The organism is Cryptosporangium phraense (assembly GCF_006912135.1).
Lineage (GTDB): Bacteria > Actinomycetota > Actinomycetes > Mycobacteriales > Cryptosporangiaceae > Cryptosporangium > Cryptosporangium phraense.
In genome coordinates this window covers 57,672-171,847 of the sequence record NZ_VIRS01000002.1, presented here as the reverse complement: position 1 = coordinate 171,847, position 114,176 = coordinate 57,672, and the positions used below count along the sequence as shown (strand labels likewise).

112 protein-coding genes, 3 tRNA genes and 4 pseudogenes (2 of these 119 cut by a window edge) are annotated in these 114,176 nt (G+C 70.6%); 30 read left to right on the top strand and 89 right to left on the bottom strand.

Annotated elements, in window-relative coordinates; all coding sequences use genetic code 11:
* Window positions 1–407: the 5' end (the start) of a long-chain-fatty-acid--CoA ligase gene (locus FL583_RS03125; protein WP_142702918.1), read on the bottom strand. Its footprint begins 1,132 nt before the window's first position; only the first 407 of its 1,539 coding nucleotides appear in the window; the start codon lies at window positions 405–407; its stop codon lies off the left edge, out of view.
* A 120-nt stretch (window positions 408–527) separates the two neighbouring features.
* Complete coding sequence (locus FL583_RS03120; RefSeq protein WP_142702917.1) at window positions 528–1,019, bottom strand: beta-class carbonic anhydrase; 492 nt, start codon at window positions 1,017–1,019, stop codon at window positions 528–530.
* Window positions 1,020–1,254: 235 nt separating this feature from the next.
* Between FL583_RS03120 and FL583_RS03115 the strand changes: the two genes are divergently transcribed.
* Window positions 1,255–2,445: an MFS transporter gene (locus FL583_RS03115; RefSeq protein ID WP_142702916.1), complete on the top strand. Its 1,191-nt coding sequence runs from the start codon at window positions 1,255–1,257 to the stop codon at window positions 2,443–2,445.
* Here FL583_RS03115 and tsaE read toward each other — a convergent pair.
* The 5 genes from tsaE to FL583_RS03090 form a co-directional block, all read right to left on the bottom strand.
* Entirely contained in the window at window positions 2,437–2,904 is a 468-nt protein-coding gene (gene tsaE, locus FL583_RS03110; protein WP_142702915.1) for a tRNA (adenosine(37)-N6)-threonylcarbamoyltransferase complex ATPase subunit type 1 TsaE, read from the bottom strand. The genes FL583_RS03115 and tsaE overlap by 9 nt on opposite strands.
* Window positions 2,904–4,112: an alpha/beta fold hydrolase gene (locus FL583_RS03105; protein ID WP_142702914.1), complete on the bottom strand. Its 1,209-nt coding sequence runs from the start codon at window positions 4,110–4,112 to the stop codon at window positions 2,904–2,906. The genes tsaE and FL583_RS03105 overlap by 1 nt, the downstream gene beginning before the upstream one ends.
* A 2-nt stretch (window positions 4,113–4,114) precedes the next feature.
* Window positions 4,115–5,239: an alanine racemase gene (alr, locus tag FL583_RS03100; protein WP_142702913.1), complete on the bottom strand. Its 1,125-nt coding sequence runs from the start codon at window positions 5,237–5,239 to the stop codon at window positions 4,115–4,117.
* A gap of 5 nt (window positions 5,240–5,244) precedes the next feature.
* Entirely contained in the window at window positions 5,245–6,642 is a 1,398-nt protein-coding gene (locus FL583_RS03095; protein WP_142703193.1) for an NAD(P)H-hydrate dehydratase, read from the bottom strand.
* Window positions 6,643–6,707: 65 nt separating this feature from the next.
* Complete coding sequence (locus tag FL583_RS03090; RefSeq protein WP_142702912.1) at window positions 6,708–7,079, bottom strand: holo-ACP synthase; 372 nt, start codon at window positions 7,077–7,079, stop codon at window positions 6,708–6,710.
* 37 nt (window positions 7,080–7,116) lie between these two features.
* Between FL583_RS03090 and FL583_RS03085 the strand changes: the two genes are divergently transcribed.
* Complete coding sequence (locus FL583_RS03085; protein WP_142702911.1) at window positions 7,117–7,830, top strand: SDR family oxidoreductase; 714 nt, start codon at window positions 7,117–7,119, stop codon at window positions 7,828–7,830.
* Here the strand turns inward: FL583_RS03085 and glmS are convergent.
* The 5 genes from glmS to rplM form a co-directional block, all read right to left on the bottom strand.
* Window positions 7,817–9,718, bottom strand: coding sequence for a glutamine--fructose-6-phosphate transaminase (isomerizing) (glmS, locus tag FL583_RS03080; RefSeq protein WP_142702910.1), 1,902 nt, complete (start codon window positions 9,716–9,718; stop codon window positions 7,817–7,819). The genes FL583_RS03085 and glmS overlap by 14 nt on opposite strands.
* A gap of 55 nt (window positions 9,719–9,773) precedes the next feature.
* Complete coding sequence (locus FL583_RS03075) at window positions 9,774–11,123, bottom strand: phosphatase PAP2 family protein (RefSeq protein ID WP_142702909.1); 1,350 nt, start codon at window positions 11,121–11,123, stop codon at window positions 9,774–9,776.
* 43 nt (window positions 11,124–11,166) lie between these two features.
* A complete protein-coding gene (gene glmM, locus FL583_RS03070; RefSeq protein WP_142702908.1) occupies window positions 11,167–12,510 on the bottom strand; it encodes a phosphoglucosamine mutase in 1,344 nt (447 codons plus the stop codon).
* An 84-nt stretch (window positions 12,511–12,594) separates the two neighbouring features.
* A complete protein-coding gene (rpsI, locus tag FL583_RS03065; RefSeq protein WP_142702907.1) occupies window positions 12,595–13,002 on the bottom strand; it encodes a 30S ribosomal protein S9 in 408 nt (135 codons plus the stop codon).
* A gap of 38 nt (window positions 13,003–13,040) precedes the next feature.
* Complete coding sequence (gene rplM / locus FL583_RS03060) at window positions 13,041–13,484, bottom strand: 50S ribosomal protein L13 (RefSeq protein ID WP_142702906.1); 444 nt, start codon at window positions 13,482–13,484, stop codon at window positions 13,041–13,043.
* 251 nt (window positions 13,485–13,735) lie between these two features.
* Here rplM and FL583_RS03055 point away from each other — a divergent pair, with 251 nt between their 5' ends.
* Window positions 13,736–15,424, top strand: coding sequence for a flagellar basal body-associated FliL family protein (locus FL583_RS03055; RefSeq protein WP_142702905.1), 1,689 nt, complete (start codon window positions 13,736–13,738; stop codon window positions 15,422–15,424).
* Here the strand turns inward: FL583_RS03055 and FL583_RS03050 are convergent.
* Together FL583_RS03050 and FL583_RS03045 are read right to left on the bottom strand one after the other, a co-directional pair.
* Window positions 15,393–16,049: a response regulator transcription factor gene (locus tag FL583_RS03050; protein WP_142702904.1), complete on the bottom strand. Its 657-nt coding sequence runs from the start codon at window positions 16,047–16,049 to the stop codon at window positions 15,393–15,395. The genes FL583_RS03055 and FL583_RS03050 overlap by 32 nt on opposite strands.
* A 3-nt stretch (window positions 16,050–16,052) precedes the next feature.
* Window positions 16,053–17,033, bottom strand: a complete 981-nt coding sequence (locus FL583_RS03045) for a sensor histidine kinase (RefSeq protein WP_142702903.1) — start codon at window positions 17,031–17,033, stop codon at window positions 16,053–16,055.
* Between the two features lie 101 nt (window positions 17,034–17,134).
* Here FL583_RS03045 and FL583_RS03040 point away from each other — a divergent pair.
* Window positions 17,135–17,812: pseudogene (locus FL583_RS03040) on the top strand (ABC transporter ATP-binding protein); the annotation flags it as partial.
* Between the two features lie 8 nt (window positions 17,813–17,820).
* On the top strand, window positions 17,821–18,564 hold the full coding sequence (locus tag FL583_RS03035) for an ABC-2 transporter permease (RefSeq protein ID WP_142702901.1): 744 nt from the start codon (window positions 17,821–17,823) through the stop codon (window positions 18,562–18,564).
* A 19-nt stretch (window positions 18,565–18,583) separates the two neighbouring features.
* On the opposite strand, the gene FL583_RS03030 is transcribed toward FL583_RS03035, so the two are convergent.
* Window positions 18,584–20,203, bottom strand: coding sequence for an ABC-F family ATP-binding cassette domain-containing protein (locus FL583_RS03030; RefSeq protein ID WP_142702900.1), 1,620 nt, complete (start codon window positions 20,201–20,203; stop codon window positions 18,584–18,586).
* A gap of 62 nt (window positions 20,204–20,265) precedes the next feature.
* On the opposite strand from FL583_RS03030, the gene pgm reads away from it, so the two are divergent.
* The gene (pgm, locus tag FL583_RS03025; protein ID WP_142702899.1) at window positions 20,266–21,909 is read left to right on the top strand and encodes a phosphoglucomutase (alpha-D-glucose-1,6-bisphosphate-dependent); all 1,644 of its coding nucleotides are present in this window, start codon (window positions 20,266–20,268) and stop codon (window positions 21,907–21,909) included.
* On the opposite strand, the gene FL583_RS03020 is transcribed toward pgm, so the two are convergent.
* The 42 genes from FL583_RS03020 to rpoB all read right to left on the bottom strand — a co-directional run bounded on the left by FL583_RS03020 (window position 21,899) and on the right by rpoB (window position 55,739).
* Window positions 21,899–23,245 (bottom strand): hypothetical protein, encoded by a 1,347-nt coding sequence (locus FL583_RS03020; protein ID WP_142702898.1) that lies wholly within the window; start codon window positions 23,243–23,245, stop codon window positions 21,899–21,901. The genes pgm and FL583_RS03020 overlap by 11 nt on opposite strands.
* Complete coding sequence (gene truA, locus FL583_RS03015) at window positions 23,242–24,057, bottom strand: tRNA pseudouridine(38-40) synthase TruA (RefSeq protein ID WP_240746556.1); 816 nt, start codon at window positions 24,055–24,057, stop codon at window positions 23,242–23,244. Before truA ends, FL583_RS03020 begins: the two co-directional genes overlap by 4 nt.
* Before the next feature lie 65 nt (window positions 24,058–24,122).
* Window positions 24,123–24,755, bottom strand: coding sequence for a 50S ribosomal protein L17 (rplQ, locus tag FL583_RS42690; RefSeq protein WP_142702896.1), 633 nt, complete (start codon window positions 24,753–24,755; stop codon window positions 24,123–24,125).
* 63 nt (window positions 24,756–24,818) lie between these two features.
* Window positions 24,819–25,841: a DNA-directed RNA polymerase subunit alpha gene (locus FL583_RS03005; RefSeq protein WP_142702895.1), complete on the bottom strand. Its 1,023-nt coding sequence runs from the start codon at window positions 25,839–25,841 to the stop codon at window positions 24,819–24,821.
* 82 nt (window positions 25,842–25,923) lie between these two features.
* The gene (gene rpsD, locus FL583_RS03000; RefSeq protein WP_142702894.1) at window positions 25,924–26,550 is read right to left on the bottom strand and encodes a 30S ribosomal protein S4; all 627 of its coding nucleotides are present in this window, start codon (window positions 26,548–26,550) and stop codon (window positions 25,924–25,926) included.
* Window positions 26,551–26,582: 32 nt separating this feature from the next.
* Window positions 26,583–26,987 (bottom strand): 30S ribosomal protein S11, encoded by a 405-nt coding sequence (rpsK, locus tag FL583_RS02995; protein ID WP_035857800.1) that lies wholly within the window; start codon window positions 26,985–26,987, stop codon window positions 26,583–26,585.
* 42 nt (window positions 26,988–27,029) lie between these two features.
* Window positions 27,030–27,410, bottom strand: a complete 381-nt coding sequence (rpsM, locus tag FL583_RS02990) for a 30S ribosomal protein S13 (protein WP_142702893.1) — start codon at window positions 27,408–27,410, stop codon at window positions 27,030–27,032.
* 166 nt (window positions 27,411–27,576) lie between these two features.
* Entirely contained in the window at window positions 27,577–27,690 is a 114-nt protein-coding gene (gene rpmJ, locus FL583_RS02985; protein ID WP_035857802.1) for a 50S ribosomal protein L36, read from the bottom strand.
* Window positions 27,691–27,746: 56 nt separating this feature from the next.
* Window positions 27,747–27,968 (bottom strand): translation initiation factor IF-1, encoded by a 222-nt coding sequence (infA, locus tag FL583_RS02980; RefSeq protein WP_035857803.1) that lies wholly within the window; start codon window positions 27,966–27,968, stop codon window positions 27,747–27,749.
* A 166-nt stretch (window positions 27,969–28,134) separates the two neighbouring features.
* On the bottom strand, window positions 28,135–28,611 hold the full coding sequence (locus FL583_RS02975) for a DUF1707 SHOCT-like domain-containing protein (RefSeq protein ID WP_142702892.1): 477 nt from the start codon (window positions 28,609–28,611) through the stop codon (window positions 28,135–28,137).
* Window positions 28,612–28,625: 14 nt separating this feature from the next.
* Complete coding sequence (gene map / locus FL583_RS02970; protein ID WP_142702891.1) at window positions 28,626–29,447, bottom strand: type I methionyl aminopeptidase; 822 nt, start codon at window positions 29,445–29,447, stop codon at window positions 28,626–28,628.
* 109 nt (window positions 29,448–29,556) lie between these two features.
* Window positions 29,557–30,207 (bottom strand): adenylate kinase, encoded by a 651-nt coding sequence (locus FL583_RS02965; RefSeq protein ID WP_142702890.1) that lies wholly within the window; start codon window positions 30,205–30,207, stop codon window positions 29,557–29,559.
* On the bottom strand, window positions 30,207–31,538 hold the full coding sequence (gene secY, locus FL583_RS02960; RefSeq protein WP_142702889.1) for a preprotein translocase subunit SecY: 1,332 nt from the start codon (window positions 31,536–31,538) through the stop codon (window positions 30,207–30,209). The genes FL583_RS02965 and secY overlap by 1 nt, the downstream gene beginning before the upstream one ends.
* Window positions 31,539–31,774: 236 nt before the next feature.
* On the bottom strand, window positions 31,775–32,224 hold the full coding sequence (rplO, locus tag FL583_RS02955) for a 50S ribosomal protein L15 (RefSeq protein WP_142702888.1): 450 nt from the start codon (window positions 32,222–32,224) through the stop codon (window positions 31,775–31,777).
* A 4-nt stretch (window positions 32,225–32,228) separates the two neighbouring features.
* Window positions 32,229–32,411, bottom strand: a complete 183-nt coding sequence (rpmD, locus tag FL583_RS02950) for a 50S ribosomal protein L30 (protein WP_142702887.1) — start codon at window positions 32,409–32,411, stop codon at window positions 32,229–32,231.
* 1 nt (window position 32,412) lies between these two features.
* A complete protein-coding gene (gene rpsE / locus FL583_RS02945; protein WP_142702886.1) occupies window positions 32,413–33,009 on the bottom strand; it encodes a 30S ribosomal protein S5 in 597 nt (198 codons plus the stop codon).
* A gap of 40 nt (window positions 33,010–33,049) precedes the next feature.
* Window positions 33,050–33,445 carry a 50S ribosomal protein L18 gene (gene rplR / locus FL583_RS02940; protein WP_142702885.1) on the bottom strand — a complete coding sequence of 132 codons (396 nt, stop codon included), beginning with the start codon at window positions 33,443–33,445 and terminating at the stop codon, window positions 33,050–33,052.
* Entirely contained in the window at window positions 33,445–33,984 is a 540-nt protein-coding gene (rplF, locus tag FL583_RS02935) for a 50S ribosomal protein L6 (RefSeq protein ID WP_142702884.1), read from the bottom strand. Before rplF ends, rplR begins: the two co-directional genes overlap by 1 nt.
* Before the next feature lie 8 nt (window positions 33,985–33,992).
* Complete coding sequence (gene rpsH, locus FL583_RS02930) at window positions 33,993–34,397, bottom strand: 30S ribosomal protein S8 (RefSeq protein WP_142702883.1); 405 nt, start codon at window positions 34,395–34,397, stop codon at window positions 33,993–33,995.
* Window positions 34,398–34,489: 92 nt separating this feature from the next.
* The gene (locus FL583_RS02925; RefSeq protein ID WP_073259052.1) at window positions 34,490–34,675 is read right to left on the bottom strand and encodes a type Z 30S ribosomal protein S14; all 186 of its coding nucleotides are present in this window, start codon (window positions 34,673–34,675) and stop codon (window positions 34,490–34,492) included.
* A gap of 2 nt (window positions 34,676–34,677) precedes the next feature.
* Entirely contained in the window at window positions 34,678–35,247 is a 570-nt protein-coding gene (rplE, locus tag FL583_RS02920; protein WP_142702882.1) for a 50S ribosomal protein L5, read from the bottom strand.
* A complete protein-coding gene (gene rplX, locus FL583_RS02915; protein ID WP_142702881.1) occupies window positions 35,247–35,594 on the bottom strand; it encodes a 50S ribosomal protein L24 in 348 nt (115 codons plus the stop codon). Before rplX ends, rplE begins: the two co-directional genes overlap by 1 nt.
* 2 nt (window positions 35,595–35,596) lie before the next feature.
* Window positions 35,597–35,965: a 50S ribosomal protein L14 gene (gene rplN, locus FL583_RS02910; protein ID WP_035857817.1), complete on the bottom strand. Its 369-nt coding sequence runs from the start codon at window positions 35,963–35,965 to the stop codon at window positions 35,597–35,599.
* A gap of 105 nt (window positions 35,966–36,070) precedes the next feature.
* On the bottom strand, window positions 36,071–36,361 hold the full coding sequence (gene rpsQ, locus FL583_RS02905) for a 30S ribosomal protein S17 (RefSeq protein ID WP_142702880.1): 291 nt from the start codon (window positions 36,359–36,361) through the stop codon (window positions 36,071–36,073).
* Complete coding sequence (gene rpmC / locus FL583_RS02900) at window positions 36,358–36,597, bottom strand: 50S ribosomal protein L29 (protein ID WP_142702879.1); 240 nt, start codon at window positions 36,595–36,597, stop codon at window positions 36,358–36,360. Before rpmC ends, rpsQ begins: the two co-directional genes overlap by 4 nt.
* On the bottom strand, window positions 36,594–37,016 hold the full coding sequence (gene rplP / locus FL583_RS02895; protein WP_142702878.1) for a 50S ribosomal protein L16: 423 nt from the start codon (window positions 37,014–37,016) through the stop codon (window positions 36,594–36,596). Before rplP ends, rpmC begins: the two co-directional genes overlap by 4 nt.
* 3 nt (window positions 37,017–37,019) lie before the next feature.
* Window positions 37,020–37,934, bottom strand: coding sequence for a 30S ribosomal protein S3 (gene rpsC / locus FL583_RS02890; RefSeq protein ID WP_142702877.1), 915 nt, complete (start codon window positions 37,932–37,934; stop codon window positions 37,020–37,022).
* Complete coding sequence (gene rplV, locus FL583_RS41365; RefSeq protein WP_084701442.1) at window positions 37,934–38,404, bottom strand: 50S ribosomal protein L22; 471 nt, start codon at window positions 38,402–38,404, stop codon at window positions 37,934–37,936. Before rplV ends, rpsC begins: the two co-directional genes overlap by 1 nt.
* A 55-nt stretch (window positions 38,405–38,459) precedes the next feature.
* Complete coding sequence (gene rpsS / locus FL583_RS02880; protein ID WP_073259060.1) at window positions 38,460–38,741, bottom strand: 30S ribosomal protein S19; 282 nt, start codon at window positions 38,739–38,741, stop codon at window positions 38,460–38,462.
* A gap of 11 nt (window positions 38,742–38,752) precedes the next feature.
* A complete protein-coding gene (gene rplB, locus FL583_RS02875) occupies window positions 38,753–39,589 on the bottom strand; it encodes a 50S ribosomal protein L2 (RefSeq protein ID WP_142702876.1) in 837 nt (278 codons plus the stop codon).
* A gap of 42 nt (window positions 39,590–39,631) precedes the next feature.
* Entirely contained in the window at window positions 39,632–39,928 is a 297-nt protein-coding gene (gene rplW / locus FL583_RS02870; RefSeq protein ID WP_142702875.1) for a 50S ribosomal protein L23, read from the bottom strand.
* Window positions 39,925–40,608: a 50S ribosomal protein L4 gene (gene rplD / locus FL583_RS02865; RefSeq protein ID WP_142702874.1), complete on the bottom strand. Its 684-nt coding sequence runs from the start codon at window positions 40,606–40,608 to the stop codon at window positions 39,925–39,927. The genes rplW and rplD overlap by 4 nt, the downstream gene beginning before the upstream one ends.
* Window positions 40,605–41,273, bottom strand: a complete 669-nt coding sequence (gene rplC / locus FL583_RS02860) for a 50S ribosomal protein L3 (protein WP_142702873.1) — start codon at window positions 41,271–41,273, stop codon at window positions 40,605–40,607. Before rplC ends, rplD begins: the two co-directional genes overlap by 4 nt.
* 132 nt (window positions 41,274–41,405) lie before the next feature.
* Window positions 41,406–41,714, bottom strand: a complete 309-nt coding sequence (gene rpsJ / locus FL583_RS02855; protein ID WP_035857828.1) for a 30S ribosomal protein S10 — start codon at window positions 41,712–41,714, stop codon at window positions 41,406–41,408.
* A 131-nt stretch (window positions 41,715–41,845) separates the two neighbouring features.
* On the bottom strand, window positions 41,846–43,039 hold the full coding sequence (gene tuf / locus FL583_RS02850; protein WP_035857829.1) for an elongation factor Tu: 1,194 nt from the start codon (window positions 43,037–43,039) through the stop codon (window positions 41,846–41,848).
* Between the two features lie 74 nt (window positions 43,040–43,113).
* Window positions 43,114–45,213: an elongation factor G gene (gene fusA, locus FL583_RS02845; protein ID WP_142702872.1), complete on the bottom strand. Its 2,100-nt coding sequence runs from the start codon at window positions 45,211–45,213 to the stop codon at window positions 43,114–43,116.
* Window positions 45,214–45,249: 36 nt separating this feature from the next.
* Window positions 45,250–45,720, bottom strand: coding sequence for a 30S ribosomal protein S7 (gene rpsG, locus FL583_RS02840; protein WP_142702871.1), 471 nt, complete (start codon window positions 45,718–45,720; stop codon window positions 45,250–45,252).
* A gap of 1 nt (window position 45,721) precedes the next feature.
* The gene (gene rpsL / locus FL583_RS02835; protein WP_035857832.1) at window positions 45,722–46,096 is read right to left on the bottom strand and encodes a 30S ribosomal protein S12; all 375 of its coding nucleotides are present in this window, start codon (window positions 46,094–46,096) and stop codon (window positions 45,722–45,724) included.
* Window positions 46,097–46,581: 485 nt separating this feature from the next.
* Window positions 46,582–47,655, bottom strand: coding sequence for a DUF4190 domain-containing protein (locus FL583_RS02830; RefSeq protein WP_142702870.1), 1,074 nt, complete (start codon window positions 47,653–47,655; stop codon window positions 46,582–46,584).
* A gap of 54 nt (window positions 47,656–47,709) precedes the next feature.
* Window positions 47,710–48,207, bottom strand: coding sequence for a hypothetical protein (locus FL583_RS02825; protein WP_205751801.1), 498 nt, complete (start codon window positions 48,205–48,207; stop codon window positions 47,710–47,712).
* 112 nt (window positions 48,208–48,319) lie between these two features.
* On the bottom strand, window positions 48,320–52,216 hold the full coding sequence (locus FL583_RS02820; RefSeq protein ID WP_142702869.1) for a DNA-directed RNA polymerase subunit beta': 3,897 nt from the start codon (window positions 52,214–52,216) through the stop codon (window positions 48,320–48,322).
* A 91-nt stretch (window positions 52,217–52,307) separates the two neighbouring features.
* Window positions 52,308–55,739, bottom strand: a complete 3,432-nt coding sequence (gene rpoB, locus FL583_RS02815) for a DNA-directed RNA polymerase subunit beta (RefSeq protein WP_142702868.1) — start codon at window positions 55,737–55,739, stop codon at window positions 52,308–52,310.
* A gap of 698 nt (window positions 55,740–56,437) precedes the next feature.
* On the opposite strand from rpoB, the pseudogene FL583_RS42780 reads away from it, so the two are divergent.
* A pseudogene (locus FL583_RS42780) lies at window positions 56,438–56,650 on the top strand (PRC-barrel domain-containing protein); the annotation flags it as partial.
* Between the two features lie 92 nt (window positions 56,651–56,742).
* Here the strand turns inward: FL583_RS42780 and FL583_RS40725 are convergent.
* Together FL583_RS40725 and FL583_RS42775 are read right to left on the bottom strand one after the other, a co-directional pair.
* Window positions 56,743–56,937: a hypothetical protein gene (locus FL583_RS40725; protein WP_205751848.1), complete on the bottom strand. Its 195-nt coding sequence runs from the start codon at window positions 56,935–56,937 to the stop codon at window positions 56,743–56,745.
* A gap of 1,204 nt (window positions 56,938–58,141) precedes the next feature.
* Window positions 58,142–58,294, bottom strand: a pseudogene (locus FL583_RS42775) (pentapeptide repeat-containing protein); the annotation flags it as partial.
* An 810-nt stretch (window positions 58,295–59,104) separates the two neighbouring features.
* On the opposite strand from FL583_RS42775, the gene FL583_RS02805 reads away from it, so the two are divergent.
* From FL583_RS02805 to gmd, 4 genes are read left to right on the top strand one after another with little or no spacing between them, the layout of a single operon-like run.
* Window positions 59,105–59,812 (top strand): phosphocholine cytidylyltransferase family protein, encoded by a 708-nt coding sequence (locus FL583_RS02805; protein ID WP_142702866.1) that lies wholly within the window; start codon window positions 59,105–59,107, stop codon window positions 59,810–59,812.
* Window positions 59,809–60,579: a CDP-alcohol phosphatidyltransferase family protein gene (locus FL583_RS02800; protein ID WP_142702865.1), complete on the top strand. Its 771-nt coding sequence runs from the start codon at window positions 59,809–59,811 to the stop codon at window positions 60,577–60,579. Before FL583_RS02805 ends, FL583_RS02800 begins: the two co-directional genes overlap by 4 nt.
* A 20-nt stretch (window positions 60,580–60,599) precedes the next feature.
* A complete protein-coding gene (locus FL583_RS02795) occupies window positions 60,600–61,913 on the top strand; it encodes an MATE family efflux transporter (protein WP_142702864.1) in 1,314 nt (437 codons plus the stop codon).
* A 33-nt stretch (window positions 61,914–61,946) separates the two neighbouring features.
* Complete coding sequence (gene gmd, locus FL583_RS02790; RefSeq protein WP_142702863.1) at window positions 61,947–62,978, top strand: GDP-mannose 4,6-dehydratase; 1,032 nt, start codon at window positions 61,947–61,949, stop codon at window positions 62,976–62,978.
* Between the two features lie 1,043 nt (window positions 62,979–64,021).
* Here the strand turns inward: gmd and FL583_RS02785 are convergent.
* Together FL583_RS02785 and FL583_RS02780 are read right to left on the bottom strand one after the other, a co-directional pair.
* Entirely contained in the window at window positions 64,022–65,632 is a 1,611-nt protein-coding gene (locus FL583_RS02785) for an O-antigen ligase family protein (protein ID WP_142702862.1), read from the bottom strand.
* Between the two features lie 79 nt (window positions 65,633–65,711).
* Window positions 65,712–66,878 carry a glycosyltransferase family 4 protein gene (locus FL583_RS02780; protein ID WP_142702861.1) on the bottom strand — a complete coding sequence of 389 codons (1,167 nt, stop codon included), beginning with the start codon at window positions 66,876–66,878 and terminating at the stop codon, window positions 65,712–65,714.
* Window positions 66,879–66,941: 63 nt separating this feature from the next.
* Between FL583_RS02780 and FL583_RS02775 the strand changes: the two genes are divergently transcribed.
* Entirely contained in the window at window positions 66,942–67,892 is a 951-nt protein-coding gene (locus FL583_RS02775; protein WP_142702860.1) for a GDP-L-fucose synthase family protein, read from the top strand.
* Window positions 67,893–68,063: 171 nt separating this feature from the next.
* Window positions 68,064–68,828: a WecB/TagA/CpsF family glycosyltransferase gene (locus FL583_RS02770; RefSeq protein ID WP_142702859.1), complete on the top strand. Its 765-nt coding sequence runs from the start codon at window positions 68,064–68,066 to the stop codon at window positions 68,826–68,828.
* 46 nt (window positions 68,829–68,874) lie between these two features.
* Here the strand turns inward: FL583_RS02770 and rplL are convergent, their stop codons facing one another.
* The 7 genes from rplL to FL583_RS02735 all read right to left on the bottom strand — a co-directional run bounded on the left by rplL (window position 68,875) and on the right by FL583_RS02735 (window position 73,145).
* Complete coding sequence (gene rplL, locus FL583_RS02765) at window positions 68,875–69,264, bottom strand: 50S ribosomal protein L7/L12 (RefSeq protein ID WP_142702858.1); 390 nt, start codon at window positions 69,262–69,264, stop codon at window positions 68,875–68,877.
* Window positions 69,265–69,334: 70 nt separating this feature from the next.
* Window positions 69,335–69,928, bottom strand: a complete 594-nt coding sequence (rplJ, locus tag FL583_RS02760; RefSeq protein WP_142702857.1) for a 50S ribosomal protein L10 — start codon at window positions 69,926–69,928, stop codon at window positions 69,335–69,337.
* A gap of 450 nt (window positions 69,929–70,378) precedes the next feature.
* Window positions 70,379–71,098 carry a 50S ribosomal protein L1 gene (gene rplA, locus FL583_RS02755; protein WP_142702856.1) on the bottom strand — a complete coding sequence of 240 codons (720 nt, stop codon included), beginning with the start codon at window positions 71,096–71,098 and terminating at the stop codon, window positions 70,379–70,381.
* Window positions 71,099–71,296: 198 nt separating this feature from the next.
* Window positions 71,297–71,731, bottom strand: a complete 435-nt coding sequence (rplK, locus tag FL583_RS02750) for a 50S ribosomal protein L11 (RefSeq protein WP_142702855.1) — start codon at window positions 71,729–71,731, stop codon at window positions 71,297–71,299.
* A gap of 53 nt (window positions 71,732–71,784) precedes the next feature.
* The gene (gene nusG / locus FL583_RS02745; RefSeq protein WP_240746555.1) at window positions 71,785–72,501 is read right to left on the bottom strand and encodes a transcription termination/antitermination protein NusG; all 717 of its coding nucleotides are present in this window, start codon (window positions 72,499–72,501) and stop codon (window positions 71,785–71,787) included.
* Window positions 72,502–72,596: 95 nt separating this feature from the next.
* On the bottom strand, window positions 72,597–72,974 hold the full coding sequence (gene secE, locus FL583_RS02740) for a preprotein translocase subunit SecE (RefSeq protein ID WP_142702853.1): 378 nt from the start codon (window positions 72,972–72,974) through the stop codon (window positions 72,597–72,599).
* A 98-nt stretch (window positions 72,975–73,072) separates the two neighbouring features.
* Window positions 73,073–73,145: transfer RNA gene (locus FL583_RS02735), tRNA-Trp, on the bottom strand.
* A 212-nt stretch (window positions 73,146–73,357) separates the two neighbouring features.
* Here FL583_RS02735 and FL583_RS02730 point away from each other — a divergent pair.
* A complete protein-coding gene (locus FL583_RS02730) occupies window positions 73,358–74,581 on the top strand; it encodes a pyridoxal phosphate-dependent aminotransferase (RefSeq protein ID WP_142702852.1) in 1,224 nt (407 codons plus the stop codon).
* 103 nt (window positions 74,582–74,684) lie between these two features.
* On the opposite strand, the gene FL583_RS02725 is transcribed toward FL583_RS02730, so the two are convergent.
* Window positions 74,685–76,103: a DHA2 family efflux MFS transporter permease subunit gene (locus tag FL583_RS02725; RefSeq protein ID WP_142702851.1), complete on the bottom strand. Its 1,419-nt coding sequence runs from the start codon at window positions 76,101–76,103 to the stop codon at window positions 74,685–74,687.
* Window positions 76,104–76,188: 85 nt separating this feature from the next.
* The gene (locus tag FL583_RS02720) at window positions 76,189–76,755 is read right to left on the bottom strand and encodes a TetR/AcrR family transcriptional regulator (RefSeq protein WP_205751800.1); all 567 of its coding nucleotides are present in this window, start codon (window positions 76,753–76,755) and stop codon (window positions 76,189–76,191) included.
* Between the two features lie 115 nt (window positions 76,756–76,870).
* Between FL583_RS02720 and FL583_RS02715 the strand changes: the two genes are divergently transcribed.
* The gene (locus FL583_RS02715; RefSeq protein WP_142702850.1) at window positions 76,871–77,170 is read left to right on the top strand and encodes a hypothetical protein; all 300 of its coding nucleotides are present in this window, start codon (window positions 76,871–76,873) and stop codon (window positions 77,168–77,170) included.
* Between the two features lie 314 nt (window positions 77,171–77,484).
* On the opposite strand, the gene FL583_RS02710 is transcribed toward FL583_RS02715, so the two are convergent.
* The 7 genes from FL583_RS02710 to FL583_RS02680 form a co-directional block, all read right to left on the bottom strand.
* The gene (locus FL583_RS02710) at window positions 77,485–77,913 is read right to left on the bottom strand and encodes a MaoC family dehydratase (protein ID WP_142702849.1); all 429 of its coding nucleotides are present in this window, start codon (window positions 77,911–77,913) and stop codon (window positions 77,485–77,487) included.
* On the bottom strand, window positions 77,913–78,365 hold the full coding sequence (locus FL583_RS02705; protein ID WP_142702848.1) for a MaoC family dehydratase N-terminal domain-containing protein: 453 nt from the start codon (window positions 78,363–78,365) through the stop codon (window positions 77,913–77,915). Before FL583_RS02705 ends, FL583_RS02710 begins: the two co-directional genes overlap by 1 nt.
* A 1,903-nt stretch (window positions 78,366–80,268) precedes the next feature.
* On the bottom strand, window positions 80,269–80,433 hold the full coding sequence (gene rpmG / locus FL583_RS02700) for a 50S ribosomal protein L33 (protein WP_035857853.1): 165 nt from the start codon (window positions 80,431–80,433) through the stop codon (window positions 80,269–80,271).
* A gap of 61 nt (window positions 80,434–80,494) precedes the next feature.
* Window positions 80,495–80,567: transfer RNA gene (locus FL583_RS02695), tRNA-Met, on the bottom strand.
* Between the two features lie 30 nt (window positions 80,568–80,597).
* Window positions 80,598–80,670 (bottom strand) — tRNA-Thr (locus FL583_RS02690).
* Window positions 80,671–81,006: 336 nt separating this feature from the next.
* Window positions 81,007–83,559, bottom strand: a complete 2,553-nt coding sequence (locus FL583_RS02685; protein WP_142702847.1) for a putative bifunctional diguanylate cyclase/phosphodiesterase — start codon at window positions 83,557–83,559, stop codon at window positions 81,007–81,009.
* A gap of 108 nt (window positions 83,560–83,667) precedes the next feature.
* Window positions 83,668–83,946, bottom strand: coding sequence for a hypothetical protein (locus FL583_RS02680; protein ID WP_142702846.1), 279 nt, complete (start codon window positions 83,944–83,946; stop codon window positions 83,668–83,670).
* A 173-nt stretch (window positions 83,947–84,119) separates the two neighbouring features.
* Here FL583_RS02680 and FL583_RS02675 point away from each other — a divergent pair, with 173 nt between their 5' ends.
* Together FL583_RS02675 and FL583_RS02670 are read left to right on the top strand one after the other, a co-directional pair.
* Window positions 84,120–84,830, top strand: coding sequence for a M50 family metallopeptidase (locus tag FL583_RS02675; RefSeq protein WP_142702845.1), 711 nt, complete (start codon window positions 84,120–84,122; stop codon window positions 84,828–84,830).
* A gap of 137 nt (window positions 84,831–84,967) precedes the next feature.
* Complete coding sequence (locus FL583_RS02670; protein ID WP_205751799.1) at window positions 84,968–85,633, top strand: ANTAR domain-containing protein; 666 nt, start codon at window positions 84,968–84,970, stop codon at window positions 85,631–85,633.
* Here the strand turns inward: FL583_RS02670 and FL583_RS02665 are convergent.
* On the bottom strand, window positions 85,623–87,821 hold the full coding sequence (locus FL583_RS02665) for a putative bifunctional diguanylate cyclase/phosphodiesterase (RefSeq protein WP_170323452.1): 2,199 nt from the start codon (window positions 87,819–87,821) through the stop codon (window positions 85,623–85,625). The genes FL583_RS02670 and FL583_RS02665 overlap by 11 nt on opposite strands.
* Before the next feature lie 286 nt (window positions 87,822–88,107).
* On the opposite strand from FL583_RS02665, the gene FL583_RS02660 reads away from it, so the two are divergent.
* The 4 genes from FL583_RS02660 to FL583_RS02645 are packed head-to-tail and all read left to right on the top strand — an operon-like array spanning window position 88,108 to window position 90,497.
* A complete protein-coding gene (locus FL583_RS02660) occupies window positions 88,108–88,485 on the top strand; it encodes a hypothetical protein (RefSeq protein WP_142702843.1) in 378 nt (125 codons plus the stop codon).
* Window positions 88,485–89,594 carry a DUF4388 domain-containing protein gene (locus tag FL583_RS02655; protein WP_142702842.1) on the top strand — a complete coding sequence of 370 codons (1,110 nt, stop codon included), beginning with the start codon at window positions 88,485–88,487 and terminating at the stop codon, window positions 89,592–89,594. The genes FL583_RS02660 and FL583_RS02655 overlap by 1 nt, the downstream gene beginning before the upstream one ends.
* Entirely contained in the window at window positions 89,591–90,103 is a 513-nt protein-coding gene (locus FL583_RS02650) for a roadblock/LC7 domain-containing protein (RefSeq protein WP_142702841.1), read from the top strand. The genes FL583_RS02655 and FL583_RS02650 overlap by 4 nt, the downstream gene beginning before the upstream one ends.
* 22 nt (window positions 90,104–90,125) lie before the next feature.
* On the top strand, window positions 90,126–90,497 hold the full coding sequence (locus FL583_RS02645; RefSeq protein WP_142702840.1) for a hypothetical protein: 372 nt from the start codon (window positions 90,126–90,128) through the stop codon (window positions 90,495–90,497).
* A 19-nt stretch (window positions 90,498–90,516) separates the two neighbouring features.
* On the opposite strand, the gene FL583_RS02640 is transcribed toward FL583_RS02645, so the two are convergent.
* On the bottom strand, window positions 90,517–91,164 hold the full coding sequence (locus FL583_RS02640) for a TetR/AcrR family transcriptional regulator (RefSeq protein ID WP_142702839.1): 648 nt from the start codon (window positions 91,162–91,164) through the stop codon (window positions 90,517–90,519).
* An 85-nt stretch (window positions 91,165–91,249) separates the two neighbouring features.
* Between FL583_RS02640 and FL583_RS02635 the strand changes: the two genes are divergently transcribed.
* Window positions 91,250–92,128, top strand: a complete 879-nt coding sequence (locus tag FL583_RS02635; RefSeq protein ID WP_142702838.1) for an SDR family oxidoreductase — start codon at window positions 91,250–91,252, stop codon at window positions 92,126–92,128.
* A 14-nt stretch (window positions 92,129–92,142) separates the two neighbouring features.
* Window positions 92,143–93,081, top strand: coding sequence for an alpha/beta hydrolase (locus FL583_RS02630; RefSeq protein ID WP_142702837.1), 939 nt, complete (start codon window positions 92,143–92,145; stop codon window positions 93,079–93,081).
* Here FL583_RS02630 and FL583_RS02625 read toward each other — a convergent pair.
* Complete coding sequence (locus FL583_RS02625) at window positions 93,042–93,824, bottom strand: carbon-nitrogen hydrolase family protein (protein WP_142702836.1); 783 nt, start codon at window positions 93,822–93,824, stop codon at window positions 93,042–93,044. The genes FL583_RS02630 and FL583_RS02625 overlap by 40 nt on opposite strands.
* 48 nt (window positions 93,825–93,872) lie before the next feature.
* Window positions 93,873–94,598 carry a radical SAM protein gene (locus tag FL583_RS02620; protein ID WP_142702835.1) on the bottom strand — a complete coding sequence of 242 codons (726 nt, stop codon included), beginning with the start codon at window positions 94,596–94,598 and terminating at the stop codon, window positions 93,873–93,875.
* A gap of 269 nt (window positions 94,599–94,867) precedes the next feature.
* Between FL583_RS02620 and FL583_RS02615 the strand changes: the two genes are divergently transcribed.
* Window positions 94,868–95,488, top strand: a complete 621-nt coding sequence (locus tag FL583_RS02615) for a TetR/AcrR family transcriptional regulator (protein ID WP_142702834.1) — start codon at window positions 94,868–94,870, stop codon at window positions 95,486–95,488.
* A 66-nt stretch (window positions 95,489–95,554) separates the two neighbouring features.
* On the opposite strand, the gene FL583_RS02610 is transcribed toward FL583_RS02615, so the two are convergent.
* The 8 genes from FL583_RS02610 to FL583_RS02575 all read right to left on the bottom strand — a co-directional run bounded on the left by FL583_RS02610 (window position 95,555) and on the right by FL583_RS02575 (window position 102,316).
* Window positions 95,555–96,088, bottom strand: coding sequence for a PaaI family thioesterase (locus FL583_RS02610; RefSeq protein ID WP_142702833.1), 534 nt, complete (start codon window positions 96,086–96,088; stop codon window positions 95,555–95,557).
* 1,233 nt (window positions 96,089–97,321) lie between these two features.
* Window positions 97,322–97,759 (bottom strand): hypothetical protein, encoded by a 438-nt coding sequence (locus FL583_RS02605; RefSeq protein WP_142702832.1) that lies wholly within the window; start codon window positions 97,757–97,759, stop codon window positions 97,322–97,324.
* A 71-nt stretch (window positions 97,760–97,830) separates the two neighbouring features.
* Entirely contained in the window at window positions 97,831–98,139 is a 309-nt protein-coding gene (locus FL583_RS02600; protein WP_142702831.1) for an antibiotic biosynthesis monooxygenase family protein, read from the bottom strand.
* Window positions 98,127–98,519 (bottom strand): oxalurate catabolism protein HpxZ, encoded by a 393-nt coding sequence (gene hpxZ, locus FL583_RS02595; protein WP_142702830.1) that lies wholly within the window; start codon window positions 98,517–98,519, stop codon window positions 98,127–98,129. The genes FL583_RS02600 and hpxZ overlap by 13 nt, the downstream gene beginning before the upstream one ends.
* On the bottom strand, window positions 98,519–100,189 hold the full coding sequence (locus FL583_RS02590; RefSeq protein WP_142702829.1) for a regulator: 1,671 nt from the start codon (window positions 100,187–100,189) through the stop codon (window positions 98,519–98,521). The genes hpxZ and FL583_RS02590 overlap by 1 nt, the downstream gene beginning before the upstream one ends.
* 2 nt (window positions 100,190–100,191) lie before the next feature.
* Window positions 100,192–100,869: a cysteine hydrolase family protein gene (locus FL583_RS02585; protein ID WP_142702828.1), complete on the bottom strand. Its 678-nt coding sequence runs from the start codon at window positions 100,867–100,869 to the stop codon at window positions 100,192–100,194.
* A 12-nt stretch (window positions 100,870–100,881) separates the two neighbouring features.
* The gene (gene biuH / locus FL583_RS02580; RefSeq protein ID WP_142702827.1) at window positions 100,882–101,583 is read right to left on the bottom strand and encodes a biuret amidohydrolase; all 702 of its coding nucleotides are present in this window, start codon (window positions 101,581–101,583) and stop codon (window positions 100,882–100,884) included.
* Between the two features lie 61 nt (window positions 101,584–101,644).
* On the bottom strand, window positions 101,645–102,316 hold the full coding sequence (locus FL583_RS02575; RefSeq protein ID WP_142702826.1) for a GntR family transcriptional regulator: 672 nt from the start codon (window positions 102,314–102,316) through the stop codon (window positions 101,645–101,647).
* A 570-nt stretch (window positions 102,317–102,886) separates the two neighbouring features.
* On the opposite strand from FL583_RS02575, the gene FL583_RS02570 reads away from it, so the two are divergent.
* The 6 genes and pseudogenes from FL583_RS02570 to FL583_RS02550 form a co-directional block, all read left to right on the top strand.
* Entirely contained in the window at window positions 102,887–104,647 is a 1,761-nt protein-coding gene (locus FL583_RS02570; protein WP_142702825.1) for a zinc ribbon domain-containing protein, read from the top strand.
* 32 nt (window positions 104,648–104,679) lie between these two features.
* Window positions 104,680–106,725, top strand: coding sequence for a serine/threonine-protein kinase (locus FL583_RS02565; protein WP_142702824.1), 2,046 nt, complete (start codon window positions 104,680–104,682; stop codon window positions 106,723–106,725).
* 16 nt (window positions 106,726–106,741) lie between these two features.
* Window positions 106,742–107,407, top strand: a complete 666-nt coding sequence (locus FL583_RS02560; protein ID WP_142702823.1) for a Crp/Fnr family transcriptional regulator — start codon at window positions 106,742–106,744, stop codon at window positions 107,405–107,407.
* A gap of 104 nt (window positions 107,408–107,511) precedes the next feature.
* On the top strand, window positions 107,512–110,763 hold the full coding sequence (locus FL583_RS02555) for an adenylate/guanylate cyclase domain-containing protein (RefSeq protein ID WP_170323451.1): 3,252 nt from the start codon (window positions 107,512–107,514) through the stop codon (window positions 110,761–110,763).
* Window positions 110,760–111,032: pseudogene (locus FL583_RS42770) on the top strand (FHA domain-containing protein); the annotation flags it as partial. The gene FL583_RS02555 and the pseudogene FL583_RS42770, both read left to right, overlap by 4 nt.
* Before the next feature lie 1,059 nt (window positions 111,033–112,091).
* A protein-coding gene (locus FL583_RS02550; protein WP_240746554.1) for an ABC transporter transmembrane domain-containing protein crosses the window boundary here: on the top strand, window positions 112,092–114,176 show its 5' portion. The gene runs 777 nt beyond the window's last position; 2,085 of the gene's 2,862 nt are visible here — the first part of the coding sequence; it begins with the start codon at window positions 112,092–112,094; the stop codon falls past the right edge of the window.

Here is a 114,176-nt window from a genome sequence, read left to right as displayed (position 1 = left end):
GTCTGCGGACCGGCGTCGCCCATCACCGTCATCAGGGGGACGTCGGCGAGCTCGGCGCCTTTGGCGCCCTCACCGAGCAACTGGCCCGCGCAGACGAACAGCTTGGACTCTGAGTCCTTGAGGACGTACTCGATCTCCTCGGCCCGCAGCAACGCGTGGACGGGCACGACGACGGCCCCCAGCGCGGCCGCACCGTAGTACGCGAAGACGAAGTGCGGGGTGTTCGGGATCAGGATCGAGACCTTGTCGCCCGGGCCGATGCCCTGGGCGCGGAAGACCGCGGCGTAGCGCTTGGCCTGGTCCCAGACCGCGGAGTAGGGCAGCCGGAGGTCGCCGAGGACCAGCGCGGTGTGGTCGGGACGCCGAGCGGCGGTCTCGGCGAGGATCGAGGCGACGGAGAGGGGCACAGGGACCTCCGGGCGGCGGCAGCGACGGCATCGGAATCGACTACGCGATCAACGCAGTGATTCGTGTAATCGTGCCATCGCCGCTCGCCACCCGCACAGGTTCGCGCAGCGTGCGCCCCCTTACTGCACCTCGGTGAGCGTCCCCTTGAACACGTCGTAGACGAATCCGCGGACGGATTCCTTGTGCGGGATGAACGGGTCCGCGGTGATTCGGGCGATCGACTGGCGAACGTCCTCGTCGAGGTCGGTGAAGGCTTCGGCGGCCCACGGGGGCTTGAGGCCGGTGTCGGCCTGGATCGAGGCCTTGAAGTCGTCGTCGGTGAACGTGAGCATGCCGCAGTCGGTGTGATGGATGAGGATGATCTCGGTCGTGCCGAGCAGGCGCTGGCTGATCGCGAGCGACCGCAGTTCGTCGGCGGTGACGACGCCGCCCGCGTTGCGGATGACGTGCGCGTCGCCCTCCGAGAGCCCGAGCAGGCCGTAGGGGTTGAGGCGGGCATCCATGCACGCCAGCACGGCGACGCCCTTGCCCGGAGGCAACGGCAGGTCACCCTTGTCGAAGTTCGCCGCGTACCGCTCCGCGTTAGCGAGCAGCTCGTCAGTGACGCTCACCGGTGCCTCCCTAGTTGGCAGATAGAGAAACTCTAATAAGTCGGCGACACGGCTTCATCCCCCGAATGGGGGCATCCGATATCCTCGCGCCATGTCATCGCTCGAGGTGCAGTTGCCGCTCTACGGCGACGACCGCGAGCGCGGCGACTTCCCAGGAGCATCGGGCCGCTGATCGCGGCGCCCGGCCGCGCGGCCAGGGCAGACCAACCCGACCGTTCCAGCCTGGGAAACGCTCATGTCGTCCACGTCCGAAGTACGCTCGCCGCTCGCCCTGCTCCGGCAGCGCACGGTTGCCCGCCTGCTCACGTCCAGCCTGTTGGGGCGGCTCCCCACGGGCATGATCCCGGTCGCGATCGTGCTGTTCACGCGGGGATCGTCCGAGGGGTACGGCGTGGCCGGCGCGCTGGCGGCGGCCTACACGGCCGGCACCGCGGTCGGCGGGCCGGTGCTCGCCCGGCGGATGGACCGCACCGGCCAGACCCGGGTCATCGTCGGCGCCGGGATCCTCTGTTCGGCCGCGCTGGCCGCGCTGCCGTTCGTCGGGCCGCTCGTCGGGATCGTCGTCGCGGCGATCGCCGGGGCGGCGACGCCGCCGGTCGAGCCCGGCCTCCGGGCGATCTGGCCGACCGTGCTGCCCGAGCGCGAGGTCCCGCGCGTCTACGCGCTCGACGCGGCCTCGCAGGAGCTGATCTTCGTCCTCGGCCCGCTGATCGTGCTGATCGCGAGCGGGTTCGGCCCGGCCGGCGGGCTGTACGCGGCCGCGGCGATCGGGCTGGCCGGGACGCTGTGGTTCGCCGCCGCCCGGGAGTCCCGGCAGTGGCGACCGGCCGAGGTCGCGGAACGGCACTGGGCCGGTGCGCTGCGTCCGCCCCGGTTGCGACGGGTCTACGGCGCGATGCTGCTGGCCGGTCTGACCATCGGGACCTACCCGGTCGCGGCGGCCGCGTTCAGCGAGGCGTCCGGGAGCCGGGGGTGGACGACCTGGCTGGTCGCGGCCAACGCGTTGGGGGCGCTGTTCAGCGGGGTGTGGTTCTCCGGGCGCTCGGACCGGGTCGAACCGGGCCGGGTGCTGCCGTGGCTGCTGGCCGGGCTGGGCGTTGGTTACCTGCCGATGGCGTTCGTCCCGACGTCGTCCGGGATGCTGCCGCTGGCGCTGGTGTTCAGCGTGGTGAGCGGCTTGGCGTTGCCACCGATCATCACGCTGGTGTTCCTGGCGATCGACCGGCTCGCGCCCGCCGGCACCGTCACCGAGGCGTTCGCCTGGCTGATCACCGCGTTCCTTGTCGGCAGCTCGATCGGCGCCGCGGTGGCCGGCGCGATCGTGTCCACCACCGCGGTGGCCTGGGTGTTCGCCCTCGCCTGCGCCGCGTCGCTGGTCGCCGTGCTCCCGGTGATCCGCGTCCTCTCCGGGGCCCGTTCAGCCTAGGTCGAGTGCGGCCAGGCGGTCGGCCCAGTCGCTCCCGTGCGGCACGAGCGTGGCCGTGCGGACGTCTGAGTCGTCGTCCCGGTCGAGGCGGATCTCCAGGTACCCGGACGTCAGCTGCTCGACCAGACCGGCCCCCCACTCCACCACCGTGACCGCCGACTCAACGTCCGCGTCCAGATCGAGATCGTCGACCTCGGCGATCGTCCCCAGCCGGTAGGCGTCCGCATGGACGAGGGGAAGCCGACCGCCTCGGGACGGGTCCGGCGGGTGGACGCGGGAGATCACGAACGTGGGGCTGGTGACCGCACCACGGACGCCGAGACCGGCGCCGATCCCCTGCGCGAGCTGGGTCTTCCCGGCCCCGAGGGGGCCGACCAACACGATCAGGTCACCGGCCCGCAGCACCGGGGCGAGCGCCGCGCCCAGCGCCTGCGTGTCCGACGGGGTCTTCAGGAACATCAGGCGCCCTTCCGACGCAGAATCCGATCGAGTGCCTTGCGCTGCTGCTCACCGGCCCGCCGGGCCCAGCCGCGGCGCTGCTTCGCCGCCGCCGCCTCACTCCGCTTCGCGGCCGACTCCGGACGACGCCCCTCGGCGACGAGCGCGGCTCGGCGGAAGAGCTCGGCCAGCGCGTCGTTGACCGCGTCGGCGTGCTCCATCAGCGTGCAGTGACCGCCGTCGGGCACCTCCAGCAGCGCGGCCTTCGGCAGCAGCTTCGCGATCTCGCGGGTGTGCTCGACCGGCGTGAGCAGGTCCAGGTCACCGCAGACGACGAGCGTCTCGAGGTCGGCGAACGCCTCCAGCGCCGCGTACCGGTCGTGCTCGGACAGCGTCGACAGGTAGCCGGCGATGACCTCGACCTTGGTGCCCTCGTTCATGTGCTCGACGTACTCGACGAGCGACGGGCTGGGGTCGGGCGTGCCGAAGCCGTACCGCTTGGTCAGCAGGTAGGCCAGGTCGCTGCCGGACCGGCGGCCGCGCTCGGCCATCGACGGCTGCCAGCGCAGGACCCTGGTCAGCGTCGGCGTCACCGCACCGCGCAGCCAGGCGACGATCGGGGGGAACCCGAGCGCGACGTCGTCGAGGTGACCGGCCGACGTGGACACCAGCGCGGTGCCGACCACCCGGTCGAGCACCAGGTCGGGGTAGCGCTCGGCCAGCGCCATCAGCGTCATGCCGCCCATCGAGTGCCCGGCCAGCACCAGCGGGCCCTCGGGGGCGACCTTCCGGATGATCTCGGCCAGGCTGTCGGCGAGCTGGTCGATCGTGTAGTTCCCGTCCGGCCGCGGGGCCGACTTGCCGTGGCCGGGCTGGTCGTAGAACACCATCCGGACCCGGGGCTCGTCGCTGCCGGTGAAGACCCGGCGCTGGAAGTGCCAGGTCCCCATGTCGAGCGCGAACCCGTGGACGAAGATCACCGTGAGGTCGGGCTCACCGTCGGCGTCCACGGTCTCGACGTACAGGTCGACGCCGTCGGCGGTGACGATCTGCGCGGAGTCGTAGGGCAGCGCGCCGAACGGCTCGTCGGCGTAGGGGTCGCCGGGGCGGCGACGGCGGCGGACCGCGAAGCGCTCGGCCGCGACCCCGGCCGCGGCTCCGGCGGCCATGGCCCCGACCAGCGCTCCGGCCAGGCCGAAAGCGGCGGAGACGCCGTTGTTGTTCGCCATCGTCAGGCCCCCACGTAGGTGCGGGGCACCCGGGCGCCGATCCGCGTCACTATCTCGTAGTTGATCGTCCCGGCGACGTCGGCCCACTCGTCGGCGGTGGGTTCGCCCTGGTCGCCGGGGCCGAACAGGATCGCCTGGTCGCCCTCGGAGACCGGGTCGTCGCCGACGTCGAGCACGAACTGGTCCATGCAGACGCGTCCGGCGATCGTCCGACGCTTGCCGGCGAGCAGCACCGGGCCGGCGCTGCTGGCGTGTCGCGGGATGCCGTCGCCGTACCCGAGCGGGACCAGAGCCAGCGTCGTCGGGGCCGCGGTGTGGTACGTGTGCCCGTAGGAGACGCCGTGGCCGGCCGGCACCCGCTTGGCGATCAGCACCCGGGCGCGCAGCGTCATCGCCGGTCGCAGCGCGTCGGCCGGTACCTGGGCCGGGTTGGGCGAGAGGCCGTAGATCGACACGCCCGCCCGCACCAGGTCGAAGTGCGCCTCGGGCAGTGTCAGCGTTGCGGCCGAGTTGGCCAGGTGCCGGATCTGCGGGTGGACGCCGTGCCGGTCGGCCACCTCGAGCGCCTCCCGGAACACCGCGAGCTGGGCCGCGATCGACGGGTGACCGGGTTCGTCGGCGCAGGCGAAGTGGCTCCAGACGCCGATCACCTCGGCCGTGCCCTCGGCCTGCGCCTTGGCCGCGGCGACGAGCAGGTCGGGCCAGTCGGCCGGGGTGGCCCCGGAGCGTCCGAGCCCGGTGTCGACCTTCAGGTGCAGGCGGGCCGTGCGGTCGGCGGCCTTCGCCGCCGTGATGGCCTCCTCCAGCAGTCGGACGCTCGGGACGCCGAGGTCGACGCTCGCCCGCACGGCCGGGCCGACGTCGGTGCCGGGACCGTTCAGCCAGCTCAGGATCGGGGCGTCGATACCGGCGGTGCGGAGTTCCAGCGCCTCGCCGACCGTGGCCACGCCGAGCCAGCCGGCGCCCCCGGCCAGCGCGGCCCGCGCCGACGGCACCGCGCCGTGCCCGTACCCGTCGGCCTTGACCACGGCCATCGTCGCGGCCGACTGCTCCGCCGCGAGGCCGGCCAGGTAGGCGGTGTTGGCCCGGATGGCGTCGAGGTCGACCACCGCTTCCGCTTGCAGCATGCCTCTCAGTGTCCCAGGGCGACGCGGCGCACGGCGTCCGGTAGGTGGGCGAGCACCCGGGACGCCACGACCGGGCCGGCCTCGGCGGCCAGGCGGCCGGCGGTGCCGTGCACGAACGCGCCGGCCGCGGCGGCCTCGGCCGGGGCCAGGCCGCCGGCCAGCAGCGAGCCGACGACGCCGGAGAGCACGTCGCCGGTGCCCGCGGTGGCCAACTCCGGGACGCCGGCCGCGACGACGTAGGCCGGGGCGTCGTCCGGGCCGGCGATCACCGTGCGGTAGCCCTTGAGCAGCACGGTCGCGCCGAGTTCGGACGCGGCCCGGCGGGCGGCGGCCAGCCGGTCCGGCCCCACTTCGCCCGCGAGCCGCTCGAACTCGCGGTCGTGCGGGGTGAGCACCGTTGGTCCTTCGCGCTCGCGCACCCAGTCCAGGCGCTTCGAGACGATCGTCAGCCCGTCGGCGTCCAGAACGACCGGGAGGTCGGTGGCGAGGATGCGACGCACGGCCTCCGCCGCGTCGTCGTCCGTCCCGAGACCGGAACCGACGACCCAGGCCTGCACCCGGCCGGCCTCGGCCACCGTGGGCGAGCAGACGACCTCGGGGTGCGCGGTACGGACCGCGTCGCGGGCCGCGCCGGCGTAGCGGACGTAGCCGGACGGGCCGGAGAGCGCGCCGCCGGTCGACAGGATCGCCGCGCCCGGATACTGCTCCGATCCGGACGCGAGCCCGACGACGCCGCGGGTGTACTTGTCGTCGGTCGGGCCGGGGTGCGGCCACCAGCCGCGCACCGCGTCGGCGGTGACGAGCCGCAGCGCGGGCGGCTCGGCGAAGTCGAGCCCGATGTCGACGACCTCGACCAGACCGGCGCGCAGCGCGCCCTCGCCGACCAGCAGGCCGACCTTGTAGCTGCCGAACGCCACGGTCAGGTCGGCGGTGACGGCCGAGCCGGTGACCTCGCCGGTGTCCGGCTCGACGCCGCTGGGCAGGTCGACGGCGACCACCAGCGAGCCGTCCGCCCGCCAGGCCTCGGCGGCTTGGGCGAGCCGGGCGCCGTCCGGGCGCAGGCCGCCGTGGCCGCCGATGCCGAGCAGCCCGTCGACGACCAGCGCGGGCCGCTCGCGGACGTCGCCGAGCTCGACCAGCCGTCCGCCGGCCGCGGTCAGCGCGGTCAGCCCGCCGCGGTGCACCCGCTCGTCCTGCACGCCGGCGACCGCGCGGACGACCGCGCCCCGGCGGGCCAGCGTCGCTCCGGCGAACAGCGCGTCGCCGCCGTTGTCGCCGCCGCCGACCAGCAGCACGACCGGCGCGCCGTAGACGCCCCCGGAGTCGGCCAGCAGCGAGATCAGCCGCCGGGCCAGCCCGGCGGCGGCGCGCCGCATGAGGCCTCCGGACGGCAGCGGGGCCATCGCTTCCTGCTCGGTCGACCGGATCGTCTTGACGGGCCAGGCCCCCGTCGTCGCGTCGTAAGAGCTCACGCTGCCTCCGCCACCACCATTGCCGATGCGATCCCGCCGTCGTGGGAGAGGGAGAGGTGCCAGCGGGTGATGTTTCGCTCAGCCGCAGCTTCGGCGACCGTGCCGCGCACCGTGAGCCACGGCCGGCCGTCTCGATCGGCCACGACCTCGCAGTCGTGCCAGGACAGGCCGCCGGGCGCCCCGAGGGCCTTGGCCACGGCCTCCTTGGCGGCGAACCGGGCGGCCAGGGAATCCGCCGGGCGCGGGTGCCCGTCGGCGGTGAGCCGTTCCTCCGGGGTGAACAACCGCTCCACGAAGTTCGGGGTACGGGCCACCGCCGCCGCGAACCGTTCGACGAGCACCACGTCGATGCCGACACTGACGATCACCGCTCTACCCTGGCACGCCTCTGGCACGGTGGGGTTCATGGCCCCACTGAGTGGACGAGTCGCCCTGGTCACCGGAGCCGGCCGCCGGGCCGGGATCGGCGCCGCGATCGCCCGCCGCCTGGTCGCCGACGGGGCGACCGTGCTGCTGCACGGCTCGGAACCGACCGACGAGTTGCGCGGGCTGGCGATGGATCTAGCCGTCGACGGCGCCCGCGTCGCCACCGCGCGGGCCGACTTCGTCGATCCGGCCGCGCCGGGTGCGCTGGTGCAGGAGGCCCTCGACCAGTTCGGCCATCTCGACATCCTGATCGCGAACCACGCCCGGTCGGTGCCGTGGGAGCCGTTCGCGGCGGTCACCGCCGAGGAGATCGACTTGTCGTACGCGGTGAACACCCGAGCCACCCTGCTCCTCGTCCGGGAGTACGCGGCCGCCGGGCCGGCGAACGGACGGGTCGTGCTGATGACGTCGGGGCAGCAACACGGGCCGATGCCGCTGGAGATCCCGTACGCATCGAGCAAGGCGGCGCTGGCCGGCATCACGCTGAGCCTGGCCGCCGCGCTCGCGCCGCACGCCACCGTCAACTGCGTCAACCCCGGTCCGACCGACACCGGGTGGACCACCGAGACCGAGGGCTTCGGCCGGCCCGAGGACGCCGCCCGCCTGATCGCCTGGCTGGTCGGCCCGGAAGCGGGCTGGGTGACCGGCCAGGTGATCAGCTCGGACGGCGGATTCAGCCTTACTCGACCGTGACGGACTTCGCCAGGTTGCGGGGCTGGTCGACGTCGTTGCCCCGGGCTGCGGCGATCTCGCAGGCCAGCACCTGCAGCGGCACGACCGTCGTCAGCGGCGCCAGCAGCGTCGTCGTCCGCGGTACCCGGACGATGTGGTCGGCGTACGGCTCGACCGCGGTGTCGCCCTCCTCGGCGATGACGATCGTCCGCGCGCCCCGGGCCCGCACTTCCTGGATGTTCGACACGATCTTGTCGTGCAGCAGGCTGCGCCCACGCGGCGACGGCACCGTGATGACGACCGGCACCCCGTCGTCGATCAGCGAGATCGGGCCGTGCTTGAGCTCACCGGCGGCGAAGCCCTCGGCGTGCATGTACGCGAGCTCCTTGAGCTTCAGCGCACCCTCGAGCGCCACCGGGAACCCGACGTGCCGGCCGAGGAAGAGCACCTGCTGCGACCCGGACAGGTCCCGGGCCAGCTTGCGCACCGGCTCCATCGTCGTGAGCACCTCGGCGACCGCGTCCGGCGTCGCCTTGAGCTGGTCGACGATCGCCGCGACCTCGTCCGCGTACTTGATGCCGCGGATCTGCGCGAGGTGCAGGCCGACCAGGTAGACCGCGATGATCTGGGTGACGAACGCCTTGGTCGACGCGACCGCGATCTCCGGCCCGGCGTGCGTGTAGAGGACGCCGTCGGACTCGCGCGGGATCGTCGAGCCGTTCGTGTTGCAGACGGCCAGTACGCGCGCCTTCTGCTCCTTGGCGTGGCGCAGCGCCATGATCGTGTCCATCGTCTCGCCGGACTGGCTGATCGCGATGACCAGCGTCGACCGGTCGAGCACCGGGTCGCGGTAGCGGAACTCGCTGGCCAGCTCGACCTCGACCGGGATCCGCGTCCAGTGCTCGATCGCGTACTTGCCGACCAGGCCGGCGTTGTACGACGTCCCGCAGCCGATGATGAAGATCTTGTCGATGTCGCGGAGGTCCTGGTCGGTGAGGCGGACCTCGTCCAGCGCGATCTCGTTGTGCTCGGTCAGGCGTCCGCGCAGCGTGTCGGCGATCGCCTGGGGCTGCTCGGCGATCTCCTTGAGCATGAAGTAGTCGTAGCCGCCCTTCTCGGCGGCCGAGACGTCCCAGTCGACGTGGTAGTCGCGCACCTCGGCGGCCCCGCCGGCGAAGTCCGTGACGACGATGTCGTCCGCGGTGACCTCGACGACCTGGTCCTGCCCGAGCTCGACGGCCTCGCGGGTGTACTCGATGAACGCCGAGACGTCCGACGCCAGGAAGTTCTCGCCCTGCCCCCGGCCGGCCACCATCGGCGAGTTCCGGCGCGCGCCGACGACGACGCCCGGCACGTCCCGGTGGACGACGAGCAGCGTGAACGCGCCCTCCAGCCGACGGCAGACGATGCGCATGGCCTCGGCCAGCCGGCCCGGGCCGGCGTCGGTGCTGGTGTGGCCGTAGTTCTGGCCGTCCAGCGACCAGTACGCCTCGGCGACCAGGTGCGCCGCGGTCTCGGTGTCGGTGTCGGAGCGGAACTCCACGCCCCGGTCTTCGAGCTCGGCCCGGAGCACCGCGAAGTTCTCGATGATGCCGTTGTGGATCACCGCGATGCTGCCGTCGGCCGACAGGTGCGGGTGCGCGTTGCGGTCGGTCGGCCCACCGTGCGTCGCCCAGCGGGTGTGGCCGATCGCGGTGGTCGCGGCCGACGCGCCGACCGTGCTCGTCGGCTCGGCCAGCACGCTCGTCAGGTTGGCCAGCTTGCCGGCCTTCTTCTCCAGCGCGACGCGGCCGTTGTCCACGACCGCGACACCGGCGGAGTCATAACCCCGGTACTCGAGCCGCCGGAGACCTTCCACGACGATGTCGACCGCACGACGCGGGCCGGTGTAGCCAACGATTCCACACATGGATCCGAGGTTACCCAAGTGACTACTGCCGCCCCTACGCCGGGATGACACAGAGCTACGTTCGGCGACGAGTCCTGACCTTTCGGACAGTAAGCGGTGATCTCTGCAACATCAGCACCACCACTATCGTCAGCCACACCGCTCCGTAGGCCGCACCGGCCAGCACGTCGGTCGGATGATGCATCCCCCGGTAGACCCGGCAGAGTCCGACGACCGCGGCCAGCACCCCGACGCCGGCCAGGTACCACCCCTTCCGGCGGCCGCCCAGCAGGATCGCCAGGGCCCCGTAGCAGCAGACGGTCGCGGCCGTGTGGCCGGACGGGAAACTGCTGGTCGGGGGCGCGTTGTCGAGGTGCGGCACCGGCGGCCGAGGCCGATCGACGAGTGCGGTGACGAGCACGAAGCCCCAGACCTCACCGAGCACCGCGAACAGCATCACGGTCGGCTCGAGCCAGCGCCGGTACACCAGCCGGGCGGCCAGCCAGGTCGCGATCGTGATCACGGTGACCGTCCCGGTCTCCCCGATCAGCGTCCCGAACGCGGTCAGGTCGTCGAGTACCGGCGTGCGGTGGTCGGCGAACCAGCGGTTCAGCCCGGTGTCGTCCGCGGCCCGGGACGCCACCCACCCGATACCGGCGGTGATCGCCACGAGACCGATCCAGAACGGCACCAGCGTCGGCAGCCAGCGGCCGGTCTCGGCCACGCTCCCCCACCACGGCGGCAGCGGGCGCGGGTCGGCGTCCGGCTCCTCGCGCTCGGGCTCGATCCCGCGCGAGAGGGCCACCGCGGGCAGTCCGGCGTCCCGGCGCCAGAGCTGGAAGACGATCGTCGTCGCCGCGGTCCAGCCCAGGCCGACCAGGCACCCGCCGACGACGTCGCTCAGGTAGTGCACGCCCAGCCCCACCCGGGAGAAGCAGACCGCCAGCGTGGTGAGGCCGGCCAGGGCCCAGCCGATCCAGGCCCGGCTCGGCCGGGCCAGGTCCAGCCAGAGCAACAGCAGGACCGCGCAGCCCACGAACGCGCCCAGCGCGTGACCCGAGGGGAACGAATAGCCGTCCGCGTGTGCCACCGCGTCCGGCAGCGTCGGTCTGGCCCTGGTCACGACCACTTTCAGGACGACGCCCAGCAGCGCGCCGCCCCACGTCGTCATCAAGGTCCAGAACGCGAGCCGCGGACGGTCCACCGACAGCAGCCAGAGCGCCGCCACCGTCGCCCCGATCCGGAACGTCGCCGGATGCCCGGCCGTCGAGATCCAGTCGAGCACGTCGACGAACCAGGCGTGGTCGACGGCGAAGCCGTTGAGGCCGCGCGCGACCGCGAGGTCGAGCCGTCCCACCGGACCGCCGACGTGCTTGACGACGATGGCCAGCACCGCGACCGGGACCGCGGCCACACAGGCCACCACCAGCGCCACTGTGAGGCGCCGGGTCAGTCCCTGGTCAGCGGTTCTAACCGACGTCGGCCACTACCTTCGCGATCCGGCGGGCGATCGCCTCGGCGTCGTCCTGGCTCTTCGCCTCGACCATGACCCGGATCAGCCGCTCGGTTCCCGACGGGCGGAGCAGCACCCGGCCGGTGCCGCCCAGCTCCCGCTCGGCCTCGGCGACCGCGGTCGCGACCGACTCGGCCTCGGCGACCGCCGCCTTGTCGGCCACCCGGACGTTGATCAGCACCTGCGGCAGACGCGTCACCGCGCCCGCCAGCTCGGCGATCGTCTTCCCGGTGGACGCCATGCGCGCCATCAGGTGGAGCGCGGTGAGCAGCCCGTCGCCGGTGGTGGCGTGGGCCGGCATCACGACGTGCCCGCTCTGCTCGCCGCCCAGCGCCAGGTTCTGGGCCCGCAGCGCCTCGAGCACGTACCGGTCGCCGACGCCGGTCGTGACCAGGTTGATGCCGGCGTCCTTCATCGCGATCGTCAGGCCCAGGTTGCTCATCACCGTGACGACGAGCGTGTCGTCGATCAGCGTGCCCGCGTCCTTCATCGCGAGCGCGAGGATGGCCATGATCTGGTCACCGTCGACGTCGTTGCCGTCGGCGTCCACGGCGAGGCAGCGGTCGGCATCGCCGTCGTGGGCGATCCCGAGGTCGGCACCGTGCTCCAGCACCGCGGCCCGGACCACGTCGAGGTGGGTGGAGCCGACGCCCTCGTTGATGTTGAGCCCGTCGGGCTCGGCCGCGATCGCGACGACCTCGGCCCCGGCCTGCCGGTACAGCTCCGGTGCGGCGGTCGACGCGGCACCGTTCGCGCAGTCGACGACGACCTTGATGCCGTCGAGCCGGTGGGGCAGCGTGCTGAGCAGGTGCTCGACGTACTTCTCGCCGCCGGCGGTGTAGTCGCCGATGCGTCCGACGCCGGCGCCGGCCGGACGCGTCCACTCGCGGGCCGCGTTGTGCCGGATCGCTTCCTCGATCGCGTCCTCGATCTCGTCGGGGAGCTTGTGGCCGCCGCGCGCGAAGAGCTTGATGCCGTTGTCGGGCATCGGGTTGTGGCTGGCCGACAGCATGACCCCGAGATCCGCGTTGAGCTCGGCGGTGAGGTGGGCGACGGCCGGCGTGGGCAGCACGCCGACTCTGGTCACGTCCGCGCCCGCGCTCGCCAGACCGGCGCAGACCGCCGCCTCGAGCATCTCGCCGCTGACCCGCGGGTCACGACCCACGACCGCCACCGGACGCGGACCCTCGACCCCGGCCAGCACGTGCGCCGCCGCGACGGCCACCGCCATCGCGAGTTCCGGCGTGAGGTCGCCGTTGGCGAGGCCTCGCACTCCGTCGGTACCGAACAGACGACCCATCAGTTCCGCCACTCCGCGGGGTAGGAAACAGACCGGCCGGTGGCGAGGACCGCCACCGGCCGGTACAACATACCGAGCTGAGATTTAGCGCTTCGAGTACTGAGGCGCCTTGCGGGCCTTCTTCAGGCCGTACTTCTTCCGCTCCTTGACCCGGGGGTCACGGGTGAGGAAGCCGGCCTTCTTCAGGGCCGGGCGGTCGTCGGGCTCGACGGTGATGAGCGCACGCGCGATCGCGAGACGCAGCGCACCGGCCTGGCCGGTGATGCCCCCGCCGCGCAGGCTCGCGACGACGTCGAACTGCTCGTTCTTCTCGAGGGTGACGAACGGCTCACGGATGAGCTGCTGGTGCACCTTGTTCGGGAAGTACTCCTCGAGGGTGCGGCCGTTGAGCTTGAACTGGCCGGTGCCCGGGATGATGCGGACCCGGACGATGGCCTCCTTGCGGCGGCCGACCGTCTGGATCGGCTTCTCCGCGACGACAGGGATGGTCACGCTGAAAGTCTCCTACTGCTGGGCTGCGGTGTCGCGGACTACTGGGCGACCTGGGTGATCTCGAACGGCGTCGGCTTCTGGGCGCTGTGCGGGTGCTCCGGGCCGGCGTAGACCTTGAGCTTGCTCAGCAGCTGGCGGCCGAGCTTGTTCTTCGGCAGCATGCCGCGGACGGCGAGCTCGATGGCCCGCTCCGGCCGCGTCTCCAGCAGCTCGTTGTAACCGACGCGCTTGAGGCCGCCCGGGTAACCGGAGTGCCGGTAGGCGACCTTCGTCTCGCGCTTGTTGCCGGTCAGCGCGACCTTGGAGGCGTTGACGACGATGACGAAGTCACCGGTGTCGACGTGGGGCGCGAAGATCGGCTTGTGCTTGCCGCGCAGCAGCTGGGCTGCGTGGGTCGCGAGCCGTCCGAGGACGACGTCTTCTGCGTCGATGACGTGCCACTGACGCTGGACGTCTCCGGCCTTCGGGCTAAACGTACGCACGGGTCTACCTTGTCTCGTCAGTACTCTCGGATCCGCTGGCCGCTCACCGGCGGTGGAGCGCGCCGGCTCGGGTGTTTTACCCACGCGAACAGATGGAGCGCGCAACAGCAGCCAAGGATACCTGGCGAATTCGAGCATGGTCAAAATCGGCGTGCCGAGAGAGCCAGAGGCACGCACTGGTAGTTAAGAGTAGTCCAGAGGGCGGTGGATGCGACGCACAGTTGCTGCGCAGGGTAGCTAGGCTCGGCTCCATGACTACGCCGCCTCCGAGCCAACCGGGTTGGGACAGCCCTCCTCCGCGTCGGCCCGGTGCCGACGAGCCGGACCCTGACGCTGCTGCTGCGCAGCAGCAATACCCCGGCTACCCGCCCCAGCAGGGGTACCCCGACCAGCATGCCTACGGCGCGGACGCCGAGCAGAGCTGGTTCGAGCCGTCGCGTACCCAGCAGCCGGGGTATCAGGAGTCGCCGTCGGGCGGGTACCAGGGCTACCCGGCCGACCAGCAGGGTTACAGCGAGCAACCGGGCTACGGATACCAGGGGTACCCCGACCAGACCCAGCAGGGCTATCCCGAGCAGCAGCAGGGCTATCCCGAGCAGCAGGGGTACGGGAACCAGCAGGGATATCAGCAGCAGCCCGGGCCCACCGGCTACCGCGAGGGTCCGTCCGGCTACCAGGCCGCTCCGAGCGGCTATCAAGAAAGCCCGTCCGGCTACCAGGAAGCTCCGTCCGGCTACCCGGGCTACGAGGGCTACCAGGGCGGCCAGCAGAACTATCAGGCCCAGCAGAACTATCAGGCTCCGCAGCCGGGCTACCAGGATCCCCAGCAGCAGGGCTACCAGGGTTACCAGGGTTACCAGCAGGGCTATCAAGACCCGGCCGGCTACCAGGGCAACCCCGCCGGCTACCAGGAGGGCCCTTCCGGGTATCAGGAGAGCCCCTCGGGGTACCAGCGGCAGCCGGAGCGGTACGGCCCTCCGCCCGGAGCCCCCGCCAGCGGCATCCCGGCGAGCGGAATGCCCGCCAGCGGCGTGCCGGCCAGCGGCATTCCGTCCAGCGGTGCCCCGGCGGCCTACCCGCCGCTCGAAGGCCCGAGCGGCGACCCTTACGGCGCCGGTTACGGCTACGGCGGCGGCGGTTTACCGGCCCGCGCCGAACCCGCCGACCGCACCGCGGTCACCCCGACCCGCCGCCCGCTCAACCAGCCCCCGCCCGACGAGCCCGGCGGCCGCGGCAAGCTGATCGCGCTCATCGCCGGCGCGGTCGTGCTGGTGTTGATCCTGGCCGGCCTCGGCGCCTGGTTCTTCCTGCGGGGCGACGACTCGACCGGCAAGGCGGCCGCGCCGAAGCCGTCCGCGACGACCGGCGCCCCCACCCCGAGCACGGCGCCGTCGAGCGCGGCCCCGAGCTCGACCGGGGCCTCGGACAAGCTCGCCTCCCGCGAGACCGACCCGACCCCGCTCGCGCTCACCGCGATCAGCCAGCCCACCTACACGCTCCCCACCAGCGGCAGCTACACCCGCACCGGCCAGGAGAAGGTCGCCAACTGCGGCACGTCGGTCGACGGCGCCGCGGTCGCGCTGGTGAAGAAGCTGGAGTGCTCCGAGGTGACGAGCGTCACCGCGGTGAACACCAAGACCAGCTGCGCGGTGACGTTCGGAGCGCTGAACTTCCCCGACGCCGCCGCCGCGGCCCAGGCCGAGACCGCGATCAAGGGCAGCACCGCGGGCAGCTTCGTCCCGCGCAGGCACAACGTCGCAGCCGAGGGTCAGTCGGGCAAGAAAGACTGGTGGTTCTACCGCAAGGCGTACGGGCACTGGCTGGTGTTCTCCAGCGGCGCCTACACGTCGGGCAAGAAGGCCGAGAAGGACCCGGTCATCGACACCTGCGCCCAGGACTTCCTCTACTTCACGATCGACGCCCTCGACAAGCGGAAGTGACCAGCAGCGCCACCTGGACCCGGTTCTCGCAGCCCAGCTTGGTGAGGATCCGGCTGACGTAGGTCTTGATCGTCGGCTCGGTCATCCGTAGCCGGCTGCCGATGGCCGCGTTCGAGAGGCCCTCGGCCACCAGGTCGGCCACGTCCCGCTCGCGGTCGCTCAGCGCGGCCAGCCGGGCTCCGGCGGTCCGGCGGCGCTCCGCGTCGCCGGGCGCGACCATCCCGAGGACGATCCGGGCGACGGCGGGCGACAGGTAGGCGTCGCCCGCGTGCGCGGCCCGGACCGCGCCGATCAGCTCGGCCGGTGCGCAGTTCTTGAGCACGAACCCGGCCGCCCGGTGCTGCACGGCCCGGAGGACGTTCGGCTCCGCGCCGAACGACGTGAGGACGACGACCGGCAGCGCGGGGTTCCGCCGGTGCACCTCCTCGACGACGCCCAGCCCGTCGAGCAGCGGCATCCGGATGTCGACGAGCACCACGTCGACGCCCGGCGCGGTGGCGCGCTCGACCGCGGACCGCCCGTCCGCCACCTCGGCCACCACCGTGAGCTGCGGGTCCGACTCCAGCACGGCCCGGATGCCCGCCCGGATCAACGGCTCGTCGTCCGCCACCAGAACCCGGATCACCGCTCATCCACCCCCGAGCAACATCGCTACGGGCAACACCCCGAACAGGATGACCGCGGTCAACGCCCCGAGCCCGACGCTCCGCCCCGACCACACCCCATCGCCGCTCGCCCGGCCGGGAGCCGTCGCGGCCGGGAGCATCGCCGACAAGCGGAACGCTCCCGGCTCGCGCCGGGACGTGAGCAGGCCACCGGCCTGGGTGACCCGCTCGGCCAGCCCGGCCAGCCCGTGACCCGGGCCCGGCCCGGCGGCGGCGCCCGGCCCGGCATCGGCCGGCGCGGGGTTCTCCAGGCTCACCAGGAGCGTGTCGGCCTCCCAGTCGAGCGTGACGCGCACCGGGCGGCCCGGGGCGTGCTTGCCCGCGTTGGTGAGTCCTTCCTCCAGCACCCGGTACGCCGCCAGCTCGGCTCCCCGATCGAGGGCGCTCGGCGTCCCCCGGCTCGTCAGCGTCACGTCGGCCCCGGCTCGCCGGTGTTCGGCGATCAGCGCCTCGACCGCGTCCAGCCCGGGCCCTTCCCGCAGCGCCCCGACGACGTCGTGCAGCTCGGACGCGGCCTCCCGCACGTAGCCGGCCAGCTCGGCGACCGCCGCCCGGTGCGCCGCCGGAGCGTCGCTGACCTCGATCGCGGCCGCCCGCATCGACGCCAACCCGAGCCGGTGCCCGAGCGAGTCGTGCATGTCCCGCGCGATCCGGAGCCGCTCGCGCAGCCGCTCCTGCCCGGCCAGCTCGTCGTTGCGGGCCGTCAGCACGGCCAGCAGCCGCCGGTGCTGACGCAGGTACGCGCCCGCCGCCAGCGGTAACCCGACGAACACCAGGTACGAGGTCGCGAACTGAGGCGTCAGCGCGGGACGACCCAGCGACAACGCCACCGGCACCCCGAGCGCCCCGAGCGCCGAGGAGGCCACGAGCCACCGTGGCACCACCCAACGCCCGGCGACGAACGACGTCCCCAGCACCAGCAGGTAGAGCACGAGGGCACCCATGCCAGCAGGCTAAGGGCTGCCGGCACGCGTCGACCTTCGTCGCCGGAACCGCCTACTTTCGCCAGCAGTCCGGCGGTGGTTCGCCGCATAGCGTCAAAATCGTGCTCGAACTGCGAAACGTCTCGAAACGCTACCGACGTACGACGGCGGTGGAGGCTCTGACCTGCACCATCCGACCCGGTCAGGTGACCGGGTTCCTCGGCCCGAACGGGGCCGGGAAGTCGACGACGCTGCGGATGATCCTCGGGCTGGATCGGCCGTCGGCCGGAGAGGTTCGGATCGACGGCGAGCGGTACGCGGACCTGCGCCATCCGCTGCGCCATGTCGGTGCGCTGCTCGAGGGGCCGGCCGCGCACGGCGGGCGCTCGGCCCACGCGCACCTGCGCTGGCTCGCGCAGTCCAACCGGATCCCGGCCGCGCGGGTCGACGAGGTGCTGGGGCTGGTCGGACTCGACGACGTGGCCCGGCGCCGGATCGGCACGTACTCGCTGGGGATGACCCAGCGCCTGGGGATCGCGGCCGCGCTGCTCGGCGACCCGCCGATCCTGATCTTCGACGAGCCGACGAACGGGCTGGACCCGGAGGCGATCCGCTGGTTCCGCACGACGGCCCGGGACGCGGCCGCCGACGGTCGGACCGTGCTGGTGTCCAGCCACCTGATGAGCGAGATGGCGCTGACCGCCGATCACCTGCTGGTGCTGTCCCGCGGCCGACTGCTGGCCGACACCCCCTTGGACGAGTTCGTCGGCGACGGCTCGCTCGAGGACGCGTTCCTGAGGCTGGTGTCGTGATCCGGGCCGAGCTGACGAAGCTGTTCTCGCTGCGGTCGACCGCGATCCTGCTCGGGCTGAGCGTGCTGGCCGCGGCCGGGCTGAGCGCGCTGCTGGGTTCGGCGATGCGGGACGTTCCGGACGAGCGCTTCGACCCGCTGTTCGCCTCGTTCTACGGGATGACGGTGGCCCAGCTGGCGCTGGTGGTGTTCGCGGTGCAGGCGATCGGGTCGGAGTACCGGTCCGGCACGATCCGTTGGTCGCTGCTGGCCGTTCCGCGGCGCGGCTCGTTCTACGCGGCGAAGGCCGTGGCGACGTTCGCGCTGCTGGCCGCGACGGCGCTCGTCATGGTGCCGGCCACGTTCGTCCCGGCGCAGATCGCGCTGGCCGGGCGGGGCATCGGCCCGGCCGACGCCGACGCCCCGGAAGCGCTGGCCGGCGCCTGGATCTACCTGGTCCTGCTCGGGCTGTTCGCATTCGGGGTCGCGACCGCGCTGCGCAACCCGGTCGTGTCGCTGGGGATCCTGTTGCCGCTGCTGCTGCTCGGCTCACAGGGGCTGGGCAACGTGCCCGGGATCAACGTCGTCACCCAGTACCTTCCCGACCAGCTCGGCTGGGTGATCCTGCACCTGGCCGGCCCGCAGGACGACCCGCGCTGGGCGCGCTCGTACGGCCCGTGGACCGGCCTGGGGCTGCTCGCCGTCTGGACCCTGGCCGCCCTGGCCGCGGGCTACGTCGTCCTGAGACGCCGGGACGCCTAGCGGACGCGTGCTGGGACGCCTAGCGGGCTCGTTCGACGCGGCCGGAGTCCCAGACCGGCTCCGCGGTCTCCCGGACCTTGCCGTCGGCGGCGAACGACAGGAACCGGTCGAAGCTCCGGGCGAACCACCGGTCGTGCGTCACCGCCAGCACCGTGCCGTCGAACGCCTCGAGCCCCTCCTCCAGCGCCTCGGCCGACTGGACGTCGAGGTTGTCGGTCGGCTCGTCGAGCAGCAGCAGCGTGCAGCCCTGCAGCTCGAGCAGCAGCACCTGGAACCGGGCCTGCTGGCCGCCGGAGAGCGTGGCGAAGTCCTGGTCGGCCTGCGACTGCAGCCCGTACCGGCGCAGCGCCGAGATCGCCCGGCCGCGGTCCAGGCCCCGCCGGGTGCCCTCGCCCCGGCCGAGGATCTCGACCAGCGGCTTGCCGACCCACTCCGGGTGCTCGTGGGTCTGGGCGAACAGGCCGGGGACGACCCGGGCACCGAGCCGCTGTACGCCGGTGTGGGCCACCGCGTCACCGGCCAGGAGGCGCAGGAAGTGGCTCTTGCCGGACCCGTTCGCGCCCAGCACCGCGACCCGCTCGCCGTAGTAGACCTCGAGGTCGAAAGGCTTCATCAGCCCGGTGAGCTCGAGCTGCTCGCAGATCACGGCCCGGACGCCGGTGCGTCCGCCGCCCAGGCGCATCTTCACCTTCTCTTCGGTCGGCCGTTCCGGCGGCGGGCCGGCCTCCTCGAACTTGGCCAGGCGGGTCTGCATCGCGTGGTACTTCGCGGCCATCGCCTCGCTGTTCTTGGCCTGCTGCTGCAGCGTCCGGACCAGCTCCTTGAGACGGGTGTGCTCCTCGTTCCAGCGCCGGTGCAGCTCGTCGAGCCGGTCGAGGCGGGCGGTGCGGGCCTCGTGGTAGCTCTCGAACCCGCCGCCGTGCGTCCAGGCCGTGTGTGCCTCGAGCGTGACGACGTGCGTGGCCGTGCGGGCCAGCAGCTCGCGGTCGTGGCTGACGAACAGGACGGTCTTCGGCGTCTCGACCAGCCGCTCCTCGAGCCAGCGCTTGCCCGGCACGTCGAGGTAGTTGTCGGGCTCGTCGAGCAGCAGGACCTCCTCGCGGCCGCGGAGCAGCGCCTCCAGCGCGAGCCGTTTCTGCTCGCCGCCGGACAGCGTCCGGACCATCCGGTGCTGGGCCCGGTCGAACGGGACGCCGAGCGCGGCGACCGTGACCGTGTCCCACAGCACCTCGGCGTCGTAGCCACCGGCGTCGCCCCAGCCGACCAGCGCGTCGGCGTAGCGCAGCTGGGTCGGTTCGTCGTCGCGCTCCATCATCGCGAGCTCGGCCTGCTCGAGCCGCTCCCCCGCGGTCCGGATGGCGGCCGGGGCCAGGCTCACGAGCAGGTCGCGCACGCTGGTCTGGTCGCGCACCGAGCCGATGAACTGGCGCATGACGCCCAGCCCGCCCGTCCGCGTGATCGATCCCCGCTCCGGCGCGAGGTCGCCGGAGACCATCCGCAGCAGCGTCGTCTTCCCCGCGCCGTTGGCGCCGACGAGCGCGACGGTGGCGCCGTCTCCTACCCGGAACGACACATCGCGGAACAGTTCACGACCATCGGGCAGCGTATGCCCGAGCCCAGATGCTTCGACGTAGCCCACGGGGGCATGATTCTCCAGGAATCCCGCTCGCCGGTCATCCCAGTTTCTGTGAGGAGCGCAGCATGTCGACCAATCCCCGCGCCGGGACCCCGGCGCAGCCGTCCGATCTCGTCGACATCGCCCACCTCGTCACCGCGTACTACGCGGAGCATCCCGACCCGGCGGCGATCGAGCAGCGGGTCGCGTTCGGCACCTCGGGGCACCGCGGGTCGAGCCTCAAGCGCGCGTTCAACGACGACCACATCGCGGCGACCAGCCAGGCGATCGTCGAGTACCGCGCCGGGCAGGGCACCGACGGTCCGCTCTACCTGGGCCGCGACACGCACGCGCTGAGCGAGCCGGCCTGGACGACCGCGCTCGAGGTGTTCGCCGCGAACGGCGTCACCGTGCTGATCGACTCCCGGGACGGCTACACGCCGACGCCCGCGCTGTCGCACGCGATCCTCACCTGGAACCGCGGCCGCACCCAGCACCTGGCCGACGGCGTCGTCGTCACCCCGTCGCACAACCCGCCGGACGAGGGCGGCTTCAAGTACAACCCGACCCACGGCGGCCCGGCCGACACCGACGCGACCAAGTGGATCCAGGAGCGCGCGAACGCCCTGATCGCCGACGGTCTGCGGGGCGTCAAGCGGGTGCCGTACGAACGGGCCCGCCGGGCCGACACCACGTCGACCTACGACTACCTCGACAAGTACGTCGGCGACCTGCCGAACGTCGTCGACCTGGACGCGATCGCGGCCTCCGGCCTGCGGATCGGGGCCGACCCGCTGGGCGGCGCCTCGGTCGCCTACTGGGCCGAGATCGCCGACCGCTACAAGCTCGCCATGACGGTGGTGAACCCGCTGGTCGAGGCCGACTTCCGGTTCATGACGCTGGACTGGGACGGCAAGATCCGGATGGACTGCTCCTCGCCTTCGGCGATGGCGTCGCTGATCACCCGCCGGTCCGAGTTCGACCTCGCCACCGGCAACGACGCGGACGCCGACCGGCACGGCATCGTCACGCCGGACGCCGGTCTGATGAACCCGAACCACTACCTGGCCGTCGCGATCCAGTACCTGTACGCGCACCGCGACGGCTGGCCGGCCGACGCCGCGATCGGCAAGACGCTGGTCTCGTCGTCGATGATCGACCGGGTCGCGTCGTCGCTGGGGCGGCGGCTGGTCGAGGTGCCGGTCGGCTTCAAGTGGTTCGTGCCCGGGCTGCTCGACGGTTCGGTGGCGTTCGGCGGCGAGGAGAGCGCCGGGGCGTCGTTCCTGCGCCGGGACGGACGGGTCTGGACCACCGACAAGGACGGGCTCATCCTCGACCTGCTGGCGGCCGAGATCACCGCGGTGACCGGGAAGACCCCCAGCGTCCACTACGCGGCCCTCACCGAGCAGTTCGGTGCCCCGGCCTACGCGCGGGTGGATGCGCCCGCTACGCGCGAGCAGAAGGCGTTGCTGGGGGCGCTCTCGCCGTCGCAGGTGAGCGCCGAGTCCCTGGCCGGCGAGCCGATCGTCGCCAAGCTCACCGAAGCGCCGGGGAACGGCGCCGCGATCGGCGGGCTGAAGGTCGTCACCGAGACGGGCTGGTTCGCGGCCCGCCCGTCCGGCACCGAGGACGTCTACAAGATCTACGCCGAGTCGTTCAAGGGCGCCGACGACCTCGCCCGCATCCAGGAAGAAGCCCGCGAGGTCGTCGGAGCCGCTCTCAAGGGGTGATGAACCGGCGCATGGCCTCGAGTTCGTCGGGGAAGCCGTACTCGCCCAGGAGCATCGAGAAGTTCGCGAAGCGGTGCTCGTCGTAGAGCCACGTGCGTGGCGACGCGGCGAGCACCTGGGCCAGCCGCTGCTGCCGGTCGTCGAGTTTGGTGAACGGTGTGTTCGCGGTGATCGGGCCGTACGGACAGGCCAGCCGGAGCGCCTCGCCCGCGATCGTCAGGGCGGGTGAGGCCTCGGTCTGCGGTAGGCGGGCCAGGAACGCGTTGAACGCGTCCGCGTCCAGCGCCGGGCCCAACTGCCGTAAGGCGAGGGCGGCGTAGCCGGCCAGGTCCCCGTCCAGGTACGGCATGCGGACGTCCGGCGCGCTGCCGCCGCCGGCCCAGTGCAGCAGCTCGGCTGCGACCTGGGGCCCGGCCGCCGGGCCGTACAGCTTCGCCGACGCCACCGCACCGGCCCACCGCACGACCGGACGGGGATCGTGCAGCGCGCGGTGGGCCATCGGCTCGCTGCCGGCCGTCCCGAGCAGCCCGGCCGCGACCACGGCGACCGCGGTCTCGGGCTCGTCGCCGACCGCGGCCAGGGCGTCGAGCGCCGCTACCGAGGCGTCCGGATCGACGTCCGGGAACCAGCCGATCGTGTAGGCCGAGACGAGCGCGACCCCGTCGTCGTCGGCCAGCGCGCCCAGCGGGCTGGCCCCGGCCGGCGGAAGCGCGCCCAGCGGGCCGGCCGCGGCCGGCGGAAGCCCGCCGCCCGCACCAGCCGCCTGCGCCGCGGCGGCGGCCTCGGCGGCTGCGGCGGCGTCCGCGCCGATCGTGGCCGCGGCAGCCTCGGCCCGCTCGGTGACGACCGCGACCGCGGCCGGCTGGGCGGCCAGACGCCGGAGCAGGGGCAGCCCGGCGGCGACCGCGTCGTAGGCGCGCTCTTCGGCCAGCGCGTCGACCTTGGCCTGGTCGTCGACGCTCAGCCCCTCCCACCCGGAATTCAGGACCCGGGCCATCGCCTCCTCGCCGCCGATCGACTCCAGCCGCAGCTCGTCGACCGGCAGCGTCTCCGGGAGCCAGGCCTCGTCGCCGCCGATCGCGATCAGCGCCAGCAGCTGCCCGATGAACGCCCGGTCCGGCACGGTCGGGTCGGCCATCAGCTCGAGCAGCGGCGGCACCGCGTACGCGCTGGCCGGGTAGCGGGTGCCCTGGTGGACGATGCTGTTGAACAGCTCGCCCAGCGCCTCGTGCCGGACGTCCTCGTCGTCGGACCGCAGGGCCGCGATGTGCTCCGGGACGTCCTCGGCGGTGCCGTAGGCGTGGGTCAGGCGGGACCAGTCGACGGTGTCTCTCACGGCCCCATTGTCGTGTCGAGCGTCCGGACCCGCCGAGTCAGGTCGATGCGGGCGCCGAGCTCGTCGTCCGGCGGGTACTCGACCGCCACCAGCGTGAGCCCGTGCGGCGGCGCCACCGTGACGTCGTTGGCCCGTTCGGTGCGGCTGAGCAGCGTCGCCGGCCAGGACGGCGGCCGGCGTCCCTCCCCCACGGCCAGTAGGGCCCCGATCAGGCTGCGCACCATCGAGTGGCAGAACGCGTCGGCGGCCAGGTGGGCCTCCAGTACCCGTCCGGGCCCCTCGGGCGCGACCTCCCAGCGGAATTCCTCCAGCGCCCGGATCGTCGTGGCGCCCTCGCGACGGCGGCAGAACGCGGCGAAGTCGTGCTCGCCGAGCAGCGCGGTGGCGGCCGCGCGCATCGCGTCCAGGTCGAGCGGCCGGGGCCAGGCCAGCGTGTCCCGTCGGCGGAGCGGCTCGGCGCCCCAGGGCGCGTCGGTGATCCGGTAGCGGTAGCGGCGTCGGAGTGCGCCGAAGCGAGCGTCGAAGTCGGGATGGGCCCGGGCGACGGCCCGCAGCCGGACGTCCCCGGGAAGGAGACCGGACAGCCGGCGGACCAGGGAGGCCCCGAGGGTGTCCCAGACCTCCTCCGGGAGGTCGACGTGGGCGACCTGACCGGCGGCGTGGACGCCGGCGTCGGTCCGGCCGGCGACCGTGAGCGAGACGTCGGTGCGGGTGACCCGGACCAGCGCCTCGGTGAGCTCGCCCTGCACCGTCCGCAGGCCCTGCTGCACGGCCCACCCGGAGAAGTCCGTGCCGTCGTAGGCGATGTCCAACCGGACGCGAACGAGCCCGCCGGCCCCGGCGGTACCGGGAGCGGCGGGCTCGTCTGCGAACAGCGTCAGGCCTTGTCCTCGTCCGACTTGGCCTCGGCGACCTCGGCCTTGGCCTCAGCGGCCTCCGCCTTGGCGTCCGCAGCGTCGGCCTTGGCCTCGGCGGCCTCGGCCTTCGCCTCAGCGGCCTCCGCCTTGGCCTCGGCCACCTCGACGTCGGTGGTCTCGTCGGAGGTGGTCTCGTCGGTGTCGGTGTCGCCCGACAGGGCGGCGGACTTGTCGTCCTTGGCGAACCGGGAGCCGCGGGCGCGCTCGGCCTCGCCGACGGCCTGCTGCGCCACGGTCAGCGCCTCGACGAGCTCGATGATCGCCATCGGAGCGTTGTCACCCTTGCGGGGGTTGACCTTGACGATCCGGGTGTAACCGCCGGGGCGGTTGACGTACCGGGGACCGATCTCGGCGAACAGGTGACCGACCACGTCCTTGTCCCGCACCAGGCTGAGCACCTGGCGACGGGCGTGCAGGTCTCCGCGCTTGGCGAAGGTGATCAGCCGCTCGGCGTACGGGCGGAGCCGCTTCGCCTTGGCTTCGGTGGTGGTGATCCGGCCGTGCTCGAACAGCGACCGCGCCAGGTTCGACAGCAGGTGCTTCTCGTGGGCCGGGCTACCGCCGAGGCGGGGACCCTTGGTGGGCGTGGGCATCTTCCTTGCTCCTCGGTTGGCCGCTCCGTGGCCGGCCCCTCGGGACCGGCCACGGACAGCGGGTTACAGCTGCTCGGTCTCGGCGTAGTCGGCGCCGTCGTAGTCGGCGTCCGAGAAGGTGTCCACGACGTTCGCCGGGTCGAACCCGGGCGGCGAGTCCTTGAGCGCGAGACCCATCGTGGCCAGCTTCATCTTGACCTCGTCGATCGACTTCGCGCCGAAGTTGCGGATGTCGAGGAGGTCGGCCTCACTGCGCGAGATGAGCTCACCCACGGAGTGGATGCCCTCACGCTTGAGGCAGTTGTAGGAACGGACCGTCAGGTCGAGCTCCTCGATCGGCAGCGCCAGGTCGGCCGCCAGAGCGGCGTCCTGCGGCGACGGGCCGATGTCGATGCCCTCGGCGGTCTCGTCCAGCTCGCGGGCGAGGCCGAACAGCTCGACCAGGGTCGAGCCGGCGGAGGCGAGCGCCGTCCGCGGGGTGATCGAGTTCTTGGTCTCGACGTCGATGATCAGCTTGTCGAAGTCGGTCCGCTGCTCGACGCGGGTGGCTTCGACGGCGTACTTGACCTTCAGCACCGGGGAGTAGATCGAGTCGACCGGGATCCGGCCGATCTCCTGCCCGGGCTGCTTGTTCTGGACCGCCGAGACGTAACCACGGCCACGCTCGACGGTCAGCTCGAGCTCGAGCCGGCCCTTCGCGTTGATCGTGGCGATGTGCAGGTCGGTGTTGTGCACGGTGACGCCGGCCGGCGGCGCGATGTCCGCCGCGGTGACCGTGCCCGGGCCCTGCTTGCGCAGGTACATCGTGACCGGCTCGTCGTTCTCGGAGCTGATCACGAGCTGCTTGATGTTCAGGATCAGCTCGGTGACGTCCTCTTTCACCCCGGGGACCGTGGTGAACTCGTGCAGGACGCCGTCGATCTTGATGCTGGTGACGGCAGCGCCGGGGATCGAGGATAGCAGCGTGCGCCGGAGCGAGTTGCCCAGCGTGTAGCCGAATCCGGGCTCCAGCGGCTCGATCACGAACCGCGAGCGGTACTCGTTGACGGACTCTTCAGTCAGCGTAGGACGCTGGGTGATGAGCACTACTTACTCCTGTCGGTCAGGGCGTCCGCTATATGACGCCCATCCAATGGTACGGCCGGTGCTCGCGCACCGGCCGTCCCGATTACTTCGAGTAGAGCTCGACGATCAGCTGCTCCTGGACCGGCGTGTCGATGACCTGCCGGGCCGGGAGAGCGTGCACCAGGATCCGCATCTGGCTGGAGAGAACCTCGAGCCAGGCCGGGATGCCCCGGGAACCCGCCTCGGCGCGCGCGACGACGAACGGCGTGAGCTCGCGGGACTTCTCCCGGATCTCGACGATGTCGTTCTCGCTCACCCGGTAGGACGGGATGTCGACCTTCACGCCGTTGACCAGGACGTGGCCGTGGCGGACGACCTGGCGCGCCATGTCACGCGACTTCGAGAAGCCGGCGCGGTAGATGACGTTGTCCAGGCGCGACTCCAGGATCTGGAGCAGGATGTCGCCGGTCTTGCCCTGCTTGCGGTTCGCCTCGACGTAGTAGCCGCCGAACTGCTTCTCCAGCACACCGTAGATGCGCTTGGCCTTCTGCTTCTCACGCAGCTGGAGCAGGTACTCGCTGTCCTTCGTGCGACCGCGGCCGTGCTGGCCCGGCGGGTAGGGCCGGACCTCGATCGGGCACTTCGGCGACTCGCACTTGCTGCCCTTGAGGAACAGCTTCATCTTCTCGCGCCGGCAACGGCGGCAGTCAGCACCGGTGTAACGGGCCATTTCTCCTCAGTCTCCTCGTACGACGGTGCTAATCAGACGCGGCGGCGCTTGGGCGGACGGCAGCCGTTGTGCGGCATCGGGGTGACGTCGGAGATCGACCCCACCTCGAGGCCGGTCGCCTGCAGCGACCGGATGGCGGTCTCGCGACCGGAACCCGGGCCCTTCACGAAGACGTCGACCTTGCGCATGCCGTGCTCCTGCGCCTTGCGGGCCGCGTTCTCGGCGGCCATCTGCGCGGCGAACGGCGTCGACTTGCGCGAGCCCTTGAAGCCCACGTGGCCGGCGGACGCCCAGCTGATCACGTTGCCCTGCGGGTCCGTGATCGACACGATCGTGTTGTTGAACGTGCTCTTGATGTGCGCGTGGCCGTGCGCGACGTTCTTCTTTTCCTTGCGCCGGACCTTCTTGACCCCGGCGCCACGGCTCTTCGGTGGCATTACTGAAAGTCTCCTCGAGAAATGCGGTAGCTAAGGGGCGGGTTACTTCTTGCCCGGCTTCTTCTTGCCGGCCACGGTCTTGCGCGGGCCCTTACGCGTACGCGCGTTGGTGTGCGTCCGCTGACCACGCACCGGAAGGCCGCGGCGGTGCCGGATGCCCTGGTAGCAACCGATCTCGATCTTGCGCCGGATGTCAGCGGCGACCTCGCGGCGAAGGTCACCTTCGACCCGGAACGAAGCCTCGATGTAGTCACGAAGTCGAACCAGGTCTTCGTCCGACAGGTCGCGAACGCGGGTGTCGGGGTTGAGCCCGGTCGCCGCGATCGTCTCCAGAGAACGGGTCCGGCCGATGCCGAAGATGTACGTGAGCGCGATCTCCAGCCGCTTTTCGCGGGGGAGGTCTACGCCGACGAGACGTGCCATGGGTGGGCGTACTCCTTCGTCTGCGGAGGTCTGAGCGATTCGAGTTCCCGTCTGCCCAGACGGGCCCCGGCCTCCGACCGGGGGTGGGACGCGGTCACCCGCGCCTCGAACGCTTTTGTGTTGGTTCCCTGCGGTGCACTGCCCTGAGGAGAGGGCGACAGTGCGATTAGCCCTGGCGCTGCTTGTGGCGCAGGTTCTCGCAGATCACCATGACCCGGCCGTGACGGCGGATCACCTTGCACTTGTCACAGATCGGCTTGACGCTCGGGTTGACCTTCACGGCTGTTCGCCATCTCCTAGAAAACGCCGCCAGCCGTGGAGCCAGCGAGCAGTCAGTTACTTGTAGCGGTAGACGATGCGCCCACGGGACAAGTCGTAGGGCGAAAGCTCCACGACGACCCGGTCCTCGGGCAGGATGCGGATGTAGTGCTGCCGCATCTTCCCGGAGATGTGAGCCAGGACCAGGTGCCCGTTCTGCAGCTCCACGCGGAACATCGCGTTCGGCAGCGCTTCGACCACTCGGCCTTCGATTTCGATGGCCCCGTCTTTCTTGGGCATGTCCTCCGCAATCGTGACGTCGTTCCGGGCCCGGAGGCACCGGCGGTAAAACTCGGTGAGGCGTGTCGTATCTTCAGCCGCGTCCCTCGACAGACATGCCGAGAGAACAGACGCAACGCGCCAGCAATGAAGTCTACGTTGTCAGCGGCTGACCCGCCAAACCGGCCTAGTCGCGCCTGCCGGTCAGCCGGTTCGCGAGCAGCACGGCGCCCCAGATACCGATCGGGAAGATCGGCCAGAAGAACGTGACGTGCCCCCGGGCCACGCTGGTGACCAGCCAGATCACGGTGAGGATGATCGCGATCCGCAGCCAGCTGCTCTCGGAGCCGGACAGCCGGCCGGGCCTCTTCACCGGCTCGGCGACGGCACTCCCGGCGACCGGCGGTCGCGGCGTGTTGCCCGGCTGCGCCGGGAGGTCGGCGGTCAGCGGCACCAGGTCGGCCTCGGTTCGGGCGGCGTAGGCGACCGCGGCCCGCTCGTCGAACTCGTGCAGGTCCAGCCGGCCCTCGTCGAGTGCCCGCTGCAGCCGGGCGACGACAGCCTGCCGCTCGGCGTCCCCGACGCGGATCGCGGGCGTCACGTCGGCGGCGGGGGGCTTCGGAGGCGGGGACGTTCCAGGCTCTGGGGGTTCCGGCGACGCCATGGATCCAGTGTCTCTCAGGCGCGCGACTGCTGCCTCGTGACCGCGTCACCCAGCCGGCCGACACCCCCGTCGAGCGCGGTGAGCACCCACGGGCCGTCCTCGGTGAGCACGAACGTGTGTTCGGTGTGCGCGGCCCGGGACCCGTCGACGGTCACGACCGTCCAGCCGTCCTCGAGCTCGACCGTGTCGGGGTCGGCCATCGTGATCATCGGCTCGATCGCCAGCGCCATGCCCACCCGCAGCTTCGGTCCGCGGCCCGGCTTGCCGTAGTTGAGCACGTGCGGGTCCTGGTGCATCTCGGTGCCGATGCCGTGGCCGCCGTAGTGCTTGACGATCCCGTACTTCCCGCCGGCCCGCACGGCCTGCTCGACCGCGTAGCTGATGTCGGTGAGGCGTCCGCCGACCTTGGCGGCGGCGAAGCCCGCCCACATCGCGTCCGCGCAGACCTCGGCCATCTTCAGGTCTTCCGGACGGCCGGTGCCCACCGGAACCGTGATCGCCGAGTCGCCGTGCCAGCCGTCGACGATCGCCCCGCAGTCGATCGAGATCAGGTCGCCGTCTTGCAGCACCTGCCCCTTGCTGGGGATGCCGTGGACGACCTGGTCGTTCACCGACGCGCAGATCGACGCCGGGAAGCCGTGGTAGCCCTTGAACGAGGGGATGCCGCCCATCGACCGGATCGACTCCTCGGCGATCGCGTCCAGCTCACCCGTAGAGATGCCCGGCTCGACCGCGGCGCGCAGGCGTTCCAGCGTCGTCCCGACCACCAGGCCGGCTTCGCGCATCAACAGGATGTCGGCGGGTGACTTGAGCTGGATTTCCTGCGTCCTGAACACATTCCGACAGTACTTGGTGTTTGGACACCCGGCCGACGGGCCACCCCAGATCGTGTGGGGTGGAGACAGGTAGAAGGGCCGGGCTTTCGCCCGGCCCTTCGTCTTGTGGCTACTCGAACGGTCCCAGCGCGTCGATGGCGCGGTCGGTGACGTCTTCCACCGGGCCGGTCGCGTCGATGCCGACGAGCTTGCCCTGGGCGCTGTAGAAGTCGACCAGGGGCTCGGTCTGCTCGTGGTAGACCTCGAGCCGCTTGGCGATCGTCTCGGGCTTGTCGTCGTCGCGCTGGAACAACTGGCCGTCGCAGCGGTCGCAGACACCCTCGACGGTGGTCGGATCGAACTCGACGTGCCAGATCTTGCCGCAGCCCCGGCAGGTACGACGCCCGGAGAGCCGCCGGATCACCTCGTCGTCCTCGACCACCAGTTCGAGCACGACGTCGATCTTGACGCCGAGCTCCTTCAGCATGTCGTCGAGCACCTCGGCCTGCGGGACGTTCCGCGGGAACCCGTCGAGCAGGAACCCGTCGACCGCGTCCTGCTCGGCGAGCCGCTGGCGCACCATGTTGATCGTGATCTCGTCCGGCACGAGCTGGCCGGAGTCCATGTACTTCTTCGCCTCGATGCCGAGCGGCGTGCCCTGACCCACGTTGAATCGAAACAGATCGCCCGTGGAGATCTTGGGCGCGGCAAGGTGAGCTGCGATGAACTCGGCCTGAGTCCCCTTGCCCGCACCCGGGGGGCCGACCAGTACCAGCCGCACTAGCGGAGGAAACCTTCGTAGTTGCGCTGCATGAGCTGGCTCTCGATCTGTTTAACGGTCTCGAGACCGACACCGACGATGATCAGTACCGCCGTACCCCCGAAGGGGAAGTTCTGAGTGCTGTTGCCGCCGTTATCGAGTAGTGAGATGAACAAGTTCGGAAGAACCGCGATGATACCCAGGTAGATCGACCCCGGAAGAGTGATCCTGCTGAGAATGTAGCCGAGGTACTCCGCCGTCGGCCGACCGGGCCGGATGCCGGGCACGAACCCGCCGTACTTCCGCATGTTGTCCGCGACCTCGGTCGGGTTGAACGTGATCGCCACGTAGAAGTACGTGAAGAAGACGATCAAGGCGAAATACAGCACGATGTGCACCCAGGAATCGGCCGGGGTGATCCACTTGTCGACGAACTTCTGCACCGAACCGGGGTTGTTCGGGTCCCCGAGCTGACTGAACAGCTGGGGAAGGTAGAGCAGCGATGAGGCGAAGATCACCGGGATGACGCCGGCCTGGTTGACCTTCAGCGGGATGTAGGTCGAGGTTCCGCCGTACATCCGCCGGCCGATCATCCGCTTCGCGTACTGGACCGGGATCCGTCGCTGCGCCTGCTCGATGAAGACGACCAGGCCGATGACGACCAGGACGACCGCGAGCACGATGCCGAAGACGAGCCCACCCTTGGTCTCGAGGATGTTCTGGCCCTCGTAGGGGATGCGGGCGGCGATCGAGGTGAAGATCAGGACCGACATGCCGTTGCCGACACCGCGGTCGGTGATCAGCTCGCCGAGCCACATGACGACGGCGGTACCCGCGGTCATCGTCAGCACCAGCGTGGTGAGCGTCAGCCACTCGGGCTGGGCGGTGTTGCTCGGGATCACCGAGAGCGAGCAGCCCTGGAAGAGGTTGCCGCTGCGGGCCAGCGCGATGTAGCCGGTCGACTGCAGGATCGCCAAGCCGATCGTCAGATAACGCGTGTACTGCGTGATCTTGGCCTGCCCCGCCTGGCCTTCCTTGCGGAGCTGCTCCAGCCGCGGAATGACCACGACGAGCAGCTGCAGGATGATGCTGGCGGTGATGTACGGCATGATGCCGAGCGCGAACACCGAGAGCTGCAGCAGCGCTCCACCGCTGAACAGGTTCAGCAGCGTCAGCACGTCGCTGCCGCCACCGGTGTTCAGCTGGTCGATGCAGGCGTTGATGTTCGTGACGGAGACGCCCGGCGACGGCAGCGTGGCGCCGACACGGTAGATCGCGATGATGAACAGCGTGAAGAAGATCTTCTTGCGCAGGTCGGGCGTACGAAACGCCCTACCGAAGGCGGCGAGCACAAGTCCTCCTGCGCACGGACCCCGCTGTCGATGCAGTCGTGGCCCGCTGATCGGTCAGGCCGAGGAAACCTCATCGGCCCAGTGTGGTCGGGGCAGCCCGCTCCGCCGTCAGGCGCGGGCCTGTGGTGCGACTCTAACAGCCAGCCGGTCACCGATGGCCCACCCTGAGAGCGCGCTGAGATGACCAACGGACTCCGGCCCGGGCGAGTTCCGCCCGGGCCGGCTCAGCTGTCGTACTACTGCTCGATCGGGGTCGCCGAACCGCCGGCGGCCTCGATCTTCTCCTTGGCCGAAGCCGAGAACTTGTGCGCGGTCGCGGTGAGCTTCACCCCGTTGAGGTCCCCGTCGCCGAGGATCTTCACCAGGTGACCCGGCCGCACGGCGCCGGCCAGGGCCAGCTCCTCCGGACCGATCTCGCCGCCGTCCGGGAACAGCTGCGCGAGACGCTCCAGGTTGACGACCTGGTACTCGACCCGGAACCGGTTCTTGAAGCCCTTGAGCTTCGGCAGTCGCATGTGGATGGGCATCTGCCCACCCTCGAAGCGAGCCGGAACCTGGTAGCGGGCCTTGGTTCCCTTGGTACCGCGACCGGCCGTCTTACCCTTGGAGCCCTCACCACGACCCACGCGGGTCTTGGGGGTGTGAGCGCCAGGGGCCGGCTTCAGGTGATGGACCTTGAGGGCCATGGCGTTACTCGACCTCCTCGACCGTCACGAGGTGCCGCACGGTCTGCACCATGCCGCGCATCTCGGGGCGGTCTTCCTTCACGACGACGTCGTTGATCCGCTTCAAGCCGAGCGACCGCAGCGTGTTGCGGTGGTTCTGCTTGGTGCCGATCGTCGACCGGATCTGGGTGACCTTGAGACGAGCCACGTCACTCTCCTCCGGCTCGCGCCCGCAGCAGAGCTGCGGGAGCGACGTCCTCGAGCGGGAGGCCGCGGCGAGCCGCGATGGCCTCCGGGCGCTCGATCATCTTCAGCGCCGCGATCGTGGCGTGCACGATGTTGATCGCGTTCGACGAACCGAGGCTCTTGCTCAGGATGTCGTGGATACCGGCGCACTCCAGCACCGCGCGCACCGGGCCACCGGCGATGACGCCGGTACCGGGGCTGGCGGGCTTCAGCAGGACGACGCCTGCGGCGTCCTCGCCCTGCACGGGGTGCGCGATGGTGGAGCCGATCCGCGGCACCTTGAAGAAGTGCTTCTTGGCCTCCTCGACACCCTTCGCGATGGCGGCCGGCACCTCCTTCGCCTTGCCGTAGCCGACGCCCACGGTGCCGTCACCGTCGCCCACCACGACCAGCGCGGTGAAGCTGAAGCGACGACCACCCTTGACGACCTTCGCCACACGGTTGATCGCGACTACGCGCTCGATGTGCGGCGACTTCTCCGGGGCCTGACCGCCCCGCCCGCCGTCGCGACGGTCACGGCGCTCACCGCCTCCACCGCCTCGGCGCTGCTGACCAGGCATCAGACGTTCCCCTCGTTGGTCTTCTCAGAGCTGGTAGCCATCAGAACTCCAGCCCACCTTCGCGAGCGGCGTCGGCCAGAGCCGCGATCCGCCCGTGGTACTTGTTGCCGCCCCGGTCGAAGACGACCGCGTCGATCCCGGCGGCCTTGGCCCGCTCGGCGACCAGACGGCCGACGGCCTGGGCCTGCGCCGACTTGTCGCCGTCGCCACCCCGGATCGAGGTGTCGAGCGTCGACGCGGAGGCCAGCGTGCGGCCGACCGTGTCGTCGATGACCTGGGCGTAGATGTGCCGGGTCGACCGGGTCACGACGAGACGCGGGCGCGCCTCGGTGCCGGCGACCTTCTTCCGCAGGCGGAAGTGACGGCGCGCCTTGCCCACCCGGCGGACGGCGGAGACGCCGGCCCCGGACTTGCGGTGCAGCAGATTGGCACCCATCACTTACCTGCCTTTCCGGCCTTACGCCGGACGTTCTCGCCCTGGTAACGGACGCCCTTGCCCTTGTAGGGCTCCGGCGGACGAATCTTGCGGATGTTGGCGGCGACCTCGCCGACCAGCTGCTTGTCGATGCCCTCGACCACGAACGTGGTCGGCTTCTCGACCCGGAAGGTGATGCCCTCCGGCGGCCGGACGGTGACCGGGTGGCTGAACCCGAGCGCGAACTCGAGGTCCGAGCCCTTGGCCTGGACGCGGTAACCGGTGCCCTGGATCTCCAGGGTCTTGCTGTACCCGGTGGTGACGCCGGTGATCATGTTGGCCACCAGCGTCCGGGTCAGCCCGTGCCGCTCCTTGGACCGACGCTCCTCGTTCGGACGCGAGACCTCGATCGTCCCGTCGTCCCCGCGCCCGATCGTGATCGGCTCGACGACCTGGTGGGAAAGGGTGCCCTTCGGGCCCTTCACGGTGACGTTCGCCCCGTCGATCGAGACGTCGACGCCGGAGGGCACCGGGATCGGCAGCTTACCGATGCGTGACATGCTCTCCCCTACCAGACGTAGGCGAGGACTTCCCCGCCCACTCCGCGCTTCGTGGCCTGCCGGTCGGTGAGCAGCCCGGACGACGTGGAGATGATCGCCACGCCGAGGCCGCCCAGCACGCGGGGCAAGCTGTTGGACTTCGCGTAGACCCGCAGGCCCGGCTTCGAGACACGCCGCAGGCCGGCGATGCTCCGCTCCCGGTTCGGGCCGTACTTCAGGTCCACGGACAGGACCTTGCCCACACCCGTCTCGGAGTCGGCCACCGTCCAGCCGGCGATGTAGCCCTCCTGCTGGAGGATCTCGGCGACGTGGGCCTTGAGCTTCGAGTGCGGCATCGACACACGATCGTGGTACGCCGAATTGGCGTTGCGCAGACGCGTGAGCATGTCTGCGATCGGGTCGGTCATCGTCATGGGTTCATGCCTTTCTCGCCGCGGTTCCCAAAGGCCTTCGGCGAAGCAGCGGACCTGGGATCAGGTCCTTAGTACGAGCGTGGCGACTCGAGTCACCACGAGGACTTGGTGACTCCGGGAAGCTCGCCGCGGTGCGCCATCTCACGGACGCAGATACGGCACAGGCCGAACGACCGGTACACGGCGCGCGGACGACCACAACGCTGGCAGCGAGTGTAGGCGCGCACCTTGAACTTCTGCTTGCCCGACGCCTTCTGGATCAGGGCCTTCTTCGCCATGCTCAGTTCTCCTTGAACGGAAAGCCGAGGAGCTTGAGCAGCGCCCGACCCTCCTCGTCCGTCGTCGCAGTGGTCACGACCGTGATGTCCATGCCCCGCGGGCGGTCGATCTTGTCCACGTCGATCTCGTGGAACATCGACTGCTCGTTCAGGCCGAACGTGTAGTTGCCGTGTCCGTCGAACTGCTTGCCGGAGAGGCCGCGGAAGTCGCGGATCCGGGGCAGGGCGATCGACAGCAGGCGGTCCAGGAACTCCCACATCCGGTCGTTGCGCAGGGTGACCTTCGCGCCGATCGGCTGACCCTCGCGCAGCTTGAACTGCGCGATGGACTTCCGGGCCTTCTGGATCTGCGGCCGCTGGCCGGTGATCGCGGTGAGGTCGCGGACCGCGCCGTCGATCAGCTTGGAGTCGCGAGCGGCGTCGCCGACGCCCATGTTCACGACGACCTTGACGACGCCGGGAACCTGCATGACGTTCGCGTACTTGAACTGGTCACGCAGCGCGGGGATGATCTCCTCGCGGTACCGCAGCTTCTGCCGCGGCTGGATCTTCTCAGTGGCCGGGGCAGTCATCAGATGTCCTCACCGGTCCGCCGGGAGACGCGGATCCGCTTGCGCGAGACCTGGCCGTCGTCGCCGGTGACCTCTTCGGTCCGGTAACCCACCCGAGTCGGCTTGCCGTCGTTGCCGACGACCATCACGTTGCTGACGTGGATGGGGGCCTCCTGCGTCACGATCCCGCCCGACTTGGCGCCGCGCTGCGTGGTGGAGACCTTGGTGTGCTTCTTGATCCGGTTCACACCCTCGACGAGCACCCGCTGGGTGTCGGGGTACGACTGGATCACCTTGCCCTTGGCGCCCTTGTCCTTGCCGGCGATGACCAGGACCGTGTCGCCCTTTTTCACCTTGAGCTTCGCCATGGTCAGAGCACCTCCGGGGCGAGCGAGATGATCTTCATGAACCGCTTGTCGCGCAGCTCGCGCCCGACCGGGCCGAAGATACGGGTCCCGCGCGGGTCGCCACCGTCCTTGATCAGGACCGCGGCGTTCTCGTCGAAACGGATGTAGGAGCCGTCCGGCCGCCGCTTCTCCTTCACGGTGCGGACGACGACGGCCTTCACGACGTCACCGCGCTTCACGCCCGCGCCGGGGATGGCGTCCTTGACGGTGCCCACGATGATGTCGCCGATACCCGCGTACCGCCGGCCGGAGCCACCCAGGACCCTGATGCACAGGATCTCCTTGGCCCCAGTGTTGTCGGCGACACGCAGTCGCGACTCCTGCTGGATCACGTCAACTCCATTGATGTCGCGCCGGTTCTCTCGTTGAGAGCCTGGCGGAACGGAACTTTCTCAATTGTGCCGGAAGGTTCTCGCGAACCTTCCGGCGGAGCGGCATTACTTCGCGCGCTCGAGGATTTCGACGACGCGCCACCGCTTCGTGGCCGACAGCGGCCGGGTCTCCATCAGCCGGACCCGGTCGCCGACGCCGCAGTCGTTCTGCTCGTCGTGCGCCTTCAGCCGGTTGGTCCGACGGATGACCTTGCCGTAGAGACGGTGCTTGACGCGGTCTTCGACCTCGACGACGACCGTCTTGTCCATCTTGTCGCTCACCACGAGACCCTCACGGGTCTTGCGGTAGTTCCGGGCGATCCCGGAAGTGGCCTCGCTCACGTTCTCCTCGCTCATGCCGTCACCTCACTCGGTGCGCTTTCGATACCGAGCTCACGCGACCGCATGATCGTGTAGATCCGGGCGATGTCCCGGCGGACGACCTGGAGCCGGCGGTTGTTGTCCAGCTGACCGGTCGCGTTCTGGAAGCGGAGGTTGAACAGCTCCTCCTTGGCCTCCCGCAACCGGGTGACGAGCTGCTCGTCGTCGAGCTCGCGCAGCTCGGCAGCCTTGTCGTTCGGGCCGCTGCTCACGCCGCCTCACTCCCCTCGCGCTTGACGATCCGGCACTTCATCGGGAGCTTGTGGATCGCGCGACGCATGGCCTCGCGGGCGATCTGCTCGTTCGGGTACTGCAGCTCGAAGAGCACGCGTCCCGGCTTGACGTTCGCGATCCACCACTCCGGCGAACCCTTACCGGAACCCATGCGGGTCTCGGCCGGCTTCTTGGTGAGCGGGCGGTCCGGGTAGATGTTGATCCAGACCTTGCCGCCACGCTTGATGTGACGGGTGATCGCGATACGCGCCGACTCGATCTGCCGGTTGGTCACGTAGGCGGGCTCCAGAGCCTGGATGCCGTACTCGCCGAAGGTGACCGCGGTACCGCCCTTGGACGCGCCACGGCGCGTCGGGTGGTGCTGCTTACGGTGCTTGACCCTGCGCGGAATCAGCATGGGTCAGCCCTCCTGACCTGCGTTGTCCTGCGTCGGGGCAGCCTCGGGCGCCTCGACGGCCGGCGTGGCCGCCGGCTCAGTGGCAACCGGAGCCTCGACCTGAGCCTCGACTGCGGGGGTTTCGGTCGCGACCGGAGCCTCGGCCTCGGTGCGCTCGGCACCCCGGCCGCCGCCCTGACGGTCGCCGCGGCCACGGCCGCCGCCACCGCCACCGGCGCCACGACGACGCTCGGGACGGTTGCCCCGGTGCTGACGCAGCGCGGCCTCGGCGGCCTCGCGCTCGGCCCGGCTCTGGACGACGTCGCCCTTGTAGATCCAGACCTTGACGCCGATCCGGCCGAACGTGGTGCGGGCCTCGTAGAAGCCGTAGTCGATGTTCGCGCGGAGCGTGTGCAGCGGCACCCGGCCCTCGCGGTAGAACTCCGACCGCGACATCTCGGCGCCACCCAGGCGGCCGGCGCACTGCACCCGGATGCCCTTGACGCCCGGCGACTTCATCGCCGACTGCATGGCCTTGCGCATCGCGCGCCGGAAGCTGACCCGGCTCGAGAGCTGCTCGGCAACCCCTTGAGCCACCAACTGGGCATCCGCCTCGGGGTTCTTCACCTCGAGGATGTTCAGCTGGACCTGCTTGCCGGTGAGCTTCTCCAGCTGGCCGCGGATCCGGTCGGCCTCCGCACCACGACGGCCGATGACGATGCCCGGCCGGGCGGTGTGGATGTCGACACGGACGCGGTCGCGGGTGCGCTCGATGTCGACCCGGGCGATGCCGGCGCGCTCCATACCGCGCGACATCATCTTCCGGATCGCCACGTCTTCACCGACGTAGTCCTTGTACAGCTTGTCCGCATACCAGCGGGACTTCCACTCGGTCGTGATGCCGAGCCGGAAGCCGTGCGGGTTGACCTTCTGACCCATTACTCGGCGCTTCCCTTCGTGGCTGCCGACCGGCCGCCGCTCGCCTTCTTCGGCGCCCGCTTCGGCTTCGCCGTCGGGGCCACACTCTCCACCACGACAGTGATGTGGCAGGTGCGCTTCCGGATCCGGTACGCACGCCCCTGGGCGCGCGGCCGGAACCGCTTCATCGTCGGGCCCTCGTCCACGAAGGCCTGCGTCACGAGCAGCGAGTCGGGGTCGAGCCGCTCGTTGTGCTCAGCGTTCGCGATCGCGCTCTCGACCACCCGGTAGACCTGCTCACTGGCGGCCTGAGGGGCGAACTTGAGCACGGTCAGCGCTTCCTTGGCGGGGAGACCACGAATGAGGTCCACCACCCGCCGCGTCTTCATCGCCGTCGTCCGGACGTACCGCGCCTCGGCGAATGCCCCCGGGGCGTCCCCGAGCAGCGCCACGCGTCGCGGATTCACGCGCTTGCCGTCGATCACTGCCATTGTCTGCTCTCTCGTCTTTCCGCGCCCGGGCTACCGAACGCAACCTGGGTCCGCGTCAGCGGCGGCGGCTCTTGCGGTCGTCCTTCTCGTGACCCTTGAAAGTACGGGTCGGCGAGAACTCGCCCAGCTTGTGGCCGACCATCGCCTCGGTGACGAACACCGGCACGTGCTTGCGTCCGTCGTGGACGCCCAGCGTGTGGCCGATCATCTCCGGCGTGATGGTCGAGCGACGCGACCAGGTCTTGATGACGTTCTTGGTTCCCCGGGCGTTCTGCGCGTCCACCTTCTTGATCAGGTGGTCGTCGACGAAGTAGCCCTTCTTCAAGCTGCGGGGCATGGGTTACGACCTCAGCGCTTCTTGTTGGTCTTGCGGCGGCGGACGATGAACTTGTCGCTGGCCTTGTTGGCCTGGCGAGTGCGCCCCTCGGGCTTGCCCTTGGGGTTCACCGGGTGACGACCACCGGAGGTCTTGCCCTCACCACCACCGTGCGGGTGGTCGATCGGGTTCATCGCGACACCGCGGACGGTCGGGCGCTTGCCCTTCCACCGCATGCGGCCGGCCTTACCCCAGTTGATGTTCGACTGCTCGGCGTTGCCGACCTCGCCGACCGTGGCACGGCAGCGGGCGTCGACGTTGCGGATCTCGCCGGACGGCATACGCAGCTGGGCGTAGGGGCCGTCCTTCGCGACGAGCTGGACGCTCGCACCGGCGGAGCGGGCGATCTTGGCGCCGCCACCGGGCCGGAGCTCGATCGCGTGCACGACCGTACCGACCGGAATGTTGCGCAGCGGCAGGTTGTTGCCCGGCTTGATGTCAGCGCCCGGACCGGTCTCGACCCGGTCGCCCTGGCGCAGCTTGTTCGGCGCGACGATGTAACGCTTCTCGCCGTCCACGAAGTGCAGCAGCGCGATGCGGGCGGTGCGGTTCGGGTCGTACTCGATGTGAGCGACCTTGGCCGGCACGCCGTCCTTGTCGGCCCGGCGGAAGTCGATCAGCCGGTACGCGCGCTTGTGTCCACCGCCCTGGTGACGGGTGGTGACCCGGCCGTGCGCGTTCCGTCCGCCCTTGCTGTGCAGCGGCCGGACCAGCGACTTCTCCGGGTGGTCACGGGTGATCTCGACGAAGTCGGCGACGCTCGACCCACGCCGGCCCGGCGTCGTCGGCTTGTATTTGCGGATGCCCATCTGTATCCCTCAGCTCTCGATCCTCGATGTGGTCCGGCCCCCTCAGGAGACCGGCCCCCCGAAGATCTCGATGCGGTCACCGGGCGCGAGGCTCACGATCGCGCGCTTGGTGTCCTTCCGCTTACCAGTGCCGAACTTGGTCCGCTTGCGCTTCCCCTCGCGGTTCAGCGTGTTGACCGCCGTGACCTTGACGTTGAACACCTGCTCGACCGCGATCTTGATCTGGGTCTTGTTCGCGTCGGGCCGCACGTAGAACGTGTACTTGTTCTCGTCCAGGAGGCCGTAGCTCTTCTCCGAGACGACCGGAGCGAGCAGGATGTCGCGCGGGTCGTAAATCACTTGTCGTTCTCCTCGGTCTCGAGCTCGGCCGAGCTGGCCTTCGCAGTAGCGCCGGAGGCCGCGCCGGACACGAACTGGTCGTACGCGTCCTTGGTGAACACCACGTCGTCGCTGATCAGCACGTCGTAGGTGTTGAGCTGGTCGGGCGCCAGGACGTGCACCTCGGCGATGTTCCGCACCGACAGCCAGCTGTTGCGGTCGCCGCGGGCGACGACCACCAGCACGTGCCGCGAGCTGGACAGGTTGCCGAGCGCCTTGACCGCGTCCTTGGTGGACGGCACGTCGCCGGCCAGCAGCGACTCGATCACGTGCACGCGGCCGCCGCGGGCCCGGTCGGAGAGCGCACCCCGGAGGGCAGCAGCCTTCATCTTCTTGGGCGTCCGCTGCGAGTAGTCGCGCGGCTGCGGGCCGTGGACGACGCCACCGCCGGTGAACTGCGGCGCGCGGGTCGAGCCCTGACGGGCGCGGCCGGTGCCCTTCTGCTTGTAGGGCTTGGCCCCACCGCCGGACACCTCCCCGCGGGTCTTGGTCTTGTGCGTGCCCTGACGGGCCGCCGCCTGCTGCGCCACCACGACCTGGTGGATCAGCGGGATGTTCGTGGTCACGTCGAAGATCTCGGCGGGCAGGTCGGCAGTGCCGGTCTTCTTGCCGCCGGCGTCGACGATGTCAATCGTGGTCACTTCGCCACTCCGCCCTTACCAAGCGAGGTCTTGGCGGCGGTGCGGATCAGCACCAGGCCGCCCTTGGGCCCGGGCACAGCGCCCTTGACCAGGATCAGGCCCTTCTCTGCGTCGACGCGGTGGACGCTGAGGTTCATCGTGGTGGTGCGGACACCACCCATGCGGCCCGCCATGCGGAGGCCCTTGAAGACACGGCCCGGGGTCGCGCAGCCGCCGATCGAACCCGGCGCGCGGTGCTTGCGCTGGGTACCGTGGCCGGCGCCGAGGCCCTTGAAGCCGTGACGCTTCATGACACCCGCGTTGCCCTTGCCCTTGCTGGTGCCGACGACGTCGACCTTGATGCCCGCCTCGAAGATCTCCGCGGAGATCTCCTGGCCGACCTCGAACTCGGCCGCGTCGGTCGTGCGGATCTCGACCAGGTGCCGCCGCGGGGTGACGCCGGCGCCCTTGAAGTGGCCGCTCTCCGGCTTGTTCACCTTCCGCGGGTCGATGGCGCCGTAAGCGACCTGGACCGCGGAGTAGCCGTCACGTTCGGGGGTGCGAACCTGGGTCACGACATTCGGCCCGGCCGCGACGACGGTCACCGGAACGATCCGGTTGTTCTCGTCGAAGACCTGGGTCATGCCGAGCTTCTCGCCCAGGATCCCCTTGATCTGCCTGTCCATCTCTTCTTTCCGACTCTCTTGGGTCCGGATCCTCTCCCGGCCTGCGTTTTTCAGCGGCCGGGCGTGTCCTTCGGTCGTGTGCCCGTAATGCGTTGTCGGGTTCTGAGTCCGAACCCGAGCGCTACTACGTCCTTAGAGCTTGATCTCGATGTCGACGCCGGCCGGGAGGTCGAGACGCATGAGCGAGTCGACGGTCTTCGGCGTCGGGTCGAGGATGTCGATCAGCCGCTTGTGGGTCCGCATCTCGAAGTGCTCGCGGGAGTCCTTGTACTTGTGCGGCGAGCGGATCACGCAGTAGATGTTCTTCTCCGTCGGCAGCGGCACGGGGCCCGCAACCGAAGCACCGGTACGGATCACCGTGTCGACGATCTTCCGCGCCGAGCTGTCGATGACCTCGTGGTCGTAGGCCTTGAGCCGGATGCGGATCTTCTGTCCCGCCATGGAACCTTCAGTCCTGTCTGTTACGCCGGGGGTGGGGTGGCTGCCGGATAGTGGTCCGCGTGGCGCGGCGGCCGAGTCACTTGCGACCCGACCGCCGCGCCACGCAGGGGCCTGCCGGCCCCCACGGACTACTACTTGTTGATCTTGCTGATGCGGCCGGCGCCGACGGTCCGACCACCCTCGCGGATCGAGAACCGCAGGTTGTTCTCCATGGCGACGGGCTGGATGAGCTTCACCGACATGTCGGTGTTGTCACCCGGCATGACCATCTCCGTGCCCTCGGGGAGGGTCACGACGCCGGTCACGTCCGTGGTACGGAAGTAGAACTGCGGCCGGTAGTTGTTGAAGAACGGCGTGTGGCGCCCACCCTCGTCCTTGCTGAGGATGTAGACGGTCGCCTCGAACTCCGTGTGCGGAGTCGTGGTGCCCGGCTTGATGACGACCTGGCCGCGCTCGACGTCCTCGCGCTTGATGCCGCGGAGGAGCAGACCGACGTTCTCGCCGGCCCGGGCCTCGTCGAGCAGCTTGCGGAACATCTCGACGCCGGTGACCGTGGTGGTCTGCTTGGTCTCCTTGATGCCGACGATGTCGACGGTCTCGTTGACCTTCAGCACACCCCGCTCGACACGGCCGGTGACGACCGTACCGCGACCGGTGATCGTGAAGACGTCCTCGATCGGCATGAGGAACGGCTTGTCGAGGTCCCGCTCGGGCTCCGGGATGGTCTCGTCGACCGCGGTCATGAGCTCGATGATCTTCTCGCCCCACTCGGCGTCGCCCTCGAGCGCCTTCAGCGCCGAGACACGAACGATCGGAGCGTCGTCACCCGGGAACTCGTACTGGTTGAGCAGCTCCCGCACCTCGAGCTCGACGAGCTCCAGGATCTCCTCGTCGTCCACGACGTCGGCCTTGTTCAGGGCGACGACGATGTACGGAACGCCGACCTGGCGGGCCAGGAGCACGTGCTCCTTGGTCTGCGGCATCGGGCCGTCCGTCGCGGACACGACCAGGATCGCGCCGTCCATCTGGGCGGCACCGGTGATCATGTTCTTGATGTAGTCAGCGTGACCCGGGCAGTCGACGTGCGCGTAGTGACGCGCCTCGGTCTGGTACTCGACGTGCGCGATCGAAATCGTGATACCGCGCTGCCGCTCCTCCGGCGCCTTGTCGATCTGGTCGAACGGCGTGAAGGGGTTGATGTCCGGGTACTTGTCGTGCAGGACCTTGGTGATGGCCGCGGTCAGCGTCGTCTTGCCGTGGTCGATGTGACCGATGGTGCCGATGTTGACGTGCGGCTTCGTCCGCTCGAACTTCGCCTTCGCCACTGGTCTTTCCTCCTGTGGACTGAATCTGGTGGTACGCCGTGCGACGTGGGGTCGGGTATCGCCTTGCTAGGGCTTTATTCGCCCGTTGCCTTGGCGATGATCTCCTTCGCGACGTTCTGAGGAACCTCGGCGTAGGAGTCGAACTGCATGGAGTAGCTCGCCCGGCCCTGGGTCTTCGACCGGAGGTCTCCGACGTAGCCGAACATCTCGGAGAGCGGAACCAGGGCGCGGACGACGCGGGCACCGCCGCGCTCCTCCATCGCCTGGATCTGGCCGCGCCGCGAGTTGAGGTCGCCGATCACGTCGCCCATGTTCTCCTCGGGCGTCGTGACCTCGACGGCCATCATCGGCTCGAGCAGCGCGGGGTCGGCCTTGCGGGCCGCTTCCTTGAGCGCCATCGAACCGGCGATCTTGAAGGCCATCTCGGAAGAGTCGACCTCGTGGTACTGACCGTCGACCAGCGTGAACTTGATGCCGACGAGCGGGTAACCGGCCAGCACGCCGTACTGCATGGCGTCCTGGGCGCCGGCGTCGACCGACGGGATGTACTCCCGCGGCACGCGGCCACCGGTGACCTTGTTCTCGAACTCGTAGGAAGGCGCGTCGCCGTCCTGCGGGATCGGAGCCAGATCGATCTTGACCTTCGCGAACTGACCCGAGCCACCCGTCTGCTTCTTGTGGGTGAACTCGTGGCCCTCGACGACCCGGCGGATCGTCTCGCGGTAGGCCACCTGCGGCTTACCGACGTTGGCCTCGACGTTGAACTCGCGCCGCATGCGGTCGACCAGCACCTCGAGGTGCAGCTCGCCCATGCCGCCGATGACCGTCTGACCGGTCTCTTCGTCGTTGTGGACCTTGAACGTCGGGTCTTCCTGCGCGAGCTTCTGGATCGCGGTGCCCAGCTTCTCCTGGTCAGCCTTGGTCTTCGGCTCGATCGCGACCTCGATGACCGGGTCCGGGAACGTCATCGACTCGAGGATGATCGGGTTCGACGGGTCGCTCAGCGTGTCGCCGGTCGTCGTCTGCTTCAGGCCCTGCACCGCGACGATGTCGCCGGCGCCGACGCTGGGCAGCTCCTCACGCTTGATCGCGTGCATCTGGTAGATCTTCCCGACCCGCTCCTTGCGGTCCTTGGTCGAGTTGATCACCTGGGTGCCCGCGTCCAACCGGCCGGAGTAGACCCGGAGGTAGGTCAGCGTGCCGAGGTGCTTGTCGGACTGGATCTTGAACGCCAGAGCGCTGAACGGCTCCTTGTCGTCCGAGTGCCGGGAGTCCGGGGTCTCGCCGTCCATCTTCGTGCCGTCGATCGACGGGAGGTCGAGCGGGCTCGGCAGGAAGTCGACGACCGCGTCGAGCATGGGCTGGACGCCCTTGTTCTTGAACGCGGAGCCGCAGACGACCGGGTTGACCTTGTCGGCCAGGGTCGCGCGACGGATCGCGGCCTTCAGCGTCTCGACCGAGATCTCTTCGCCCTCGAGGTAGGCCTCGGCGATCGAGTCGTCGACGTCGGACATCGTCTCGAGCAGCTTCTCGCGCCACTCGTTGGCCTGGTCGACCAGATCCGCCGGGATCTCCTCGACCGCGTAGTCCTCGCCCTTCTGGGTCTCGCCACGCCAGGTCAGCGCGCGCATACCCACCAGGTCGACGACGCCGATGTGGTCGCCCTCGAGCCCGATCGGGATCTGCAGGACGGCCGGCGTGGAGTTCAGCCGGTCGATCATCATCTGGACGCAACGGAAGAAGTCCGCGCCCGTGCGGTCGAGCTTGTTGACGAAGCACATCCGCGGGACGTGGTACTTGTCCGCCTGACGCCAGACGTTCTCGGTCTGGGGCTCGACACCGGCAACACCGTCGTAGACCGCGACCGCACCGTCGAGCACCCGCAGCGACCGCTCCACCTCGACCGTGAAGTCGACGTGACCCGGCGTGTCGATGATGTTGATCCGGTGGTCGTGCCAGTAGCAGGTCGTCGCGGCCGACGTGATCGTGATGCCGCGCTCCTGCTCCTGCTCCATCCAGTCCATGGTGGCGGCGCCATCGTGGACTTCACCGATCTTGTAGTTGATACCGGTGTAGAACAGGATCCGCTCGGTCGTGGTGGTCTTGCCCGCGTCGATATGGGCCATGATCCCGATGTTGCGGACCTTGGCCAGGGCGGCGTTGTTGCCAGCCATCTGCCTTGCCTTTCAGCTTCGAGTGCGGGACGCGGATTACCAGCGGTAGTGCGCGAAGGCCTTGTTGGAGTCGGCCATCTTGTGCGTGTCTTCGCGGCGCTTGACGCTCGCGCCGAGACCGTTGCTCGCGTCCAGAAGTTCGTTCATCAGCCGCTCGGTCATCGTCTTCTCACGACGAGCCCGGCTGTAGGTGATCAGCCACCGCAGCGCCAGCGTGGTGGCCCGGCCCGGCTTGACCTCGACGGGCACCTGGTAGGTCGCACCACCGACGCGGCGGCTCTTGACCTCGAGAGCCGGCTTCACGTTGTCGAGCGCACGCTTGAGCGTGACCACCGGGTCGTTGCCGGACTTCTCCTTGGCGCCTTCGAGAGCTCCGTACACGATGCGCTCCGCCACGGACCGCTTACCGCTCAGCAGGACCTTGTTGATCAGCTGCGTGACGAGCGGCGAGTTGTACACGGGGTCGATGACGACCGCGTGCTTAGGAGCGGGACCCTTGCGGGGCATATCAGCTCTTCTCCTTCTTCGCGCCGTAGCGGCTGCGGGCCTGCTTGCGGTTGCGGACACCCTGGGTGTCGAGCGAGCCGCGGATGATCTTGTAGCGAACGCCGGGCAGGTCCTTCACACGACCGCCACGGACGAGCACGATCGAGTGCTCCTGGAGGTTGTGACCAACGCCCGGGATGTACGCGGTGACCTCGACGCCACTGCTCAACTTGACACGCGCCACCTTGCGCAGAGCCGAGTTCGGCTTCTTGGGCGTGGTGGTGTAAACGCGCGTGCACACGCCACGGCGCTGCGGGCTGCCCTTGAGCGCAGGAGTCTTGGTCTTCTCGACCTTGTCCTGCCGGCCCTTGCGGACCAACTGCTGGATCGTGGGCACGGGGTCTCCGCTTTCTTCTCGTCTGTTGCCCTGCTTAATGCTGTCGTGTTGCGCCAGATGTCCGGCTCCTCCGACCCCCGCGGTCGGGCGTGTCGCGCCGGCCGCAGGCCCAGAGTCTGCGAGCAGACCCCCAGGGAGGCCGTGCACCCGGCAGAGGGCGCACGTGCATGCCCAGGCAGCACCCAGGCACGAAAACCAAGACTACCCACGGCTCGACCACAGGTCAAAACGGCTACCACAGCCCTCTTGCCGGGCTCCGGTAGTGCGTGTTACAGCCGGTCGTGTGTCTCGTTCACCGGAGTGACGGCGAACCGACCCTTCCGACGTTCCTGACCTGGTCACCGTTCGTAGCTCGCACTACGAGTAGGCACCGCGAATAACATTACCTCGGGCTTCCCCGACCTGCCACAACCCGCCATGGTGCGTTGGCATTCCCGGACACACCGAACCGCCCGGCCTTCGCCGGGCGGTTCGGTGTTACGGCGTCAGTTGCTCGCGATGAACACGATGTTCACGATGATGAAGATGATCGACAGGCCGACGCCGACGCCGCCGGCGATCATGCCGGTCAGAGCCTGCTGGCGGCCGCCCAGCGTGCCGCCGGACTCGTTGATCTTCTTCTGGCTCATGTAACCGAGCACGACCGCCACGATGCCGGCGATGATCGGCAGGAACCCGATGAAGAACGTGCAGCAGCTCGCGAGCGAGAGCACCGCGGACACGATGCCCGCGATCATCGCCGGGAGCGCCAGCTGCTCCTTCTGCGGGCCGGGCGTCCCGTAGCCACCGCCGGGTGCCCCGTACGCCCCCGAGGTCGGGTAGCCGGGCTGCGAGGGGTAGCCCGGTGCGCCGTAGCCCGAGGTCGGTGCGGCCGGACCGGCGCCGTACCCGGACGTCGGAGCGGCCGGGTTGTTGGGGTCGTACCCGTACGACGGGGAACCCGCGCCGTAGCCCGACGTGGGGTTGGCGCCGTAGCCCGACGTCGGCGCCGCGCCGTAGCCGGACGTCGGTGCGGCCGGACCGGCGCCGTACCCGGACGTCGGGTCGGCCGGCGTGGAGCCGTAGCCGGAGCCGTAGCCCGACGTCGGAGCGGCCGGGTTGTTCGGGTCGTAGCCCGGGGTCTGGTCGGCGCCCGCGCCCCAGGGCGAGCCGTAGCCGGACGTCGGCGCGGACGGCGGCGGCTGCTGGCCGTACGACGGCGGGTTGCTGCCGTACTGGTTGCCCTCGTTGCCGTACTGACCGCCGGTGCTGCTGCCGTACTGGGTGCCCCCATATTGGGCGCCCCCGTACTGGGTGCCGCCGCTGCCGTACTGGCCGCCGCCGTACTGGTTCTGGTTCGGGTCGCCGTACGAGGGCGGCGGGGTCGCCGGCTGCCCGTACGGGCTGTCGGGGGCCTGGCCGTAGTCGGGAACGCTGAAGTTGGGGGCCTGCGGGGCAGGCGGCGCGGAGGGGTTGTTGTAGTCGGGGAAGCTGAACCCGCTCGGCGGCTGCGACTCCTCCCCAGGGCGCCCCTGATTGCGCGGATCCCGCGGATCGTAGGGCTGGTTCGGCTCAGTCATGTCTCTCCTCGTTCGACGCGGCTCGATCGCTCGCGCCTTGCCACGGGCCCGCCATCAATTGACGTTCTCGTCGTACTGCGGCCCGTTGCCCACGGACCCGATCAACAGACCGATCACCACGGCCACGATCACGACCGCGCTCACCGCCACCGCTATCCAGCTCAGGATCTCCCCGGCCCGCAACGCCCGGCCGCCGGTCAGGAAGCCCGCCGCGGCGGCGATCTCGGTGCGCGCCGACCGGACCATCAGCAGCCCGGCCAGCCCCGGGATCAGGCCACCGCCGCAGAACATCAGCAGCACCCCGACGATGCCCAGCGCCAGCACCGCGGTCGCTTTGCTCGACGGCGCCTCGTCCGGATCCTGCGGGTGCCGCTCCCCCGTCGGAATCTGCTCGCTCGGACGAGGCGGCGGCAGCAACGTCGCCGGAACGACCGGAGGCGGAGCCGACGGGGACTGCAGGATCTCCGGCGTGCCCGGCACGGTCAAGGCGATCTCGGCCGGAGCCTGACCCGGCGCGGGCCGGGCCCACGGCGAGGGGGAAACCTCGGCCATCGTCACCTCCCTGCGCTGAACACCGGACACAACATGGTGCCATGATCCCTGTTCTCAACGGCCGCGGGCCGCCCGGGAGTACCCCGAGCGGCCCGCGGCGCTGATCAGAGGATCAGCGGTTGAACGACCCGTAGTCGAAGTCGTCCAGCGGGACGGCCTGGCCGGAGCCGGTGCCGAAACCGCCGTACTCGACGTCGTCGTACGGCGTCATCGAGTACACCTGAGCCCGCGCTTCCTCGGTCGGCTCCACCCGGATGTTGCGGTACCGGGAGATGCCGGTACCCGCCGGGATCAGCTTTCCGATGATCACGTTCTCCTTGAGACCGATCAGCGAGTCGCTGCGCGCGTTGATCGCCGCGTCGGTGAGCACCCGGGTGGTCTCCTGGAAGGAGGCCGCCGAGAGCCACGACTCGGTCGCCAGCGACGCCTTGGTGATACCCATCAGGATCGGACGACCCGAAGCCGGCTCGCCGCCCTCGGCCACCACCCGACGGTTCTCGTTCTCGAAGACCGGCCGCTCGACCGGGGCACCGGGCAGGAACTCGGTGGCCCCCGAGTCGATGATGATCACCCGGCGGAGCATCTGCCGGACGATGATCTCGACGTGCTTGTCGTGGATCGGCTGGCCCTGCGACCGGTACACGTTCTGGACCTCGTTGACCAGGTGCAGCTGCACCGCGCGCGGGCCCTGGATGCGGAGCACCTCGTGCGGGTCGACCACACCGTCGGTGAGCTGCTGGCCCACCGTGACGTGCTCGCCGTCGGCCACGCGCATCCGCACGCGCCGGGAGAGCTTGTCGTAGGCGATCTCCTCGGTCCCGTCGTCCGGGACGATGACGATCTTCCGCGACTTCTCGGTCTCTTCGATCCGGATGCGTCCGGCGGTCTCGGCGATCGGGGCCTTGCCCTTGGGGACACGGGCCTCGAACAGCTCGACCACACGCGGCAGACCCTGCGTGATGTCGTCACCGGCCACACCACCGGTGTGGAAGGTACGCATCGTCAGCTGGGTGCCGGGCTCACCGATCGACTGGGCGGCGATGATGCCGACCGCCTCGCCGACGTCGACCAGCTTGCCGGTCGCGAGCGAACGCCCGTAGCAGTACGAGCACACACCCATCGCCGACTCGCAGGTCAGCACCGAGCGGACCTTGACGTCCTTGACTCCGGCCTTGACCAGCGCGTCGATCAGGACGTCGCCGAGGTCGGACCCGGCCGGGGCCACCACGACGCCGTCCGGGCTCTTCGCGTCGGTCGCGAGCGTCCGGGCGTACGAGTTCGTCTCGACGTGCTGGTGCTTGGTGAGCGTGCCGTCGGCGCCCTCGGTCGCGATCGGAACCGACACACCACGCTCGGTGCCGCAGTTCTCCTCGCGGATGATGACGTCCTGCGACACGTCGACCAGACGACGGGTCAGGTAACCCGAGTCGGCGGTACGCAGCGCGGTGTCGGCCAGACCCTTACGGGCACCGTGGGTGGAGATGAAGTACTCCAGCACCGACAGGCCCTCGCGGAACGAGGACTTGATCGGACGCGGGATCGTCTCACCCTTGGGGTTGGCGACCAGACCACGGATACCGGCGATCTGCCGGACCTGGATCATGTTTCCTCGGGCACCCGAGTTGACCATCATCCAGATCGGGTTCGTCTCCGGGAAGTTCGCCTCCATGGCCTTGGCGACCTCGTTCGTCGCCTTGGTCCAGATCTCGATGAGCTCCTGGCGGCGCTCCTCACCGGTGATCACACCGCGCTGGTACTGACGCTCGATCTTGTCGGCGTCCTTCTCGTAGCGGTCGAGGATCTCCGGCTTGGTCGGCGGCGTGACGACGTCGTCGATCGAGATCGTGACGCCGGCCCGGGTGGCCCACCGGAAGCCGTACGCCTTGAGGGCGTCCAGCGTCGCGGCGACCTGCACCTTCGGGTACCGCTCGGCGAGGTCGTTGACGATCGCCGAGAGCTGCGGCTTGCGCACCTCGTAGTTGACGAACCGGTAGTCGGTCGGGAGCGTCTCGTTGAAGAACACCCGGCCGAGCGTGGTGTCGACGAGCAGCGTCGAACCCGGCTCCCAGCCCTCCGGCGCGACCCACGGCTCCTTGCCGGGGCCGTTGTCGACCCGCGGGGCACCGTCGATCCGGATCTTGACCGGGGTCTGCAGGTTGAGCTCACCCAGGTCGTACGCCATCACGGCCTCGGCGTCGGACCCGAAGACCCGGCCCTCGCCGACGCGACCCTCGCGGACCGCGGTGAGGTGGTAGAGGCCGAGCACCATGTCCTGGGTCGGCGACGTGATCGGACGACCCGACGCCGGCGACAGGATGTTGTTGCTCGACAGCATCAGCACCCGGGCCTCGGCCTGCGCCTCGGCCGACAGCGGCAGGTGCACCGCCATCTGGTCACCGTCGAAGTCCGCGTTGAACGCGGTGCAGACGAGCGGGTGGATCTGGATCGCCTTGCCCTCGACCAGCTGGGGCTCGAAGGCCTGGATGCCCAGACGGTGCAGGGTCGGTGCGCGGTTGAGCAGCACCGGGTGCTCGGAGATGACCTCCTCGAGCACGTCCCACACGACCGGGCGGGCCCGCTCGACCATCCGCTTGGCCGACTTGATGTTCTGCGCGTGGTTCAGGTCGACCAGACGCTTCATCACGAACGGCTTGAACAGCTCGAGCGCCATGTAGCGCGGCAGGCCGCACTGGTGCAGCTTGAGCTGCGGGCCGACGACGATGACCGAACGGCCGGAGTAGTCGACGCGCTTGCCGAGCAGGTTCTGGCGGAACCGGCCCTGCTTGCCCTTGAGCATGTCGGACAGCGACTTCAGCGGACGGTTGCCCGGGCCGGTGACCGGCCGGCCGCGGCGGCCGTTGTCGAACAGCGCGTCGACGGCCTCCTGCAGCATCCGCTTCTCGTTGTTGACGATGATCTCCGGAGCGCCCAGGTCGAGCAGACGCTTGAGCCGGTTGTTCCGGTTGATCACCCGGCGGTACAGGTCGTTCAGGTCGCTGGTGGCGAAGCGGCCACCGTCGAGCTGGACCATCGGCCGCAGGTCCGGCGGGATCACCGGGATGCAGTCGAGCACCATGCCCATGGGCGAGTTACGGGTGTTCAGGAACGCGGCCACGACCTTGAGCCGCTTGAGCGCGCGGATCTTCTTCTGACCCTTGCCCGAGCGGATCGTCTCGCGGAGGCTCTCGGCCTCGGCGTCCAGGTCGAAGCCCTCCAGCAGCTTCTGCAGCGCCTCGGCGCCCATGCCACCGGTGAAGTACTCGCCGAAGCGGTCGCGCAGCTCACGGAAGAGGAGCTCGTCCGGGATCAGCTGCTTGACCTCGAGCTTGCGGAACGTGTCGAGGACCTCGTCGAGGCGGTCGATCTCCCGCTGCGCACGGTCGCGCAGCTGGCGCATCTCGCGCTCGCCGCCCTCCTTCACCTTCCGGCGGACGTCGCTCTTCGCGCCCTCGGCCTCGAGCTCGGCCAGGTCGGCCTCGAGCTTCTTGGCCCGGACGTCGATGTCGGCGTCCCGGCGCTCCTCCACGCGACGACGCTCGACCGCGATCTCGGCCTCGATCGTCGACATGTCACGGTGGCGGGCCTCGGTGTCGACGCCCGTGATCAGGTAGGCCGCGAAGTAGATGATCTTCTCGAGGTCCTTGGGAGCCAGGTCGAGCAGGTAGCCCAGCCGGCTCGGGACGCCCTTGAAGTACCAGATGTGCGTGACGGGCGCGGCCAGCTCGATGTGGCCCATCCGCTCACGGCGGACCTTGGCCCGGGTCACCTCGACGCCGCAGCGCTCACAGATGATGCCCTTGAACCGGACGCGCTTGTACTTACCGCAGTAGCACTCCCAGTCCCGGGTGGGGCCGAAGATCTTCTCGCAGAAGAGGCCGTCCTTCTCGGGCTTCAGGGTGCGGTAGTTGATGGTCTCCGGCTTCTTCACCTCGCCGTGCGACCACTGACGGATGTCGTCGGCCGTCGCGAGGCCAATACGCAGCTCGTCAAAGAAGTTGACGTCAAGCACGTGTTTCAGTCCCTCTGCTAGAGGTTTTTGGTAAAGCTCTGACCCTCATTGCGGGGAGGCGGCGGCTGCTGTCGCCACCTCCCCGCGACCATCACACCTCTTCGACGCTGCTCGGCTCGCGGCGAGACAGGTCGATGCCCAGCTCCTCCGCGGCCCGGAAGACCTCGTCGTCCGAGTCACGCATCTCCAGCGCCACGCCGTCCGACGAGAGGACCTCGACGTTCAGGCAGAGCGACTGGAGCTCCTTGAGCAGAACCTTGAACGACTCCGGAATGCCCGGCTCCGGGATGTTCTCGCCCTTGACGATGGCCTCGTAGACCTTCACGCGGCCGAGCACGTCGTCGGACTTGATCGTGAGCAGTTCCTGCAGGGCGTAGGCGGCGCCGTAGGCCTGCATCGCCCAGCACTCCATCTCACCGAAGCGCTGGCCACCGAACTGCGCCTTACCACCCAGCGGCTGCTGCGTGATCATCGAGTACGGACCGGTCGACCGGGCGTGGATCTTGTCGTCGACCAGGTGGAGCAGCTTCAGGATGTAGATGTAACCGACGCTGACCGGCTCCGGGAACGGCTCGCCGGAGCGGCCGTCGAAGAGTCGGGCCTTGCCGGTCGAGCCGACCATGCGGTCGCCGTCGCGGTTCGGGATCGTCGAGGCCAGCAGCCCGGTGATCTCCTCCTCGCGAGCACCGTCGAACACCGGGGTGGCGGTGTTGACGTTCGGCTCGGCCTCGTCGGCCCCGATCCGCCGCAGCTCCTTGGACCAGGCCTCGTCACCCTCGACCTTCCAGCCCTGGGAGGCGATCCACCCGAGGTGGGTCTCCAGGACCTGACCGAGGTTCATCCGTCCGGGGACACCGAGCGGGTTGAGCACGATGTCGACCGGCGTGCCGTCCTCGAGGAACGGCATGTCCTCGGCCGGGAGGATCTTCGAGATGACGCCCTTGTTGCCGTGCCGGCCGGCGAGCTTGTCGCCGTCCTGGATCTTCCGCTTCTGGGCGACGTAGACCCGGACCAGCTCGTTCACGCCCGGCGAGAGCTCGGCGCCCTCGTCCCGGCTGAACACGCTGACGCCGATGACCTTGCCGGACTCACCGTGCGGCACCTTCAGCGACGTGTCGCGGACCTCGCGCGCCTTCTCACCGAAGATCGCGCGGAGCAGCCGCTCCTCCGGGGTCAGCTCGGTCTCACCCTTCGGGGTGACCTTGCCGACCAGGATGTCGCCGGTGGTGACGTCGGCCCCGATCCGAACGATGCCCCGCTCGTCGAGGTCGGCCAGGACCTCCTCGGAGACGTTCGGGATGTCCCGGGTGATCTCCTCGGCGCCCAGCTTCGTGTCGCGGGCGTCGACCTCGTGCTCCTCGATGTGGATCGAGGTGAGGACGTCGTCCTGGACCAGACGCTGGCTGAGGATGATCGCGTCCTCGTAGTTGTGGCCCTCCCACGGCATGAACGCGACCAGCAGGTTCTTGCCGAGCGCCATCTCGCCCTCGTCGGTGCAGGGACCGTCGGCGATGACGCCGCCCTTCTCGATCCGCTGCCCCTCCTCGACCAGCGGGCGCTGGTTGATGGCGGTGCCCTGGTTCGAGCGACGGAACTTGTGCAGCAGGTACGTGCGGCGGGTGCCGTCGTCGTGCATCAGCGTGACGTAGTCCGCGCAGACGTCTTCGACCACACCGGCCTGCTCGGCCAGCACGACGTCACCGGCGTCCTGCGCGGCCCGCGCCTCCATACCGGTGCCGACCAGCGGCGACTCGCTACGGAGCAGCGGCACGGCCTGACGCTGCATGTTCGCACCCATCAGGGCGCGGTTCGCGTCGTCGTGCTCGAGGAACGGGATCATCGCGGTCGCGACCGAGACCATCTGCCGCGGCGAGACGTCCATGTAGTCGACCTCGGTGCCGGGCACGTAGTCGACCTCACCGCCCTTACGGCGGACCAGGACGCGGTCTTCGGTGAAGCGGCCGGTCGCGTCCAGGATGGCGTTCGCCTGGGCCTTGACGTACCGGTCTTCCTCGTCCGCGGTCAGGTAGTCGATCTGCGACGTGACGACGCCGTCTTCCACCTTGCGGTACGGCGTCTCGATGAAGCCGAACGGGTTGACCCGCGCGAACGTCGAGAGCGCACCGATCAGACCGATGTTCGGGCCTTCCGGGGTCTCGATCGGGCACATCCGGCCGTAGTGGCTGGGGTGCACGTCGCGGACCTCGAAGCCGGCGCGCTCACGGGACAGACCACCGGGGCCCAGCGCCGACAGGCGGCGCCGGTGGGTGAGGCCACCCAGCGGGTTGGTCTGGTCCATGAACTGCGACAGCTGGCTGGTGCCGAAGAACTCCTTGATGGAGGCGACGACCGGCCGGATGTTGATCAGCGTCTGCGGCGTGATCGCCTCGACGTCCTGAGTCGTCATCCGCTCGCGGACGACCCGCTCCATGCGGGAGAGGCCGACGCGGACCTGGTTCTGGATCAGCTCGCCGACCGTACGCAGACGACGGTTACCGAAGTGGTCGATGTCGTCCGACTCGTAGTCGGGCTCGCCGACGTGCAGCTTCACCAGGTAGTCGATCGTCGCGACGATGTCGTCCTCGGTGAGGACGCCGGTCGTGATCGGCACCCCGACTTCCAGCTTCTTGTTCACCTTGTAGCGACCGACCTTGGCCAGGTCGTACCGCTTCGGGTTGAAGAAGAGGTTGTCGAGCAGCGTCTGCGCGTTCTCGCGCGTCGGCGGCTCGCCCGGACGCAGCTTGCGGTAGATGTCGAGCAGCGCCTCGTCCTGGGTCTGGACGTGGTCCTTCTCGAGCGTCGCGAGCACGATCTCCGAGTGCGCGAAGCGCTCCCGGATGCGCTCCGGCGTCCACCCGAGGGCCTTCAGCAGGACCGTCACGGCCTGCCGGCGCTTCCGGTCGATCCGGACGCCGATCGTGTCGCGCTTGTCGACGTCGAACTCCAGCCAGGCGCCCCGGCTCGGGATCACCTTGACGTTGGTGACGTCCTTGTCGGAGGTCTTGTCGGGCTGCCGGTCGAAGTACACGCCCGGCGAGCGCACGAGCTGGGAGACGACGACGCGCTCGGTGCCGTTGATGATGAACGTGCCCTTGGGCGTCATCATCGGGAAGTCGCCCATGAACACGGTCTGGCTCTTGATCTCGCCAGTGGTGTTGTTCGTGAACTCCGCCGTCACGAACAGCGGAGCGCAGTAGGTGAGGTCCTTCTCCTTGCACTCCTCGATCGAGGCCTTGACCTCTTCGAAGCGCGGGTTGGAGAAGGAGAGGGACATCGACCCCGAGAAGTCCTCGATCGGGGAGATCTCCGTCAGAATTTCGTCGAGACCGGCAACCGACGACGGGTCGCCAGTAACCCGGGACCGCCAGGCGTCGTTGCCGACCAACCAGTCGAACGAGTCCGTCTGGAGTGCCAGCAGGTTCGGCACCTCGAGCTGTTCGGCGATCTTCCCGAACGAGATGCGTTGCGGCTTGCCGGCGGCGGTGCGGGGAGGAGTGTTTGTGCCGGGGCGGGAGACTGCCAAGATGCGTCCTTCCGAGGACCTGCGGATCCGAACGGTCGTCGTGCGCGCACTCCTATCGACCCCCAGCAAATGGAGGTGCGAAAGGCAGAAGGCAGCGCAAACTAGCAGTGTAGCCGCAAGGCACACTACTGTCGAATCCCCAGGCAGGCGGCATGACACCCCGTTTGTCAACCGCTCGAACCACACTCCCGGTTGAACCGTGTTCCCCGCGGCGAGCCTGCGGCGAAACATCGGGGGGACGACGGGAGCCGGCCCGACCTACCGGACCGAAATTACAGGCCCGTACTTTCTCTTGCCCGTCACGCACAGCCACGAAGCGTGTGCACTAGCTGCGCGCTACGAGAAGAGCGTGCCTGTGCCGGTCCGCCACGTCAAGAGGCGCGCCCCAGGTGGGGGGATACCTCACCGGCTGAGACCCCACCTGGCCACCCGGATGATGCGCTGGAGAGGCGCGGATCGGCTCCCGCGAGTGACGTGCCGGAAGTAGTCGATGCACCACTTCGCGACGGTTGCGTCGGGTGTGACTCAGGTCGACTCCTGACGCGGAGCGACGGATATCGTCCCCTGGCCGAACTCGACGCCCTCCGTGAGCGTTTCACCTCACACCTGGCGACGAGTTAGGGCTTTCCGAGGATGGGTACCTTGGCCGGTTGGTCGACGTAGACGGTCGATCGACGTAGACCGCGGAGGCAACAACCGTGTTGACACAGGAGCATGCGCAGGCGCTCGTGCATGCGACGGCGTATGACGCGACAGGCAGCAAGCTCGGGAAGATCGGTCAGGTCTACCTCGACAACCGGACCCAGGCACCCCAGTGGGTGACCGTGCACACGGGGCTGTTCGGCAACAAGGAGAGCTTCGTCCCGGTCGCGTCGGCGACGCTGGACGGCGAGCGCCTGCAGCTGCCGTTCGACAAGGCCCTCGTCAAGAGCGCGCCGGAGCTGGAGCCGGGCGGCCCGTTCGGCGGCCTGACCCCGGAGCAGGAGCTCGGGCTGTACCGGCACTACGGGGTCGAGGCGCCGGCGGCGGCCGCGCCGGTGGTGGCCGAGGACGACCCGGAGACGACCGGGCGGATCAGCGCGTTCGGAGGGGCTACGGCGCTGGACGGGCTGGCGGACGACGTGCCGCACGGGGAGGAGGGGGTCGCGGACGTTCCGCGTCCGGTGCGGGCGGAGTTGCCGGAGGACGACCCGTTCACGGGGAGTTTCGAGATTCTGGATCTTCCGTCGCAGGCTGCCGACGAGGGGGATTCGGATGAGCCTCGGTCAGGGGAGCGGTCGCGCGGGGTCGAGTCGGGGGGCGACGAGGGTCGGTCGTGGGATCGGGACGACCGCGGTCGCACTGAGGACGGGTTCCGACCGGATGGCGGTGCTTCGTGGGGCGGTTCCGGGCGCTCGGAGAGCGCTGGGGAGACGCGCGCCCACGACGAGGGGCTTCCTCCGTGGGCCGGGCCGGCCGCCCGGGGTGGCTCCGGGCCACGGTCGGACGGGCCGTTCCGCGCTGACTCCGCGGCGGAGGGCGACGTGCGCTCCCGCGAGGAGGCGCCGGACCGGGCCGACGGGTCGTTCCGGAGGGGCTCCTCGCTCCGAGACGAGGACGCGCCCCGCGACGGCTCAGCTTTCCGAGTTGGCTCCGCTTTCCGAGATGGCTCAGCTTTCCGAGACGGTTCCGCTTTCCGTGACGGCTCGGGTGAGGGGGACGGCTCCGCTTTCCGTGACAGTTCCGGTGGGGGGGATGGCAGCGATGGGCGGGACGGCTCCGGTGGGCGGGACGGGTACCGCGGGCGGGACGGGTCCAGCGGGCGGGACGGGTCCAGCGGGCGGGACGGGTCTGTTGGCCGAGGCGGCTCCGCTTTCTCCGACGGCCCGGGTGGCCGCGACGGCTCGGATTTCCGCGAGGGCGGCGGCCGCGACCGCTCCGCTTTCCGCGACGACCGTGATGGCTTAGCTGGTCAGGGTGGATCCGCTTACCGTGGCGACTCCGGCTTCCGGCCTGCACCGGGGCTGGACGGGCCCGGCCGAGGCACTCGCGCCTCCGAAGGCCCCGACGGGAGCGTCCGCGCACCGGAAGGTCCCGCTCGGCCCGGCCGCGTCTCAGACGGTCCCACTCGAAGCGGCCAGGCCTCAGACGGTTCCACTCGGAGCGGCCGGGCCTCGGAAGGCCCTGGCCGAGGCGGCCGGGGTGCCGAGCCCAATGCGCCGGATCTCCACGCGCCGGACCGTTCCCACTGGGACCGCCCGCCCTCGGGTGACGCTCCACCCACCGGCCCACGCGCCCAGGCCCCGCGCGACTTCCTCCGCGATCCGATCCCGCCCACCGGATCTCAGCTAGACACACCCCCACCCGGCGCATCCCGCCCGGGCCCATCCCCCTTCGGCGCCCCGCCGCTAGCCGGCCCCCCACTAGGCGCACCCCCAGTGGGCGCACCCCCGCTCGGCGCGCCCCCCGTCGGTGCACCCCCGACCGGTGCATCCCCGACCGGCGCACCCCCAATCGGCGCATCTCAGATCGGTGCGTCTCAGATCGGTACGTCTCAGATCGGCGCGTCTCAGATCGGCGCGTCCTCAATTGGCGCGCCACCGGCCAGTACACAGACGCTCGGCGCACCCTCCCGCGGCACACCCGGCACTCCCCCGCGCAACGAGCCCGGCACTCCCCCACGCAACGCGCCCAGCGCTCCTCAGCGCAACGCGCCCGGCGCGAGCGGCGCCTCCACGGGCGCCCGCGAGATCAACCGCTCACCCGCCCCCTCGCCGAACACCCCCCACGAAGCCGAAACCACCCACTCCTCCACCCGAGGCACCGGCCCCATCGCCAGCGGCTTCCACGTCAACAGACCGACCCCGAACACCCCCCCGCCCGCCGACGCAACCCGCGCTACCGCCGGCGACACCTCCCGGCCACCCGTCGACCAGAAAACCCCAGCGCCGACCGACCGGCCGGCCACCAGAACTCAGCCCTCCCCTCCGTCGAAAAAGAGCCCGACGGACGAAGCACCCGGCACGGACTCCGGTCCGTTCGGACCGGGCCCGGTCTCCCTCGACTTCCGACCGGTGACCCTCCCGCCCGAGGCCGACGACACCCCAGCAACAACCGAGCCCCCGGCCGACCACGTCGGCCGCCACCGCTCCCCCAAGCGCTGAGCCCCTACCGGAGGATCACCGCCCCGGTGATCCTCCGGACGGCCACCGTTCGACCCAGCTTCGGGAACATCAGGTGTCCGCGACCGGAAGTCGGAATGATCGACACCTGTCAGCGGGGTAACCACAGAGTGTCCACAGGCCCCTTCCCGACCGCCGGTGGACCGACCCCGAAGCGCTACCCTCTCCCGCGAGGTGGCCGGACGATGAGGAGCTGATGAATTCATGGCGCCGCAGGTGGTGATCCTCGCGGCCGGGCTGGGCACGCGGCTCGGACGTCCGCACCCCAAGACCCTGACGCCGCTGCGCGACGGAAAGAGCATCCTGCGTCACCAGCTCGACCGCATCGACGCGGCGTTCGGCGGTCAGGCCCGGGTCACGATCGTCGTCGGCTTCAAGATGGACCTGATCATGGAGGCCGCGCCGGACGTCAAATACGTCTACAACGAGGTCTACGACCAGACGAACACCTGCAAGAGCCTGCTGAAGGCACTCCGGCTCTCCTCGCCCGGCGGCGTGCTCTGGCTCAACGGCGACGTCGTCTTCGTCGACGGGCTGCTGGAGGCCGTCGCCGCCGAGGTGGAGAAAAAAGAGAGCTTCATCTGCGTCAACACCGAGTCGGTGGCCGACGAGGAGGTCAAGTACACGCTCGACGGCGACGGGTACGTCAAAGACCTCTCCAAGCAGGTCCGCGAGGGTGCGCTCGGCGAGGCCGTCGGCATCAACTACGTCTCCGCCGACGACAAGGCGACGCTCGTGACCCACCTCGAATCCTGCGATGATCAGGACTACTTCGAGCGTGGTGTGGAAACCGCGATCGCCGACGCCGGGAGCAGGTACCGCGCCGTGGACATCTCCCGCTTCGGCGTCGTCGAAGTCGACTTCGACGCCGACCTCGCCCGAGCCAACGAACTGGAAGTCGAGACCCGATGACGCCCCCGGTAACCCACGAAGCCGGAAGCGGCGCACCCGAGAAGACCCGGCCGACCGCGGCCGACTTCCTGGCCCGCAACCGCGGCGGCGGGCTGTTCACCGAGACGATCAACCAGCGCATCGGCGCGGTCCTCGCCGTCGTCGCCTACCGGCTGCGGCTGGCTCCGTCCGCGCTCACGCTGATCAACCTCGCACTCGGCCTGGGCGCCTCGGCCGCCGTCGTCGGGCTCGCGCCCGCCGCGGCCCGCGGCGACGTCTCGTCGTGGTTGCTCGGCGTCGCCGCGCTGCTCGCCTGGCACCTCGCCTACAGCCTCGACTGCTCCGACGGTCAGCTGGCCCGCGTCACCGGCCGGGCCGGCCCGGCCGGCGCCCGGGTCGACATCCTGTGCGACGTCGCCGTGCAGATCTCGCTGGTCGCGGCGATCTCGGCGACCGCGGTCGCGCACACGCCCGACGTACCGGCGTGGCTGGTCGCGGTGTTTGCCGGCACCTGGATGATCAACCTCGTGACCTCGGTTCTGGCCTCGACGGACACCGCGTCCGCGAGCCTCATGACGTCGAAATCCCTGCCCGTCCGCATCATCAAACTCGTGCGGGACTACGGTGCGGTGGTGACCGTATGCGGTGTGGTGATCGCGTTCCTGCCGGGCTGGACGCCCTGGCTGATGGCCGCGTTCTCCGTCGTGAACGGGCTCTTCCTCCTCGCCAGCATCGGGCAGTCGGCGCGCACGGCCGGGCTGGTGGCCCCTAACGACACCGAGGCCTGACGTCACCCATGAGGTCGGTAGTGCGGAGGCTCCGCGGGAACACCACCGCCGGGCTCGCTGATCAGCTGGTCAGCGCCGGGGCCAACGCCGCGACCGGCCTGCTCGTCCTGCCGTTCCTCACCCCCGCCCACGCCGGCGCGGTGCTGTTCGCGATCGGCGTCGGCTACTTCGCGATCGGCATCGCCCGGGCCCTGGTCGGTGACGTGTTACTGACGTACTCGGCCCGCTACGGCGACTCCGAGCGGGCCCGCCAGGCCACCGACGCGACGAAGACCGCCGGCGCGTTCGGGCTGATCGCGTCGGTGCTCGCGGTCGTCGCCTGGGCCAGCGGGCCGAGCTTCCTGAGCGAGTTGATCTGGCTCGCGCCGTTCCTACCGTTCGTCCTCGTGCACGACGCCGGTCGGTACGCGTTCCTCTCGGCGCGACGTCCGGAGCGGGCGCTGATCTCCGACCTGACGTACATCGGCGTCCAGGCCGTGCTGCTGGCCGTGCTGCTCGGCGCCGGGTTCCGCGACGGCGCGGTGTTCCTCTGCGCCTGGGGCGCCGGCGGGGTCGCGGGCGCGTTCTCGTTCCTGATCCGGGCCCGGATCAACGTCTTCAACATCTTCGGCGGCAACCTGCGGGGCTGGATCCGCGAGACCCGGCACCTGTCCGGCTGGATGACGGCCACCGCGCTGCTCGGCCAGGCGCAGGTGCAGCTCGTGTACACGTTGGTCACCGGGCTACTCGCGCCGGCCGCGCTGGCGATGCTCCGGGCGGCGCAGTACGGGCTGCTGATGCCCGCTCAGAACCTCCAGATGGCCGTGTCGAGCCTTCTGGTGCCTCGGATGTCCCGGCTGGCCGGTGCGGGCGACGTGGCCGGTGTCAGCCGCCTCGTCCGCAAGGCCCTGAGCGCGACCGTGCTCTGCGGCCTGGTGCCGGTCGCGCTGTCGCCGCTGGCCGGTCCGCTGCTGGACGCGATCCTGCCCAAGTACGCCGACGCCGGCACTATCGCGTTCCCGGTCGCGCTGCAGGCTCTGATTTACCTCGTCCAGGTTCCGTTCACCGCCGCACTTCGCGGCATGCAACGCGTCCGCAGTCTGTTCGTGCAGTACGCGGTGTTCTGCGTGGCCCAGTGCACGGGCCTGGTGCTCGGAACGCTGTGGTTCGACCTCCGCGGCGCAGCCGCGGGCATGGCGTTCGGGTCCGCGGTCGGCCTGGTGGTGATGATCGTCCTCTACCGGAAGGCCCTGCGTCGGCTGGCCGAGACCGGTGCGGCGGAGCCCGAGGCTCCGGAGGCGATCACTCCGACGACGGTTGCCGACGAGACCGCCGGACCCACGCCCGTACGATGACCGGCGACCGTCGCCCGAGACAAAGGATGTGCAGTGACCGACCCCACCCCCCGTCGAGTGGCTTTCGTGACCGGCATCACCGGGCAGGACGGCTCCTACCTGGCTGAGCTGCTACTCGCGAAGGGGTACGAGGTCCACGGCATCATCCGCCGGGCGTCGATGTTCAACACCGAGCGGCTGGACGCGATCTACCAGGACCCGCACGAGACCCACCGTCGGCTGTTCCTGCACTACGGCGACGTCACCGACGCCAGCGGCCTGGTGAACGCGATCCGCGACATCCAGCCGACCGAGGTGTACCACCTGGCCGCGCAGAGCCACGTCCGGGTCAGCTTCGACATCCCGGAGTACACCGGCGACACGACCGGCCTGGGGACGGTCCGTCTCCTCGAGGCCATCCGGGCCGCGAAGATCGAGACGCGCTACTACCAGGCGTCGACGTCGGAGCTCTACGGGTCGACGCCGCCGCCGCAGAGCGAGACGACGCCGTTCCACCCGCGCAGCCCCTACGGCGTCGCGAAGATGTACTCGTACTGGATGACCGTGAACTACCGCGAGTCGTACGGGCTGCACGCGTCGAACGGCATCCTGTTCAACCACGAGTCCCCGCGGCGCGGCGAGACGTTCGTGACCCGGAAGATCACCCGGGCCGTGGCCCGGATCGCGGCCGGCCTGCAGGAGGACCTGTTCCTCGGCAACCTCGACGCGGTCCGCGACTGGGGCTACGCCCCCGAGTTCGTCGAGGGTATGTGGCGCATCCTCCAGCAGGACGAGCCCGACGACTACGTTCTGGCGACGGGTGTGCCGGCGACCGTGCGGGACTTCGTGTCGGCGGCGTTCAGTCACGCGGGGCTGGACTGGGAGAAGTACGTCAAGCACGATTCGCGGTACGAGCGGCCGGCTGAGGTCGATGCGTTGATCGGTGACCCGGGTAAGGCCGAGCGCCAGCTCGGGTGGAAGACGGGTACCGACTGGCGGCGGTTGGCTCAGATCATGGTGGACGCTGATATCCAGCAGCTGGATGACCAGCTGAGCGGCCGCAGCATCCGCCTCGACGACCGCTAGCGTTTCCCGCGGTCTCGCGGGCATCCCTGTTCGCGGCCGTGGCTGTGCCCGCAGCCGTCCGGCGCTGGCCGTCCGGCGCGGCGCTAGCCGTCCGGCGCGGCGCTGGCCGTCGTCACGCGCGAGCCGGAGGCAGCGCCTCAGCGCTTGTGCCGCATGGGGGTGCGCGGTGGCCTATGCGGGCGGAATCGCCGCGTACGGGTGCGCGGAACCGCCGCGTGTCGCCACCCGGAACCGGCCCGTTCCGACGGACGGAAACGCTGGGTTCTGATACGCGCGGCGCGCCGCGGTGACACCGGCGCGGCAACTTCGATCCGCGGAGCGCGGCGGGCCGCAACGAAGCGCGCGGAATGGGTTGAGCGTGGGCGGTAGCGCTCGACGATGGCAAACGCCCCTCGGCGCGACCACACCACGCTGGCGCGCGACCGCCCCGCGCTCGCGCGCGACCGAACCGCGCGGGTGCGCGACCGAACCGCGCGGGTGCGCGACCGCGTCGCCGCGGACCGGCCAGGCGCACGCGGAGTGCGCCGATCGCGGGGCGCCTCGACCACGCAGCACCCCGATCGCGCAGCACCCCGACCGCGCAGCACCCCCACCGCGGGGCGCCTCGATCGCGCAGCACCCCCACCGCGCAGCACCCCGATCGCGGCGCACCGATCGCGGGGGGTGCCGGCTGTAGGGCGGATCGACCGCGGAGCGGGGCGACGGCGGTGAGGTACCGCGCGGCGGTGGGGAGGCACTGCGCTCACGACCAGGCACTTGAGTCCGGGGCACGGGGGTTGCGGTGCTGGCCGTCGGTGCGGAAGCCATGTCGGGGCCCGGCCGCATCGATGCGCGCCGCCGAGGCTCACGCGGGGGCCGCGGCTCAGGTACGGATAGGCGCACCGCGCCGGACCGCAGGCGCATCAAATAGGTCGAAGCGCTGAGGCGCCCAGAAGCCAGTGAACCGCCCGCTATGGGCAACGCCCCCGAACGCCGACCCGGAAGCGCGGCGCGCAGAAGCCAGCCCTACGCGCAGAAGCCAATTAACCGGTACCCCGCCCGAACTAAGCCCCCATCACTGGCGCGCTGACCGGCCCGGCCGCCGTATCCGCGTGACCCGCCGATCGCGCCGCCGGCGCGCCCTCTCCACCCGACGACAAACCCCTCCCCCCGACAACATCGACCGGGCGGAAAACCACCCACGCCTCCGCCGCCAGCAAGAAGATCCAGAACGTCCCCCCGAGCCCCCCCAACAACCAATCCGCCCACGGAATCGTCGCCAGCGACGAGATCGCCGCGATCGTGAACCAGGCCGGCGCCCCCCGGCGCAGCGACCGCCAGATCATCAGGCCCAGCCCCACGACGAACGCCACACACCCCAGCACCCCGGCCCGGCGCAGCGCACCGATCGCCGAGTTGTCGGTCGTGAGCTCCGGACGCTCCCCGACCTTCCCGGTCGACTCGCGCACCACCGCACCGCGCGGGTCGTCGTTGTTGCCGAACACCTTCGCGACGACGCCGTCGGCCGAGAAATCGTCGAAAACCTGTCGCCAGGTGTCGAGCCGCCCGCTCGTCACGTCCAGCGTGTCCGACTGATCGGTCACCGGCGTCGTCACGGTGTTCTGGTACCGGCTCTGGAACAGCGAGGACACCCCGCCCATCCCGATGAACACGGCGCCGAAGACCAGGAACGGCACGATCGCCGCCACCGCCATCCGACGCCAGCCCGCGTACACCGGCAACCCGTCGTCGGGCACCGGACGCCCACCCCGGCCCCACCACTGACGCCTCACCAGCACCAACAGGTGCACGATCGCCGCGCAGACCAGGAATCCCCAGGCGGTACGCGAGTTCGTCAGCACGATCACCAGGCTGGTCAGCCCGAGAGCGGCGCACCGCTGCCAGCCCCGGAACGACCGGTCGGGCGCGATCCGCAGCGTGATCAGCACCCCGATCAGCGCCAGCGAGTTCGGGTGGTACAGCAGCCCGGGGCCGCCCCAGAAACGCCCGGTCATGCTCCGGCCCCACGGCCCGTCCGGCACCGCGTGGACGTCGTCCAGGATGTTCCCGGAGCCGACCAGGAACAGGGCAGCCACCGCGAACAGGAACGCGGCCACCACGCCGACCGACGGGTCTCGCCCCGTCCGCCGCAGCGCCACCAGCACGCCCAGCGCAGCCAGGGCCGATACCCCGAAGTAGGCGATCCGCTGCCCACCGACGGCCCAGTGCGCGGTCAGCACGGCCGAGACGATGCCCAGCGGCCAGTACGCCAGCCCGAGCCAGGCCGCGCCCAGCCGGGGCAGCCGCAACGCGTCCCGCACCCACGGGAACGTCCACAGGAGCAGCAACAGCCCGCCGACCGCGTACACCGACCAGGTCACCGCGCGGGTCGTCGTCCAGGTCCACGACATGATGCCGCAGAACACGACGAAACCGCCGACGGCCAGCCCCGACCAGGTGACCCCGCGCAGCGTCAGCGCGAACCCCGCGACCGCGACGGCCAGCGCCGCACCGATCGCGGCCCGGGTGCCGTTGGCGGCATTGGTCTGCGCCGCCTCGACCAGCCAGGCCACCGCGACCACGACCGCCCCGGCGATCAGGAACCGTTGGTGGCGCGGTGTCCACCGCTCAGGGTCGAGTAGCGGAAAGAGACTGACGCGTTTGTCGATCGCCACGGCTCTGCTGTGTCCTCCGGTCGATGTCCGCCCCCGATTCTCGCATTCACGCCAAGGAACCACGGACGGCACCTACCGTCTATCCCCGGTTCACCGACTGAAACGCCAGCTCCTCGTAAACGCCGATCAGTGCAGCCGTCGTGACCTGCGTCGAGAACAGCTCCTCGTACCGCCGCCGGGCCGACGCCGCCAGCCCGCCGGCCTCCGCGACCACCCGGGGCAACATCGCCGCCAACGCGTCCACGTCCGGCGCCACCGCCCATCCCCCGTCGGAACCCACCAGGAACGGCAGCCCCCCGAGGGCGGTGGCCAGCACCGGCCGCGCGTTCGCCAGCGACTCCACGACCACCATGGGACACACCTCGTCCCAGGTCGACGGCGTCACCAGCGCGGCCGACGAGCGCATCGCCTCCTGCACCTCCCCGTGCGACCGCCGGCCCAAAATCGAGATGTCGCTCCGGCCGGCCGCGGCCGCGGTCACCTCGGCCATCAACGGTCCGTCCCCGATCAGACGCAGAGTTCCCAATGTCCCATCGGGGTGCCGCCGCCACGCGTCGATCAAAAGACCGAGACCCTTCTCCTCGGAGAAGCGGCCCACGAACAGCAACCCCTTCCCCACCTCGGAGTGCGGCCCCGGGTCGGGGACGCCGTTCGGCTTGACGGTGATGTGGGAGTCGGGGATGCCGAACGACCGCAGATGATCGGCGATCGCCGGGGTGAGGGCCAGGTAGCGGTCGACCGACCGCCAGGTGCCGCGGTGCACGGTGAGCGTGGTGGCCATCAGCGCACTCTGGGCCTTCGACCCGCGGTAGCAGGAGTGCTGCACGGCCGGGTACGGGAAGGCCTTGCCCAGGCAGTCGTGACAGGAGTGACCATCCCGGAAATACAGGCCGTTCGCACACACCTGCCGGAAGTTGTGCACGGTATGGACGACCGGAACGCCGTGTTTGTGGGCGGTTCGCACTACCCAGGGCGAAAGCAGGGGGTAGGGGTTGTGGAGATGCAGCACGTCGGGTTTTTCCCGTGCCAGCAACTCGGAGAGGTCTCGCTGCCGCGCATAGATCGGCGAGAGAGGCAGCAGCGCCTTCTGTGCCGCCGAGAACGACCCGATCTCGTCGGAGCTGCGCTGGAACGGCACCACGGTGACGCCGGCCTCTTCCAGCAGGCGCGATTCCAGATCGACGACCGTGTTCTCCCCCGACGGATTCGCCGAGACGTAGCGGTTGTGCGCTATCACGATCTTCACGTCGGGCTTCTCCAGAGGGTGGATACGCTGGCGGCAGACGTTACTCCCCGGAGAGGACACCCCTTGTTCCACCACCCGGTCCCTCGCGACGCGCGCGTCTACATCGCCGGCCACGGCGGGCTCGTCGGATCCGCGCTCTGGCGGTACTTCGAGTCGGTGGGCTTCACGAACCTGGTCGGGCGCCGGTCGAAGGAGCTCGACCTGCGCGACCGTGAGTCGGTGCGGGCGTTCTTCGACGAGGCCCGCCCGCAGTACGTGATCGACGCGGCGGCCAAGGTGGGTGGAATCTTCGCGAACTCGACCTACCCGGCCGAATTCCTCTCCGACAATCTGCGGATCCAGACGAACCTGCTCGACTCGGCCCACGAATTCGGCGTCGAGCGCTTCCTGTTCCTCGGCTCCTCGTGCATCTACCCGAAGTTCGCACCGCAGCCGATCCGGGAGGATTCGCTGCTCACCGGCCCGCTCGAGGAGACCAACGACGCCTACGCGATCGCCAAGATCGCCGGCGTGATGCAGGTCCAGGCCATCCGCCGCCAGTACGGCCGCAGCTACATCTCGGCGATGCCGACGAACCTCTACGGACCCGGCGACAATTTCGAAATTCCGGGCGCACACGTGATGCCGATGGTGATGCGGCGCATGCACGAATCCCTGAACGGGAAGACCTTCACGATCTACGGCTCCGGCACCCCGAAGCGCGAGTTCCTGCACACCGACGACCTCGCCCGCGCCTGCCTGGTGCTGCTCGAGCGCTACGACGACCCGGCCCCGATCAACATCGGCGTCGGCGAGGACGTGACGATCGACGAGCTCGTCGCGATGATCGCCGAGGTCGTCGGCTACGAGGGTTCGTTCGAGCACGACACCTCGAAGCCTGACGGAACGCCTCGAAAGGTGTTGAACGTCGACCGGATCAAGGCCCTCGGCTGGGAGCCGACGGTGTCGCTGCGCGACGGCATCGCCTCCGTCTACGAGTGGTTCCTCGAGCACCAGGCGACTTTCCGTCGGTGAGTTTTTGATTACGCCTGCCGGGCGCGGGCCGGTCGCTTCCGCGGCCGGCGCGCGGCTCGGTCCGCCGGGCCGTCCCGCCGGCCCGTGCGTGGTGGCCCGCCCACCCTCCGGTTTCGGGGGGTGTGCAGCGCTTTTCGTCGCTGACGCTCGGGCAACTAAGCTCTCTGGGCTATGACGACGTCTACGCGGCCGGGCACGTTCGTGTGCTGCGGCGTCCATATCGAAGCGGTCACCCGGCAGCCGGCGGCGGAGCTGATCGTCGCCTCGCAGTGGGGGCAGCCGCGCAGCACGCACCTGTGCAACGCGTACACGTTGTCGCTGGCGGTTCGTGATCCTCAGTTCCGGGCGCTGCTGAACTCCGCCGACGTCAACTTCGCGGACGGGCACTACGTGGCCATGGTCGGCCGCAAGCGCGGGTACCCCGACATGTCGGCCCGGACGTACGGCCCCGACCTGATGGCCGACGCGATCGACCAGGGCCGAGCTCGCGGGTTGAAGCACTATCTGTACGGCGCGTCGCCCTCGACGGTGGCGAAGCTGGCCGAGGCGCTCTCGGAGCGGTTCCCGGGCGCGGAGTTCGTCGGGGTCGAGTCCCCGCCGTTCCGGGCCCTCACGCCCGAAGAGGCGGACGACCTGGTGGCTCGGGTGGCCGAGGCCAAGCCGGACGTCTTCTGGGTGGGCCTGGGGACGCCCCGGCAGGACGAGTTCGTGGCCGAGTACACGGCCCGGCTGAACTGCACGGTGGTGCCGGTGGGAGCGGCGTTCGACTTCCACGCCGGCAACAAGCCGAGCGCGCCGGAGTTCCTGCAGCGGCACGGCCTGGAGTGGGCCTACCGGCTGGCTACCGAGCCCCGCCGCCTCTGGAAGCGCTACCTGGTCGGCAACCCGGTCTTCGTCTACGGGGCGTTGACCGACCGCTGGCGCAAGAGCGTCTGAATACGAGAGCGCCCGCCCCGTTCCGGGGCGGGCGCTCTGCGTTGAACTACTTGACCGACACCGTCGCGCCGGCGGCCTCGAGCTGGGCCTTGGCCTTGTCGGCGGTCTCCTTGTTGGCCTTCTCCAGGACGGGCTTCGGCGCGCCGTCGACCAGGTCCTTGGCCTCCTTCAGGCCGAGGCTGGTGAGGGCACGCACCTCCTTGATGACCTGGATCTTCTTGTCGCCGGCGGCCTCGAGGATGACGTCGAACTCGTCCTTCTCCTCGGGGGCCTCAGCGGCGGCACCGGGGCCGGCCGGGCCGGCAACGGCGACGGCAGCCGGAGCGGCGGCCTTCACGTCGAAGGTGTCCTCGAACAGCTTCACGAACTCGGAGAGCTCGATCAGCGTCATTTCCTTGAAGGCCTCGAGCAGGTCTTCGGTAGCGATCTTCGCCATGTTCGGCGGTTCCTTTCGAGTTGGGGTGCCGGGGATTGGTCACCCCAGCGGTGGTTTGTGGTGGCGAGGATCAGGCCTCGGCCGGAGCGTCCTCGGCCGGAGCGGCGTCGGCCGGCGCCTCGGCGGAGGCACCACCCTCGGCGGCCTTCTTCTCCTGCAGCGCCTGGGCGAGCCGGGCGAGCTGGGTCGGCAGCGCGTTGAACGTCGCCGCAGCCTGCGCCATCTTCGCCTTCATGCCGCCGGCGAGCTTCGCGAGCAGAACCTCGCGCGACTCGAGGTCGGCCAGCTTGGTGATCTCCTCGGCGGACAGCTTCTTGCCGTCGAGCACACCACCCTTGACGATCAGCAGCGGGTTCGCTTTCGCGAAGTCCCGCAGGCCCTTGGCGGCCTCGACCGCGTCGCCCTTGACGAACGCGATCGCGGTGGGACCGCTCAGCAGCTCGTCGAGGTCGGCGATGCCGGCGTCGCGCGCGGCAATCTTGGCCAGCGTGTTCTTGGTAACCGCGTAGGTCGTCTCGCGACCGAGCGAACGGCGCAGCTCGGTGATCTGCGCCATCGTCAGTCCGCGGTACTCGGTGAGCACCGCCGCGGACGAGTCACGGAAACCGCTGGTGAGCTCAGCCACCGCGGCTGCCTTGTCGGGGCGAACCTGCGTGTCAGCCATGGGCCTCCTCTCTCGTAACTCGGGCTGGTAGTCATTCGGCCCGGAAACGAGAGACGCCCCGGCGCAGGGCGCACGGGGCTGCACAGCAGGATTGATTCCTACGGGCGACCGTCCGGCCTGCGCGGGTCGCCCGCGTTTGCGCGGGACCTTCGGCCGAGTCGTGCGACTCAGCGACCAGCGGTCTTCGGTGGAATGTCGCTACCAAGCATACAGGGCGTCGCGCGAGGTGCCCAATTCGGCCGGGGCCGCTCCGCGCCCTGGACCGGGCGCGGAGCGAACCACTGGCTCGGCCCACCCTGCATCGAAAAAGTTAGCAGCGGTTCGAGCGTCGGAGGGATCCCTCGCGCGAGGTTGCCCCCATTCGTCGGCCATACAGACATGAACCGTCCCGTAAGGGGACACGAAAAAGGCGACCCCCTTTTCGGAGGCCGCCTCTTTCTCGAGTGGAACTCAGACCGCCGGAGCGTCGTCCTCGGTCAGGTTGCGCGACCGGTTCGGGTCGACCGGGATGCCCGGGCCCATCGTGGTCGTGAACGTGACCTTCTTGAGGAACTTGCCCTTCGCGGCGCTCGGCTTCGCCCGGTTGATCTCGTCGAGCGCGGCCGCGTAGTTCTCGACCAGCTTCGTGTCGTCGAAGCTCGCCTTGCCGATGACGAGGTGCAGGTTGGCCTGCTTGTCGACGCGGAAGTTGATCTTTCCGCCCTTGATGTCGGCGACCGCCTTGGTCACGTCCGGGGTGACCGTGCCGGTCTTCGGGTTCGGCATGAGGCCGCGCGGGCCCAGGATCCGCGCGATCTTGCCGACCTTGGACATCTGGTCCGGGGTCGCGATGGCGGCGTCGAAGTCGAGCCACCCGCCCTGGATCCGCTCGATCAGGTCGTCCGAGCCCACCGCGTCCGCGCCGGCCGCCTCGGCCTGCGTGGCCTTGTCGCCGACCGCGAACACGATCACGCGGGCGGTCTTGCCCGTGCCGTGCGGCAGGTTGACGGTGCCGCGCACCATCTGGTCGGCCTTACGGGGGTCGACGCCGAGCCGGATCGCGACCTCGACGGTCGCGTCGTACTTGGTGGTGCTGGTGGTCTTGGCCAGCCGAGCCGCCTCGAGCGGGCTGTACAGCTTGGTCTTGTCGATCGTCTCCGCGGCTGCGCGGTACGCCTTGCTGCGCTGCATTGTCTTCTCCTGTGTTTCGTGGAGTCCGTGGTTAGTGAGCCGCGCCGGGCTCTCCCACGACTTCAGTTCTGCGACTGGTTTCCGCTCGCAAGGCCGCAGCCTGCGACGATTGCTTTGCAATCGAGTGGGCGAGAACGCCGCGAGCGGGAAGCTGGGCCGGGCGATGCGGCCCCAGCATGGTCAGCACCGAGAAGGACGTCAGTCCTGAACGGTGATGCCCATGCTGCGCGCCGTGCCGGCGATGATCTTCTCGGCCTGGTCGAGGTCGATCGCGTTCAGGTCGACCATCTTGGTCGTGGCGATCTCGCGGACCTGGTCACGGGTGACCGTGGCGACCTTCGTCTTGTGCGGCTCGCCCGAACCCTTGGCCACACCGGCGGCCTTGAGCAGCAGACGCGCAGCCGGCGGGGTCTTGGTGACGAACGAGAACGAGCGGTCCTCGTACACCGAGATCTCGACCGGGACGATGTCACCACGCTGCGACTCGGTGGCCGCGTTGTAGGCCTTGCAGAACTCCATGATGTTCACGCCGTGCTGACCCAGCGCGGGGCCGACCGGCGGGGCAGGCGTCGCGGCGCCGGCCTTGATCTGGAGCTTGATGATCGCTGAGAGCTTCTTCTTCTTGGGAGGCATCTTCCTGGGCTTCCTGGGCTTTACTGCAGACCCCCGGTATCTCCGGGGGAAACCTAGATCTTCGAGACCTGGTTGAAGTTCAGCTCGACCGGGGTCTCACGACCGAAGATCGAAACCAGAACCTTCAACTTCTGAGCGTCCGGATTAATTTCGCTGATGGACGCGGGCAGCGTCGCGAACGCACCCTCGGTGACCGTGACCGAATCGCCGACCTCGAAGTCGACGACCTTCACCGGCGCCTTGACCTCCTTCTGGACGGTCGGCGCCAGGATCTTCACGACCTCTTCGAGGCTCAGCGGGCTCGGCCGGTCGGCGCGCGAGGTGGCCCCGACGAAGCCGGTGACCCCGGGCGTGTTCCGCACCGCGGACCAGGACTCCGGCGTCAGCTCCATCCGGACCAGCAGGTAGCCGGGGAAGACCTTCGACTGGACCTGCTGCCGCTTGCCGTTCTTGACCTCGGTGACTTCCTGCGTCGGCACCTCGATCTGGAAGATGAAGTCCTCGACGTTGAGCGAGTTGATGCGGCTCTCGAGGTTGGTCTTCACCTTGTTCTCGTAGCCGGCGTAGGAGTGCACGACGTACCACTCGCCGGGAGCCATCCGCAGCGCGCGGCGCAACTCCTCGACCGGGTCCTCGTCCTCGGCGACCTCGGTGGCCACGGCCGGAGCCTCGTCGAGCGCCGCGACGTCGGCCGGCGCCTCGGCGTCATCGGTCAGGGCGGCGGTCTCGCCTCCCTCGGGAAGGCGGTATTCCTCGTCGTACTCGGGCACGCGATGGCTCTTCTCTGTCTGTGGATTTACTTCATTGTCCCGCATGCGGAACGCAACGCGCGGCCAACCCGCTCAGGCGGGTCAGCCGCGGTGACTCAAGAGTTGGTTTTGCCCCCGAAGGCCCACATCACGATCTTCGCGACGCCGGCGTCGAGGCCCCACACGATCGCGACCATGATCGTCACGAACACGATCACGACCGACGTGTAGGTGATGAGCTCCTTGCGAGTGGGCCAGATCACCTTGCGGAGCTCGGCCACGACCTCGCGGATGAAGCGGATCAACCGGGAGATCGGGTTCGGGCGACGCTCCTTGGTGCCCTTGCGCGGTCCCTTGTCGACCGGGCCCTTGCCCTTGTCGGACGACTTCGACTTCGGGAGCTTGGGCGAACCGTCGGTCTTGGCCGCGACGCGCGCAGACGATGCAGAAGACCGCTCCGCGGCTTGGGCGCTGCCGCCCTTCGACTCGGCCACCGGTCTGCCTTCTTCCCTCGTCGGTCGTTGGTCCTCGGGTTCAACGACAGAGGGGCCCGTTGAGTTTCGCGGACCGCCCTGCCGCGTTCAGGTCGGCGCAGGGGTGACAGGACTTGAACCTGCAGCCTGCGGTTTTGGAGACCGCTGCTCTGCCAATTGAGCTACACCCCTTTGTGCTCCACAAAAGTGTCACACAGTGTGTCGCCGGAGCGACACGGGTACATCCTTGCCTGAGTTCGAGCGCAACGACAACCCGCCGTCCTACCAGGGGGTGGCGGGTCAGGCGTCGGCACGCCTCAGAGCGATGAGTGTACGTGGTGCGTCGCTGATAACCCAAACCGGTGCCCCGCAATGCGCATGACACATCTGCCAGCATGGGAACCATGACCGCAGCACACACGACCCCCGCTCGCCGCATCTCGGCCAAGGTGGGCGCCATTGCCGAATCCGCCACCCTCGCCGTCGACGCCAAGGCCAAGGCGTTGAAGGCGGCCGGGCGTCCGGTGATCGGCTTCGGCGCGGGCGAGCCCGACTTTCCCACCCCCGACTACGTCGTCCAGGCCGCGATCGCGGCCTGCAGCGACCCGGCGAACCACCGCTACACCCCGGCCGCCGGCCTGCCCGACCTCAAGAAGGCGATCGCCGCCAAGACCCTGCGCGACACCGGCGTCGAGGTCGCCGCGAGCCAGGTCCTGGTCACCAACGGCGGCAAGCAGGCCGTCTACGAAGCCTTCGCGACGCTGATCGACGACGGCGACGAGGTCATCCTCCCGGCCCCGTACTGGACCACCTACCCGGAGGCGATCCGCCTGGCCGGCGGCGTCCCGGTCGACGTGATCGCCGACGAGACCCAGGACTACCTGGTCACGGTCGAGCAGCTCGAGGCGGCGCGCACCGAGAAGACCAAGGCACTGCTGTTCTGCTCGCCGTCCAACCCGACCGGCTCCGTCTACACCGGCGCGCAGGTCGAGGAGATCGGCCGCTGGGCCCTCGAGCACGGCATCTGGGTGATCACCGACGAGATCTACGAGCACCTCGTGTACGGCGACACCGAGTTCGTCTCGATCGTCAAGGCCGTGCCCGAGCTCGCCGACACGACCGTCATCCTCAACGGCGTCGCCAAGACCTACGCGATGACCGGCTGGCGCGTCGGCTGGCTGATCGGCCCGGCCGACGTCGTCAAGGCGGCCTCGAACCTGCAGTCGCACGCGACGTCGAACGTCTGCAACGTGGCCCAGCGGGCGGCCTTGGCCGCCGTCTCCGGAGACCTGTCGGCCGTCGACGAGATGAAGGTCGCGTTCGACCGGCGCCGTCAGACGATCGTCCGGATGCTCAACGAGATCGACGGCGTCTTCTGCCCGGAGCCCAAGGGCGCGTTCTACGCCTACCCGTCGGTGAAGGGTCTGATCGGTAAGCAGCTGCGCGGCGTCACGATCGAGTCGTCGGCCCAGCTCGCCTCCGTCGTGCTCGACGAGGCCGAGGTCGCGGTCGTGCCGGGCGAGGCCTTCGGCACGCCCGGTTACCTGCGGCTCTCGTACGCGCTCTCCGACGAGGACATCGTCGAGGGCGTCGGCCGTCTGCAGAAGCTTCTCGCCGAGGCTCACTGACCCGTCCTTTTTTACGCTATGCGGCGAACCACCGCCGGAGATTGACCACCGCACGTGCCGAAGTGGCCCCGCCGAATTGGGCGGGGCCACTGTCGTCAGCGGGTCAGGCCGGGACCGGCTCCGGCTCGCGGACGACCACCGAGCCGGCCTCGGGAGCGCGCTTGCGGAGGCCGGGGACGAACGCGGCCGCGATCGCGGCGGCCAGCACCACCCCGGCCCCGACCCAGACCGCGACGCTGGTGCCGTCGGAGTAGTCCTGGGCGCTCGCGTAGCTACCGGAGTGGGAGAACACGGCGGCCAGCACCGCGACCCCGAACACCCCGCCGATCTCGCGAATCGCGTTGTTGGCGCCGGACGCGACCCCGGTGTCCCCGGCCGGCACGGACCCGAGCACCACGTTCGCGATCGGGACGAAGAACAGCGCCATGCCGATGCCGGAGATCACGAACGCGGGCCACTGCGTCGAGTAGGCGGTGTCCGGCGACATGTTCAGCGCGAGCCACCCCAGCCCGGCCGCCTGCAGCAACAGCCCGACGACCAGCAGCGGACGTCCACCGATGCGGTCGGAGAGCGGACCGGCCAGCGGGGCAACGAGCATCGGCATCGCGGTCCAGGGCAGCATCTTCAGGCCGGCCTCGAACGGGCCGGAGCCCTGGACGGTCTGCAGGAACTGCGCGAGCAGGAAGATCGACCCGAACATTCCGAAGCTGAACAGCATCGCGGAGACGTTGCTGGCCGCGAAGCCGCGGCTGCGGAACAGGCGCAGCGGGAGCATGGGGGTGTCGGTACGCGCCTCCCAGGCCACGAACAGCGCGGTGACGCCGGCGCCGGCGATCAGCGAACCGACGACCTCGAGGCTGCCCCAGCCGGCGGTGTTGCCGCGCACGAGACCCCAGACGATGCCGAACAGCCCGGCGGTGATCAGGCCGAGGCCGGGCAGGTCGAGTTTTTGTGGGGTGCCCTTTTCCGGCGAGAGGCGGGTGAGCGCCAGCGGCGCCAGCAGGATGCCGACCGGGACGTTGATCCAGAAGATCCACTGCCAGGCCCACCCGTCGACGACCGCGCCGCCGATCAGAGGGCCGAACGCGACCCCGAGCCCGGAGACCGCGCCCCAGATGCCGAGCGCGGCCCCGCGCCGCTCCGGCGCCACCGCGGACGAGAGCAGCGTGAGCGTGAGCGGCAGGATCATCGCGCCGCCGACGCCCTGCACCGCGCGGGCGGCGATCAGCGTCTCGATGTTCGGGGCCAGCGCGGCCAGCGCCGACGACACGGTGAACAGCGCGATGCCGAGGCCGAGGATGCGTCGGCGTCCGAAGCGTTCGCCCAGCGCGGCGCCGGTGAGCAGCAGGACGCCGAACGTCAGCGTGTAGGCGTTGACCGTCCACTCCAGGTCGGAGATGCCCGCGCCGAGCGAGGTGCGGATCTCCGGCAGAGCGGTGGTGACGACGAGGTTGTCGAGCGACACCATGAATGCCGCCAGCGTGGTGACGAAGAACGTCCACCTGGTGGTCTGTGGGGACATGGTCTTTCTCCTAAGTAGTGAGTGGTCACTAACTTCTACGGGCATGGAAAAAGGCTCGGGTGCGGCCTTCTAGTTCTTCGGCTGGTCAGTTCTTCGGCTGGTACTTGCCGCGCATGTCGTCTGGGAGGCACATCTGCGCCCACGGGGCGTCGTACTCGTCGAGGTTCATCGCGGCCACGGTGTTCCAGAGCATGCCGTAGGCGAAGAACTGACGGATGGCGTCGTCGTCGACGCCGCTGATGCGCTGGACGGCCTGCCAGAGGTGGCCGTAGCCGGTGCGGGTGGCGGCCCGGACGTCGACGTCGTTGCCGGCCGCGTAGGCCTGGAGCTGGAGCATGAGCAGATCACGGTCGTCGGTGATGAGCTTGCCGTAGGCGTTGGCGATGGCGACCATCGCGTCCTCGCCGGCGAGCCCCTCGGCCGCCTCCTCGAACGTCTCGAGCACCTGCTGGAAGCACCGTTCGACGGCGGCGACGAAGAGGGCCTTCTTGTTGGGGAAGAGACGGAACAGGTAGGGCTGGCTGATGCCGGCGCGCTGGGCGATCGTCTCGGTGCTGGTGCCGTCGAGACCGCCCCGGGCGAACTCGACCACGGCGGCCCGCAGAACCATCCGGCGGCGTTCGTCGGCGCTGAGGCGGGTTGCTGGGCTCACGCGGTCTAAGTTATTGACCAATCACTAGCTTGTCAACCGGTATCGCTGAGCGGGGGCTTTCCGTTGAGCACGGCGAAATCTGGCTGAACCTGGCGAATCCGGTGAAAGGGACGAGATGAAGGCAAGGCTCGTGGTGTTGGCGTGTGCGGTGGCGGCGGGCGGGGTGCTGGCCGTGGGCGGGGCCCCGGCGGCGGCGGCGCCGGACACGGACTGGGAGTCGCTCTGCGGCCCGAACGCGGTGTGGGACGGCCGGTACTACTTCCGCGACCCGTGCGACGACCCGGACAACCCGTACCGGAACGGAGGCTCGGGGACGTCGACCGAGACGAAGCCTCCGGCGACGGACCAGGCACCGGAGGGGCCGAGGTCTAGGCATGGTTTCCCGCGCCGGTCGTCCGGCCGAGGACGCTTCTGACGCGCGCGCCGGCCTCACCCTGCGGTCGGGGTGGGGCCGGCGGGCATCGCCGGGCGAGCCGGCGGTGGGACGAGGTGGCCGTGACCGGCCATCAGGCGAGGCGGCCGTGACCGGCCGTCAGGCCGGGCTGGCGGTTGGGCGCGGTGGCCGGAGCTGGCCGTGGGCGGCCGTCGGGCGAGGTGGCGGGGCGGGCCGCCAGGCGGGGTGGCCGTGGCCGGCCGTCAGGCCGGCTAGCGGTTGGGCGCGGTAGCCGGAGCTGGCCGTGGCCGGCCATCGGGCGAGGTGGCCGGGCGGGCCGTCTGGCCGGCTGGCGGTCAGGCGAGTTGGAGGACTGCCTTGGCGCGGCCGAGGACCTTGTCGTCACCGGAACGGGCCGTGAGCTCGACCGCGACCCGGCGGGCGTCCAACTTCTCCGTGACCTTGCCGGAGACCTCCAGGCTGGCCCCGGCATCGTCGTCCGGAACCACGACCGGCTTCGTGAACCGGACCCCGTAGTCCACGACCGCTCCAGGATCCCCGACCCACTCGGTGAGCACCCGGCTGGCCTCGGCCATCGTGAACATCCCGTGCGCGATGACATTGGGCAACCCGACGGACTTGGCGACCCGCTCGTTCCAATGGATCACGTTGAAGTCGCCGGACGCGCCCGCGTACTGCACCAGGTTCGAGCGCTGGATCGGGAACGTCTTCGAAGGCAGCTCGGTACCGACCTCGACGTCGTCGTAAGAGACGGTGGCGGTCATCAGCTCTCCTCGTCCGCGGCGCGGGACACGATCAGCGCGTAGGCGGCGAGCACCGGCTCGCCGTCCTCGGTGGTGACGTCGGTACGCATCGACAGGAAGATGCTGCCGGCCCGGACCTTCACGTCCTCGATCTCGGTCGCGCAGACCAGCCGGTCCCCCGCACGGACCGGACGCTCGTACACGAAGCGCTGCTCCCCGTGCACGACGCGGGCGTAGTCCATCTCCAGGTCGGGATCGAAGACGGCGGCGCCGGTCGAGCGCATCGTGAAGATGATCGGGAACGTCGGCGGCGCGATGACGTCCGGGTGGCCCAGCTTCTGCGCGGCGGCCGGGTCGAGGTAGGCCGGGTTCAGGTCGCCGATGGCCTCGGCGAACTCCCGGATCTTCTCGCGCCCGACCTCGTACGGAGCGGTCTTCGGATACGTCCGCCCGACCGCGTCGGCCGCGCTCATCGGTTCCCCACTCCGGTCACGGAGCCTCCTTAGTCGAGTCCTCCGCAACCTACCGGTAACCCGAGCGTCCCACCCCCCGCCCACACCCGAACGGAGGCGCACCCCACATCTTCACGAATGCGCGAGTTCCACCCAACCGGCCAAGTCAAGCAGGCCCCAGCCCGCCTGAACCCGCTCAGCCCGATCACCCGCACCAGAACCGGCACCTCGTAAGACGAGACCCAATATCGCGCGAGCCGCGGAGCGCTGGCACCGCGGACGCGAAGGGCAGGCGCGGCACCGGAACGCACAGAGAGGAGGCCGCCTCGCACGGAAGGCAGGGTCCGGACGCACGGCGGGCAGGGCCCGCAACGCTGGACACAGGCGCGGGAATCGCGGGACCGCGGCATCGCGGGGACCGCGGGAGCGCCGAGCGCGGAGCGCGGGGACCGCGGGAGCGCCGAGCGCGGAGCGCGGGGACCGCGGGAGCGCGGAGCGCGGGGACCGCGGGAGCGCGGAGCGCGGGGACCGCGGGAGCGCCGAGCGCGGAGCGCGGGGACCGCGGGAGCGCGGGGAGCGCAGGAGCGCGGAGCGCGGGGAGCGCGGAACGCGGGGACCGCGGAACGCGGGCGCGGTGGTGCGAGTGGGGCCCGAGGCCACGGAGCGAAGTACAGGATCGTGCCACAGAGCGCGAGCCCTGCGGCACGGGATCCGCAGGTCGTAGCACGAAGCGCGGACACGGTGGCGGAACGCGTGCTGCGCGGACCGCATCACTGAACTCGAAGGGCGGGCGCCGGGCCCGGGGCACACCGAGCACGAGATCAGGGCGCCCCGCGGCGCGGGATCCGCAGCTCGGAACACGAAAGGGCGGGGCACAGGGCCGGAGGTACGAGGCCCGGAGCGCGGGCGCGAGTCGCGGGCCCAGAGCGCAACCCGGGTGCGCGGACCCCGTGCATGTACCGGAGCTCAGGGCCCGGGGGGCCGCAGCGCAGAGCCAGCATCGCAAAGCGCGGAGCTCGAGCGCGGACTCGGAGCGCTGGCGCAGACCGGGTCGCACGGAACGCAGGGCGTAGGGAATGGGCGCACGGGGCGCAAGCCCTCAGCGCAGTGCCCACGGAACGGAAACGGCGTGCGAAGCGGGCACGCCAGAGTGAACACGGCGCGCGGCAGAGCGGGGACCTAGGGCGCTCCGGCAGCAGGGCCGCCGATGGATCAGTCTCGGGCACGCAGGGACGCGACGGTGAGGTCAGGAGCCGCGCCTGCGTAGGACGCCAACTCGCAGCCGGTAGCGGGCCGGCATGCGTCAAGAGCCACGGCGGCGCACGAGCGCGAGACGCCCGCAAGCGGGTGGAGCCGATGCGCGACAGGGCGATGAGCGGCACGCGGCAGCGCGGGGATCGGGAGGCGGGAGCGGAGTGGGCAACCTTGCGCGAGGCGCCCGCCACCAGCGAAGTAGGCGGCGGCCCTCGGGCACAGGCGGTGGCTGCGGACAGACACTCAAAGCGCTCGGACGCGCAGGGCCACTACCCGTCGGTCCGCGGGACTGGAGCACCGGCAGGCGAGACGCATCACCCCGGCCCAGTGCAGCGCGCTGCCGGGCGCAGATCACAGCGCACGGCCAGGCACCGCAGCCAGGCACCGCAACCAGGCACCGCAACCAGGCACCGCAGCCAGGCGCAGCGCCACAGGATCCAGCCGGACGCGGCGCGCCGCCGGACGGCGACGCAAGGCCCCGCCGATAAGGCGCCAGCGGTACCGGTGGGCAACGCGCCCGACTCAGCCCACGCTGCCAGCTGCCCACCTCAGCCAGCGAAGCCCACAGGCGCGCACCCGCCAACCCGCCAGACACAACAAAACGGCGCCACCCCCACTCGGGGACGACGCCGTTCGCGACCCTCCCGCCCAGGAGGCGGAAAGCGAAACCTCAGCGGGTCTCGCGGTGGGGCTGGTGCTTGCCGCAGTTCGGGCAGAACTTCTTCACTTCGAGCCGGTCGGGGTCGTTCCGACGGTTCTTCTTCGTGATGTAGTTCCGGTTCTTGCACTCCACGCAAGCCATCGTGATCTTCGGTCGGACGTCGGTGGCGGCCACGGAAGTGCCTCTTTCTACGTGATTGGGGTTGGTCCTCGACCAACCAGCTTACCTGGCACGGTAGCGGTGGCCGGACTTGAACCGGCGACACAGCGATTATGAGCCGCTTGCTCTGCCATCTGAGCTACACCGCCATCGGCACCCGGCCGAACAGCCGGATTCGGAGCCCCCTTACGGAATCGAACCGTAGACCTTCTCCTTACCATGGAGACGCTCTGCCGACTGAGCTAAGGGGGCCTTGCGAGCCGCTGCAAAGGTTACACGGCCCGCCCTCCCAATGCGAAATCGGTACCCCGCGCGCCCCGCCGGCCCGCGCCAACCTCCCGCGCACCCCGCCAGCCCCGACTCCCGCGCGCTACGCGCGCGCCAGCCCCGCGCACCCCGCCAGCCCCGCGCACCCCGCCAGCCCCGCGTACCCCGCCAGCCCCGCGCACCCCGCGCGCCGCACCCCGCCAGCCCCCGGCACCCCGCGCGCTACGCGCGCGCCGCGCCGGCGCCCGCCCCGCCAGGCCACCCCACGCGCCGCACCCTCCGAACGTCGGCCCTCAAAACCCAAAAACTAAAATCCAAAACTCAGCCGTGCTGCCCCACGACCCGCAAGCGCCGCGTCGCCTCGTCCGACGACTCGTCCGCCGCCGACGACGTCCGCGCCGTCACCCAGGCCTCCAGGCGCTCCATCGGCAACGGCCTCGCGAACAAGAACCCCTGCGCCACGTCGCAGCCCATCTCCTCCAGATGCGCCAGCGCCCGCTCGCTCTCCACACCCTCGGCCACCACCGACAGCCCCAGGTGCTGCCCCAACCCCACGATCGAGCGCACGATCCCCAAATCCGCCGCGTCCGTGTTCATCCCGAGCACGAACGACCGGTCGATCTTGATCTCGTGCACCGGAATCGTGCGCAGGTAGCTGAACGCCGACGTGCCGACGCCGAAGTCGTCCAGCGACAGCCGCACCCCGCGCTCGGCCAGCGCCTGCAGCGTCGCCAGCGGGCGTTCGGCGTCGGTCAGCGCCCCGCCCTCGATGATCTCCAGGGTGAGCTGCCCCGGCGGCACGCCGGCTTCGGCCAGCAGCGCGTCCAGCTCGGCCGGGAAGTCCGGATCCTGCAGCGTCCGGGCCGACAGGTTCACCGACACCCCGAGCGGGCGGCCGCGGTCCTGCCACCGGCGGGCCTCGGCCAGCGACTCGCGCAGAACCCAGCGGGTCAGCGGCCCGATGAGCCCGGTGTGTTCGGCCACCGGCACGAAGTCGCCCGGCATCAGCAGGCCCTGCTCGGGATGCTCCCACCGCACCAGCGCCTCGACGCCGATCAGGCGGCGGTCGGCCAGCGAGACCTTGGGCTGGTAGTGGACGGTCAGCTGGTCGTGCTCGATCGCCCGGCGCAGCTCGGGCACCAGCCCCAACCGGTGGACGCTGTGCGACTCCATCGCCGGGATGTAGACCGCGACGCCCCGGGGCTGGGCCTTGGCCGCATCGGTGGCCGCGTCGACCCGGCGGAACAGCGACTCGCTGTCGGTCGCGTGATCGGGGAACAGCGCCACGCCGACCGCCGCACCGACCTCGATCGTGAAGTTCTCCAGCGGGAACGGCTCGATCGCGGTCCGGCGCAGCTCGGCCGCCAGCGCGACCACGCAGTCGACCCCGGACGCCCGCAGCAGCACCGCGAACTCGTCGCCGCCCAGCCGGGCGACCAGCGCGCCGTCGGGCGCGTACTCGCGCAGGCGCCGGCCCACCTCGGCCAGTAGCTGGTCGCCCGCTTTGTGGCCCAGCGTCTCGTTCACACCGCGCAAGGCGTCGATGTCGAACTCGAGCAGCGCGACGACCTCGTCGGGCACCGGGTCGACGGCGATCGCCGCCTCCACCGCCTCGACCAGCCGGCGCCGGTTCGGCAGCCCCGTCGTCGTGTCGTGGTAGGCGTCGTAGCGCAGCCGCTCGACCAGCCTCGAGTTCTCCACCGCGACGGCGGCGTGCGCGGCCAGCGTCTCCAGCAGACGGACGTCCGCGCTGCCGAACGTCGCCAGGTCGTGCAGGCGATCAGCCACCTCGAGGCAGCCGACGACGGCGGTGCCCGACCGCAGCGGGACGACGATGAGGTCCTTGACCTCGCGGCCGCGCAGCGCGCGCCGGAGCCGCAGGTCGGCGTTGGCGCCGCGAGGGCCGAGGTGCACGGTGACGCCGGTGTCGAGCACCCGGCGGCGGATCGGGTCTTCCCCCAGCTGCTCGTCGATCAACCCGGCCTGGTCGACGCGCGCGACCAGCGCGGTCTCCGGGTGCCGGCCCAGCGCGGGCATCCACAGCGTCGCGGACTCGGCCGACAGCAGCTCACGCACCCGGGTGAGCATCGTGTCGGCCAGGCTGTTCTCCTGCCGGGCGGTCGACACGGCCCGGGTGAACGCGTACAGCTCCCCCAGGCTCTTGTGCTGGGCCAGGAACTGCGCGTAGGCGCGGTAGCCGGCCACCAGCACGACGGCCAGCACCAGCAGCAACGCCAGCGCGAGCATGTTGACCTGGAGGACGATCAGCACGACCAGGCCGACGGTGGTGTTCAGCACGCCGACCGAGATCGAGGCGATCACCAGCCGGGTCACCGCGACCGGCGCCGGACGACCCTCGTACAGCGTGATCGCGGCCAGGATGCCGGTGAAGCTGACCAGGTCGGCCAGCCCGACGGCGAGCAGGACCGCGACCCAGAGGAGCGGCTTCGTGGTGTCGAGAGGCCCCATGTAGGCGTAGACCGCCACCGCGACGCCGGTCTCGGCCGCGGCCACCGTGGTGTTCGTCACGAACTTGTGCGGGGTCGTGCGCCGGACCGCGTTGACCAGGATCACCGCGGTCAACCGGCTGATCACCAGCGCCAGCGGCGAGAGCCAGAACAGCCCCAGCACCAGCGGAATCTCGGAGATCGAGAACGAGTGCGTCTCGCGCCGCAGCTGGACGTGCAACTGCGTGGCCTCGCCGACCAGGAACAACCCGATGAAGACGGGGATCAGCCAGCCCGGGGCCAGCGTCGCGCCGGTGACGCTGATCGCGGCCTCGGTACCGGCGACGCCGACGGCGGCCGTGACGAGGACGAGTGGCCAGAGCCGGGTGGGAACCCCGGCGATGCGCCGCCTCATCACGTCGGCCACGCGCACCTCCCCGGTGATTTCCGGTCGATCGGCCCAGCTGGGGCGATCACATCATGCAGGACCCGTACGACGACCTCCCGGGAAAGGGGCACAGTTTCAGCGCAACGGTCAGTTCGGGCTGGACCCAGGGGGGAGGGGGGTGTCCACCGTTCCGGACCTGGGAAGAGGCTCGACTGCAACTTCCACCTTGGTCGAGAGCGGGAACTCGGTCCAGCTGCTTCCCTCCGGCGCCAGCACCGAGGTCTGCACCATCCCGCCGGTACCCCCGTCGTTGCCCGCGAACGACACCGACAGCGCCTCCGCGCCCGGCCCACCGAACAGTCCGCCGGCCAGGGCGATGGCCAGCCCCAGGACGGCTCCCACTCCGCCCGCTGTTCGTCCCCGCATCGTTCTCCCCTTAAAGACCAACTCTTACCCCGACAGGTCACAATCATCCCAATAATGGAGTATCTCACGCTCAGGTCACAGATGTCCTACTCCAGAAAGCAGCCTGATCGCGCCACCCTGGCCCCGGTGTGCGACCCTGCCCGCGAACGCGAGCGACGATCAGAAGGAACCGGGTGGACGAGCGGAGCCTGAGCGAGGTCTGGACCAACGTTCTGGGCACGCAGCCCGACCCACCCCGATGGCTGATCTTCACGGCCGCCGCGCTCGCGCTGGTGGTGATCGTCCCGCACGCGCTCTGGCGGATCTCCCGGAACGTCGTCACGATCGCCCACGAGGGCGGCCACGCGGCCGCGGCCGTGCTCAGCGGCCGCCGGCTCACCGGCATCCGCCTGCACTCCGACACGTCCGGCGTCACGGTCTCCAAGGGCAAGCCCTACGGGCCGGGCATGGTCGCGACCGGCGTCGCCGGGTACATCACCCCGTCGCTGCTCGGCCTGCTCGGCGCGGCCCTGCTCACCGCCGGGAAGATCACCGCGCTGCTCTGGCTGGCGATCGTCGGCCTGGCCGCGCTGCTGGTGATGATCCGCAACTTCTACGGCGTGCTGTCGGTGGCGGTCACCGGCGGTGCGGTGTTCGTCGTCTCCTGGTTCGGCACCCCGACCCTGCAGGCCGGGTTCGCCTACGCGTTCACCTGGTTCCTGCTCGTCGGCGGCGCCCGCCCGGTGGTCGAGCTGCAACGGCTCCGCCGTCGTGGTCAAGCTCCTCATTCGGACGCCGATCAGCTCGCGCGTCTCACCGGCCTGCACCCCTTGCTCTGGGTCGCTTTGTTTGCGTTTGTGGCCATTACTTGCCTACTGCTTGGGGTTCGCTGGCTCCTGACCTGAGGTGCGTTCGACACGGACGGTACCGAGGGGGGAGCCTTGCGCAGCACCGGTCGCGGTCGATCGGCATAATGGCACCCGCACATCTTCGGGAACACGGTTGAGCAGCCAGCCGCCCAATTGGGAGGGGTGGCTGGGTAGTGGTTGCAGCGGGTGACGCCGCGATCCCGAGCGACGTCGCGTTGCTACGCGACGAGCTGTTGTCGGCACGGACGGAGCTCGACGGTCTCCGCGAGGCGATGAGTCGTCGGGCGGTGATCGAACAGGCCAAGGGCGTGTTCATGGAGCGCTACGGCGTCGGCGAAGAGGGTGCGTTCGCGCGCCTGGTCGCGCTGTCGCAGAGCACGAATGTCAAGCTCGTCCAGATCGCCACCGACGTGGTGGCCCGGTCGGGCGGGGCCACCGGGGCCGAGAACGGGCGGAGCAACTGGATCGACCGGGCCCTCGACGCGTTCGGTGAGCCGGCGGTCGTGGTCAGCCCGATCCCGACCGAGCGCGGTTCGGTCGCCGATTTCCAGATCGACCACGTCAACCGGGCCGCGGTCCGGTGGATCGGACGTCCGCGCGATCGGATGCTCCGCGCGACGACCGCGTCGATCTATCCCTCGGCGAAGGCGAGTGTCCTGATCAACGTCTGCCGTCGGGCGTTGGCGACCGGCACGCTGGTCGGCGCGCCCTGGCCGGTGGCCGACGACGAGACCCAGGCCGACGCCGATCAGCGGCGTCCGGTGCGGGTGCACGCGGCCCGGGTCAGCACGGTCGTCCTGGTGACCTGGCAGGTACTCAGCGGCCGGGTCACCGAGTGAGCGAGGCGGCGAACTCGTCCGGGGGCATCGGGCTGGCGAAATACCAGCCCTGCCCCGCGTCGCAGCCCAGCTCGCGCAGCCGATCGGCCTGACCGGCGGTCTCGACGCCCTCCGCGGTGACGCTCAGGCCGAGCGTGTGCGCGAGCCCGACCAGCGCCCCGACGACGTCCATGTCGGCGCCCGGCACCCGGTCCGGCGGGCGTCGCTCGAGCGCGGTGCCGACCGGCCCCGGCAGCGCGGCCGGCTGCTCGGACGCGACGCCCTGCAGGAACGGCCCGGCCAGCTTCAGCTCGCGGATCGGCAGATGGCGCAGCGTCGAGAGGTTCGAGTAGCCGGTGCCGAAGTCGTCGATGACGATCCGGATGCCTTCGCCGGCCAGCGCCTGCAGCACCTCGGTCGGCGCCTCGGCACTGCCGACGATCGCGCTCTCGGTGATCTCGAGCTGCAGCCCCTCGGGCGGTAGCCCGGTGCGGTCGAGCACGACCGCGACGTCGTTGAGCAGCGACGGGTCGCTGACCTGGCGGGCCGCGATGTTCACGCTGACCAGCGGCGGCCGCGGGCCGGACGTCCGCCAGCGGGAGGCCTGCCGGCAGGCTTCGGCCAGCACCCACCGTCCCAGCGGGACGATGAAGCCGGTCTCCTCGGCCAGCGGGATGAACTGCGCCGGGTCGAGGACGCCGAACCGCGGGTGGTTCCACCGGACCAGCGCCTCGGCCGCGTAGACCGCACCGTCGGAGAGCCCGACGATCGGCTGGAAGTCGAGCTGGAACGCGCCGCTCTCGAGCGCGGCGGGCATCGCCGCGGCCAGCCGGCGGCGGGCCGCCTCGCGCTCGCCGCGGCCGGGCTCGAAGACGGCCCAGGACCGGGTCGGATCGCCCTTGGCCCACTCCAGCGCGGTCTGCGCCGCCCGCAGCAGCCCGGACGCGTCGGTGCCGGCCGCGTCGACCTCGGCCACCCCGATCGTCACGGTGACCGGGATCGCGTGCGCGCCGACGCCGAACGGGCGGCCCAGCACCGCGAGCACCCGCCGGGCCAGCGCCTCGGCCGCGCCCCGGTAGCCGCCCGGGCCGACCAGGATCGCGAAGTCGTCGCCGTCGATCCGGGCGACCAGGTGACCGGCCCGGGAGATCTCCTCGGTGAGCCGGTCGGCGACCGAGGCCAGGATCTGGTCGCCGGCCTCGTGCCCGAGGCTGTCGTTCACCGCGGCCAGCCCGTCGATGTCGATCACCAGGATGCCGACCGGGTCGCGCGGCCCGGTGCGCACGAGCACCTCGCGCAGCCGGTCGAAGAACAGGGCCCGGTTGGGCAGGCTGGTCAGCGGGTCGTGCAGCGCCTGGTGCACGAGCCGGGCCCGCATCCGCCGCCGGTCGGTGACGTCTTCCACGACCGTGAGCTGGTACCGCTCCGCGTCCTGGTTTCCGAACGTCGCCTCTTCCGGCGAGATGATCGACGTCGTGAGCTGGGCCCAGATCACGCCGCCGCCGTTGACGACGAGCGGGCGCTCGCCCGAGATGGGCCCCGCGCTGTCGCTGCGCAGCCCCACCTCGGTCGGCCCGGCGAACGCGCCGTCGCGGTGGACGAGATCGTCGAGCCCACGTTCGCGCAGCTGCTTGAGCGTGTAGCCGAGCATCCTCTGCAGGGCCGGGTTGGCCTCGAGGATCGTGCCGTCCCACTCGCTGATCGCGATCCCGACGGCGGCGTTCTCGAAGACCGCCCGGAACCGGGCCGCGTGCGCGCGGGAGACCGCGTCGGATTCGGCCCGGGCGGCCAGGTCGGCCCGGCGCAACTCCTCCTGCTGGGCCAGCGTCTGGTCGCGGATCGCTTCGGTGTAGCCGGTCACCAGCGCGGACCGCAGGTCGGCGAGCTGCCCGCCGGACGCGCCCGGAACGCCGAGCGGCGCCAGGACGGCGTCGTCGAACAGCGCGGTCGTGCGGCCGAGAAACTCCGGCGCGGCGAAACGCCGGGCCACCAGCGCCGCCCCGACTTCCCGGCCAGGCTCGGCCGAGAACGGGTCGGCGAACAGCGCCCGCAGCAACCGGGAGGTGTGGGAGCGGAATTCGGCCTCGGTGTCGGCCGAGCTCATCGGCACGAAGCACGTCTCGCGCGCGATCTCCCACCAGCGGTGGGCCACCGCGTCGACGACAGCCGAGGGCACTACGACCCCGGTGCTCCCGGCGTGGACCGCCACGCGTAAGCCTCCGCTCCTGATTCCGACGAGCGCTGAGCATACGGGCGGTATCGATCCACCGGTACCGGACGACCGGTCCGGCCTCGGTCGTCCGGCCGCGATCGCGCTGCCCGCAAATCGATACATGCAGGTATGAACCCGAGCCACACAGAATACGCACAGCGCTCACACCAGCGCGATCTGTAGTCGTAAGATCCCTGCTGGGGCGCACGACCGACCGGCCCCGCCCGGCACTGGCTGCTCACCAGTACCGCGCGAGCCGGTCGCACCAGCGGAGAGGTGACGTGTGCCCGGGATCGACGAGAGCCTCCGCACCGCTATGTCCATTCCCGGCGTCCTCGGCGCCGGGCTGGTCGACTACGCCTCCGGCCTGGCCGTCGGCAGCGCCGGTGACTGGCCCTGCGGCGAGGAGCCCGCGGCCGCCGGGGCCACCGAGGTCGCCCGGGCCGCGCTGGAGAACGCCACGTTCGCGGTCTCGGCCGAGGGCGACATCGTCGAGGACATCGTGGTGGCCTCGGTCGCCCGCTATCACGTGCTGCGGTTCCTGAACGCCAGATTGGACAGCCGGCTCTTCCTCTACCTCTGGCTCGACCGGGAGCACGCGAACCTGGCGATGGCCCGCCACCGGCTCGCCGGGCTCGCGTCCGACCTGGTGCTGGGCTGATGTCCGGCGTCTCGGCCGAGGTGGCTCCCCGCCGTTGGGGAGGTGTTCCCGAGGCTCTGGACGAGTTGACCGCGGGCCGGGCCACCGGCGCGGTTCACGTCGAGGGGGGATCGATCTACCTGCTCGACGGCGAGATCTACTACGTGCAGACGCCGGCCGCGCCCGGGGTCGACTGCCTGTTACAGGCGTCCGGCACCGTGCCGCCGTCGGTGTTCCAGACCGCTTGGACGGCCGGGGCCGCCGCCGGTCAGGTCGGCGAGGTGCTGGTCAAGTCCGGTGCGCTCAGCCGGGGCGAGGCCGAGCTGTGCACCGCGACGGCGATCGCCGACGGGGCGTTCGCGCTGTTCATGGCCCCTCCGGGCGAGGTCCGGTTCGCGCCGGGCGAGGGGCACTGGTGGGGCGCGCTCCGCCGGGTCGCTCCGGCCGCCCTGGAGGCCCAGGTCCGCAAACGACGCCGATTACTCGAGCGGACGCCTCCCGGTGACGCCGACGACCAGCCGGTGGTCGCCGCCGGGCGTCTCGGGCGCCACCACGTCGTCCTGACCGATCTGCAGTGGGAGCTGGTCGTCCACGCGGACGGCCGGCGGACCCCACGGGAGCTGGCCCGGCTGCTCGGGCGCTCGGCGTTCAGCGCCGTGCTCGAGACCCGCCGCCTGATCACCGCCGGCCTGATCCGGGTCGTCGCCGCTCCCCCGCTCAACCTGCCCCCGGCGCACGCGGCTCCCTCGCGGGCCGTCCCGCCGTACGCTGCGCCGCCGTACGTGCCGGCCCTGCCCGTCGACCCCGGGCCGCCGGCCGCCGCCACCTCGTCGCCGCCCGCGATCTCGCCGCCACCGGAAGCGTCCCAATCGTCCGGACCATCGTCGTCCGGATCATCGTCGTCCGGATCACCCTCGGCCGACGGGCCGGCCGAGGCCACGCGGCCGTTGCCCGTACGGCGGCCGGCGCACTCGGCGCCGCTTCCCCGGCGGCAGCCGGGGGCCGCCCTACGCGGGGTCGTCCCGGTCGGGCCGCAGCCGGGCGTTCCATCCGGGTCGGTGCTCGACGTACCGGAACCGGACACCGGACTGCTCTCCCGGGTCCGCAACGCGCTGGAGGGCCTCCGATGAGCGCTCGCTGGCCGCTCGGATCCTGGCGAGCCGTCGCGCTGCCGACGCAGCGGGTCGGCCCACTGGTGCCGCGACGCCCGGCCCGGCTGAAGGAGCTCCGAACCGACGAAGGGAGTGTGGTGGAGCGCGAGAACGAGGCGGAGGTGCTGGCCCAGATCCGGGGGCTGCGCGATCGGGTCCGCCACGTGGCCGGGAGCCTGGTCGCGAGCGTGGACGGGCGGCTGGTCGCGCACGACACCCACGGCATCGAACCGGACGGGATGGCCGCGATGTCGGCGGCCGTGCTCGGGCTCAGCCAGCGGGTGATCGAGAGCGTGGGCCCCGGCCAGTTCGCCGAGACCGTCACCCGGGGCACCCGCGGCTACGTGGCGACGTACGCCGCCGGCCCGCGGGCCGTCCTCACCGTCCTCACCGGCGAGGAGACGAACATCGGCCGGCTCCACCTGGAGGCGCGGCAGGTCGCGAACCGCCTGGCCGCCCTGCTCGAGGAAGCAACGTCGAACCGGTAACACCCTCTACAAAGGAGAGAACATGGCAAACGTCGACACCGCCCTCAAAGAGGCCATGACGATCGAAGGAGCGATCGGTGTGGCGCTCGTCGACTACAACAGCGGGATGGCGCTGGGCACGCTCGGCGGCACCAAGGACTTCGACCTGAACGTCGCCGCCGCGGGCAACACCGACGTCGTCCGGGCCAAGATGCGCACGATGGAGATGCTCAACCTGGGTGCCGACATCGACGACATCCTGATCACGCTGCGGCACCAGTACCACATCATTCGGCCGGTGCAGTCGCGGTCGGGCAAGGGGTTGTTCATCTACCTGGCGCTGGACCGCCAGCGGGCGAACCTGGCGATGGCGCGTCACCAGCTGTCCCGGGTCGAGAACGACCTCGAAGTCTGACCGGGTGAGCGCCCGGGGGCTACTCCCCGGGCGCCACCAGCACCGCGCGGACGAACTCGGTGGCGACCGCGTCCAGCTCGGTGAGCCGGTCCGCGCGGCCGTCTTCGACCGCCTCCAGCACCAGCTCGTTCAGCCCGCCGATCACCGCGGTGGCCATCGCGGCCGAGATCGGCCGGGCCCCGGGGCGCGCTCGCGCTCCCTCTTCGGCCCGCTCCAGCAGCAGCGTGGCGAACCGCTGCTGCCCACGCCGGCGCAGGCGCAGCGCCTCCGGACCGGCCGACTGGATCTCCAGCAGCATCGTGCGGGTGAGCGCCGGCTCGGTCTGCAGCGCCGCCAGGTAGGCGTGCACCGCGGCCCGCACCTGCTCGACCCAGCCCAGATCGGGCTGCGCGGCCTCGTCGGCCAGCCGGAGCAGCCGGTCGCTGGCCGAGGCGTAGACCGCGAGGAAGCACTCCTGCTTGTCGGCGAAGTGCTCGTAGAACGTCCGCTTGGAGACCCGGGCGTGGCGGGCGATGTCGGCGATCGTCACCGCGCTGTAGCCCTTCTCGACCAGCGCGGTGGCCATGCCCGCGAGCAGTCGGACGCGGTGGCCGTTCGCGCGCGCGTTCTCGGCCGAGCGGTCGGCGGGGCGAGCCTGCTCGGAATGTCGCGTCGCGGACGATGTCACCTCTGTCCCCCTCCTCGCCCGAATGGTACCGTCACCGACAGTCTGGTACTACGCAGTACCAGACGCCTGACCCCGGAGAGATGTCATGGCTACGCGAAAATTCCCCCGTGGAAAGACCGTCCTGATCACCGGCGCAGCTCGCGGAATCGGCGCCGAACTGGCCCGGCAGGCGACGGCCGCGGGCGCCCGGGTGGCCCTCGTCGGGCTCGAGCCCGATCGGCTGTCGGCGCTGGCCGACGAGCTCGGACCCACCGCGAGCTGGGCCGAGTGCGACGTCACCGACCAGGCCGCGCTGGAAGCCGCGGTCGAGAGCACGCTGGCCGCGCACGGCGCGATCGACATCGTCGTGGCCAACGCGGGCATCGCCAACCACGGCACGATCGCGGTCTCCCCGCCCGAGGCGGTGGCCAGGGTGATCGAGGTGAACCTGCTCGGCGTCGTCCGCACGGTGACCTCGACGCTGCCCGCGGTGACCGCCGCGCGCGGCCACTACCTGCTGATCTCCTCCGCGGCCGCGTTCACGATCCTGCCCGGCATGACCGCCTACAGCGCGGCGAAGGCCGGCGTCGAGCAGTTCGCCAACGGTCTGCGGCTCGAGGTCGCCCACAAGGGCGTGACGGTCGGTTCGGCCCATCCGATCTGGATCGACACCGACATGGTCCGCGACCTGCGCGACGACGTCGGTGCGGCCCGCGAGAGCGCCCGCCGCCTGCCCGGGTTCCTCGGCGCGACCGTCTCGGTGGAGGACTGCGCCTCCACGCTGCTCGACAGCATCGCCCGGCGCGCGCGGAAGGTGTACGTCCCGCGTTCGGTGGCCGTCCTGTCGGCAATGCGGACGATAATCCTGGGGCCGCTCGTCGAACGCGCGATGATCGCCCAGGCAAAGAATCACGTGCCGCAGTTCGAGGCGGAGGTGCTCGCGACCGGCCGCTTCTTCGGCAAGAACAGCACGGCCAAGTTCTGATTTCGGAGGCAACGATGCCGGTCGACCAGTCCCTCGTGCCGTTACTCGCGCTGATCAACTCGCCGCAGATACCGAAGCTCGGTACGGGCACGCCCACCGAAGCCCGCGCGAACTTCCGCGCGTTCACGGTCGACGTGCGCGACCCGGCCACGCTGGTGCCGGTCGCCGCGATCGAGAACGTGACGATCGACGGCGCGAACGGGACGCCGCTGCCCGGCCGCATCTACCGCCCGGACGTCGACGGCCCGACGCCGACGATCGTGTTCTTCCACGGCGGCGGGTTCGTGCTCGGCGACATCGACACCCACGACGACCAGTGCCGATGGCTGTGCCGGGAGGTCGGCGCGGTCGTGGTCAGCGTCGGGTACCGGCTCGCGCCGGAGTCGCCGTTCCCCGGACCGGCCGACGACGCGCTGGCCGCGGTCCGCTGGGCGGCGGCCCGGATAAGCGGCCTCGGCGGTGATCCGGACCGGCTGGCCGTCGCCGGGGACAGCGCGGGCGGCAACCTGGCCGCGGTCGTCGCCCAGGACTGCCGGGACGCCGGCGGCCCCGCCCTCGCCGCGCAACTGCTGCTCTACCCGGCGGCCGACTTCGCCGGGGACTACCCGTCGATGGTCGAGAACGCCGAGGGCTACTTCCTCACCGGGTCGGACATGATCTGGTTCACCACCCACTACGTCCCGCGCGACGCCGACCCGGCCGACCCCCGGCTCTCGCCGCTGCGCGGACGGCTCGACGGGCTGCCGCCCGCGGTGGTGGCCACTGCGGGCTTCGACCCACTGCGCGACGCCGGGGACGCTTACGCGTCCGCGTTGAACGAGGCCGGCGTGCGGACGATCGCCCACCGGTTCGACGGGCTGATCCACGGCTTCTTCGGCATGGGCCCGGTGTCCCCGGCGTCCGAGCAGGCCGTTCAGACCATCTGCGCTTCCCTGCGGGAGCTGCTCGCGTAGCGCGCCGACACGGCCCGGCGGGCCAGGTCGACGGCCTCGGCGACGTCCACGTCGGCGACCGCTGCACCGGCCGCGACGCCGGTCGTCGCCAGCACGTCACCGCCCGGGTCGACGACCTTGGCGCTGGCGACGAACCGCAGGTCGCCGAAGCGTCCGGACTGGTTGGCCGACAGCCAGAGCAGCTGGTTCTCGACCGCCCGGGCCTGGTCGAACAGGTCGAACTGGCGGGTCCAGCGGTCGCGCCCGAGGTCGGGTGACGCGTTGGCGCGGCTGGCCGGCCAGGCCGAGAGGCAGACGCCGATGGCCGCGCCGTCCGCGGCCAGCGCCCGGGCCGCGTCCGGGGACGCCTTGTCGTAGCAGATCATCAGCCCGATCCGGCCGACCGGAGTGTCGAAGGCGCCCGGCTGGTGCGCCTGACGGTGACGTCCGAGCACGCCGTCGCCGGTCACGCAGACCGCGCTGTTGTACCGGACGCCCTCGTCGGCCCGCTCGTAGTAGCCCGCGCACAGCACCATGTCGCCGGCGATCGCGGCCAGCCGCCGGAGCTCCGGGCCGTCCGGGTCGAGCGCGGGCGGCTCGTCGGCGTCCGGAGCCCGGTACCCGCCGAGGCTGGCCTCGGGCAGCGCCAGCAGCTGGACGCCCCGGGCCCGGGCCAGCGCGACCAGGCGCTCGATGCGGGCGAAGCACTCGTCGAGATCGCGTCCGAACGGCGCCGCGACCGCCGCCACCCTTGTCGTCCTCATGAATTCCCCCAGGGGAGTCGTGGGTCCGGAATCACTGTGCGCAGGGGTTCAGGTGATGATCGGGTGCGGCCCGGTTGCGGTTGAGGAGCTGCCCGCGCCTGAGGAGTTGCCCGCTCCGACCGTGCGGAGCATGTCGGCGACGGCCTGGCCGGCCCAGCGGACCAGCGCGTCGGTGCCGGCCCGGTAGGGGACGACGACCGGCTGCACACCGCGGGCGATCAGCCGCGCGGCCCCGGACACCAGGTCGCCGGGGTTCTCCCCGGCGCCGACGACCAGGCACGTGGTGACCCGGTAGCGGCCGAACACCCGGACCGCTTCGTCCCAGGCTCGTTCGTAGCCCGACAGCGGCACGGCTTCGGCGTCGGAATCGCGGGCTCGTACGTCGTCGTCCAGCGAACCGATGTGGATCCCGACGTCGGTGACGCCGGCCGTCCGGAGCTGGTGGAGCACGCACGCGTCGGCCGGACCGCAGTCCACCGCGACGCGCATCCCGGGGACGTCGTCCCGGACCGCACGCACGTAGTGCGGGACGTCGTCCGGGACCTCGGCGGTCAGCCACATCCGGGCCAGGCCGTCCTCCCACGCGTCCCGGGCCAGCAGGACCAGCTGGGCCGGGCTCCGGACCGGGAGCGGTTGCGATTCGGCCGACGTCAGGGCCGATGGGCAGAAGCGACAGACCGACGCTCTGGTGTCGGCCGGGGCCGGTCTGTCGACCGGGCGCGCAATGCGGACGCGGAGTACGGATCCGCCGTCCTTGCCACCGTTCCGGGACACGGTGCTCCTCCTGTACGTCGGTCCCGCGGACCGTGCGGCATGAACCGATTCAGCGGCATCCCGGAATGCCACGTGGGTCAATCGGTCCTGGATCGATCCGCGGTGCGTGCTTCCAGTCCAGAGGTCGCGGATTAACTGACGATGACAACCGGAATAAACTCGTGTCGCAGTCCGAATTGCATGCCACGAACCAGACCATTTAGGTTCAGTCCCTGCGTTGGCCGCGACCGGCCTCCGACCCACGACCCCAAAGCTGTGGGGGACAGCCTGTGACCACCACCTCGCCCGCCCGGACACCCGCGCCCCGAGGAAGACCCCGGGACCCGGCCCTGGAAGACCGCGTCTTCCGCGCCGCGATCGAGCTGTTCGGCCAGAAGGGCTGGGCCGGCTTCACGATCGACGGGGTCGCGAAGGCCGCCGGCGTCGGGAAGGCATCGCTCTACCTGCGCTGGAACAGCAAACAGCAACTCCTGTTCGACGCGCTGGGAGCCAGGGCGTCGATCGACGTCTCGATCGACACCGGCGACATCCGGTCCGACCTGCGCCACCTCGGGTCCCAGTTGCTGGGCATGTTCTGGGACGACGGCGGGGTCACGTACATGCGCCTGGTGGTCGAGGGTGCGGTGCACAGCGAGTTCGCCGAGCACCGCGACCGGCTCACCCACCCGACGATCGCGGCCGCCCGCCAGATCGTCCGGCGCGCGGCCGCCCGAGGTGAGCTGCCTCCCGGCACGTCGCCCGCGGTGGTGCTGGACGCGATTCTCGGCGCGACGATCATGCACGTCGCGGTGACGCCGGTGGAGCTGCGCGAGGCTGCTCGGGAGCAGAGCGACGAGTATCTCGATGAGCTGGTGGATCTGATTCTGGCCGGGGTGCGCCGGGCGGTCTGAGGTTTTGTTCGGGGGTCGGCCGTTGGCGTCGCGGGCGTCGCGGGATCAACCGCGGGCGTCGCGGGATCAACCGCGGGCGTCGCGGGGTGGGCCGCCGTCGGCTTCCGGGGGGCCGTAGCGGCCGGCGTGTCCGTCGGCCGGGAGTACCACCTGGGTGCAGCGGCTGCTGGCGAGCTGGGCGCCGTCGGCGTCGTACAGGTCGGCGGCGCAGAAGATCACCCGGCGGGTCCGGCGGATCACCTCGCCGGTCGCCCGGAGCAGGCCCGGCCGGGAGCTGCGCAGGAACTCGACCCGCAGGTCAGCGGTGAGGAACGCCTGGTCCCGATCGAGGACGGTCCAGCAGGCGCCGCCCATCGCCGCGTCGAGGAGCGCGGTGACCAGGCCGCCCTGGACGATCGGGCCGCCGGCCGACGGGAAGCAGTAGTCGGCGGTGGCGTCCCACTCGACCGCGGTGGCGCCCGGCGACCAGCCGGCCCGGCGGTACCCGAGCGTCCGCCACAGGTGCGGCCCTTCCCCGCGGCGGTTCTCCCACTCGTCGACGTCGGCGAACCGCTCGCCGGCCGTGATGCCTCGATCGGAGATCAGTCGTTCGTCGGTCATCTGGCTCCTTAGTTGCCGACCAGCGGTGAGCATCCCGCACCAGAGCCCCCGCCGACGCAGTTCCGCGGGAGCCGACCGATTCTGCCGACTTATCGCGCTAATTTCCGCGCCGATGACCCCGACAAGTCGTCATTCGACGCGGACGAAGGCAAGTTGCGAGCGCAGCGCAGGCCGCACGAGCGGACGCAGCACGGGCAGCGCGGGCGGCGCGGGCGCGCGCAGCGCAGGCGGCGCGGGCGCAGCGTGGGCGGCGCGGGCGATGACCGCACCCCGGCATCGGAGGCGAGCGCGCCGCCGGCAGCCGCCCGAGCCGGGGACACACGCTGGGGCCGCCGGCCACGCCGGACCGCGCGGGCCACGACCCCGACGCTGCCCCGCGAATGGCCGGCGGCTGACCCCTCACGGGCCGCTGTCCCAGGATCCGACGCAGGCCGCAGCCCAGAGGCCGACGCGAGCTGCGGACCGGAGGCGACACAGGCCGCGATTCGGAGCCACCGCGAGCCACGGGCGCGCCCGACGGCCCAAGACGGGTTGCCGACGCGGCCCCGGGGGCCGATACAGCTACGGGCGCAAGCCACCGGGCCGCCGCAGGCTGGGTGGCCGAGCGCTCGGGAGCGGGCGCGCGGGCGCGGGGCCGCCGCGGGCTGCGGGCCGACGGTCGTCAGGGCCGCAGGCTCGGCGTAGGCGCAAGTCACGGCCGCCCCGAGGTACGGACACCTGCCGTCGCCGGCTCGGCAGCGCGTCAGAAAGGCGCACTGAGGACCACGGCTCAGGGCGGGCGCGCCACCGGGCCGTCGCGGCTACGGGCTTCACATATTGCGGCCGCAGGAGCCGGCCGTCGCCGCGGCGGGTTTCCGGCGCTAGGGGCGGGTCGCCGAGGGCCGCAGCGTCTGGTCGCTGCGGGCAGGCGGCTGTTCGACCGGCGCGCCGGATCGCTCGCAGTCGGCTGACGCGTCGGTCGCTGGTGGATGAGGTGAGCTGGTCGGGCGTGGCGAGCCGGGGTCGAACCGGTCCGGCCGGGACCTCAGCGGCGTGAAGCGTGGGGCATCGGGCGCGGCCCAACCCCACCGGCCCCGCCCCGCACCGGTCTCGGACCGGCCGGACACCGGCACCGGCACCGGATTCACACCGGCACTGACTCCGCAACCCCCGGACCGGCACCGCACCCGCCCCGGACCGGCACCCACCCCGCTACCGGCGCCGGTCGCGGCCAGTAGGGCAGGACGTCAGGGGCTACGCGGCCACGGCGGGGGCCAGGGCCTCCAGATCGTGGATGAGCGTCGTGCACTCGGCCAGCAGCGTTCGGGGGACTCGGATCGTGTGCTGGGGGCCGGAGCGGCCGCCGGCCTGGGAGCCCAGGTGCGCGGCCAGCCAGTCGACCGTCGCGACCAGGTGGCCGTGCAGATCGGCCAGCAACAGATCGAGCTCGTGGAGCTCGGCGACCAGCACCCGGCGGGTCGTCCAGCGGCCGGGGTTGGTCGACGAGCCGGCCAGCCACGCACTGGCCTGCTGGCCGGCGTCCGCGGCGCCGGACACCGAGCGATTCTCGGGCGGGACGGCGGCGGTGATGCGCAGCAGGCTGTACGAGGCACGGGCGGCTAGCGCCTGACGCGTCTCGTGGAGCTGCATGAGCGCGTAGAGGTCGTCCGGAGCGGAGGGAGTAATCGACACAAATCCGACGTCGACCGCGCCACCCCAGAGCTTCGGGCCGGGAGCATCACGCTCCCGGCCCGCAACCTCGATCAGGCCTTGGGGTCCGCGGACTGGATGACTTCGAACTCCAGCAGCGTCGAACCCGACGCGACCGGGCGGGCGCGTTCGCCCGAGTGGGCCTCCATGGCCGGGCCGTTCACCCAGGCCTGGAAGTGCTCCTCGCTCTCCCAGCGCGTGTACACGAAGTAGCGGGTCTCCCCCTTCACCGGACGCAGCAGCTCGAACCCGAGGAACCCGGGCGACCCCTCGACCGCGCCGTGCCGGGCACCGAACCGCTTCTCGAGCTCCGGCCCGGCACCTTCAGGAACCTCGATCGCATTGATCTTCACGACAGCCATGAGGGGAGCCTAATCTCCGACACGTGCGCGCTCACGATGCGCCATCCGACGCCGAACCGCGCCCACGTCTGCGACTGCCGCCCCAGCGCCTCGCCCGACGGATAGGTGAACAGCGTGGTCACGACCGCGTAATCGGCGCCGAACGTCGTGACCCGGGTCTCGGTGAGCGTTCGGCCGAGCGGCACCGGAGGCTGGGCCGCCCGCCACGCCCGCAACTCCTCGACGCCGTTCTGGCGATCGGCGATCCCGAACCGCACGGTCTCCGGGGCGTCCCAGAACCAGCCGAGGATCGTGGCCCGATCGTCCCGCTGCAAAGCGTCCTCATAGGAAGAGAACGCTGCACGGACCTCAGCCACGATCTCCGGCCGGTCCACCTCCATCAGATCTTCTCCTCGGCGGGCACCGCCCGCGGGGCGGGCATGGCGTCGGCGGCCGGCACCACCGTCGCGGCCGGCTCCTCGCCGGGCTGCACGACCGCTCCCCCGCCGTGCAGGCGGTCGAGTTCGATCTCCTCGGCGTCGGGGACCCGGGGCGCCGGACGCGTCGCCGCGAACGCGGCGCAGACCACCGCGACGAACAGGTAGCCGAGCGAGACCGGACCGTTCATGTTCCAGCCGACCTCGGGCGCGTGGATCAGCCCGATGAACGAGAGCACCGAACCGACCGCGGCCACCACCGTCGCGCCGATGAACTTCTTGTCGATCAGGAAGACGACGAGAGCACCGAGCACCATCCCGGCGAGCACCGCGCCCTGCCCCAGCGTGTTCAACCCCCCGTACACCACACCCGCGTTGTTCAGCGCGTCCTCGCCGACCGCGGCCGCCGTGGTACCGGCGGCGGCCAGCGCGTTGTCCATCTGCCCGGCCGCCCAGGACGCGATGTTCGGGATCAGCGCCGCGACGACCGCGGCCGCGTGGGCCCGTGGTGTCGCCTGGAACGCCTGGGCGCCGATCAGCAACCCGATGTAGAGCAGGATCGGGACGATCGCGGCCGTCGGGAGCACGGCCCCCAACAGCGAGAACATGCCCAGGAAGCAGAGGATCGCGATCACTACCCCGGTCGCCAGCGAGTACCCGGCCCGGCCGCCGGCCGCCTTCCACCCCGGGTGACCGACGTACACCGCGGGCGGGAACGGCGAGCCGAGCGCGGCCCCGATCACCGCGCCGGCGCCGTCGGCCAGCAGGACGCTGCGCAGGTTGTAGCTGTCGCCGGCAGTCGCGGCGCTCTCGACGTTCGTCATGCCCTCGGTGAAGTTGTAGACGCCGAGCGGGATCGCGGTCGCGAGCAGCGGCCCGACCTCTTTCAACCCGTCGAACAGGTCACCGAAGTGGAAGGTCGGGATCGCGAACGCGATGTCCTTGGCCGCCGCGCTGACGTCGGGCACCGACATCGCCCCGCCGATCCAGCCGATCGCGGTACCGAGCACCAGCGCGGCCAAGCCGATCGGGATGTTGCCCGGCAGCTTGAGGTCGGTGAACAGCCCGACCAGGAGCAACGCGAACACCGGCAGCGCGATCCAGGCCTGGGCCCACATCTGCCCGGCCGGGCGCATCGAGATGAACGTGATGCTGATTCCCGCGAGGGTGCCGAGCATCGCCGCCCGAGGCGTCCAGCGCCGGATGTACGGGCCGACGAACGCGCCGATCAGCACGATGATGCCGATGATGAACGCCCAGGCCAGACCGGCCTGCCAGGCCTGCACCGGGTTCTTCGTCTTCAGGTAGATCGGCAGCATGATCAGGAATACGACGATGAACATGTGCGGGACGCTCGGCCCGTACGGCATCGCGGTGACGTCGGTGCGGTTCTCGCGCGCGGCCAGGCGACGGGCGAGATACGTGTAGTACGCGTTGCCGACGACGAGCGCGATGCCCAGCGCGGGCAGGATCGAGCCGAAGACGTCGTCCTTGGGGATGTGCACGACGAACAGGCACAGGCTCGACAACGTCAGGACGTTGACCAGCACGTTGATGCCTAAGCCGAAGAACGCGTTGGTGTCGCCCCGGACCCAGAACGGCAGGGCGGTGTCCGAGCGGGAAAGCTTGATCATCGTCATCTCTCCAGGGCGTCGAGCACGGACGCGGACGGGGCCACCCAGCCGAAGATCCCGCCCTGGGCGGCGATCATGTCGAGGGCGACGCGGTGGAACTCCGGGAAGTACGAGCCGACGCAGTCTTCGAGGACCAGGCACTCGTAGCCCCGGTCGTTGGCCTCGCGCACGGTCGTGTGCACGCAGACCTCGGTGGTGACGCCGGCGACGATCAGGCTCTTGATGCCGGCTTCGGCCAGGAGATCGCCGAACGACGTCGCGTAGAACGCGCCCTTGCCCGGCTTGTCGACGACCGGCTCGCCGGGAAGCGGCTTGAGCTCGTCGACGATGTCCTGCCCCTCTTCGCCGACGACGAGGATCCGGCCTTTCGGACCCTCGTCGCCGATTCGAAGCGTCGGGTTGCCGCGGTCGCGCTTGGCGTCCGGGAGGTCGGAGAGGTCGGGCTGGTGCCCCTCGCGGGTGTGGATGATCGGAATGCCGACGGCCCGGAACGCGGTGAGGATCGCCGCGGTCGGTTCGATCGTCGACCGCAGCAGGCTGACGTCGTTGCCGAGCGTCTCGCCGAAGCCGCCAGGTTCCATGAAGTCGCGCTGCATGTCGATGACGACGAGCGCGGTCGTCGCCGGGTCGAAGGTGAACGGGTAGGGACGGGCGTCGACGGAGAGAGTGGGCATCGGCATGCGCCTCCCGGGTCAGTTCGTGGCCGCGATGATGTCGTCGGAGGTGCTGACGCAGCCGAAGACGCCGCCCTGCATCGTCACCATGTGCAGGGCTGCGGCGTGGTTGGCGGGATCGGTCGCGCCGGTGCAGTCGGACAGGATCACGCACTCGTAGCCCCGGTCGTTGGCCTCGCGCATCGTCGTGTGGACGCACACGTCGGTCGTGATGCCGGTGAGGATGAGGTGCGTGATGCCGTGCGTCCGGAGCACGAGGTCGAGGTTCGTGGCGTAGAACGCGCCCTTGCCCGGCTTGTCGACGACGACCTCGCCGGGCACCGGCGCGACCTCGGGGACGATCTCCCAGCCCGGCTCGCCGCGGACGAGGATGCGCCCGCACGGGCCCGGCGCCCCGATCTCGGCGCCGATCTGCGCCGACCGCCAGCGCTTGTTCGGCGGGAGGTCGGAGAGGTCGCGGTCGTGACCCTCGCGGGTGTGGATGACGAGCATCCCGATCGAGCGGGCGTGCTCCAGCAGTTTGGCGGTGGTCGGGAGACCGGCCCGGGTGAGCTCGATGTCGTAGCCCATCGAGTCGACGTAACCACCCGGGCCGCAGAAGTCGGTCTGCCAGTCGATGAGGAGAAGTGCAGTTTTGTCGGCGGGTACCGAGCCGTCGTACGGCCAGGCGTAGGGCTGCGCGTTCACCGGCCCGATCCGGGCCGTTCCCTCGGATTGCATACAGTCGATTGTCGAGCGACTCTTTTCAGAAACCGCTCCTGCGCGTTACGTATCGATGACGCTAGGAGATGTACTGGCGGGCGCCGTGCGACGCGAGCTCGGCGACGATCGTGTCGGCGTCGGCTCCGCTGACCGCGATCGCGTCGAAGAGGCGCCGGTGGCGGGCCACGTTGTCGGCGCCGTGCCCGGTGTCGGCCTCGCGGCGCAGGTTGATCGCCATGTAGAGCTGGGTCTTCACCAGCACCGACTCGTGCACCCAGGCCAGCTGGCGGTTGTCGGCCAGCCCGACCAGCGCGATGTGGAACCGCCGGTGCGCCTCGGCCATCGCGAACCGGTCGCCCACGTCGTCGGCCACCCGCATCGCGTCGAGCTCGGCGTGCAGCGCGACCAGCCGGCGGGGGTCGTCGATCGGGAACGCCTGCTCGACCGCGTACCGCTCCAGGACGTCCCGCACCCCGTACAGCTGCTGCAGGTCGGCGTCCGTGAGCGTGGCGACGCGAGCCCCCCGGCGCGGGAAGTGGTCGATCAGGCCCTGCTGGGCCAGCAGGCGGAGCGCCTCGCGGAGCGGGGCGCGGCTGATGCCGAAACGGCGGGTGAGCTGTTCCTCGATGAGTCTTTCGCCCGGTTCGGTGCCGCCGCTGAGGATGTCCGCGCGGAGCCGGGCGACCGCCAGGTCGACCAGGCTCGGGGTTTCCAGCGCATCCGTCTCGGATGGCGCGACGACGTTCTCCACGCCGTTCAGTCTGCCAGCCGGACGAAAACCCGAACTGACCCTCCGTTCGGCGGATCCAGTCCAGACCGGAGAGTCACATCTACCCGACCGGAGCGGCAGACCCCTACCGGGCCAGCACGGGACGTCCGCCGGATCGCGTGACGCGGCCCCGGCCCGACCGTCAGATTGAGTCCGAGAAGTGTTCTGGTGCGAACGTTCCGGGCGTTCTCGCCACGATCTCGGTTCCACCCGACGGCCCGCACCCTGTACACGGGCCGCGCCGCCGCGTGTGCCGACGACGAGAATGCTTCCGACAAATCGGAGAGGACCGGGGCGATGACCACGACGTCCGTTTAACAGCAGCCACACCCGTGCGCGCGAGCGATTGTCGCGAAGCGACAGTGCTGCTCACACCGTGGCCGGCCGGGCATTGTCGGGGTTCCGACTACCACACCCGGACCAGTCACTTGTCCGGTTACGCCGCCCTTAGGCCCGTGATAACTTTCACCGGATTCATGGTCCAGCTACAGGCGCCGGCCAACCGCCGATGTTCGACGCTCCTCTCCATCCCTCCGAGTGGAGGAACTCCCCATGCGTCTGCCTCGTCTCCGGCTGACCGCAGCAGTAGTCGCTGTGTGCGTCTCGGCCTTCGTACTCGGCACCGCCTCGCCGGCCCAAGCCCACAAGCACCCCACGCCGGTCCAGCTCATCTCGCCCGCCGTGGTCCGGATCATGACGTACGGCAAGGTCAGCATCTCGCTGATCGAGCACAACTTCCGCGGCTCGACCGGTAACGACATCTCGCTGGTCCAGCGCTCGTACGAGCCGTTGCTGGCCACCGGGAGCGGCGCGGTCGTCAACCCCAGCGGCACGATCGTGACGTCACCGACCGTCACCGGGGTCGACCTGAGCCGGGCCGCGAACTTCGCGATCAACAAGATCTTCAACGAGCGCTACGGCGACGGCGCGCCGATGCCCGCCGACCCGTACAGCAAGGCGAAGCCGTCGGGCAACACCTCCGACGTCGTCAGCCGCCGGCTGCAGCGCTGCTACCAGGGCAACACCACCGACGAGACCGGTGGCTGCGTGATCTTCACCCAGGCCGTCGTCGTCGTGCAGCCGTTCGTCGCCGACCAGAAGCAGTTCGGCAACCTGCCCGCCGAGGTCGTGTACCCGACCGGCGGCAAGAAGGCGCCGGTGTCGGTGCTGAAGGTCGGCGCGAGCAGCATGCCGTCGGTCGTGCTGGGCAGCTCGTCCGCCGACGTCGAGGCGATCTCCGAGCTCGGCTTCACGAACACGCCGACCGACGAGAAGTCGCTCAAGATCGTCCAGGCGCACTTCACCAAGAAGGGCAGTGGGGTCGAGCGGCCGAACGACGACTACCAGGCCGAGGTGAACGCCGGCTTCACCAACGGCCTGGACGGCGCTCCGGTCGTCTCGGAGAAGGGCCAGGTGGTCGGCTTCCTCACGAAGTCCGGCAGCCAGGTCAAGCTGGTCGGCCCGGACGCGGTCGCCGACGCGCTGTCCGCGGTCGGCGTCACGCCCGAGCGCGGCCCGACCGACCTCGTCTACGAGAACGCGCTGCACAACTACAACAACGGCCTCTACTCGGCGGCCGCGCCGAACCTGGCCCAGGTGCTCAAGCTCTACCCCGGCCACGCGCTCGCGACCGAGAAGCTCGCGGTCGCCAACCAGCGCAAGGGCACGTCGGCCGACAAGGGCAGCGAGGGCGCGACCGACACGTCGGGCTTCGGCTCGACCGACAACGGTAGTTCGAGTGACTCCGGTTCGTCGCCGAACATCCTGCTCTGGGGTGGGCTGGCCGCCGTCGTCGTCCTCGCGCTGCTGCTCGGCTTCGTGCTCTTCCGCGGACGGGGCGGCAAGAACAAGACCGTCACCGGTCCGACGCCGGACCCGAACATGATGCCGGGCTACGGGCAGCCGTACCCCGGCGCTGCCCCGCCGCCCGGCTGGGTCGATCCGCGCCAGCCCGGTGGTCCCTACGGCGGCCCGTACCCGTACCCGGGCGTGCCCGCGTACACCGAGCCACCGGCCGGTGCGCCGCAGTCGGGCGTGCCGTACGTCGACCCGAACGGGCAGACCGTTCTGCACTACGTGCCGGGTGTTCCGGGCAACGCGCCCGCTCTGCCCGGTGCCGCGCCGGGCAACTCGGGTGCGGGCTCGCCCAGCGGCGCTACCGTGGTCGCCGCGGACGGCGAGGCACCCACTAGCCTGCTTGCCGCCCGTCCGGGTGACGCGCCGGCCGACGGGGCCGGAAGCTGTGACCATTGTGGGCAGCCGCTCCAGTCGGGGCAGCAGTTCTGCGGTTACTGCGGTAGCCGGGTGCACTGAGACGTCGTGTCGAACCGAACCGGTGGTCAGCGATGAGTGGTGATTCGATCGAGTCCGCGCGCCTCGAAGGGCTTCGCGCTGCGGGCTACGAGATGCAGTCGCTCATCGGGCGCGGTGGGATGGCCTACGTCTACCGCGCGGAAGACACCCGACTCGGCCGCATCGTCGCGGTGAAGGTGCTCGCGCCGGAACTCGCCCAGAACGAGGAGTTCCGGCAGCGGTTCCTTCGCGAGTCGCGACTGGCCGCGTCACTCGACCATCCGAACATCATCCCGATCTACGAGGCCGGCGAGGTCGACGGCCACCTCTACCTGGCCATGCGCTTCGTGGAGGGCGCCGACCTCAAGGTCGTGCTCAAGCGGCGCGGGACGCTCACCGTCGACGAGGCGATGGGCGTCTTCGGCCAGGTCGGGGCGGCCCTGGACGCCGCCCACAAGGCCGGGCTGGTCCACCGGGACGTCAAGCCGGCGAACATCCTGGTCTCGGCGGCCACCGCGCCGGGCGGCCGCGACCACGTGTACCTGTCCGACTTCGGCCTCACCAAGCGGGCGTCGTCGCTGACCGGCGTCACCGCGACCGGCATCGTCGTCGGGACGATGGACTACGTCGCACCCGAGCAGATCGGCGGCAAGGCCGTCGACGCCCGCACCGACGTCTACGCGCTGGGCTGCGTGGTCTACCAGTCGCTGACCGGCAAGGTGCCGTTCACCAGGGACGACGACGCGGCCCTGCTCTGGGCGCACCTGATGGAGATGCCTGCGCCGATCAGCTCGGTGCGCCCGGACATTCCGGCGGCGGTCGACAAGGTCGTCGAGACCGCGATGGCGAAGGGCCCGGAGGGGCGGTTCGCGTCCTGCGGCGAGTTCATCAGCGCGTTGGGCGCCGCCTTCAGCGGCAACCCGGTGAACCTTCCGGCCAGCGCGACCGGTGGCACCGCGGTCAGCCCGAGCAGCGCGCCCCCGTCGACGTATCCGGGCAGCCCGACGTACCCGGGCGGACCGCAGTCGGGCGCCCAGACCGGGGCGCAAACCGGGGCGCAGCCTCAGGGCACTACGCCGCTGCCGACCACGCACATTCCGGGCGGGGAGTACTCACCGCAGACGCCGTACCCGCACCAGTACTCGCCGACCCAGTTCCCGCCCGGCACCTACCCGCCCCAGTCGGCGCCACCCCACTCGGCCCCACCGGCCTCGGCGCCGCCGCAGTACTCGACCCCGCCGCCGGGGATGGCTCCGTACTCGGCGCCGCCGAGTCAGCACAGCGGGGTCCCCTACCCGTACTCGGCCCCGCCGCAGCCCGGCTCGGCCCCGCCGTACCCGTACTCGGCCCCGCCGGCCGCGTCCGCCCCGCCGTACCCCTACTCGTCGCCCCCGCACGGCGTGAGTGGCCCTCCGCACGGTGTGAGCGGTCCGCCGCACGGCGTCAGCGGGCCGCCCGCGGGCTCGGCGTCGTCGTCCGGCTCGGGGCGGCGGAAATTGCTGATCGGCGGGCTGGCCGCGGCGATCGTCGTCGTGATCGTGCTGGTGGGGATCTCGCTCCTCAAACCGTTCCAGGAGGGCACGAAGCACTTCACCGCCAACGAGACGGTGCCGATCTCGTTCGACTACCCGGCAAGCTGGAAACAGGCCGGTCCGGGCACGAACGTGGTGTTCTCGCCGCACGCGAGCGAGGCGTTGTCGCTGTTCGGCACGCCGGGCGCGAGCACGGTCTGGAGCGACCTCGACCGGGTGGAGAAGAAGGACCCCGACTCGGTGGTCGGGGTGTACACGACGCTGTCGACCACGGACTTCCCGGCCAACCCGGACGATCGCAAGGCCTCGCTCTCCACCCAGCTGCCGGCCACCGTGACGCTCAACGTCCAGCAGACGACGGTCGTCGACGGGCGGGACGCGACCCGACACGACGGCTCGCTGCAGGAGTCGGGCGGCGACGGCAACCTGCGGATCCGCTGCTTCATCGTCAAGGACCCGACGTCCACCCAGACCGTCGTGCTGGTGTTCTTCGCGTCCGAGAGCGCCTGGGACAAGAACGAGGGCAAGTTCAAGACCTTGCTCGATTCCGTGAAGTTCCGTTCCTGAGGGAGAGTCCCGGTCGATGGAGTGGTCAACGCTGTCCATGATCAGCGACAAGGAGCGGCGCGAGCTGCTGGCCGTCGCCCGCAGGCGGAAGTTCCGCCGGAACGAGGTCCTGTTCCACGAGGGTGACCCGGCGAACTCCCTGCACCTGATCGAGTCCGGTCATGTCAGCGTCCGGGTCACGACCGACGCGGGAGACAGCGTCACGCTGGCGATCGCCGGCCCCGGCGAGACCGTCGGCGAGCTCGCGCTGCTCGAGGCCGACCCGAGCAAGGCCGTGCGGTCGGCGACCGTGACCGCGCTCGAGGGCTGCGAGACGCTGTCACTGCAGCGTGACCGGTTCGACGCGCTGCGTCAGCAGTACCCGCCGATGGACCGCGTGCTGGCCCAGTTACTGGCCAACCAGGTGCGCCGGTTGAACGGCCGGCTGTTGGAGTTCCTCTACCTGCCCGCCGACAAGCGCGTGCTGCGCCGGCTGGCCAACCTGGCCCGCGCCTACGACGACGGCCAGACCCGTCCGGTCGCGGTGCCGCTGACCCAGGAGGTCATCGCCAGCCTGGCCGGGACGTCGCGGCCGACGACCAACCAGGCGCTGCGCGCGGTCGAGGAGGCGGGCATCATCGCGATCGGACGATCGAAGATCGAAATCCTCAACCCGGCTGCGCTCGTGCGTAAGGCCCGGTGACTGTTTCCCCGCCTACCCCGCCTACCCCGCGTGAGCCAGACCACGAAGTCAGGTCTCCGTCAGTCCGGGTGGGCTCGGGAGCGCGGGACGCCTACGCTACCCCCGTGCCACCCGAGATCCGGTGCTCGAACTGCGGTGAGGAAAACAACCCACCGCAGGCCAGGTTCTGCTTTTCCTGCGGAAACGCACTGACCTCCGAGGACACCAGAGAGCTGCGCAAGACGATCACGGTCGTCTTCACCGACGTCGTCGGTTCCAGCGCGCTGGGCGAACGCCTCGACCCCGAGGTGCTGCGCCGGATGATGACCCGTTACTACGAGCACGCGACCGCGATCCACGTGAAACATGGCGGCCGGGTGCAGAAGTTCATCGGCGACGCGGTGATGGCGGTGTTCGGGCTGCCGAACTCCCGCGAGGACGACGCGGTGCGCGCGGTCCGGGCGGCCGGTGAGTTGCACGCGTCGTTGGAGGGCCTGAACGTGACGCTCCAGCGCGACTGGGGCGTCACGCTGAACCTGCGGACCGGCGTCAACACCGGCGAGGTCGTCATCGGGCAGGCGTTTCTCGGGCAGGACATCACGCTCGGTGACGTCGTCAACGTGGCGGCCCGGCTGGAGACCGCGGCCGAGCCGGGCACGGTCCTGATCGGAGACTCGACCTACCGGCTCTCCCGGGACGCGGTGACCGCGGAGATGCTGCCGCCGATGACCGTTCGCGGCCGGGGCGTCCCGGTGGACGCCTGGCGGCTGCTGGCCGTCAAACCCGGCGCTTCCGGACACGCGCGACGGCTGGACGCACCGATCGTCGGCCGGACCCGGGAGCTGCAGCTGCTGCGCCAGCTGTTCGACCGGGCGGTCGCCGAGCGCGCGGCCCGCACGGTGACCGTGATCGGTTCCGGCGGCGCCGGGAAGTCCCGGTTGCTGCACGAGCTGCTGGCTCACGTCCAGGACCAGGCGACGGTCCTGCACGGCGAGTGTCTGAGCTACGGCGACGGTCTGACGTACCTGCCGCTGGCCGAGGTCGTCCGGCAGGCCGCCGGGGCCGGGCCGGAGGAAGACACCGCGGCCGTGCGGGCCAAGCTGTCCGCGCTGCTCCCCGGCGACAACCACACGGTGGCCGCGCTGGCCGGCCTGCTCGGTGACCCGACGGCCCCGGTGGCCGCAGGTGGCGCTCCGAACTCCGCGGCCATCCCGGCCGGCAGCGTCGAAGACCTCCCCCAGGCGATGTACCGGTTCGCCCACACGCTCGCCTCCCGGCGTCCCCTCGTCCTGGTTCTGGACGATCTGCACTGGGCGGAACCGGCGTTGCTCGACCTCATCGCCCAGATCTCCGAGTGGTTGCGCGACAGCCCGGTGCTGATCTGCTGCCTGTCCCGTCCGGAGTTGCTGGAGAGCCGGCCGGAGTGGGGCCGGGGTGGCGTGAACACCTGGATGCTGACGCTCGAACCGCTGGCCGCGGGCGAGTCGGCCGCCCTGCTCGACAACCTGCTCGACGGCGCCGACGGGGCCGAGGAGGTGCGGGCGCGGATCGTCGAGGCGGCCGAGGGCAACCCGCTCTACATCGAGGAACTCGTCGGCATGTTGCTCGACGACGGCCTGCTCGACCGCGTCGACGGGAAGTGGACGCTGACGTCGGAGATCAACCGCCTGGCGGTGCCGCCGAGCGTCGCCGCGCTCCTCGCCGCCCGTCTCGACGGGCTGCCGAAGGACGAGCGCGGGGTGCTGGAGCGGGCCGGCGTCATCGGGGACGTCTTCTACCGCAACGGGGTCATCGCGCTGACGCCGCCGGAACAACGGCGGGACGTGACCGGCGCGCTGCTGTCGCTGGTCCGCAAGGAGCTGTTGCGGCCGGAAGGGTCGGTGCTGCACGGCGAGAGCGCGCTGCGTTTCCGTCACCAGCTGGTCCGGGACGCGGCCTACAACTCGCTGTCGAAGCGGGAACGCGCCCACCTGCACGAGCGGGCCGGCCGCTGGATGGAAGAGAAACTGGCCGGGCGGCTGCCCGAGCTGGAGGAGATCGTCGGGTTCCACCTCGAGCAGGCGGCCCGGTTCCGGACCGGCATCGGGCCGGTCGACGCCGACACGCTCGAGCTGTCCCGCCGGGCCGCCGAGCACCTCGGGCGGGCCGGCCGGCGAGCGTTCGCCCGTCGGGACATGCCCGCCGCGATCACGCTGCTCGGCCGGGCCACCGCGCTGCTGCCGGCCGAGCACCCCGGTCGCGTCGGGCTGATCCCCCAGTTCGCGGCCGCGCTGGTCGAGCGGGGCGAGTTCAACCGGGCGTCCGAATTGCTGGACGAGGCCGCGACGGCGTCGGAGCGGACCGGGGACACCGAGCTGCGGACCGAGACCGAGAAGGTCCGGTCGGTGCTGCGGTTGCTGTCCGGGCCGGTCACCGACGACAACGCGGCCTCGGCCGCGGAACGCCCGCCGTTGCCCGACCTGTCGACGACGGTCGAGCTCGGGGCCGGCGGCGGGTCGGCCGCCGCGAACTGGACGCTGCTGCGTGACGTGCGCTGGTTGCCGCGGGCGGTGAACAGCAACACCGGCCGCGAGTCGACCGACGAGCACCAGAGCGGGGCCGGGCCGGGCTCGGACTCGCGCAGGCAGGCGATCGCGAAGGCGTTCGCGCTGGCCGCGGTCCTCGGAGACGCGCCGGTCACCTCGACGATCGCCCAGTACCGGGCCGAGTTGTCGAGCGTGACGACCAACCGCACGGCCGAGGTCCGGCTGCGCGGTGCACTGGCCGGCCTGACCGCGATGGCCGGCCACTTCGACGACGCCCGCGAGCACCTCGTCGCGGCCCAGGCGATCACCGACCGGCTGGGGCTGCGGGTGCGTGCGGTGTCGCTGGCCTACCTCGGCGGGTACGTCGAGATGCTCGCCGGCGACCCGGCCGCGGCGGCCGAGAAGCTGCACGCCGGGGCCGAGGAGTGCGCCCAGATGGGCGAGCGGTACGTGCTGTCCAACCTGCTCGCGCTGCTCGCCCAGGCCCGGTACGCGCAGGGTGTGCTGGCCGAGTCGGCCCAGCTGGCCAGCGACGCCGAGCGGGCCGCGCCGAGCGACGAGATCGTCGCGCAGGCCACCGCGCGGGCGGCCCGGGGCAAGGCGCTGGCTCGGCTGGGGCGGGTGGAGCAGGCGGTGAACGCCGCTCGGTCGGCGGTCGATACCGTGCGCGGCACGGGATTGTCGACGGTCGAGGCGGATGTACAGATGGACCTCGCGGAGGTGCTGGAACTGCTACGCGACCCGATCGGCGCCCGGATCGCGGCGACCGATGCGCTCGAGAAGTACGAACGCAAGGGCAACGTCGTCTCCGCCGCGCGGTCTCGCGGGGTCGTGCTGCGGTTGGGTGGGTGAGTCGGTTGGCTCAGCTCGTCGAGGTCCGGGAGCCGGGGCTCGCGCCGCGGTCGGCGGTGATCGAAGGGGTCGTCGAGGTCGGGCGGGATGCGTCCGGGATTCTGCTGTCCGACCCGGAGACTTCGCGGCGGCATGCGGCGCTGACCAGCGTCGAGGACTTTCTGACCGTGCGGGATCTCGGGAGCACGAACGGGACGACGGTCAACGGGACGCCGATTCAGGCCGAGACGTTGCTCAATCCGGGTGACGTGGTCGGGATGGGCGATGTTCGGATCGCGGTTCTGGGGGCTCAGGTCTCTGGTGGGTTGCCGGATTCGGCTGGGGGGCCGACGGCGGATCTGCCTGCGGCGGATGGGCGCGGTGGGGCGCTCGGGAGCGCGCGGGTCGCGGGCCCGGCGGGCCCGGCGGGGGCGCAGGCCGGGGCTCCGGCTGGGGCGCCGCTGGGGGGTCAGGCCGGGGCTCCGGCTGGGGCGCCGCCGGGGGGTCAGGCTGGGGGTCAGCAGGGGGCGGGTGACGGTGGAGCGCCGGCTGGGCGGGCCGCGGTGCCGGTGACGCCGCCCCAACGGCCGGCTGCGGGCGGCGCAGGCCCTGCGGGTGGGCCCGGCGGTGTCAGGCCCGGAGGTGGGGCAGCCGGCGTCGGGCCCGCAGCCGGTGCTGCGGCGGTGGGCTCAGCGCACGTTGGCTCCGCTCAGCCGGGCGCAGCTCAAGCCGGGGCGGCCCGGGCCGGATCGGCGCAGGTCGGGTCCGCGCAGGTCGGGTCCGCGCAGGTCGGATCGGCGCAGGCTGGATCGGCGTACGCCGAGCGCGGCCACGGTGGGTCGGCGCAGGCTGGGCACGCGCAGGTGGCGGCACCTCCCTACGGCGGGCAACCTCAGCCGGCGCCGCCCCACGGACATCCCCAGTCAGCGCCGCCCTACGGCGGGCAGCCCCAAGGCGGGCCTGCGCAGTTCGGGTCGGCGCCCGTTGTCGGGTCAGCCGCAGTCAGCGCACCCGCAGTGGGCGCGCCCGCCGGCGGTGGCGCGCCCGCGCCCGGCGCCCCCGCGCCCGGCGCCCCCGTGCCCGCGGGCGCCCCAGCAGGCGCACCCCCCGTCGGCGTGCCCGTCGCCGGGCGGGCCGTCGTTGGGGCTCCTCCCGCCCAGGGCGGCGCTCGGGCCGCCGGCCCGATCAGGCCCGGCCCGAACGGACCCGGCCCGAACCGACCCGGTCCGGGCGGGCCCGGGCCTGACGGCGCGCGAGTTGGCGTCCCCCAGGGATTTGGCGGCGCCGCCGCCGAGGGCCAGGCGTTCCAGACCGGGAACCCGTTCCCGCTCCGCCCCGCCCTCGACCAGATGGTCGCCAAAGAGACCGACGCCGCCGTCCTGCGCTACCGCCCCGGCTCCGCCGGGGAAGCCGCCGCCACCGCCTACGCGACCGCGGTCAAACGAGCGCGCAAGCGCCTGGCCGGCCTCGGCTCCGAGCCCTGGGGCGTGAAGCCCCAGATCTGCCTCGTCGACCCGTTCCCCGACCCCGACGACCCGGGCATGGTCCTCACCTCCGGCACGGTCGTCGACGCGGCCCGCGGCGAGATCTGGGTCGTGGTCACGGCCGAGAACCCGCCCGAGCCCCCCGAGCGCCCGCTCGCGCTGTTCTTCGGGGCCGCGCTTCCGGCCGCGAACGACGTCGAACTGCTCATCGAGGGGTACGGCCTGCACCTGTGCGGCGTCCCCTCGGCCGACACGTACCTCGCCGACATCGACGAGGAGCGGGGCCTCCCGCCGCTCGTGCGCGCCGAAGGCGAGCTGCGCACGCTGATGGCGCTCAGTTTCGTCCGATTCCTCCTCGACCGGGGCAGCGAAGCGGACCTCTGGAAGGTCTTCACGACCGCCCGGCCGGGCGCGACCGACAGCGTCGTCCAGGAGGTCTACGGCCTCGGCCTCTCCGGCCTGGAGGAGCAGTGGCAGCGCTCGCTCGAGGTCGAGGACGAGCCGATCCGGATCACCGCGTTCCTCAAGCTGGCCCTGCGGTACCTGCGACCGCACGTCCGGCGCGAGATCGAGATCGGCATCTACCTGCTGGCCCAGCTCGGGTTCGTCGCGATCTTCCCGTTCGCGTTCTCCCGGCTGATCAACGAGCTGACCCGCGGCAACGCCGACCTGAAGTTCATCGGGACGCTGGTCGGCATCCTGGCCGGCACGTTCGTGATCTCGCTGCTCGCCGAGCTGCGGCGCAACTACGTGTCCGCGTACGTCAGCGCGTCGATCGTCCGCGAGCTGCGCACGCAGATGTTCAGCGGGCTGCAGACGCTGTCGGCCCGCTGGTACTCCGGCCGCAAGCAGGGCGACATCCTGTCCCGCCTGCTGTCCGACGTCGGGCAGCTGGAGCAGGGCCTGTCGAACACGGTCCGGGACGGCACGTTCCAGGTGGCGTCGCTGCTGGTCGCGGCGGGCACGCTGCTCGGGCTGAGCTGGATCCTCGGCGTCATCGTGCTGATCGGCGCCCCGATCGTCGGGTTCATCTACCGGCGGATGGACGGCGGCGCGCTCAAGCGCAGCAAGGCCGTGCAGGAGAACATGGGCGCGCTGGTCTCGGTCGCGGCCGAGAGCTATCAGGCCCACCCGGTCGTCTCGGCCTTCGGCCTCGAGGACGAGGAGCGCCGGAAGTTCAAGCGTCAGTCCGACCGGGTGTTCAAGCGGCAGCTCTCGCTGCAGCTGTTCAGCGGCCTGTTCGACCTGTCGGTGGACGCCGTGGTGACGACGCTGCGCCTGGTCATGCTCGTCGTCGGTAGCTACCTGGTGATCAACGACCGGCTCAGCCTGGGCAACTTCGCCGCCGCGGTGGCGCTGGTCAGCGGCGTCGTCGGGCCGGTGACCGCGCTGACCGGCATCGGGCAGCTGATCCAGACCGCGACCGGCGCGCTCTCCCGGGTCAACGAGATCCTGCTGGCCAAGCCCGACATCGACGACCACCCGCAGGCGACCCCGCTGCCGCCGGTGCGGCGCGAGATCCGGCTGGCCGACGTCGGGTTCTCCTACGACGGCGACCGACCGACGCTGCGCGGGATCAACGTCACGATCCAGGCCGGGACGAAGGTCGCGTTCGTCGGCCCGACCGGGGCCGGGAAGTCGTCGACGCTGCAGCTCATGATGCGGTTCTACGACCCCGACCAGGGTGCGGTGCTGTTCGACGGCCGGGACATCCGCGGTGCGACGCTCGCGTCACTGCGCGGTCAGCTCGGCGTCGTCTTCCAGGAGACGTTCCTGTTCGACGGGACGCTGCGCGACAACATCGGCCTCGGCCGGCTGGGCGCCGCACCGGAGGACATCGAGAAGGCCGCGCGAGCGGCTCAGCTGCACGAATACATCATGACGCTGCCCCGCGGCTACGACACCCCGGTCGGCGAGCGGGGCGTGCGCCTCTCCGGCGGCCAGCGGCAG

Coding starts and splice junctions, on each gene's coding strand:
- FL583_RS02635 (WP_142702838.1), top strand. CDS start 91,250: ATGGCTACGCGAAAATTCCCCCGTGGAAAGACCGTCCTGATCACCGGC.
- FL583_RS02825 (WP_205751801.1), bottom strand. CDS start 48,207: ATGGCCGAGGTTTCCCCCTCGCCGTGGGCCCGGCCCGCGCCGGGTCAG.
- rplC (WP_142702873.1), bottom strand. CDS start 41,273: ATGGACAGGCAGATCAAGGGGATCCTGGGCGAGAAGCTCGGCATGACC.
- rplV (WP_084701442.1), bottom strand. CDS start 38,404: ATGGCAGTGATCGACGGCAAGCGCGTGAATCCGCGACGCGTGGCGCTG.
- FL583_RS02645 (WP_142702840.1), top strand. CDS start 90,126: ATGGCAAACGTCGACACCGCCCTCAAAGAGGCCATGACGATCGAAGGA.
- rpsS (WP_073259060.1), bottom strand. CDS start 38,741: ATGCCCCGCAGCTTGAAGAAGGGCTACTTCGTCGACGACCACCTGATC.
- rpsC (WP_142702877.1), bottom strand. CDS start 37,934: ATGGGTCAGAAGGTCAACCCGCACGGCTTCCGGCTCGGCATCACGACC.
- infA (WP_035857803.1), bottom strand. CDS start 27,968: ATGCCCAAGAAAGACGGGGCCATCGAAATCGAAGGCCGAGTGGTCGAA.
- FL583_RS02800 (WP_142702865.1), top strand. CDS start 59,809: ATGACGCCCCCGGTAACCCACGAAGCCGGAAGCGGCGCACCCGAGAAG.
- rplF (WP_142702884.1), bottom strand. CDS start 33,984: ATGTCACGCATCGGTAAGCTGCCGATCCCGGTGCCCTCCGGCGTCGAC.
- FL583_RS02705 (WP_142702848.1), bottom strand. CDS start 78,365: ATGAGCGCGGCCGACGCGGTCGGGCGGACGTATCCGAAGACCGCTCCG.
- FL583_RS02770 (WP_142702859.1), top strand. CDS start 68,064: ATGACGACGTCTACGCGGCCGGGCACGTTCGTGTGCTGCGGCGTCCAT.
- FL583_RS02570 (WP_142702825.1), top strand. CDS start 102,887: ATGCGTCTGCCTCGTCTCCGGCTGACCGCAGCAGTAGTCGCTGTGTGC.
- FL583_RS02715 (WP_142702850.1), top strand. CDS start 76,871: ATGAAGGCAAGGCTCGTGGTGTTGGCGTGTGCGGTGGCGGCGGGCGGG.
- rplA (WP_142702856.1), bottom strand. CDS start 71,098: ATGCAGCGCAGCAAGGCGTACCGCGCAGCCGCGGAGACGATCGACAAG.
- rplB (WP_142702876.1), bottom strand. CDS start 39,589: ATGGGCATCCGCAAATACAAGCCGACGACGCCGGGCCGGCGTGGGTCG.
- glmM (WP_142702908.1), bottom strand. CDS start 12,510: ATGGGTCGTCTGTTCGGTACCGACGGAGTGCGAGGCCTCGCCAACGGC.
- rpsK (WP_035857800.1), bottom strand. CDS start 26,987: ATGCCACCGAAGAGCCGTGGCGCCGGGGTCAAGAAGGTCCGGCGCAAG.
- FL583_RS03095 (WP_142703193.1), bottom strand. CDS start 6,642: ATGGCCCCGCTGCCGTCCGGAGGCCTCATGCGGCGCGCCGCCGCCGGG.
- FL583_RS02565 (WP_142702824.1), top strand. CDS start 104,680: ATGAGTGGTGATTCGATCGAGTCCGCGCGCCTCGAAGGGCTTCGCGCT.
- rpsG (WP_142702871.1), bottom strand. CDS start 45,720: ATGCCCCGCAAGGGTCCCGCTCCTAAGCACGCGGTCGTCATCGACCCC.
- rplE (WP_142702882.1), bottom strand. CDS start 35,247: ATGACTGCCCCGGCCACTGAGAAGATCCAGCCGCGGCAGAAGCTGCGG.
- FL583_RS03085 (WP_142702911.1), top strand. CDS start 7,117: ATGGCCCCACTGAGTGGACGAGTCGCCCTGGTCACCGGAGCCGGCCGC.
- FL583_RS02925 (WP_073259052.1), bottom strand. CDS start 34,675: ATGGCGAAGAAGGCCCTGATCCAGAAGGCGTCGGGCAAGCAGAAGTTC.
- alr (WP_142702913.1), bottom strand. CDS start 5,239: ATGCTGCAAGCGGAAGCGGTGGTCGACCTCGACGCCATCCGGGCCAAC.
- FL583_RS03045 (WP_142702903.1), bottom strand. CDS start 17,033: ATGGGTGCCCTCGTGCTCTACCTGCTGGTGCTGGGGACGTCGTTCGTC.
- rplR (WP_142702885.1), bottom strand. CDS start 33,445: ATGGGTGCCAATCTGCTGCACCGCAAGTCCGGGGCCGGCGTCTCCGCC.
- FL583_RS02600 (WP_142702831.1), bottom strand. CDS start 98,139: ATGGCTGTCGTGAAGATCAATGCGATCGAGGTTCCTGAAGGTGCCGGG.
- FL583_RS02830 (WP_142702870.1), bottom strand. CDS start 47,655: ATGACTGAGCCGAACCAGCCCTACGATCCGCGGGATCCGCGCAATCAG.
- rpsH (WP_142702883.1), bottom strand. CDS start 34,397: ATGACGATGACCGACCCGATCGCAGACATGCTCACGCGTCTGCGCAAC.
- rplJ (WP_142702857.1), bottom strand. CDS start 69,928: ATGGCTGACACGCAGGTTCGCCCCGACAAGGCAGCCGCGGTGGCTGAG.
- rplQ (WP_142702896.1), bottom strand. CDS start 24,755: ATGCCCACGCCCACCAAGGGTCCCCGCCTCGGCGGTAGCCCGGCCCAC.
- rpsQ (WP_142702880.1), bottom strand. CDS start 36,361: ATGAGCGAGGAGAACGTGAGCGAGGCCACTTCCGGGATCGCCCGGAAC.
- hpxZ (WP_142702830.1), bottom strand. CDS start 98,519: ATGGAGGTGGACCGGCCGGAGATCGTGGCTGAGGTCCGTGCAGCGTTC.
- rplL (WP_142702858.1), bottom strand. CDS start 69,264: ATGGCGAAGATCGCTACCGAAGACCTGCTCGAGGCCTTCAAGGAAATG.
- FL583_RS02625 (WP_142702836.1), bottom strand. CDS start 93,824: ATGAGGACGACAAGGGTGGCGGCGGTCGCGGCGCCGTTCGGACGCGAT.
- rplP (WP_142702878.1), bottom strand. CDS start 37,016: ATGCTGATTCCGCGCAGGGTCAAGCACCGTAAGCAGCACCACCCGACG.
- FL583_RS02560 (WP_142702823.1), top strand. CDS start 106,742: ATGGAGTGGTCAACGCTGTCCATGATCAGCGACAAGGAGCGGCGCGAG.
- rplO (WP_142702888.1), bottom strand. CDS start 32,224: ATGGCCCTCAAGGTCCATCACCTGAAGCCGGCCCCTGGCGCTCACACC.
- FL583_RS02730 (WP_142702852.1), top strand. CDS start 73,358: ATGACCGCAGCACACACGACCCCCGCTCGCCGCATCTCGGCCAAGGTG.
- rplK (WP_142702855.1), bottom strand. CDS start 71,731: ATGCCTCCCAAGAAGAAGAAGCTCTCAGCGATCATCAAGCTCCAGATC.
- rpsJ (WP_035857828.1), bottom strand. CDS start 41,714: ATGGCGGGACAGAAGATCCGCATCCGGCTCAAGGCCTACGACCACGAG.
- glmS (WP_142702910.1), bottom strand. CDS start 9,718: ATGTGTGGAATCGTTGGCTACACCGGCCCGCGTCGTGCGGTCGACATC.
- FL583_RS02590 (WP_142702829.1), bottom strand. CDS start 100,189: ATGATCAAGCTTTCCCGCTCGGACACCGCCCTGCCGTTCTGGGTCCGG.
- biuH (WP_142702827.1), bottom strand. CDS start 101,583: ATGCAATCCGAGGGAACGGCCCGGATCGGGCCGGTGAACGCGCAGCCC.
- rpsD (WP_142702894.1), bottom strand. CDS start 26,550: ATGGCCCGTTACACCGGTGCTGACTGCCGCCGTTGCCGGCGCGAGAAG.
- FL583_RS02975 (WP_142702892.1), bottom strand. CDS start 28,611: ATGGCGTCGCCGGAACCCCCAGAGCCTGGAACGTCCCCGCCTCCGAAG.
- FL583_RS03115 (WP_142702916.1), top strand. CDS start 1,255: ATGTCGTCCACGTCCGAAGTACGCTCGCCGCTCGCCCTGCTCCGGCAG.
- rplX (WP_142702881.1), bottom strand. CDS start 35,594: ATGGCGAAGCTCAAGGTGAAAAAGGGCGACACGGTCCTGGTCATCGCC.
- FL583_RS02585 (WP_142702828.1), bottom strand. CDS start 100,869: ATGCCGATGCCCACTCTCTCCGTCGACGCCCGTCCCTACCCGTTCACC.
- FL583_RS03055 (WP_142702905.1), top strand. CDS start 13,736: ATGACTACGCCGCCTCCGAGCCAACCGGGTTGGGACAGCCCTCCTCCG.
- FL583_RS03105 (WP_142702914.1), bottom strand. CDS start 4,112: ATGGCGAACAACAACGGCGTCTCCGCCGCTTTCGGCCTGGCCGGAGCG.
- fusA (WP_142702872.1), bottom strand. CDS start 45,213: ATGGCTGGCAACAACGCCGCCCTGGCCAAGGTCCGCAACATCGGGATC.
- FL583_RS02725 (WP_142702851.1), bottom strand. CDS start 76,103: ATGTCCCCACAGACCACCAGGTGGACGTTCTTCGTCACCACGCTGGCG.
- FL583_RS02680 (WP_142702846.1), bottom strand. CDS start 83,946: ATGCGGGGACGAACAGCGGGCGGAGTGGGAGCCGTCCTGGGGCTGGCC.
- tsaE (WP_142702915.1), bottom strand. CDS start 2,904: ATGTTCCTGAAGACCCCGTCGGACACGCAGGCGCTGGGCGCGGCGCTC.
- FL583_RS02710 (WP_142702849.1), bottom strand. CDS start 77,913: ATGACCGCCACCGTCTCTTACGACGACGTCGAGGTCGGTACCGAGCTG.
- FL583_RS02610 (WP_142702833.1), bottom strand. CDS start 96,088: ATGACCGACGAACGACTGATCTCCGATCGAGGCATCACGGCCGGCGAG.
- FL583_RS02630 (WP_142702837.1), top strand. CDS start 92,143: ATGCCGGTCGACCAGTCCCTCGTGCCGTTACTCGCGCTGATCAACTCG.
- rpsE (WP_142702886.1), bottom strand. CDS start 33,009: ATGCCTGGTCAGCAGCGCCGAGGCGGTGGAGGCGGTGAGCGCCGTGAC.
- FL583_RS02805 (WP_142702866.1), top strand. CDS start 59,105: ATGGCGCCGCAGGTGGTGATCCTCGCGGCCGGGCTGGGCACGCGGCTC.
- FL583_RS02650 (WP_142702841.1), top strand. CDS start 89,591: ATGAGCGCTCGCTGGCCGCTCGGATCCTGGCGAGCCGTCGCGCTGCCG.
- FL583_RS02655 (WP_142702842.1), top strand. CDS start 88,485: ATGTCCGGCGTCTCGGCCGAGGTGGCTCCCCGCCGTTGGGGAGGTGTT.
- pgm (WP_142702899.1), top strand. CDS start 20,266: ATGTCGACCAATCCCCGCGCCGGGACCCCGGCGCAGCCGTCCGATCTC.
- rpsM (WP_142702893.1), bottom strand. CDS start 27,410: ATGGCACGTCTCGTCGGCGTAGACCTCCCCCGCGAAAAGCGGCTGGAG.